Here is a 115343-nt window from a genome sequence, read left to right on the forward strand (position 1 = left end):
GGTGCCTGGGTTCCATATCCGCGACGCGCTGGATGCGGTGGCCGCGCGCCATCCGCAGTTGATCAGCAAGTTCGGCGGGCATGCCATGGCGGCCGGTTTGTCGCTGCCGGAAGGCAACTTCACGGCCTTCGCCGAGGCGTTCGACGAACAAGTGCGGCGCCAGCTGCGCGAGGAGGACCTCACCGGGCGCCTGTTGTCCGATGGCAGCCTGGCAGTGGAGGAATTCCACCTCGAGCTGGCCAAGGCCCTGCGTCATGCCGGGCCTTGGGGGCAGCACTTCCCCGAGCCGCTGTTCCACGGGGTGTTCCAGTTGGTCGAGCAGCGGGTGGTGGGCGAGCGGCACCTGAAGGTGGTGCTCAAGAGCGAGTGCGGCTCGGTACGCCTGGACGGCATTGCCTTCGGCATCGACCGCGAAGTATGGCCGAACCCGACCGTGCGTTGGGTGGAGCTGGCGTACAAGCTGGATGTGAACGAGTTCCGCGGCAATGAAACCGTACAGCTGATGATTGCCCACATGGAGCCGCGCTGAGCGCTCGGGCTCGGGTGATGCAGGCAATTGCAAATCCCATGGACCTACCCGGCTAGCATTCTGGTCTAGTCTGATGAATGACCGATATCGGGCCAGCGTCGTGCATCAGTGCCCGGGCCGGATCACCATTGGAGTCCTTGGGAGGTGCCCTCATGAGCCTGCTGCTCGAGCCTTACACCCTGCGTCAGCTGACGTTGCCCAACCGCATCGCCGTTTCGCCGATGTGCCAGTATTCTGCCGTCGATGGCCTGGCCAACGACTGGCATCTTGTTCACCTTGGCAGCCGTGCGGTAGGAGGGGCCGGCCTGGTCATCAGCGAAGCAGTGGCCGTGACTGCCGATGGCCGCATCACTGCCGAGGACCTGGGCCTGTGGAACGATGAGCAGGTCGCGCCACTGCAACGAATTACCCGCTTCATCACCGCCCAAGGTGCCGTCCCGGGCATCCAGCTGGCCCACGCTGGGCGCAAGGCCAGTACCCATCGCCCCTGGCTGGGCAAGCATGGCAGCGTCAAGCCCGAAGACGGTGGCTGGGAGCCGGTGGGGCCGTCAAGGATTGCCTTCGACCCGGAGCACACGGTACCGCGAGAGTTGAGCAAGGGTGAAATCCAGGAGGTCGTCGCAGCGTTCGTCGCAGCGACCGAACGGGCATTGCAGGCAGGCTTCAAGGTGGTGGAAATCCACGCTGCCCACGGCTACCTGCTGCACCAGTTCCTCTCGCCGCTGAGCAACCAGCGCCGCGACGAATACGGCAGTTGCTTCGAAAACCGCATCCGCCTGACCCTCGAGGTAACCGAGGCGGTGCGCAAGGTCTGGCCGCAGGAACTGCCTCTTTTCGTTCGTGTTTCGGCGACTGATTGGGTAGAAGACGGCTGGAACCCGGACGAAACCGTCGAGCTGGCGCGCAGGCTACGTGTGTTGGGCGTGGACCTGATCGACGTGTCCTCTGGTGGTACTTCAATGAACGCCGAGATTCCTACCGGCCCTGGCTACCAGACACGTTTCGCCGAGCGCGTGCGCAAGGAGTCGGAAATCGCCACGGGCACGGTCGGCATGATCACTGAACCTGCACAGGCCGAACACATCCTGCGCACCGGGCAGGCCGACCTGATCTTCCTGGCCCGTGAACTGTTGCGAGACCCGTACTGGCCCCTGCACGCCGACGACGACCTGGGCGGCAACAAAGCTACCTGGCCTGCGCAGTACCAGCGCGCGACCAGCCGGGCCAACCCGATTCACGAGTCGGATTTGCGGGATTAGGCTCTAGCCGAGCTGGCCTCTTTCGCAGGCACCTCACCCACCTCAAGGTGGGTGAGGTGCCTGCGAGGAGGCCGGTGGAACGAACGTGGGCTAGTGCTTGATCATCACATGCCGCACACAGGTGTAGTCCTCCAGGCCATACATCGACATATCCTTCCCATACCCCGAATGCTTCTGTCCGCCATGGGGCATTTCACTGACCAGCATGAAGTGGGTGTTGACCCAGGTGCAGCCATACTGCAGGCGCGCCGCCAGGCGATGGGCGCGGCCGGTGTCGCGGGTCCATACCGATGAGGCCAGGCCGTACTCCGAGTCGTTGGCCCACTCCAAAGCCTGGGCTTCATCGGTGAAGCGCGTTACCGACACCACCGGCCCGAATACCTCATGGCGTACGATCTCGTCGTCCTGCAGGGCATCGGCCAGCACCGTCGGTTCGAAGAAGAAGCCATTGCCCGGCAACGCCTTGCCCCCGGTGACCAGGCGAATGTGCGGTTGGGCGATGGCACGGCCGACCAGGCCGGCTACCTTGTCACGGTGTTGGGCGCTGATCAGCGGACCAAGCTCGGTATCCTCGGCGTCCTGCAGGCCGGTTTTCAGGCTGGCCACCGCCGTGCCCAGGCGCTCGACGAAACGCTCGTAGATACCGGCCTGCACATACAGGCGACAGGCTGCGGTGCAGTCCTGGCCAGCGTTGTAGAAACCGAAGGTACGGATACCGTCGATGGCGGCATCGATGTCGGCATCATCGAACACCAGCACCGGCGCCTTGCCCCCCAGCTCCATGTGCATGCGCTTCACGCTGTCGGCGGTGGCGCCGATGATGTGCGCGCCGGTGGGGATAGAACCGGTCAGCGACACCATGCGCACCTTGGGATGGGTGACCAGCGGGCTGCCGACGCTCTGCCCACGGCCGAAGAGGATGTTGAGAACTCCGGCAGGCAGCAGGTCCTTGGCCAGTTCGCCCAGGCGCAGGGCCGTCAGTGGGGTCAGTTCCGAGGGCTTGATCACCACGGTGTTGCCTGCGGCCAGGGCAGGGGCGACCTTCCACGCCAGCATCATCAGGGGGTAGTTCCAGGGTGCGATCGAGGCCACCACGCCAAGCGGGTCTCGGCGGATCATCGAGGTGTGCCCCGGCAGGTATTCGCCTGCCGCCGAACCACCGAGGCAGCGAGCGGCGCCGGCGAAGTAGCGGAACACATCGGCGATGGCAGGGATCTCATCGTTCAGGGCGGCGCTGAAGGGTTTGCCGCAGTTCTGCGACTCCAGCCTGGCCAGTTCATCGGCGTGCGCCTCGATGGTATCGGCCAGCGCCAGCAGGGCCTGCGAGCGCTCTTTGGGGCTAGTCTGTGACCAGCCGTCGAAAGCCTGGTCGGCAGCGCGCACGGCGGTATCGACCTGGGCTTCGCTGGCTTCGTTGATTTGCGCCAGGGCACTGCCTTCGGCCGGGTTGAGGACTGTCCAGGCAGGGCCATCGCCGGCGACCAGGCGGCCATTGATCAGCATATGGGTTTGCATCGGGGGCTCCTTGTGGGTCATTTACCGCTGCCTGCGACGCTTTCGCCGCCGCGGGTCAGGTAGTAGGCGCCGAGGATCGGCAGCATGGTCACCAGCATCACCAGCATGGCAACCACATTGGTCACGGGTACATCGCGCGGGCGGCTGAGCTGGTTGAGCAACCAGATTGGCAGGGTGCGCTCATGGCCGGCGGTGAAGGTGGTGACGATGATTTCGTCGAACGACAAGGCGAAGGCCAGCATGCCGCCGGCCAACAGCGCCGAACCGAGGTTGGGCAGGATGATGTAGCGGAAGGTCTGCCAGCCGTCGGCGCCCAGGTCCATCGAGGCTTCGATCAGGCTTTGCGAGGTGCGCCGCAGGCGGGCGATCACGTTGTTGTAGACGATCACCACGCAGAAGGTCGCGTGGCCGACGACGATGGTGAACACCCCAGGTTCGATGCCCAAGGTCTTGAACGCTGAAAGCAAGGCGATGCCGGTAATGATGCCGGGCAGGGCGATCGGCAGGATCAGCATCAGCGAGATGCTTTCCTTGCCAAAGAAGCTGCGCCGGTACAGCGCCGCAGAAGCCAGCGTGCCGAGCACCAGGGCGATCAGCGTGGCCAGGCAGGCGACCTGCAGCGACAGCTTGATGGCCTCGAGCACATCCGGCCGGGTGAAGGCCACGGCGAACCATTTTAAGGTAAGGCCTTTGGGCGGGAAGCTGAACGCTGCGTCTTCGGTGTTGAAGGCGTACAGGATGATGATCAGGATCGGGAAGTGCAGGAACAGCAACCCGCCCCAGGCCGCCAGGCGCAGGCCCAGCGAAGCGTTTTCAGAGTGCATCGAAGGCCCCCAGGCGCTTGACGATGGACAGGTACAAGGCAATCAGCACGATCGGCACCAGGGTGAACGCCGCGGCCATTGGCATGTTGCCGATCGCCCCTTGCTGGGCGTAGACCATGCTGCCGATGAAGTAGCCGGGAGGGCCAACCAGCTGGGGCACGATGAAGTCGCCCAGGGTGAGCGAAAAGGTGAAGATCGAGCCTGCGGCAATGCCCGGTATCGACAGCGGCAGGACCACCTGGAAGAACGTCTGACCGGGCCTGGCGCCCAGGTCGGCCGACGCCTGCAGCAAGGACGGTGGCAGGCGTTCCAGTGAAGCTTGCACCGGCAGGATCATGAACGGCAGCCAGATGTACACGAACACCATGAAACGCCCCAGGTGTGAGGTCGACAGTGTGCTGCCGCCCACCCCAGGTAACGCCAGCACCGCTTGCAGCAGTGCGTCCAGGTGCAGTTGCTGGATGAACCACTGCGCCACGCCGCCTTTGGCCAGCAGCAGCGTCCAGGCATAGGTCTTGACGATGTAGCTGGCCCACATCGGCATCATCACCGCGATGTAGAAAAACGCCTTGGTCTTGCCGGTGGTATAGCGCGCCATGTAGTAGGCGATGGGAAAGGCCAGCACCGCGCTTGCCAGCGACACTGCCACGGCCATGGCCAGGGTGCGCAGGATGATGTCGAAATTGGACGGGTTGAACAGGGCGGCGAAGTTGTCCAGGGTCAGCGTCGGGGTGACCGCCATGGTGAAATCGTCGAAGGTGTAGAAACCTTGCCAGAGCAGGTTGAGCAGCGAACCCAGGTAGATGGCCCCAAACCACGTCAGCGGCGGGATCAGCAGCAGCGCCAGGTAGAGATTGGGGCGCCGGTAGAGCAGGGTGGAAAACCTGCGCGACAGGCTCGAGTGGCTCATGTCAGCGGCCCTCGGCCAGGACGGTTTCCTGCAGCGCCGTCATCGCTTCGCGTGGCCAGCGCAGTTGCACACGCTGGCCGGCTTGCCAGGGTTGCGGCTGCGCCTGCCAACGGTCGTTGGCGTGGCTTACGGCCAACAACTGGCCACTGTCCAGTTGCACTTCATAACGCGTGGCGCTGCCCTGGTACTGGACGTCACGCAGCAGGCCGCTGAGCTGGACCTCGTGCGCAGCGTCGGCAGCTACCCCCAGGCGAATGTGTTCGGGGCGAATGGAGAATGGCGAGCGGCTGCCGCTGAGCTGCTCGGCCAGGTCGCCGCGCACCACGTTGGAGGTGCCGACGAACTCGGCAACGAAGGTGGTCGCCGGTTGCATGTAGAGGTTACGCGGGGTATCTACCTGTTCGATGCGGCCGCGGTTGAACACCGCAACCCGGTCGGACATCGACAACGCCTCGGTCTGGTCGTGGGTCACGAAGATGAAGGTAATGCCCAGCTGACGCTGCAGTTTCTTCAGCTCGCCCTGCATTTGTTCGCGCAGTTTAAGGTCCAGAGCCCCAAGCGGCTCGTCGAGCAACAGGACCCGGGGGCGATTGACCAAGGCACGGGCCAGGGCAACGCGCTGGCGCTGGCCCCCGGACAGTTGCGCCGGTTTACGCCCGCCATAGCCGGCCAGGGCCACCATCGCCAGGGCCTCATCGGCGCGCGCATGGCGTTCGGCCCTGGCCACACCCTTGACCTTGAGGCCGTAGGCGATGTTGTCCAGCACATTCATGTGCGGGAACAGCGCGTAGTCCTGGAACACAGTGTTGACATCACGCTGGTAGGGCGGCACACCGGTGGCCTCGCTGCCATGGATGCGGATCGAACCACTGCTGGGTTGTTCGAAGCCGGCGATCAGGCGCAGGCAGGTGGTCTTGCCCGAGCCGGAAGGGCCGAGCATGGAGAAGAATTCGCCGTCTTCGATGTCGATGCTGACCTGATCGACGGCCTTGACCTCACCGAAGGTGCGCGACACCTGGGTGAACTGGACTGCTAGCGGCATAGGCGGTACTCAGCTGTGCGGGTATTGCCTGCACTGGCCGCTTCGCAGACGTGCCCCGCGAAGCGGCCAGTGCAGGCTCAGTGGACCTTAGCGCCCCCCCATGATCGCGATGTAGTCCTGGGTCCAGCGGCTATACGGCACGAACTTGCCGCCCTGGGCCTGTGGGGTCTTCCAGAAGGCGATCTTGTCGAAGTTGTCGAAGCCGTTGGTCTTGCAGCCCTCGGCCCCCAGCAGCTCGCTGCCGGTGCAGGCCGCAGGCACGGCTGGCGACGAACCGAACCAGGCTGCCACGTCGCCCTGCACCTTCGGTTGCAGTGACCAGTCCATCCATTTGTACGCGCAGTTGGGGTGCTTGGCCTCGCTGTGCAGCATCGTCGTATCAGCCCAGCCAGTAGCGCCTTCCTTGGGAATGGTCGAGGCCACGGGCTGGTTCTCGGCCTTCAGGCCGTTGACCATGTAGCCCCACGAGCTGGAGGCGACCACACCTTCGTTTTTCACATCGCTCATCTGCACCGAGGCGTCGTGCCAGTAACGGTGGATCAGCGGTTGCTGCTGGCGTAACAGCTCGAGTACGGCCTTGTACTGGGCTTCGTTGAGTTCGTAGGGGTCCTGGATGCCCAGTTCAGGCTTTGCCGATTTCAGGTACAGCGCCGCGTCGGCGATGTAGATCGGCCCATCGTAGGCCTGCACCCGGCCTTTGTTGGGCTTGCCATCGGGCAGGTTCTGCGGCTCGAACACCACGCTCCAGCTGGTGGGCGCCTGGGTGAAGGTCTTGGTGTTGTACAACAGCACGTTCGGCCCCCACTGATACGGGGTGCCATAGATGTGTTTGTCGACCACATACCAGCCACCGTTCTGCAGGCGTGGGTCAATGTTCTTCCAGTTGGGGATCAGGGCCGTGTTGATCGGCTGCACTTTCTTGCCGACGATCAGGCGCAACGAGGCATCGCCGGAGGCCGTGACCAGGTCATAACCGCCCTTGTTCATCAGGCTGACCATTTCGTCGGAGGTGGCGGCGGTCTTGACGTTGACTTTGCAGCCGGTCTCCTTTTCGAAACCTGTGACCCAGTCATAGGCCTTGTCGCTTTCACCACGCTCGATGTAGCCGGGCCAGGCGACGATATCCAGCTGGCCTTCGCTGGCTCCCAGGGCCTTTGGCATTTCGGCGGCCTGCAGGCTGGCGCTGGCCAGCAGGGCGCCCGTCATGGCGCCGAGCAATGCGGTCTTGTGCACTGACATGGTGTTCCCTCTTCTTGGAGATCTTGGTCGGGGCAGTCATCAAGAAAGCAGTAAAGCGGTTGTTATAAGCGTAGTGCGCTTGCGCAGGTTGTTGGCGATCTCGAGTCTAGTTGGCTTTTGGCCAGCCAACGCAACATCCAGATGCAAATGCAAGGATGGCCTCTCCCCGGGCAGGCCTTACTCTGCTGATTACCTTCGATACCGTGGAGATGCGCGAATGAACACCCGGGGCCTACTCGATCAACTGCTCAAGTCCGGTCAGGAACTGCTCAACAAGCAGGCCGGCGCAGGCAAGCCAGGCGCTGGTGCCGGTGGCCTGGGCGGGCTGCTTTCCGGCGCTGGCGGCGGCGCCCTGGCGGCAGGGGCCATGGGCTTGCTGCTGGGCAACAAGAAAGCGCGCAAGTATGGCGGCAAGGCCATTACCTACGGTGGCCTGGCTGCGCTCGGGGTGTTGGCCTACAAGGCCTACGGTAACTGGCAGGCACGCCAGGGCGCAGGGCAGGGGGCCGAGCCGCAAACCCTCGATCACCTGCCGCCGGCCGAGGCCGAGCAGCACAGCCAGGCGGTCCTGCAGGCACTGGTGGCGGCAGCCAAGGCCGATGGCCATATCGATGAGCGTGAGCGTGCCCTGATCGAAGGTGAGTTCACTCGCCTGGACAGCGACCGAGCGTTGCAGCAATGGCTGCATGCCGAGCTCAACAAGCCCCTTGATCCGGCTGAAGTTGCCCGCGCGGCGCAAACGCCGGAGATGGCCGCCGAGATGTACCTGGCCAGCGTAATGATGGTCGATCAGGAAAACTTCATGGAGCGCGCTTACCTGGACGAACTGGCCCGGCAACTGCGCCTGGACCCGGCCTTGCGCCAGGAACTGGAAAGCCAAATAAGGCTTGCCGAGGCCAATTAGGTGGCAAATGGCCTTCAATTAGGCATGGATGCCTGAAAACCCTGCATTTCAGCCGCAAAAGCGTAGAACGCCTGGGCTATACTTCGGCGATTTTCCCCGCTCGTTGTGAATTCCTGAGGGCTGAATGTGAAGAACTGGACCTTGCGCCAACGGATCCTGGCAAGTTTCGCCGTGATCATCGCCATCATGCTGCTGATGGTCGTGGCCGCCTACTCGCGGCTGGTGACGATCGAAAGTGCCGAGGAGGCAGTGGGGACCGACAGCATTCCCGGGGTGTACTACAGCTCGATGATCCGCAGCGCCTGGGTCGACAGCTATGTCACCAGCCAGCAGTTGGTGGGGTTGTCGCGGCACCGCGAAATCACACCGGCAGACATGGAGCTGTTCAAGAGCTTCGAAGACCGGCTCAAACAGCACATGGCCAGTTACCAGACCACCATCAATGATGCCGACGACCAGGCCAGTTTCGACGCATTCATCAAGCTTGAGGAGGTTTACATCAAGCTGGTAGGCGAGGTGCTTGAAGCCTATCGCCAACACAACTACGCGGAAGCCGAACGGTTGATCATCGAGGTGCTCACCCCGGCCTGGGTGGACGGGCGCAAGCACCTGAACGACACCATCGAGCGCAACCGGCAATCTGCCGACGGCGCCACCCGTGAGATCGTCAGCGCGGTAAGCACGGCCAAGGGCAGCATGGTGATTTCGCTGCTGCTGGCCATCCTTGCCGCAGGTATCTGTGGGCTACTGCTGATGCGCGCCATCACCGCGCCCGTGCAGCGCATCGTGCATGCCCTCGACAAATTGCGCTCAGGTGACCTGAGCATGCGCCTTAGCCTGGATCGCAAGGACGAGTTCGGCGCTATCGAAAGCGGATTCAACGAAATGGCCGAGGCGCTGGCCAACCTGGTGTCCCAGGCCCAGCGTTCGTCGGTACAGGTCACCACTTCGGTCACCGAAATTGCCGCCACGTCCAAGCAGCAGCAAGCCACGGCCACCGAAACAGCTGCCACCACCACGGAAATCGGCGCCACCTCGCGCGAAATTGCTGCCACTTCACGGGACTTGGTGCGCACCATGACCGAAGTCACCAGTGCTGCTGACCAGGCCTCGAGCCTTGCCGGCTCTGGCCAGCAGGGCCTGGCGCGCATGGAAGAAACCATGCACCAGGTCATGGGGGCGGCTGACCTGGTCAACGCCAAGCTGGGGATACTCAACGAAAAAGCCAGCAACATCACCCAGATGGTGGTGACCATCGTCAAGGTTGCCGATCAGACCAACCTGTTGTCGCTCAACGCGGCTATCGAGGCTGAAAAAGCCGGCGAATATGGCCGTGGCTTTGCCGTGGTGGCCACCGAGGTGCGGCGCCTGGCCGACCAGACTGCCGTGGCCACCTACGACATCGAGCAGATGGTGCGGGAAATCCAGTCGGCGGTGTCGGCCGGCGTGATGGGCATGGACAAGTTTTCCGAAGAGGTGCGCCGTGGCATGTTCGAGGTGCAGCAGGTGGGCGAACAACTGAGCCAGATCATTCATCAGGTACAGGCCCTGGCACCGCGTGTGTTGATGGTCAACGAAGGCATGCAGGCCCAGGCAACCGGCGCCGAGCAGATCAACCAGGCACTGGCCCAGCTCAGCGATGCCAGCACCCAGACGGTAGAGTCGCTGCGCCAGGCCAGCTTCGCCATCGACGAGTTGAGCCAGGTGGCCGCCGGACTGCGCGGCGGTGTATCGCGCTTCAAAGTCTGACTGTCATGAACGACCTGCCTCCACAAAAGGCAGCAGCCAGTACCAAGGGCTCGCTGTACCTGCAGTTTCGCCTGGGTGACCAGCGCTTCGCCCTGGATGTGCGCGAGGTGATCGAGGTGCTGCCATGCCGGCCACTCAAGCCGATCGCCCACACACCGGCCTGGGTGGCCGGCATCCTGGCCCATCGCGGTGTGCTGGTGCCGGTAATCGACCTGTGCGCGCTGGCCTTCGCCCAGCCCTCAGCCCAGCGCACCAGTACGCGCCTGGTCCTTGTGCGCTACCGTGGCGACCAGCAGTTGGGCCTGATCCTCGAGCAGGCTACCGAAACCCTGCGCTGCCCGTCGGAAGCCTTTCAGCCCTATGGCCTGGACAACGGCGAAGCGCCGTACCTGGGCCCGGTGCGCCAGGACGCCGAGGGGTTGCTGCAGCGTATCGAGGTGGACGACCTGCTAAGCGATGCCGTGCGCCAGTTGTTGTACCCGGATGCGTCGGCGCAGCAGGTGCGGCCATGAACGCACAACCGTTCTTTCGCTTTCTGCAGGAGCGTATCGGCCTGGATGTCGAATCGGTGGGTGTGCCGATGGTCGAGCGAGCCTTGCAGCAGCGCTGTGTAGCGCTGGGGGCGGCCGACCTTGACGATTATTGGCTGCGCCTGCAGCAATCGGTAGACGAACAGCAAGCGCTGATCGAGGCCGTGATCGTTCCGGAGACCTGGTTTTTCCGTTATCCCGAATCATTCACCGCGTTGGTCGGCCTGGCCCACAAACGCCTGGCAGAACTCGCCGGCGAACGGCCGCTGCGGCTGCTGAGCCTGCCCTGTTCTACCGGTGAGGAACCCTATTCGCTGGCCATGGCCCTGCTCGACTCGGGAATCCACCCAGCCTCCTTCCATATCGATGGTATCGATATCAGCCCCAACTCGGTGGCCAAGGCGGTGCAGGGGGTGTATGGGCGCAATTCCTTCCGTGGCAGCGAGCTGGCTTTTCGCGAGCGGCATTTCCACCCGCGCGATGATGGCCATCAGCTCGATGAGCGGGTTCGGCAGCAGGTCAACCTGCAAGTGGGCAACGTGCTCGACCCGGTATTGGCCAGGCGCAACGGCCAGTACGATTTCGTGTTCTGCCGCAATTTGTTGATCTACTTCGATGTGCCGACCCAGCAGCGTGTCTTCGAGGTGCTTAAGGGCCTGGCTCAGCCGCAGGGTGTGCTGTTCATTGGGCCGGCCGAGGGGAGCTTGCTGGCGCGGCTGGGCATGCGCCCGCTGGGGATCGCCCAGTCGTTCGCCTATGTGCGCCAGGTTGTGGAGCCGCCGCCCGCGCCGAAGCCGGTTGTGCGCAGCGTGCCATTACCGCCTGCGCCCATCGGGTCGAGCCGGCCTGCGCCGGCACCGGTGCTGCGGCGTTCGGTACCCGTCGCCGTGCCCCGCGTCGAACAAAGCGAGAGCGAAAGCGACTTGCTGAGCAACATCGCGCAGCAGGCCAATGCCGGTGATATCGGCCAGGCGCGCGCCAGTTGCCAGCGTTACTTGGCCCAGTTCGCGCCCAAGGCCCAGGTGTATTACTGGCTGGGGCTGCTCAGCGATACCGAAGGCGATGCCGCACAAGCGCTGACCCACTACCGCAAGGCCTTGTACCTGGACCCGCAGCACCCTGAAGCCTTGCTGCACCTGGCCACGCTGCTGGCTGCCCAGGGCGATGAAGCCGGCGCCCGGCGCCTGCAGGAACGCGCGGCGCGCGCTGGTCGGGAGGCTGAACGATGAATGTTGAACACGCGATCGGGCTGCTCGCTCAGGACGACGAGCGCATCGATGACTGCTGGAACCGTATCGGTGTGCATGGCAACAAGCAGTGCCCGTTGCTGGAGCGGCATATCCACTGCCGCAACTGTGAAGTCTACGCGGCAGCGGCCACGCGCCTGCTGGACCGCTACACCCTGGTCCAGGATCAACAGGCCCCAGCGGCCGCGGTCGAGGCCAGCAGCGGGCGTTCGCTGTTGCTGTTTCGCCTGGGTGAGGAATGGCTGGCCCTGGCCACTGCCTGCCTGGCCGAGATCGCGCCAATGCAGCCGGTGCACTCGTTGCCCCATCAGCGTTCACGGGTGCTGCAAGGGGTGGCCAATGTACGTGGGGCATTGGTGCCTTGCCTGTCCCTGGGTGATCTGTTGGGAGGGGAACGTTTGCCTGAGCAGCCGCACAGTGGCCGAGCGATGCCACGCATGCTGATCCTGGCTGCGGTGGGTGGCCCGGTGGTGATGGCGGTGGACGAAATTGATGGCATTCATCATCTGGACCTCGAATTGCCGGATGTCGCCGAGGGCGCTGCGCCGTTCACCACGGCCGTACTGCAATGGCGCGGACGCAGCGTGCGCCTGCTGGACGACCAACACTTACTGTCTGCCGTACAGCGGAGCCTGTCATGACCCCGGAGCAAATGCGCGACGCATCGTTGCTCGAACTCTTCAGCCTCGAGGCCGAGGCCCAGACCCAGGTGCTCAGCACCGGCCTGATGGCCCTGGAGCGCAACCCGACCCAGGCTGACCAGCTGGAAGCCTGCATGCGTGCGGCACATTCGCTCAAGGGCGCCGCACGGATCGTTGGCATCGATGCCGGGGTCAGCGTCGCCCATGTGATGGAAGATTGCCTGGTGGCTGCCCAAGAGGGCCGACTTCAGTTGCGGGCGGACCATATCGACGCACTGTTGCGTGGCACTGACCTGCTGCTGCATATCGCAACGCCCGGCGATCCGTCGGGCGAAGCGGGCGTGCCGGCGTTCCTGGTACAGATGGCGGGCCTGCTCGACCCAAGTGCTGCGCCGGTGCCGCTGCCAACGCTGGCGCCAGAACCTGCAGTGTTCGCTGCGTTGGCCGCCGAGCCGGTGACGGTCGAGGCTGAGCCAGAGGCAGAACCGCCAGCGCCGCGCAAGGCCGGTAAACGCGGCGCAGACGGGGCCGAGCGGGTACTGCGGGTTACTGCCGATCGCCTGAACAGCCTGCTCGACCTGTCGAGCAAATCGCTGGTGGAGACCCAGCGCCTCAAGCCCTACCTGGCCACCCTGCAGCGCCTCAAGCGCATGCATGGCCAGGGCATGCGCGCCCTCGACGGGCTGAAGGCCCAACTCGAAGAAGGCGGCCAAAGCCCTGAAGTGCTCGAAGCACTGGCCCAGACTCAGCGCCTGTTGCTGGAAACCCAGCAGATCCTGCAGCAGCAGGCTGCCGACCTCGACGAATTCGGCTGGCAGGCCAGCCAGCGTGCGCAATTGCTTTACGACACGGCGCTGGCCTGCCGTATGAGGCCGTTTGCCGACGTGCTCACTGGTCAAAGCCGTATGGTGCGCGACCTGGGGCGCTCGCTGGGCAAGCAGGTGCGCCTGCAGATCGATGGCGAAAAGACCCAGGTCGATCGCGATGTGCTGGAAAAGCTCGAGGCACCGCTTACCCACCTGCTGCGCAATGCCGTCGACCACGGCATCGAAATGCCCGAGCTACGCCTGCTGGCTGGCAAGCCGGAAGAGGGTGCCATTCGCCTGCATGCCTCGCATCAGGCAGGCCTGCTTGTGCTTGAACTGAGCGATGACGGGGGTGGTATCGACCTTGAGCGGTTGCGCCGCAATATCGTCGAGCGGGGCCTGTCCCCGGCCGATACCGTGGCGCAGATGAGTGAGGCAGAGCTGCTGACCTTTCTGTTCCTGCCGGGCTTCAGCATGCGCGACAAGGTGACTGAGGTGTCCGGCCGTGGCGTTGGCCTGGACGCAGTGCAGCATATGGTGCGTGACCTGCGTGGCTCGATTGAACTGACCCAGGTAACGGGCCAGGGCTGTCGTTTCCACGTGCAAGTGCCGCTGACCCTGTCGGTGGTGCGCAGCCTGGTGGTGGAAGTGGGCGGTGAGGCCTATGCATTCCCGCTGGCGCATATCGAGCGCACCCTGGAAGTGACCGCCGAGCAGATCGTGCAGATCGAAGGCCGGCAGCATTTTTGGCACGAGGGCAGGCACATCGGCCTGGTTGCTGCCAACCAGTTGCTCAACCGGCCGACCGCACCGGGGGATGAACGCAGTTTGCGGGTAGTGGTGATTCGCGAGCGCGAGCAGTTGTATGGGGTGGCGGTGGAGCGCCTGATCGGCGAGCGGGTCTTGGTGGTGATGCCGCTGGACCCGCGCCTTGGCAAGGTTCAGGACATCTCGGCGGGGGCACTGCTGGACGATGGTTCCGTGGTGCTGATCGTCGACGTGGAAGACCTGCTGCGCTCGGTGGAGAAGCTGCTCAGCACCGGCCGCCTGGAACGCATCGAGCGCGGCGTACAAGGCGGGCGTGGGGTCAGCCGCAAGCGCATCCTGGTGGTCGACGATTCGCTCACGGTGCGCGAGCTGCAACGCAAGCTGCTGGGCAATCGCGGCTACGATGTTGCCGTTGCGGTCGACGGCATGGACGGTTGGAACGCCCTGCGCAGTGAAGACTTCGACCTGTTGATTACCGATATCGACATGCCGCGCATGGACGGCATCGAGTTGGTCACCTTGGTGCGCCGTGATCAGCGGCTGCAGTCGCTACCGGTGATGGTGGTCTCGTACAAGGACCGTGAAGAAGATCGGCGGCGTGGCCTGGATGCCGGGGCCGACTACTATTTGGCTAAGGCGAGCTTCCACGACGATGCGTTGCTGGACGCCGTGGTGGAATTGATCGGAGGTGCTCAGGGATGAAGATCGCCATCGTCAATGACATGCCCATGGCCGTGGAAGCCTTGCGCAGGGCCTTGGCGTTCGAGCCTGCGCACGAGGTGGTGTGGGTGGCCAGCAACGGTGCCGAGGCGGTAAGCAAGTGTGCCGAGTTTACCCCCGACCTTATTCTCATGGACCTGATCATGCCGGTGATGGGCGGTGTCGAGGCAACGCGGCGGATCATGGCCGAGACGCCCTGCGCCATCGTCATCGTCACTGTCGATCGCAAGCAGAACGTGCACCAGGTGTTCGAAGCGATGGGCCATGGTGCCCTGGATGTGGTCGACACGCCGTCCCTGGGTGCTGGTGATGCGCGCGCTGCGGCGGCGCCATTGCTGCGCAAGATACTCAACATCAGCTGGCTGATCGGTCAGCAGCGCCCAGCGGCCACCAAACCGGTCGCGGCGCCGCTGCGTGACAGTGCGCAGCGCCGTGGGCTGGTGGCGATTGGCTCGTCGGCAGGCGGGCCCGCCGCGTTGGAAGTGTTGCTCAAAGGGCTGCCCAAGGGATTTGCGGCGTCCATCGTGCTGGTCCAGCATGTCGACCAGGTGTTCGCTGCCGGCATGGCCGAATGGCTTGGCAGCGCGTGCGGGCTACCGGTGCGTCTGGCCCGTGAGGGGGAGCCGCCGCAGCCGGGGCAAGTGCTGCTGGCCGGCACCAACCACCATATCCGCCTGATACAGAATGGCCAGTTGGCCTACACTGCCGAACCTGTCAATGAAATCTACCGGCCCTCGATCGATGTGTTCTTCGAGAGCGTGGCGCGCTACTGGCGCGGCGATGCGGTGGGCGTGCTGCTCACCGGCATGGGCCGCGACGGCGCCCAGGGCCTGAAACTGATGCGCCAGCAGGGCTTCCTGACCATTGCTCAGGACCAGGCCAGCAGCGCAGTCTACGGTATGCCCAAGGCGGCCGCGGCAATCGATGCAGCGGTGGAGATCCGTCCGCTGGAGCGAATCGCCGGGCGCTTGATGGAAATCTTTGCAAAATGACGATATGTGAATCACGCTGCGGCTGTGGTCAGGTGAATAGGGATGAATGATCTACCGATGGATGGTTTTGCGACCACCAACGAAAATTCGGCGATGGTGCTGCTGGTCGATGATCAGGCGATGATCGGCGAAGCGGTGCGTCGTGGCCTGGCCCACGAGGAGAACATCGACTTCCACTTCTGCGCCGACCCGCACCAGGCCGTGGCACAGGCGATGCGCATCAAGCCCACGGTGATCCTCCAGGACCTGATCATGCCGGGCCTGGATGGCCTGACCCTGGTGCGCGAGTACCGCAACAACCCGGCCACCCAGGACATCCCGATCATCGTCCTGTCGACCAAGGAAGACCCGCTGGTCAAGAGCGCGGCATTTGCCGCCGGGGCCAACGATTATCTGGTCAAGCTGCCGGACACCATCGAACTGGTGGCACGCATTCGCTATCACTCACGTTCCTACCTGACGCTGCTGCAGCGTGATGAGGCCTATCGCGCGTTGCGGGTGAGCCAGCAGCAGTTGCTCGACACCAACCTGATGTTGCAGCGGCTGATGAACTCCGACGGCCTGACCGGGCTGTCCAACCGCCGCCACTTCGACGAGTACCTGGAGCTGGAATGGCGCCGGGCGATGCGGGAACAGCAGCAGTTGTCGCTGCTGATGATCGATGTCGACTACTTCAAGGTCTACAACGACAGCTTTGGCCACCTGGCCGGTGACGAGGCCCTGCGCCAGGTCGCCGAAGCCATTCGTGGCTCCTGCTCGCGGCCGACCGACCTGCCAGCGCGCTATGGTGGCGAGGAGTTCGCCTTGGTGCTGCCCAATACCTCGCCCGGCGGGGCGCGCCTGGTCGCCGAGAAGCTGCGCCAGACCGTACATGGCCTGGCTATCCCGCACACTGCGCCGCAGGCCGATTCGCGCCTGACCGTCAGTATTGGCCTGGCGACGCAGACGCCACCGCTGGGCAGCCATTGCCGGCAGTTGATCTCGGCGGCGGACAAGGGCTTGTACCTGGCCAAGGACAGCGGCCGTAACCAGGTTGGGATTGCCTGAACGGGCCTCACCGTCGGCTCGCCGACGAGGAGGCCATTCGGATTTCTACCGCCCGGCGGGTCTGCCGCCGAGCCCCAGACTCAGTTATACTCCCCGGCTTTTCACCGAATTCGCGCGAGTAGCCAGCCCATGGAAATCCAACCGATCCTGAACACCATCAAGGACCTCACCGAGCGTTCCCAGTCCATTCGGGGGTATCTTTGACTACGATCACAAGCATGACCGCCTGATCGAAGTCAACCGCGAGCTGGAAGACCCGGCCGTCTGGAACAAGCCCGAGTATGCCCAGGCCCTGGGCCGCGAACGTGCCATGCTGGCCCAGGTCGTCGAGACCCTGGACAAGCTGTCTGGCGGCCTGGCCGACTGCAAGGACCTGCTCGACATGGCTGTCGAGGAAAATGACGAAGGCGCGGTAAGCGACGTCGTGACCGAGCTGCAAAGCCTGGAAGAGAACCTGGCTCAGCTTGAGTTCCGTCGCATGTTCAGCGGCGAGATGGACATGAACAACGCCTACCTGGACATCCAGGCCGGCTCGGGGGGTACCGAGGCGCAGGACTGGGCCAACATCCTGCTGCGCATGTACCTGCGCTGGGCCGACAAGCGCGGTTTCGACGCCACCATCATCGAGCTTTCCGAAGGTGAGGTCGCCGGCATCAAGGGCGCCACCGTGCACATCAAGGGCGAGTACGCCTTCGGCTGGCTGCGCACCGAGATCGGTGTGCACCGCCTGGTGCGCAAGAGCCCGTTCGACTCCGGTGCCCGTCGCCACACCTCGTTCTCGGCGGTGTTCGTGTCGCCCGAGATCGACGACAAGGTCGAAATCGAGATCAACCCGGCCGACTTGCGTATCGACACCTACCGCTCCTCGGGCGCCGGCGGTCAGCACGTGAACACCACCGACTCCGCGGTGCGTATCACCCACGTGCCGACCAACACCGTGGTGGCCTGCCAGAACGAACGCTCCCAGCATGCCAACAAGGATACCGCCATGAAAATGCTGCGGGCCAAGTTGTACGAGCTGGAAATGCAGAAGCGCAACGCCGCCTCTCAGGCGCTGGAAGACAGCAAGTCGGATATCGGCTGGGGTCACCAGATTCGCTCCTACGTGCTTGATGACTCCCGCATCAAGGACCTGCGCACCGGCGTCGAGCGCAGCGATTGCCAGAAGGTTCTGGACGGCGACCTCGACCAGTATCTGGAAGCGAGCCTCAAGCAGGGGCTGTAAGCCGCACACCACCGCCGCGATACCAGGCCGCCCGCCGGTATCGCGTGCCCTGCCCGAAAAGGGCAACGAATACCTGATGGAAAGAATGACGACATGAGCGACCTCAAGACCGAATCGCAAGACCTGCAACAGGAAGAAAACACCCTGATCGCCCTGCGCAAGGAAAAGCTTGCCGCTGAGCGCGAGAAGGGTCAGGCCTTCCCCAACGACTTCCGCCGCGACAGCTACTGCAACGACCTGCAGAAGCAATACGTCGACAAGACCAAGGAAGAGCTGGAAGCTGCAGCGATCCCGGTCAAGGTTGCCGGTCGCATCATGCTCAACCGTGGCTCGTTCATGGTCATCCAGGACATGACCGGCCGTATCCAGGTCTATGTCAACCGCAAGACCCTGCCGGAAGAGACCCTGGCTGCGGTCAAGACCTGGGACCTTGGCGACATCATCGCCGCAGAAGGTACCCTGGCGCGTTCCGGTAAAGGTGATCTGTACGTCGAAATGACCAACGTGCGCCTGCTGACCAAGTCGCTGCGCCCGCTGCCGGACAAGCACCACGGCCTGACCGACACCGAGCAGCGCTACCGCCAGCGCTACGTCGACCTGATGGTCAACGAAGAAACTCGCCACACCTTCCGTGTGCGTTCGCAGGTGATCTCGCACATCCGCAAGTTCCTCACCGAGCGCGACTTCCTTGAAGTCGAAACGCCGATGCTGCAAACCATTCCCGGTGGTGCTGCCGCCAAGCCGTTCGAAACCCACCACAATGCCCTGGACATGGCCATGTTCCTGCGCATCGCGCCGGAGCTGTACCTCAAGCGCCTTGTGGTCGGCGGGTTCGAAAAGGTCTTCGAGATCAACCGCAACTTCCGTAACGAAGGCGTTTCGACCCGGCACAACCCCGAGTTCACCATGCTCGAGTTCTACCAGGCCTATGCCGACTACCGCGACAACATGGACCTCACCGAAGAGCTGTTCCGCGAGCTGGCGCAGTTGGTGCTGGGCAGCACCGACGTGCCGTACGGCGACAAGGTGTTCCACTTCGGTGAGCCGTTCGTGCGCCTGTCGGTGTTCGACTCGATCCTCAAGTACAACCCGCAGTTGTCCGCCGCCGACCTGCAGGACGTCGACAAGGCCCGTGAGATCGCCAGAAAAGCCGGTGCCAAGGTGCTTGGCCATGAAGGCCTGGGCAAGCTGCAGGTGATGATTTTCGAAGAACTGGTCGAGCACAAGCTGGAGCAGCCGCACTTCATCACCGAATACCCGTTCGAAGTGTCGCCGCTGGCCCGTCGCAATGACGACAACCCAGCCGTGACCGACCGCTTCGAGCTGTTCATCGGTGGCCGCGAAATCGCCAACGCCTATTCCGAGCTCAACGATGCCGAGGACCAGGCCGAGCGCTTCCTGGCCCAGGTAGCGGAGAAGGACGCCGGTGACGACGAGGCCATGCACTACGATGCCGACTTCGTTCGCGCCCTGGAGTACGGCATGCCGCCGACCGCTGGTGAAGGCATCGGCATCGACCGCCTGGTGATGCTGTTGACCAACTCGCCGTCGATTCGCGATGTGATCCTGTTCCCGCACATGCGTCCGCAGGCCTGAGTGAACTGAACAAGCCGCCTTTCGAGGCGGCTTTTTCTTGCCTGAAGCTTTATGTTGTTTGTACTGACCCATGAGGTACCCCCCGTGACACCCGCCATGCCTCACCAGGGCGCCGCCGGCATCGCCACCGCCGTCGCCGAAAGCGTGCAGTACCAGGGTCGCAAGACCGCCCGCCAAGGCAGCGAGCAGCGCCGCCAGCTGATCCTCGATGCCGCCATGCGCATTGTCGTGCGTGATGGCGTGCGCGGGGTGCGCCACCGTGCGGTGGCCGCCGAGGCCGGTGTGCCGTTGTCGGCCACCACTTACTACTTCAAGGATATCGAGGACCTGCTCACCGATACCTTCGCCCAGTACGTCGAACGCAGCGCGGCCTATATGGCCAAGCTCTGGGCCAACACGGAGGTGGTCTTGCGCCAGCTGCTTGCCCAGGGCGACAGCAGCGCGCAATCTCGGGCACGCCTGGCAGACGAAGTGGCGCGCATGACCGCCGACTACGTTTCGCGGCAATTGCTCAACCGCCGCGACTTCCTCATGGCCGAGCAGGCCTTTCGCCAAGAGGCGCTGCTATGCCCGCGCCTGGCCGAACTGGTGCGCGCCCATGAGCAGATTCTGCTGCATGGCACACGGCAGCTGTTGCAGGTGGTCGGCTCGCAACAACCGGAGCAGGACGCCCAGATGTTGACGGCGATTATCGAGCAGATGGAATATCAGGGCCTGCTCAAGGATGCCGATGCGCAAGCCGATGGGCAGATGCTCGCTATGCTTACCCGTTACCTTCACCTGGTGTTGGCATCGGCCTGAGCCTGGTGCGAACTTTTCAAGGAGAACCTGATGAAAGCCTGGCGTGTGGTGTTGTTGACGTTGTCATTCCTGCTGCTGGGCGGTTGTCTGGTGACCTTCCACGAGCCGCTGCCGAGCAATCAGGCGGCGCCCAAGGCGTTGCTGGGCAAGTGGAGCAGCAAGGATGCCTGGGGCGAGCCCCTGAAGCTGGTCATCAGCCGCACGGGCGGCGATGCCTACAAGGCCGTGGCGACCGCCAAGGGTAAGAAGCCTGAAGAATATGTCTTCACCGTGTCGCGCCACGGCAACCGCTGGTACCTTTCGGCCGGTGTGCCCAAGCGCCTGGGTGGCAACTTCCTGATTGGTGGTTTCGATATCGTCGATGGCAAGGAACTGGTGGTCTACAACCTTGACGTCGAGCAGGTGCAACAGGCGGTCGAGAAGAAGGAACTGACCGGGCGCAGCGTCGAAGTGCCCGAGGACAACGGTGACGGCGTGCTGATCGACAGCCCGTCGGCGCGCGTGCTGGCGTATCTGGATGACCCGGCCAACTCCGACCTGTTCGTCGAGGTGGCGCGCTTCCAGCGCAGCGGCAAATGACCCTGCCGGCGTTTTTGCCGGCATGCAAGGAGTCCTGAGTGGACGAGTATCAGCAAACCATCCGCGCACTGTCCGACCGCATCGTGGCGGCGCAAACCCCGATCCGTGTGCTTGATGCGGTGAAGTGGGATGACAACATCCGCCAGGGCTTCCTCAAGGCCAAGGGCAAGGAGCCGCCGGCGGTGGACCGTGCCTATTACCAGTCGCGCCCGCTGGCGTTCGATTCCAGCGCGGTCAAGGCCGAATTCCAGAGCATCGAGCGCGACATCACCCGACGGCTGGGCCAGTTCAACCCGGTCGGGCAGATCATGCGGCGCATGTGCAAGGAGTACCGCATGGTGGTGCGTATGCTCGAAGCACGCGGCACCGAGGACTTCGGGCTGATCTCTCAGGAACTGTACGGCGCCGCCTCCGACGCCTTCCACGCCGGTGACCCGACCCTGGCCGACCTGGGCCTGATGCTGTCGGACTACCTGAACAACATCGATGGCCGTGGCGACCTCAAGGATGAACCGAAGAACCTGACCGCCAAGGAGGCCGTGGATATTCTCCAGCGCCGCCTGAACAAGGTGTTCGGCGAGGCCGAGGAAACCATCCGCGTATTCGAGTCCGATGGGATTGTTGCCGATGCGGCGGCGGGTGCCGACTACATCAAGGTCCGTGCCGACGCCATGTTCAACAGCCGCGACGTGCGGGCGCTGGAGGTGCATGAAGGGCTGGTGCACGTGGGCACCACGCTCAACGGCCTCAACCAGCCGATCTGCACCTTCCTGGCCAAAGGGCCGCCTTCGTCGACGGTGACCCAGGAAGGCCTGGCGATTCTCATGGAGGTGATTGCCTTCGCTTCCTACCCCAGCCGCCTGCGCAAGCTCACCAACCGGACCTGCGCCATCCACATGGTCGAGGAGGGCGCCGATTTTCTGCAGATCTTCGAGTTCTTCCGCGCCCAGGGCTTCGAGATGGCGCAGAGCTACAGCAATGCCAGCCGGGTGTTCCGCGGCTCGGTGCCCGATGGCCTGCCATTCACCAAGGACTTGTCCTACCTCAAGGGCTTCATCATGGTTTACAACTACATTCAGTTGGCTGTGAAGAAAGGCAAGCTCGAGCAGATTCCGCTGCTGTTCTGCGGCAAGACCACCCTTGAAGACATGCGCACCTTGCGCCAGCTGGTCGAAGAGGGGCTGGTCGAGCCGCCCAAGTACCTGCCGGAGCAGTTCCGTGACCTCAATGCGCTGTCGGCATGGATGTGCTTCTCCAACTTCCTCAACCACTTGAGCCTGGACCGTATTGAAGCCGACTACGCGAACATTCTCTGAATGCTGCCGTTGCCTGGCCCTGAGCTTGGCGTTGTTGGGCCTGGGTGGCTGCAGCAGCCTGTTGTTCTACCCGGAGCCGGGTCAACCGTTCACCCCTGAGCGGGCCAGGCTCGAGTACCGTGATGTCACCCTTGTAACTGCCGACGGCATCCGCCTGCACGGCTGGTGGCTGCCGGCCAAGGCAGGCGTCCAGGCCAAGGGCACGGTCCTGCACTTGCATGGCAACGGCGGCAACCTCGCCGGGCACTTGGGCGGCAGCTACTGGTTGCCGGAGCAGGGTTATCAGGTCCTGATGATCGATTATCGAGGCTATGGGCTGTCCCAGGGCAAGCCCAGCCTGCCGCAGGTCTACGAGGACATCGCAGCGGCCATGGCCTGGCTTGACCAGGCCCCGGAGGTCAAGGGCAAGCCCTTGGTGCTGCTGGGCCAGAGCCTCGGCGGCGCGATGGCCATTCATTACCTGGCGGCCCATCCGGAACAACGCCAGCGCTTCAGCGCACTGGTGTTCGACGGTGTGCCGGCCAGTTACCGGGATGTAGGGCGTTTCGCCCTGAGCACGTCATGGATGACCTGGCCGCTGCAGGTGCCGCTGTCGTGGCTGGTGCCGGACGGCGACAGCGCGATCCGCTCGATCGAGCGCCTGAGCAGCCCTCCCAAGCTGTTCTTCCACAGCATCGACGACGACCTGGTGCCCATGGACAACGCTATCCGCCTTTACCAGCACGCACCGCCGCCGCGGGTGCTGCAACTGACCCGGGGCGGTCACGTGCAGACCTTCGCCGACCCGGTGTGGCGCCAGGTGATGCTGCGCTTTCTCGATGACCCGAGCCATTTCAACGGCCTGCGGCGACTTGCCGAAGTGCCCAATTACCCTGACGAGAAGAATAAGCAATGAGTGAAGAACGCAACGCCATCCCGCTGATCCTGACCGGTGTAGGCAGCATCATCGTGACGGTGGGGGCCCTTTGGTACTACGGCTACCTGCATTTCGCAAAGCCCGAGGATGCCCTGCTGCTGCAAGAGTTCACAATGCTCAAGACCGTGCCAGGGGAGGATTACAAGGTGTCGTTGGACCCTGCGCCGCAGGTCGCGCAGTGTATCGACGGCGTGCTGGTGCTGTTCGATACCCAGCAAAAAGGCCTGACGGGTGTGTTGGTGGACGAGCGCAAACGGGCTGTGCGTTGCATGGGGGAAGAAACCCCGCAACAACAACAGTGAGCGACGTGTACCCAGGCGCGCCTGGCTTTTGGAAGGGTCGCCCATAAAAAACCCCGCCATCACGGCGGGGTTCTGCTTTCAGCTAACCAGGCTTATTGCGCTTGGCTTACCGAACGCGGTGCCACTGGCTGGTTGTCGTTGGAGATGGTCACCTCCACGCGACGGTTTTGCGCACGGCCAGAGTTGCTGGAGTTGTCCGCTACCGGATACTCCTTGCCATAGCCCTGGGCGACGATGCGCGCCGGGTCGACGCCAGCACGTACCAGTGCCATGCGTACGGCACCGGCGCGACGCTCCGAGAGGGTCTGGTTGTAGTTGGCCGAACCTACGCTGTCGGTGTAACCCTCGACGATCACCTTGCGCTCAGGGTTTTCCTGAAGGAACTGAGCCAGCTTGGTGACGTTGGGCAAGGCGCTGCTCTTGAGCTCGGCCTTGTTGAAATCGAACAGCACGTCGCCGAAGGTCACCAGGGTGCCACGGTCGGTCTGCTTGGCGTTGAGGCTGTCCCGCAGCTTGGCGATCTGCGCATCGCGTGCATCGAGCTTGGCCTGTGCGCGCTGGGCGGAGGCGTTTTTCAGCTCGTTTTCGGCGGTACGCAAGGCGATGGTCTGCTTGGCCACTTCGACGCGCTGGTTGGTCAGGTAGGCCAACTGGTCGACTTTCTTGGTGTCTTCACGGTCCATGTAGGCCTTGTCGGCCTTGTTCAGCCAGTCCTGGGCGTCCTTGGTTTCAAGGGCGGCGACTTTGCTCGATTGTGGATCGCTCTGCAGCGCCGAGAAGTTGGTGCGGGCCGATTCCAGGTTGGCGTTCGGGTCGTGCGAGCAGGCAGCGAGGCCGACGCTCAGGGCCAGCAGAGCGGGAATCATGACGTAATTGCGCATAGTGTTCATCCTTTGATCGAGTGCGAAGGCTAAGGCAGGCGGGGCAGGGCTCACTGAGCGCTGCGCAGGCCTTCCTCACGTACGTCCTGAACGCCCTGGCGGGCATCCTGCACGGCCTTCTGGGCCTTGGCCGCCTGGGCCTTGCGTTCGGCGAGGCGAGCGTCCCATTCGGCCTGTTCGGCCAGACGCTTGGCGTCGTCGTACTTTTTGTCATGCATGGCGATTTCGGCCTGCTTGAACTTGTCCTGTGCCGCTTTCATTTCAACGGCAGCGTACTCAGTACCGCCAGCGCTGACGGCAGAGTTCACGGCGGACTGGGTAACGGCGTACTGCTCGGTGGGCGGGTTGCCCGCACAGCCGGCCAGGACCAGGCTACTGCCCAGGGCCAGCGCGGCCAGCTTGAACCCGCGCACATGAGTGGATGAAAGTTTTGAAGTGCGGGTCTTCATGGTGGTCAGCTCCATTGGATCACTCCTGATAACGACGATGTCCGTAGCAGTCCATCGCTCAATCCCTGACATTCCGCGGTGTTTCAGCCTAACGGTGCACAACGCAGGTGTGCAGGGTTTTAGCGTGATGGCTATTGGCTGTGACTGATAGCTTTTTAGAATAGTTCAGAAAAAATTGCCAATTTTGAGCGGGAATTTGTGACTAGTAAGTCACTTATCACGGCGCCTGCGTGCCGAAAAAACCGTGTAGGTGCGTGGCCCGTTGCGGGCTGGCGAACAGCTTCGCAACGGCCCATGCGCAGGTTATTCGTCGGTGTTGCTCAGTGCTTGCAGATGGCGCCGTGACAAGGCCAGAAAGCGCGGAGTAGAGCCTATGTCTTCGTACAGCGGGTCGCCCTCTTCGTCGGTAGAAATGACCTTCTGGCCCTGTACGTAAGGAAAGCTGGCTTCCAGTTCTTCCAGCGCGGCAGCAACCAGTTCACCGAGCAGCTCCTCAGCGGTGCGCTTGGGGTACATGTCGATGAGCGCGGCCAGCCTGGCCTCCGATTCGAGGTCCAGGTGCAAGGTATGGCCGGTCGGGCTCAAGGTGCCGGCGGCATTCTGTTCCCAGTGCTGGGCGAGTTCGCGGATTTTCATGATGACCTCTGTAAACGCCTGCAAAGGCTGCATTGCATCGGACTGTGGTGCTCTCACTTTAGTTTGCTTTGCCTGATCGTGGCTTGCCATGGGACCCCGCCTGTGGGCACTCTTGAACCCGTGCTGTTTTCTGAACAGAGCGCGGGCGAGCCGCGCCGAAGAGAGGGCCAATGACCGATATCGATGTACGCCTGCGTGAAGACGTCCATGTGTTGGGGGAGTTGCTCGGCGAGACCATTCGCCAGCAGCACGGTGAGGCGTTCCTGCAGAAGATCGAGGACATCCGCCACAGTGCCAAGGCCGACCGCCGCAGCGCGGGCGAGCAACTGAGCTCGACCCTGGCCGACCTTGCCGAAGAAGACCTGCTGCCGGTGGCGCGGGCTTTCAACCAGTTCCTCAACCTGGCCAACATCGCTGAGCAGTACCAGTTGATTCGCCGCCGTGATGCCGAGCAGCCCGAGCCTTTCGAAGCCCGCGTCCTGCCCGAATTGCTGGCGCGCTTAAAGCAGGCCGGGCACAAGGAAGATGCCCTGGCTCGGCAACTGGCCAAGCTCGATATCCAACTGGTGCTTACGGCGCATCCGACCGAAGTGGCGCGGCGCACGTTGATCCAGAAGTACGATGCCATCGCCGGCCAGCTGGCGGTGCAAGACCATCGTGACTTGACCTGCGGCGAGCGTGAGCAGGTGCGTGAGCGGCTGCGACGGCTGATCGCCGAGGCCTGGCACACTGAAGAAATCCGCCGCACCCGGCCGACCCCGGTGGATGAAGCCAAGTGGGGGTTTGCAGTTATCGAGCATTCCCTGTGGCAGGCCATACCCAACCATCTGCGCAAGGTCGACAAGGCGTTGTTCGAGGCCACCGGCCTGCGCCTGCCGCTGGAAGCCGCACCCATCCGCTTCGCCTCCTGGATGGGCGGCGACCGTGACGGCAACCCCAACGTCACCGCCGCCGTTACCCGTGAGGTGCTGCTGTTGGCACGCTGGATGGCTGCCGACCTGTTCTTGCGTGACATTGACGCGTTGGCCGCTGAGCTGTCGATGCAGCAGGCCAGCAGTGCGGTGCGCGAGCGGGTGGGGGACAGCGCCGAGCCATACCGCGCCGTGCTCAAGCAACTGCGTGACCGCTTGCGGGCGACGCGTGCCTGGGCCCATTCGGCATTGACCAGCAGCCAGCCGGCCAGCGCCGACGTGCTGGTGGACAACCGCGACCTGATCGCCCCGCTGGAGCTGTGCTATCACTCGCTGCATGAATGCGGCATGGGTGTGATCGCCGATGGCCCACTGTTGGACAGCCTGCGCCGGGCGGTAACCTTCGGGCTGTTCCTGGGCCGCCTGGACGTACGCCAGGATGCAGCACGACACCGAGATGCGCTGTCGGAGATCACTGATTACCTGGGCCTTGGTAGCTATGCCGATTGGGACGAAGACACCCGTATCGCGTTTCTGCAAACCGAACTGAAAAACCGTCGGCCACTGCTGCCAGCGCATTTCCAGCCCCAGGCTGACACCGCCGAGGTGCTCGCCACCTGTCGTGAAATCGCCGCAGCGCCAGGTGCATCGCTGGGCTCGTATGTCATCTCGATGGCGGGTGCCGCATCCGATGTGCTGGCGGTGCAGTTGCTGCTCAAGGAAGCTGGCCTGACTCGGCCCATGCGGGTGGTGCCGTTGTTCGAGACCCTGGCCGACCTGGACAACGCCGGGCCGGTGATGGAGCGGTTGCTGGGCCTGCCGGGCTATCGCGCCGGGCTGCGCGGGCCGCAGGAGGTGATGATCGGCTACTCCGACTCGGCCAAGGATGCCGGCACCACAGCGGCGGCCTGGGCGCAATACCGCGCCCAGGAGCACTTGGTACGCATCTGCCGCGAGCATCAGGTCGAGCTGCTGTTGTTCCACGGCCGTGGCGGTACCGTCGGCCGAGGGGGTGGCCCAGCCCACGCGGCAATCCTGTCGCAGCCGCCGGGCTCGGTGGCGGGGCGTTTTCGCACCACCGAGCAGGGCGAGATGATCCGTTTCAAGTTCGGCTTGCCGGGCATCGCCGAGCAGAACCTCAACCTTTACCTGGCAGCGGTGCTGGAAGCCACCTTGTTGCCACCTCCACCGCCGGAGCCTGCCTGGCGTGCGCTGATGGACCAGCTGGCCGCCGATGGTGTCAAGGCCTACCGGGCCGTTGTGCGAGAGAACCCAGATTTTGTCGAGTACTTCCGCCAATCCACACCGGAGCAGGAGTTGGGGCGGCTGCCGCTGGGCAGCCGACCGGCCAAGCGGCGCGCTGGCGGCATCGAAAGCCTGCGCGCGATTCCGTGGATTTTCGGTTGGACCCAGACGCGCCTGATGTTGCCAGCCTGGCTGGGCTGGGAAACGGCCCTGAACAATGCCCTGGCCCGTGGGCAAGGCGAGTTGCTTGCGCAGATGCGTGAGCAGTGGCCGTTCTTCCGCACCCGCATCGACATGTTGGAAATGGTGCTGGCCAAAGCCGACGCGCAAATCGCCGAGGCCTACGACGAACGTCTGGTGCAACCGGGCTTGCTTGCTTTGGGGGCGCATTTGCGCGACCTATTGTCGCAGTCCTGCCAAGTGGTACTGGGCTTGACGGGGCAGCCGGTGCTACTGGCGCACAGCCCTGAAACCTTGGAATTCATCAGTCTGCGCAACACCTATCTGGACCCACTGCACCGCCTGCAGGCTGAGTTGCTGGCCCGTTCGCGCAGCCGTGAAGCCGCTCTGGACAGCCCATTGGAGCAGGCCTTGCTGGTGACGGTGGCCGGGATTGCCGCGGGCTTGCGCAACACCGGCTGAGGTCAAGGGGCTGCGCCTGTACCCAGTGGCGTGGGATCGGCCGAGGCAGTGTCGGGAGGGTGGTTGCACCGGGCGCAACCACCTGCAACCCAGCGTGCGCGTGGGACATTCCTGCACCTTTGGGACGCTTGTCTGGCTGCCGGGCGCTGTGTATCTTGAGCAGCCTTCTGACCGATTTATGGTCATACCCGATTTTCCGGACTTGGCCCTGGTCGCCGAATCCATTGAATTTCATAAAAAAATTTGAGGAGCACGAGATGCGCGTAATTCTGCTGGGAGCTCCCGGGGCCGGTAAAGGTACTCAGGCAAAGTTCATCACCGAGAAGTTCGGTATTCCACAGATCTCCACCGGTGACATGCTGCGTGCCGCCGTCAAGGCCGGCACCCCGTTGGGCCTGGAGCTCAAGAAAGTCATGGATGCCGGCCAGTTGGTTTCCGACGAGCTGATCATCAGCCTGGTCAAGGAGCGCATCGCCCAGCCGGACTGCGCTAACGGCTGCCTGTTCGACGGTTTCCCACGCACCATTCCGCAGGCTGAAGCCATGGTCGCTGCCGGTGTCGACATCGACGCCGTGGTCGAGATCGCCGTGGACGACGAAGAGATCGTTGGCCGCATGGCTGGCCGCCGCGTGCACCCGGCCTCGGGCCGTACCTACCACATTCAGTACAACCCGCCGAAAGTGGAAGGCAAGGACGACGTTACAGGCGAAGACCTGATTCAGCGTGACGACGACAAGGAAGAAACCGTGCGTCATCGTCTCTCGGTCTACCACAGCCAGACCAAGCCGCTGGTGGAGTTCTACCAGAAGCTCTCGGCCGCCAACGCCGGCAAGCCCAAGTACAGCCACATCGAAGGCGTAGGTTCGGTCGACTCGATCACCACCAAGGTGCTGGCTGCTTTGAGCTGATCCATCACCGTGCGTCACAACGGCCCGCTTGCGGGCCGTTGTCGTTTCAGGGCTGCAATCCACGGCCCGCCGCGGCCCCTGTAGGAGCGGCCTTGTGCCGCGATGGGCCGCAAAGCGGCCCCGGCAATTTCTGCGGCGAAGCTGAAATCGTGGGGCCGCGTTGCGCCCCATCGCGGCACAAGGCCGCTCCTACAAGGGCCGCGTTGCGCCCCATCGCGGCACAAGGCCGCTCCTACAAAGGCCGCACAGCGCCCCCTCGGGACACAACGCCGCTGCTGCTCTATACTGCCGCTCTTTTCATTCGCACCTGGATACCCGTTCGATGACCACCCTGCTGGCCCTGGATACCGCCACCGAAGCCTGTTCCGTTGCGCTGCTGCATGATGGCAAGGTAACCAGCCATTACGAGGTGATCCCGCGCATGCATGCGCAAAAGCTGCTGCCAATGATCAAGCAGTTGCTGGCGGATGCCGGGGTGGCCTTGAACGACCTCGACGCTATCGCGTTTGGCCGTGGCCCTGGCGCCTTCACCGGCGTGCGTATTGCCATAGGTGTAGTGCAGGGTCTGGCTTTTGCATTGGAGCGCCCGGTCTTGCCGGTCTCCAACCTGGCGGCACTGGCTCAGGGCGCTCTGCGTGAACAAGGTGTGCAGCAAGTCGCAGCGGCGATTGATGCTCGTATGGGCGAAGTCTATTGGGGCTGCTACCAGGCGGTGGCCGGTGAGATGCGCCTGCAAGGGCTGGAGGCGGTGCTGCCGCCGGAGCGCGTGGCGTTGCCAGAGGGCAGCCATGGTCAATGGTTCGGCGCCGGTACGGGCTGGAGCTACGCCGAGCAGTTGGCGGTGCAGGCCAGTGCCAGCAACCCCGCGGCGTTGCCCAATGCCCTGGATATTCTCACCCTGGCCAATTTCGCCTGGGCCCGCGGCGAGGCCATCGCCGCCGAGCAGGCGCAGCCGGTCTACCTGCGTGACAACGTCGCCACCCCCAAGGCACGTTGAGTGCTGTTCGTCGGTTATCGCGCTTGACGATAAGACCTTTGCTGCGAAGTGTGGTCCAGTTATCACGGGAGCATTAGCGGCGCGGGCCGGATGCTGCTAAATTGCCATCACTGGTCCTGAGTACTCATTCATGCGTATCGACGGTTTCTCATCGCAGTCTTATCCCATCAAGCGCATGCCGCGAAAGGCGCCGGTGCGCGATGAGACGATTGACGATGGCGAACTGATCGAAGAGGGGGACGCCGCCCAGGAGGCGACTCCACGTCCCCGTTCGGGAGGTTTACCAGCTCGCCAGCAGGACATGGTGTTCCCTCGCGCTCGCGATCGGCGCACGGCAACCGCCCTTGCCAGTTACCTCAGTACTGCAGGCTTTACTGACTGGGAAATGGAAGTACTGGGGCTCGACCTGTACATTTGAGGGATGACTCTATCCCACCTGCCTTATTTTCTCGGTTGTCCGTCGTGGAGTGAAAACGCCTGGCGCGACTATCTGTATCCCGCTGATGCCCGCACCAACGAGTTCCTGGGTTTGTACAGCCAGGTGTTCAACGCGGTGGAGGGTAACACCACCTTCTATGCCCGCCCTGCGCCGGCTACCGTCGCACGCTGGGCTCAGGTGATGCCTGCGCACTTTCGCTTTACCGCGAAGTTCCCCGGTGACGTAAGCCACGAGGGCGACCTGCGTGACCGGCTCGAGTCAGCCTTCGACTTCACACGGCTGCTGGCGCCGCTTGGCCAGCGGGTATCGCCGTACTGGCTGCAACTGCCGGCCCAGTTCGGCCCAGCGCGTTTGGCAGAGCTGGGCGCCTTTCTCGATCAGATTGGGGTACCGGTGGCGGTGGAGGTGCGCAACCAGGCGTTCTTCGCCAAAGGTGAAGAAGAGCGCCTGCTCAACCGCTTGCTGCATGAACGTGGCGTGGAGCGCATCTGCCTGGACCCGCGTGCACTGTTCAGTTGCGCCTCGCGCGAGCCTGCCGTGCTTCATGCCCAGGCCAAGAAACCCAAAGTGCCGCCGCGCCCGGCGGCGTTCAGCCAGCACCCGCAGGTGCGTTTCATCGGCCACCCCGAACTCGAAGCCAACGAACCCTTCCTCACGCCGTGGGTGGAAAAGGTCGCCCGCTGGGTAGAGGAGGGGCGCAGCCCCTATGTCTTTCTGCATACCTCTGACAATCGCCTGGCAGCCGCGTTGGCCCAGCGCTTCCATCAGCGGCTGATGGCCCGCCTGCCTGGCCTGGCGGCTTTGCCGGAATTGCCGCGCGCCCCTGAGGTCGAACAACTGGGACTACTCTGATCTTTCCCCGACCACCCGGAGGTTGTGACCATGGATGTACAAACCCTGCGCGCTGAAGCCTTCAAGGCGCTGCACGAGCGTGATGGCGCCTTCGTCATCCCCAACCCTTGGGATGCCGGCTCCGCCAAGCTCCTTGCCAGCCTTGGCTTCGAGGCGCTGGCCACAACCAGTGCGGGCCTCGCCTTCAGCCTCGGGCGGCCGGACGCCGAGGGCGCCTTGAGCCTGGATGAAACACTCGACAACGCCGGGCATATCGTTGATGCGACGGCCCTGCCGGTTGCGGCCGATCTGGAAAATGGCTTTGGCGACCTGCCCGAGGCCTGCGCCCAGACCATTCTGCGCGCCGCCGAAACGGGCTTGGTGGGAGGGTCGATCGAAGATGCCAGTGGCCACAGCGATGCGCCTATCTATGACTTCGGCCTGGCGGTGGAGCGGGTGCGTGCCGCCGTGCAGGCCGCGCGCAGCTTGCCATTCCCGTTCACGCTCTGTGCCCGTGCGGAGAACCTGCTGCACGGGCGCATGGACCTGGACGACACCATTCTGCGCCTGCAGGCCTATGCCGAGGCGGGCGCCGATGTGCTGTATGCGCCAGGGCTGCGCAGCGTCGACGAGATCCGTGCGGTGGTGCAGGCCGTGGCGCCGAAACCGGTGAACGTGCTGATGGGGCTGGCAGGCGTGCCGCTGAGCGTCAACCAGTTGCAGGACCTGGGCGTGCGCCGTATCAGCGTAGGCTCGTCGTTGGCCCGCGTGGCACTCGGGGCACTCCAGCGCGCGGCGCTGGAGATACGCGACCAAGGTACGTTCGGTTATGGGGAGCAGGCGTTGCCCTTCGCCCAGCTCAACGACCTGTTCCGCCGCTGAGGCGGCGTGCGCACACTGGCTTGGCTGGGTGGGCTGCTGCTGATCGCGGCGGGCCTGGCCTGGCACCATGGCTGGCGCCTGCCGGACGCCTGGAACCCTTGGGCGGTGCTGGATGTGCGCCAGCCACCCAACCTGTTGACCCCTTACAAGCTGGCACGCCTGCGCGACGATCCAGGGTTGTGTCGCCAGGCGCTGGAAACCAGCGATCTGCGCTTCAAGGCGCAGGCCGACAGCCCGGCAACGGCCAACTGCCCGCTGCGCAATGTGTGGCGTATCGAGCGGGGGCAGGCGCGCCTGGGCAGCAGTTTTCTCGCCACCTGCCCGCTGGCGGTGGCGTATGCCTTGTTCGAGGTGCACGGCCTGCAACCCGCGGCGCAAAGGGTATTCGGCGAGCCCGTGGCGCAGGTCGAGCACCTGGGCAGCTTCGCTTGCCGCAACGTCTACCACCGCAAGCAGGGGCGGCTGAGCCAGCACGCCACGGCCAATGCCCTGGACATCAGCGGCTTTCGCCTGCAGGGCGGTGAGCGCATCGTGCTCGCGCGGGACTGGCAGACCGGTGGGCAGAAGGCGCAGTTTCTGCGCGAGGTTCAACAGGCGGCGTGCGAAAGCTTCAGTACGGTGCTGGGCCCGGACTACAATGCGGCCCACCACAACCACTTTCACCTGGACATGGGGCGCTGGCAGGTGTGCCGCTGATCTCAGGCGTGGACGCGGACGTTGTTCAGCACCACTGGACGTGCCCAGTGAATGTCGAATTCCAGGTCGTTCTGCTGCTTGGCTATCGACGCGTCGTCGAAGGGTTCTGGCGCCGGGTCGAGCAGGTTCATTTCCAACTCGGCGATTGGCAGGTGCAGCGGACGCGGCGTCGGCCCCGGGCCAGGTTCAGGCAGCGGGTGGCCCTGGCTCATGACCACCGGGCGCAACCAGCTGTTGCTGAGGTCGAGCTGGCGCTGTTGCTGGATCAGTTCGGCAGCACTGAAGGGCTCTGGGGCAGGTTCGAGCAGGTTGGCCTCGAGTTCGGCCTTGGGCAGGAACAGCGGCTCGGGTGGCGCAACGATGGTGTCGTGCACTGGGCAAGCGCGCTGGGCGTCAATCAGGGCCAGGGCCTTGGCCCCGCCCAGTGGCTCGCCGCTGTCTTTGTCGTATTGCATCAGCGCCTGGCTGACGCTGTCTGTCCCATCCCCTTGCTGTTCGGCCATGGCACGGGCGAAGAAATCCTGCCACAGGTGGCTGACGCCCCCGAGTGCCTGGGTATTCTGCCGACCGTAGTTGCCGACAGGCGACAGGTAGGTCAAGCCGATGGGAAGAGTATCTGTCATGGCAGTCGCGCGCGTTGTGCTCTGGCAGAATAGCGGGATATTGCCTGTATCGGCCGATGCTGCCGATTCATTAAGGGCTTGGTTTGATTTTTTAGGTGTGGACGATGGAAGAGCAAGGCACGGGGATCAGGGTCGAAGCGATGTCGGCTGAGTACGCGCAACAGGCTACGGCATGGGCCGAGCGCCTGGGCCTGCCGCTGCAGGACGCTACCGCCGGCTTCGCCGTACAGGTAGGTGCTCAAGGCCTGCAGATCCAGCAACTGGGCCCGCAGGCGCCTGGGCCGGTGCGTGTGGACTTCGTTGAAGGCCAGGCCGCGCACCGCCGCCAGTTTGGCGGTGGCAACGGCCAGATGATCGCCAAGGCCGTGGGTATTGCCCAAGGTGTCCGGCCGCAGGTGCTCGATGCTACGGCTGGGTTGGGCAAGGATGCGTTCGTGCTGGCCAGCCTGGGCTGCCAGATGACCCTGATCGAGCGCCAGCCGCTGGTTGCCGCGCTGCTGGAGGATGGCCTGGCGCGGGCGCGATCGGATGAAGAGGTGGGGCCTATCGTCGGGCGCATGCGCCTGCTGACGGGAAACGCCATCGAGCGCATGCGCGCCTGGGAAGGGGAGGCGCCGCAGGTGATCTACCTCGACCCGATGTTCCCGCACCGGGACAAGAGCGCCTTGGTGAAAAAGGAGATGCGCGTGTTCCGGCCATTGGTGGGTGATGACTTGGATGCCCCGGCTTTGCTCGAGGCCGCTCTGGCCCTGGCCAGCCACCGGGTCGTGGTCAAGCGCCCACGCAAGGCGCCGATCATCGACGGGCCCAAGCCCAGCCATAGCCTGGAGGGCAAGTCGAGCCGGTATGACATCTACCCGAAGAAGGCGTTGAAGGGCTAGCCTTCACGCAGAGCGCCTCAGGCGCTCTTGCGGTGTCGCGAATAGTGCTGGGGCCGCTTTGCGGCCCTGCACAACACAAGGCCCTCCTATAGGGGGTCGCACACGTCAAGCGGTAGATCTTTCAAGGGTGGAACGCCCGCAAGAACACCCCCACCACCTCGCGCACATGCGCCTCGGCCTCGTCCCGCTCCAGTGGCCCCGCACACCCCAGCAACAACCGATAATCGGGTGCACCCTTGACCAGGCAGAAGAAATGCTCGGCCGCCTGCAATGGGTTGGTAATGCGCAATAGCCCACGCTCATCAATCCCGCGCAGCAGCGCTTCCATGCCTGCCAGCACCCGTTTGGGTCCCGCTTCGTAGAAGAATTCGCCAAACCCCGGGTCCTGGCTGCCCAGGGCCATGATCAGCCGGCTCAGCTTGACTGCCTCGTCACTGCTGACCAGCGCCTGGAAGCTGCGTGCAATGTTCAGCAGCACGTCCTCCACCGCCGCGCCTTCGGGATACTCGAAGATCAGGTCGGGCAGTTGGTTTTGGCAGGTCGCCATTACCGCCGAACTGAACAGGGTCTGCTTGTCGTTGAAGTGGCTGTACACGGTGAGTTTTGAAACACCTGCCGCCGTAGCGACCGCATCCATGCTGGTGTTGGCATAGCCAAGGCTGAGGAACAGTGTCTTGGCGGCTTCGAGGATCGCCTCGCGCTTGGCGAGGTCCTTGGGCCGGCCGGGGCCGATGGGTGCGTCGTTGGGCATTGGAGTCCGCATCTGGGTGAGAAGGCGCTCATCTTACCGGCTAAGGCGGCTTCCGGCTGCAAGGAACGACCAATCGCTGAGGGTGATTTCGTGGTTTTTCACGATCTTCTGGATCGTCCGGCTTATGAAACAGAAGGTTAAGAGGGCGCTGGTCAGTATGGCAGAGAACGTTGTTTCATCGAAGTTGAGATTTTTTGGGAAGTGAAGCAATAGGGATGCGATTCAGCAAATTGTTAGAGAGCTTGGCAGCTACGCAAATTTTCTCAAGAGAGCCGAAGGCGATCCATCTGTAGGGATAGGGCAATATCGGGTATCAGAAGCCATCAGAGGACTGAGGCCAGGAGAGGGGAGGGGGGGAGCCGTTAGACACGGTTGTTTACATACCCGTAAAGATCTTCCGTTGCCGGCAAATCCTCAAGATGCCTTTTTCAGTGGCGTATTTCGCCGCCAGCCAGTCCAAAAAACCCTGCCTAGGAAATGTGATAAGTCCATTAAGATAATTGTTATCACTGCGGCTGAGTGGGTTCAAGGTTTTGCTCTGTATTGAGTTTTCAATATCCTTGATATTTACTTTGTGTATGCTAAGTGCTTCGCGGAAAGTAATGTATGTGTTGTGGTGTTCGATAACCTTTGTCGCATCATCTTTCGTTATCAGGGTGGAGGAGATGAGTTGAATGTAGGGTACGAAGTTGGTTTTTAGGTAAACATTGATCGTCATTTTGGCTGAGCATCCGATCGCTTCAGATAACTCTTGAAGCTTAAAGTAGTTGCTTCTCCAAGCAATTGCGTTTGGTATGCTTGAGTCCACGCAGTATTTGCGTGTTGGTACGTCATTTTTGCCGCGGTAGAATTTAGCTTCGATAATTCCCATGTCGGCAAGGAGGCGCATGTCTCTTGTATCAAGGTCGAGCTGTAATGCGGCATCAGCAAGAGTTACTACTGACTCGGTTTGCTGTTCTTGAGAGGTGTGAGTCAGTTTGTTGATATAAGGGGTCAGTGCATCTGGAACTGAGTCGCGGAGATAAAGTTTAACCTGGAGCCTAAACGGGAGGATGATTACCTCGCAGGGCGTGGATGCTAGTAATGTGTGGATGTGTTGATAGCTAAGGTGTGAGTTACGTTTGATTTGCGTGGCCATAATATAAGTATCTGCAAAATGCTGCACCTCTTGCTTTGAAACTAAAGCTTGCTTGTGGGTGAGCAGGTTGAGACTCTTCAGATAGCCGGACTTTGCGAAAGTTGTTACATAGCTGATAGGGATTTCAAGTAGTATTGCGGCTTCACTTAATGTTATCAAATCAATATCTTGATTTGTGTCTGGGGAATAATCCGTGGAATCCCACGGGATCTCAGGCATGCTCAAAAACATTTCGCAAAGATTTTTACTGTGTGTTAAACAGCGATATTTCGGCGCCATCGGATCGATTTCAAGTAAACCTTCTGATATCAGTTGCGCTCGATTGCGAACGCTGCAAGTCAACATGATGGAATCTGCGAATCTAAAGTTTAGTTTAGAACAATCGCAATCTTGGTTGTGGGCTTGGGGTCTGCTTTGCTGGACTTGGTATAGGTATTCAGTAGCATACTTGCGCAAGTGGCTGTTCTTACTGCAAAGAAGCGGCGTGAGGATGGCGCGCCGATGAAGGGATGGATAGAGTTTTTGGATTTTACCTATCGCCTCAAAAAAATTTCCTCGTCCTCCTGATGCAATTTGAAAACAACTGTTTGTGATCACGCTGTAATTGCGAGAGGTGCGGAAATATTGAAAAGCGGCAATGCAGTCCTCTTCCTATCATCAAGAAATGGGTGAGCTCCTCGCTTCCAATCATTCGGCCCAGTAAGACCCACACCCCAATCGTAGTAAGAGTTCGGGTCATCCATCCAAAAATCCAGCTTTTAAGGGACCAGTATCGCTTAAAGTCGCTAATTCCTAGCAAGAAGCTCTGGTAAAATATTCTTAAGAAATTCATGTGATAGACCAAGTTCCGTCTTGTCTAAGTGCTGCAATCAAGTGGCGTACTGCGATGTATGAGATGACTGTCATGATAAGGGTTAAAGTTATCAGGCCTACGAGTGAAGGCCATGTTTCGTCAAATGAACTCCCGCTGATTCCGGCGCGTATAAGCACAGCTGACCAGTAAAAATATGTTAAAAATGATATTGGCGTTGTCCACGAGGGTAAGTAATCGATAGGCACTAATACTCCCCCAAGTAGATAGAATGGGCCATTCAGTGTTGATTGAATATTTTTCCCTGAGGCCGCTAGGCTTAATAAGGCGGATGCTACTGTGGCGCTCGCAGCACCTGCTAACAAGGTAAGTATGAGAGATATTGCAAAAATATTGGGGCTCATTATAGATAAATCAACTTTGAACAAGTATCTTGCCAGTAGCCAGAATTCCAAAAATCCGATTGCGCCGACTGTAATTATCAAAAACATCCTGATTATCAATATTGCCCAGTAGCTGGCTGAGCTAACAATAATTAGATCCATTAGTCCTTCTTCGCGGTCCGTAGTCACCACCCAACCGCCTGCTTCAAATCCCATTTGACCTATTGTTGTAAGTAGGGCTGCTGTCATCACATAACTGATCAAGTCCAATCGTCCTGCATTCAACACAATTATGAGTGGAATTAAGGAAGTCAAGGGCATAATAAGCAAAGGTACGAGAGTCGCTGTATTCTGCATCATTAACTGAATTTGCAGGCGACTAACAGATACTAGGAATCGCGATAGATGCATGCTTGACCATATCCCTGTCCAGAACGTGGTTGCATTCCGCTATAAAATTTTCGCGAATCCAAGGATCATATAATTATATGCCTAGATTGTTTTACGATAATGGGATTCTTTGCGAGTAAGGGTAGACAAGTCCTTTAGATGTCCGATATACAACTATCTGCTAGAGGGGGAGTTGTTTGCAGCGCTACGAAGCCAGGTGTTGTTGTAGCAACACTTGTTACTGTTGTTTTGATGTTGGCAGGGCAACAGTTTCTGGAGCATTTTGCTCCGAATCCAATTTGTATTATTTTTTGCCCTGACGCATTGCTTTCTGATTTCGGTGGTTTCGTTCTTGGCAGGTGGTTCACCCCGCGCCAACGCATTCGGAACTCTGGCGATGGTGGCTGAGCGAGGTACTTGGATATGCACGTATTCTACACATCGGCCAGGGGAAGGGTGTGCCGCGAGCGACCGCGAATCGGTAGGAGGTCCGAAGCTAAATGCTGGTCTGACAATATGAAACGGATTAGGCTGAGTAGCGGGTAGGACGGAGCAAATCGTCAAAGCCCAATGCTTACGCGGAGCGCTACGATTTAGATCCGACAGGCATAAGCAGTAAGGTCGCGCAAATTACCCCGAGAAATCTGGTGCCTGCCATGTCCTACTGTCGCCGTGAGGTGGCGGGTTGGGCGAGACGACGTCAATTTAGATCGTAGTAATTGCTCAAATTCAGAGTTATCGAAGGGCTGAAGCTGTCATGATTGCATACTCAGATGAGAGTTATTGGGCGCAAAGCAGAAACGTCGTGAATAGTGGCGGTCGAGCCCATCAGGAGGTAATTGTCGGAAACCTTAAGCCTTGGTTTGAGCGCTTCGACACCGTAGGCGACACATCAATGGAAGCACGCGCACGGAAGCTACTGCTCAGTGGGCATGAAGCGGCGTGTACTGAACCGTATGCGCGGTGGTGTGGGAGGACAACGGTTTCGAACCCGCCTCCTACTCGATCTAAAGCAAGCCATTCCCTCCGCAAAGGAAATAACTGATGAGCCTCATACTTTACGACACCTGGACCCGCAGTTTGCGGCCGTTTGAATCATTGACCCCTGAAGAGGTAGGGCTGTACTGCTGTGGTCCTACGGTGTACGACTACGCCCATCTAGGTAATCTGCGCACCTTTATATTCGAGGATGTGCTGCGCCGCGTTTTACAGAGCAATGGATACAGCGTTCGTCACATTGTCAATATCACGGATGTAGGTCATCTAACCTCTGATGCCGACGAGGGGGAAGACAAGATGGAGAAAGGCAGTCGTCGGCAAGGGGAGTCGGCATGGGTCATCGCAGAACGATTCACCGCTGCTTTTCAGCATGACTGGCGTCAGTTGAATCTTCTGGAGCCGACCTTGTGGTGTCGAGCAACTGACCATATCGCCGAGCAGATCAGTTTGATTGAGATTATGGAGACTAAGGGGTTTACCTACCGCACCTCGGATGGCATTTACTTCGATACTAGCCGGCAAGACACCTACGGTTATCTAGCACGCTTGAATGCCGAAGGTCTGCGCGCCGGTGCACGCGTTGCCACTGGTGAGAAACGTTCGGTTACAGATTTCGCCCTATGGAAATTCAGCCCTACGGAGAGTACACGCCAAATGGAGTGGGACAGCCCCTGGGGCGTCGGCTTTCCAGGGTGGCACATCGAATGCTCGGCGATGTCAACCAAATACCTTAGCCCTTGGTTCGATATACATTGTGGCGGGGAGGACCATATCAGCGTTCACCACAGTAACGAAATTGCCCAAGGCGAGGCGTGTTATGGTACCCGCCCCGCGAACTTTTGGATGCATGGAGCATTCCTCACCTTGGATCATGGAAAGATGTCCAAATCCGACGGGGAGTTTCTACGGCTGCAGTCTCTCATTGATCGTGGTTTGGACCCGCTTGCTTATCGCTACTTATGTCTGACCGCCCACTATCGAAGTACCTTACGTTTTAGTAATGAGGCACTTAGGGCCGCAGCTACAGCACTTCGTCGACTGCGTAGTGCTTTTGCCGATTGGCCTAAGTCAGGTGATATCAATCAGGTCTTCCATCAACGGTTCCTGGATGAGGTAAATCTGGATCTGAACCTTCCTCGGGCGTTGGCAGTTGTCTGGGCACTAGTTAAAAGTGATCTGCCACCTGCCGATAAACGCGCCACATTGCTGCAAATGGACCGGATACTGGGATTGGACCTTGAGAATGTGGAGTCCGATAATGATGCAGCACCCGCTGACATTTTCGATCTGATCGAGCAGCAGCGTCAGGCTCGAAAGGAAAAAAATTGGGCTCTTGCTGACCTTTTGCGAGAACAACTGAAGGAGCGCGGCTGGGTGGTGAAGGACGATGCAGTGGCAGATGATTGAAGCCGAATCGTCATTTATAGGCTCAATATGTTGCCGCTGACCGAAAACTGACCCAGTTTCGCCCGTTGTGCTGACTGAAAACTGACCCAGGTGTTCCACTGCGCCTGCTCAATTTTTGAGCAGGAGAACACAGGGTGATCAGCATGGAAATGATGGGCAAAATTCGGCGGATGTATTTCCGCGACAAGCTGTCGTTGCATGAGATAGCCAAGCGCACCGGACTGTCGCGCAACACCATCCGAAAATGGGTCAGAGCGCCGGAGTCCAAGCAGCCGGTTTATCAGCGTCAAGCCGTGTTCAACAAGCTCAGTCCCTTTCACGATCTTCTGGATCAGGCGCTGCGGGCTGATGCCTTGAGGGCGAAGCAACATCGCCGCAGTGCCAAGGCGCTATTGGCCATGATCCGCGCTGAAGGCTATGACGGCGGCTACAGCCAGCTCACTGCCTTCGTTCGTCATTGGCGTGGAGAGCAAGGCAAGGCGGTACGGGCATTTGTGCCGTTGGCGTTCGCATTGGGCGAGGCCTTCCAGTTCGATTGGAGCGAGGAAGGCCTGCTGATTGGCGGTGTTTTCCGACGTGTCCAGGTCGCGCACATGAAGCTATGTGCCAGCCGAGCTTTCTGGCTCGTGGCCTATCCCAGCCAAGGGCATGAAATGCTGTTCGATGCCCATACCCGCTCATTCGCCGCCTTGGGCGGCGTGCCGCGTCGCGGCATCTACGACAACATGAAAACGGCGGTCGACAAGGTCTCCAAGGGTAAAGGCCGCACGGTCAATGCTCGCTTCATGGTGATGTGCTCGCACTACCTGTTCGACCCGGACTTCTGCAACGTAGCGTCTGGTTGGGAAAAAGGTATCGTCGAAAAGAACGTCCAAGACAGTCGGCGCCGCATCTGGCTGTCCGCCTGCGACAACACTTTTCATAGCTTCGAAGAGCTGAATGCCTGGCTTGCCCAGCGCTGTCGGTCTCTATGGCACGAGCTGATCCATCCGCAGTACAACGGCTTCACCGTCGCAGAAGTCTTGGAACTGGAGCGCGTCGAAATGATGCCGATGCCGACGCCCTTCGACGGCTATGTAGAGCGGACGGTTCGCGTTTCCAGCACCTGTCTGGTCAACGTGGCTCGCAACCGCTATTCAGTACCCTGCGAGCGTGTTGGACAGTGGGTCAGCAGTCGGCTCTATCCCTCACGGATCGTCGTGATTGCCGATGATGGTGTGATTGCCAGCCATGAGCGCCTGTTTGATCGCGACCAGGTCAGCTACGACTGGCAACACTACATCCCCCTCATTGAACGCAAACCGGGAGCCCTACGCAATGGTGCCCCCTTTGTCGATCTGCCCAAGCCTCTACGCCTGCTCAGGCGCGGGCTGCGGCGGCATCTACAGGGTGATCGGGTCATGACCCAGGTGCTGGCCGCCGTGCCCATCGCGGGCCTGGATGCCGTCCTCGTGGCGGTTGAGCTGGTTTTGGAATCTGGCAGCCTGAGCGCTGACCACATCCTCAACATCGTGGCCCGTCTGACCGCCCGTGAAGCACCACCCTCGGTCGAAACCAACCTGCAACTGAAGGTGTCCCCTGTTGCTAATACCGCGCGCTATGACCGGCCGCGCAGCACGGATGAGGAGATGCGTAATGCGTGATCTCACAGAGGAACTCAAAGACTTACGCCTGCACGGCATGGCCGATGCCTGGGCAGAGCTAGCCGCACAAGGCGAATCCTCCACCGCGTCATCAAAATGGCTGATCGAACATCTCCTTGATCAAGAGCACGCCGACCGTGCAGTGCGCTCGGTACATCATCAGATGAATATGGCGAAACTGCCCATGCACCGTGACCTAGCCGGCTTTGACTTCGGTGTATCCAGCGCTGATGCCCGGCTGATCAAGGAACTGTCCACTCTGACCTTCACCGACACAGCGCAAAATGTGGTGTTCATCGGCGGCCCTGGTACCGGTAAAACGCACCTCGCCACCGCCCTGGCAGTGGCCGGCATCACCCAACATAACAAGCGTGTGCGTTTTCACTCCACGGTCGATCTGGTCAACCTGCTGGAACGTGAAAAACATGAGGGCAAGACAGGACGTATCGCCCGAGGACTACTGCGTGCAGATCTGGTAATCCTTGATGAGCTTGGCTACCTACCTTTCAGTCAGAGCGGCGGAGCTTTGCTGTTCCACCTGCTCTCGAAGCTTTACGAGCACACCAGCGTGATCATCACCACCAACCTCAGCTTCGCCGAATGGTCGAGCGTATTTGGCGACGCCAAGATGACTACGGACTTGCTCGACCGATTGACACACCACTGCCACATCGTCGAGACGGGGAATGAATCGTACCGCCTGCAAAACAGCACCCTGGGAGCCAAGACCAAGATCCAGGCGAGGGAGCGTAGACGGCAGGATATCGAGGAATCGGAGGACGATCCGTTTTGACCTCTTTGGGCTGGCCTTGCTGAGTGCAGGGTCAGCACTTTTACGACGCTGTCGACTGCTAGGCTTATCCACAATTGCCGGGGTCTAAATCGGCAAGCAGCCCTGGGTCATTTTTCAATCGGCAGGGTGGGTCAGTTTTCAATCAGCGCCGACACGTAACCTTTGGATCTCTCTGGAATGATCGCAAGCAGCTGGCTCGATATCGCTGTACCCAAAAGCGCGACGTGGCCAATCAGCGGCATGGGATCGCGTCACCCATTGACCGTATCTGAGTCGTAGCGACGGCAAGCAAGCTCTATTTAGGTGCATGTATCTGCAGGAGATGAAAAAAATATTGAAGAAGGTGAAAAGCCACGGATTTTCTTTCCGACGCTGGCTTCCCGGCTTCGGTTCCCTGATTTAATATACTCGCCAGTATAAATATTCGATGCGCCCGTCGCGAAAGGATTCATCATGTTGCGTCATGCCTTGTCCCTCGCTCTGCCCGTTGCCGCCACGCTGTTCCTGACAGCCTGTGGCCAGCAAGCCGCTCCGCCAGCAGCACCTCGCCCGGCGCTGGTCGTTCAGCCGCAGCCGGCGCAAGCCGCGGCGGACAGCTACCCCGGTGAAGTACGGGCGCGGCTCGAGCCGGAACTGGCATTTCGTATCGCCGGCAAGGTCACCAAGCGCCTGGTCGAAGAGGGCCAACGGGTGAACGCCGAGCAGCCGCTGGCTGAACTCGACCCCCAGGACGTGCGCCTGCAACTGGAAGCCAACCGCGCCCAGCTGGCGGGCGCCGAGGCCAACCTGGCGCTGGTGCGTGCCGAGCGTGACCGCTACCAGAAGCTGCTGGACCGGCAGATGGTCAGCCACTCGCAGTACGACAATGCCGAAAACCTGTTCCGTGCCGGCCAGGCGCGGCTGAAGCAGGCGAAGGCCGAGTTCGAGGTGGCCGGCAACCAGGCCGAATACGCCATATTGCGTGCATCGCAGGCGGGTGTCATAGCCAAGCGCCAGGTCGAGGTCGGCCAGGTGGTTGCCGCCGGGCAGACAGTCTTCACCCTGGCCGCGGACGGTGAGCGGGAAGTGGCCATCAGCCTGCCGGAACAGCAGTTCGCCCGCTTCGCCGTGGGCCAGCCGGTCAGCGTCGAGCTGTGGTCGCACCCCAATGAGCGGTTCCCGGGGCGCATCCGTGAATTGTCACCTGCTGCCGACCCTCGTTCGCGCACCTTTGCCGCTCGCATCGCCTTCACCTCGGTCAAGGCACCGGCCGAACTGGGCCAGAGCGCGCGGGTGTTCATCGCCCATGACGGGATGGTCCCACTGGCGGTGCCGTTGTCGGCGGTTACCGCTGAAGACGGGCAGGCCTATGTCTGGCGGGTCAACCAGGAACGCCGTGTCGAGCGGGCCGTTGTGCGCCTGGGGCCGTATGGCAGCGAAACTGTACCGGTGCTCGAAGGCTTGAATCCTGGCGACTGGGTGGTCGCCGCTGGCGGCCATGTGTTGCGAGAAGGGCAGGAGGTGCGGCCTGTGGACCGCACCAACCGCGTTGTGAACCTGACGGCCAAGGAGTAAGTCCCGATGGGTTTCAACCTTTCCGCCTGGGCGCTGCGTAATCGCCAGATCGTGCTGTTCCTGATGATCCTGCTGGCGGCAATTGGCGCCATGTCCTACACCAAGCTTGGCCAGAGCGAAGACCCGCCCTTTACCTTCAAGGCCATGGTCATCCGCACCCTGTGGCCGGGCGCCACCGCCGAGGAAGTGTCGCGCCAGGTCACCGAGCGCATCGAGAAGAAACTGATGGAAACCGGTGAGTACGAGAAGATCGTCTCGTTCTCCCGGCCCGGTGAGTCGCAGGTGACCTTCATGGCCCGCGACTCGTTGCATTCCAAGGACATTCCCGAGCTGTGGTACCAGATCCGCAAAAAAGTCGCGGACATTCGCCACACCTTGCCGCCTGAAATCCAGGGGCCGTTCTTCAACGACGAATTCGGCACCACCTTCGGCAACATCTACGCACTGACCGGCGCCGGTTTCGACTATGCGGTGCTCAAGGACTATGCCGACCGTATCCAGATCCAGCTGCAACGGGTCAAGGATGTGGGCAAGGTGGAGCTGCTCGGCCTGCAGGACGAGAAGATCTGGATCGAACTGTCCAACCTCAAGCTGGCCACCCTTGGCGTGCCGTTGGAGGCCGTGCAGCAAGCGCTGCGTGAACAGAACGCCGTCAGCACCGCGGGCTTCTTCGAGACGCCTAGCGAGCGCCTGCAGTTGCGGGTAAGTGGGCGTTTCGCCAGCGTTGACCAGATCAGACAGTTCCCCATCCGTGTCGGTGACCGCACCTTCCGCATCGGTGATGTGGCTGACGTACACCGTGGTTTCAACGACCCTCCCGCACCGCGCATGCGCTTCATGGGCGAGGATGCCATTGGGCTGGCGGTGTCGATGAAAGATGGCGGCGACATCCTGGTACTGGGCAAGGCCCTGGAAGGCGAGTTCGAACGCCTGGCGCGCAACCTGCCGGCTGGCATGGAGCTGCGCAAGGTTTCCGACCAGCCCGCTGCGGTCAAGGCAGGCGTAGGCGAGTTCGTCCAGGTGCTGATCGAAGCGTTGGTGATCGTCCTGCTGGTAAGCTTCTTCTCGCTCGGCTTGCGCACCGGGCTGGTCGTGGCCCTGGCTATCCCCCTGGTGCTGGCCATGACCTTCGCTGCCATGCATTACTTCGGCATTGGACTGCACAAGATCTCCCTCGGGGCGCTGGTGCTGGCCCTGGGCTTGCTGGTGGACGACGCGATCATTGCCGTGGAGATGATGGCGATCAAAATGGAGCAGGGGTTCGACCGCCTCAAGGCGGCCAGTTACGCCTGGACCAGCACGGCCTTCCCGATGCTCACCGGCACACTGATTACCGCCGCCGGCTTCCTGCCCATCGCTACTGCCGCCTCGAGCACGGGTGAGTACACCCGTTCGATCTTCCAGGTCGTGACCATTGCGCTGTTGACCTCCTGGGTAGCGGCTGTGATGTTCGTGCCTTACCTGGGCGAACGTCTGTTGCCTGACCTGGCAAAGTTGCATGCGGCCCGCCATGGGGACGGCGCGCCAGACCCTTATGCCACCCCGTTCTACCAGCGCGTGCGGCGTGTGGTGGAATGGTGCGTGCGCCGGCGCAAGACGGTCATCCTGCTGACCGTCGCAGCGTTCGTCGGCAGCATCCTGTTGTTCCGTTTCGTGCCCCAGCAGTTCTTCCCGGCATCCGGGCGCCCGGAGCTGATGGTCGATCTGAAGCTGGCCGAAGGCGCGTCGCTGGCCAACACCACCGAACGGGTCAAACAACTGGAAGCGCTGCTCAAGCAGCAGGAGGGCATCGACAACTATGTGGCCTATGTCGGCACTGGGTCGCCACGCTTCTACCTGCCGCTGGACCAGCAACTGCCGGCGGCCAGCTTTGCCCAGTTCGTGGTGCTGGCCAGGTCGATGGAGGATCGGGAGCGCCTGCGCAGTTGGCTGATCGACACCGTGGACCAGCAATTCCCCGACCTGCGTGCCCGCGTCACCCGCCTGGAAAACGGCCCGCCCGTGGGCTACCCGGTGCAGTTCCGGGTTACCGGCGAGCATATCGAGAAGGCCCGCGCGTTGGCCCGCGAGGTGGCCGACAAGGTGCGCGAGAATCCCCATGTGGTGAACGTGCACCTGGACTGGGAGGAGCCAAGCAAGGCGGTATTCCTGGAAATCGATCAGGACCGGGCTCGTGCCCTGGGGGTGAGCACCGCGCACCTGGCCAGCTTCCTGCAAAGCTCGCTGACCGGCACCACGGTCAGCCAGTACCGCGAGGACGACGAGTTGATCGAGATCCTTCTGCGCGGCACGCTGAAGGAGCGCAGCGAGCTGGGTAACCTTGGCAGCCTGGCCTTGCCCACGGACAACGGCCAGAGCGTCGCGCTGTCGCAAGTGGCGACCCTGCAATATGGCTTCGAGGAAGGCATTATCTGGCACCGCAACCGCCTGCCGACGGTAACCGTGCGCGCCGATATCTACGACAAGGAGCAACCGGCGACCTTGGTGCGCCAGATCGAGCCAACCTTGAACGAGATCAAGGCGAGGCTGCCGGACGGTTACCTGCTGGAAGTGGGGGGCACGGTAGAGGATGCCGAGCGCGGGCAGAAGTCAGTGAATGCCGGCATGCCGCTGTTCATCGTCGTGGTGCTGAGCTTGCTGATGATCCAGCTGCGCAGTTTCTCGCGCACGGTGATGGTGTTCCTCACCGCGCCCCTGGGGCTGATCGGCGTGACCCTGTTCCTGCTGGTGTTCCGCCAGCCGTTCGGGTTCGTCGCCATGCTCGGCACCATTGCCCTGGCAGGGATGATCATGCGCAACTCGGTGATTCTGGTGGACCAGATCGAACAGGACATTGCTTCGGGGCTGGACCGTTGGCAGGCGATCATCGAGGCTACCGTGCGGCGCTTCAGGCCGATCGTGCTGACGGCACTGGCGGCGGTGCTGGCGATGATTCCGTTGTCGAGGAGTGTGTTCTACGGGCCGATGGCGGTGGCGATCATGGGGGGGCTGATTGTGGCCACGGCGCTGACCTTGCTGTTCCTGCCGGCATTGTATGCGGCTTGGTTTAGGGTTAGGAAAGGTTGAGGGTATAAGGGGGAGGGCGTTGCCCTCCATCGCGGGGCAAGCCCGCTCCTACAGGACTCTGTGGCGCGGGCCCAGTGAATGGGCTGCCAAGCAGCCCATTGGCGATCAGAGGGCGCCAAACACCTTCTTGGCCAGGCTGGTGGCCGCCTGTGCCGGGTTCTGGCGGATGCTCTGCTCCTGCTTGCCGATCATCTCGAACAGCCCGTCCATGGCTTTCTCGGTCACGTAGTTCTCGATGTTGGCATCGTCCTTGATCAGCCCCAGGCCCTTGGCCTGCCCAGCGAAGCTGTTGTACTGCTGGGCCAGGCCGACCTTGTCGGTGGCTTGCTTGACGATGGGCAGGAACTTGGCGCGGATCTGTTCGCGGCTGCTCTTGTTCAGGTACTGGGTGGCCGAATCGTCACCGCCGCTGAGAATGCCCTTGGCATCGGTCACGCTCATGTTCTTCACCGCATTCACCAGGATTGCCTGCGCTTGCGGGACCGCTGCTTCGGCGGCCTTGTTCATGCTGGTTTCCAGGGCTTCGACCTGGTCACCCTTGCCGAACATCTTCATGGCTTTGGCGGCTTTGCCGAGGTTGCCTGGAAGTTCGATGCGTACATCCGGGTTGTTGCTGAAACCGCCGGGGGTGCTCAATTGCTTGACGGCGATCTGGGCACCCTGGGTGAGGGCGTCTTTCAGGCCACCGGTGGCGTCTTTCTGGCTCAGGTCGCCAAGCGACAGGGCCAGCGCGCTGGCTGACAGCAGCAGGCCGGCGCACAGCGCAGTGAAGCGCAGGGAGGAGCGGATCATGAAGCGTTCCTTTTCAACAGAAGTAGGCGGAAATCAGCGCACCGGGTCGACTTTGACCCGTACTGGCTGCGCATCGCTGCCATCGAGCGCAACGCCGTGGTGTTCGGTATTGATGAACAGCAGGTTACCGTCCAGTTCGATCCGGGCACTGACCGCATAGCGGTGGCCGGGCTTGACCTGGGCCGAATCATAGGTGAGGTGGAACGGTAGCGGTACGTTGCCTTTGACCGGGCCGGCCTGGCGGGCCAGGGTCACGGCGGGGGCGTCCATCAGCGACACATCTTGCAGTTCCACGCTCAAGGTGGCGGCGGGCGGCAGCGCGATACGCTGCAGGTAGAAGACTTCGCCATCCAGGCTGGCCTGGGTCGACGGGGTGTGGCTGGAGCAGGCCGCGAGCAGGGATGCGCAACACAGCATAACGAGCTTTTTCATGGAATCTCCGTTGTCCTTGGAGCTGGCTTGTGGCCAACCCCAGGGACTTTAGCGGATTTTTCCTGCCGATGAAGCCCTAGATGATCGATGCTTCCAGCGAGTCCTCGCGGTGCAGCGCCACTTGGCGAATCGACAGGCGCAGCTCAGCCGACAACACGCGCTTGGCTACGCCCTCGGCAAGTTCGCCAAGCTTGTCGTGGTAACCCAGCTTGCCGTTGCTGTCCGGGCGCAGCACACATTGTTCGATCAGGGTCTGGATGAAGTGGCGGAACAACGTCTTGTCGAAGAACTCCGGGGCGTTCAGGCCATGCAGGATCGACAGGCGCTGGGCCATCATCACGCACAGGTCTTCCAGCGCCTCGGCACTGAGGGTGTTCTGCCCGCTGTTGAGCAGCAGCGACGTGGCCATGTAGAAGCGCTGCAGCGTCTGGGTAACGGTGCGGGCGAGCAGGGTCAGCAGGACGAATTGCCGCGAGCTCGGTGCCGGGCGTATGTAGACATCGCCTTCCTGGCGCAGCAGGCCCTGTTCGACCAGTGCCGCCAGCCACTGGTCAATCACCGCGTCCAGTTGCTCGGGCGCCCAGCGCAGGAACAGCTCGGCCTGCAGGTACGGGTACAACGCCTGCACGTACTGGCCAAGCAACTGGCGGCTCATTCGCGAACTGCTGTGGAAGAAACTCGCCAACAGCGCGGGCAGGGCAAAGATGTGCAGGACGTTGTTGCGGTAATAGGTCATCAGGACCGCGTTGGCTTCATCCAGGTAAAGGATGCGGCCCAGAGCGTCGTTTTGCTCGGCCAGCAAGTCCATGCCCCTGACGTGTTCGATCAACGCCTTGCCGTCACCCTCTGGCAGGGTCGTGTGCTCGGAGTACGGCACCTTGCGCAGCAAGGTCAGGTACAGGTCCAGCACCCGGTTCAGAGCGTTTTCGTCCAGGGCCAGGCGGCTGGTGGAGAGTAATGCCAGTGCCACCAGGTTGACGGGGTTGACCGCCGCAGCCTCGTTGAGGTGACGAGCCACGGTTTCGCCCAGGCGGGTGGTGGCCTCGTTGAGCCAGGCAGGGCGGAACTGCGGGCCAAGCGCCTGTTCGCGCCAGCCGGGTTGCTGTTGGTCAAGAAAGCCCGCCAGGCGGATCGGTTCGCCGAAGTTGACGTAGACCTGGCCGAAACGCTGCTTCAGTGCGCCGATGACTTTGAAGATGTCGAAGATCGATTCCTTCTTTTTGCTGGCACCGCGCAATTCGCCCAGGTAGGTGCGGCCCTCGAGCACCCGCTCGTAGCCGATGTACACCGGCACGAAGACGATCGGCGTGCGCGAGGAGCGCAGGAAGCTGCGCAGGGTGATCGCCAACATCCCGGTTCGTGGCTGAAGCATACGCCCGGTGCGAGAGCGTCCGCCCTCGACGAAGTACTCTACCGGGAACCCTTTGGTGAACAGGGTGTGCAGGTATTCGTTGAATACCGCGGTGTAGAGCGGGTTGCCCTTGAACGTGCGACGCATGAAGAATGCGCCGCCCCGGCGCAACAAGCCGCCGATCACCGGCATGTTGAGGTTGATGCCCGCAGCGATGTGCGGCGGCGTCAGGCCGTTGCGGAACAGCAGGTAGGACAGCAGCAGATAGTCAATGTGGCTGCGGTGGCACGGCACATAGATCACTTCATGGCCGGGGGCGATGCCTTGCACTTGCTCGATGTGGTTGACCTTGATGCCGTCGTAGATCTTGTTCCAGAACCAACTCAGCACCACTTCGAGGAAGCGGATCGCCGTGTAGGTGTAGTCCGAGGCAATTTCATTACCGTAGCGCAGCGCCTGCGCCTCGGCTTTGGCCAGGGGGATGTTCTCGCGCTGCGCTTGCTCGGTGATGGCCTGGCGGACCAGTGGGGCATGCACTAGGCCTTTGACCAGATTGCGCCGGTGAGAGATGTCCGGGCCGATGACCGCGGCCTTGAGGTTGCGAAAATGCACGCGCATCAGGCGCTGGGCCATGCGCACGGTGCGTTCGTGGCCTTTGTTGTGCTGCACCAGTTCGCGGACATGCATCGGCGCCGAGAACTGCACGCGGGTCTTGCGCCCCAGAATCAGGATGGTGAGCAGCCGGCGCAGGCGGCCGGTGACCGCCCAGCTGTCGGCGAACAGCAGCTTCCACGGGCTGGATTCACTGGCGGGCGTCTGGCCCCAGAACACGCTGACCGGAATGATCTGGGCGTCTTCTTCGGCATGCTGGGCCACGGCTGCGACCACGCGTTCGAGGGTGGGCGGCGCACCGCGTTTGTCCTGGCGGCCGAGCCAGTCCGGGGCGGGAGTGAGGTAGAAGAACCCGGCAGGCTCGTGAAGTGAACCTACCGCGACCGGCAGCACCGGGCGTGGTAACCCGGCCTTGGTGCATTCGTGATCGAGCACGGCAAGGTCGGTGAGCGAAGGCGATGGCAGGGCATAGAAAACAGGGCGGCTGCGGTCGAGCTGCAGGCTCAGAGACGACTGGTTGATGGTCTCGGAGCGCACCCACAGGTACAACAGGCGACGCAAAGCGCCGAAGATCAGGCGGCGCAGGGGGGAACGGGTCATGGGGTGTGTGCCCTGGGTGTGATTTCAGGTGAATGTGCAGTCAATTAGTCTGCCGTATCTGCGTAAGTTCAGCAAAATCCTGCAGTGATGGGTGCAGTCATGAAATTTTTTTGTTCTGTGTCATATACTCGGCCTGCCACTTGCAGGATATTTCGGCAAGCGGCGTCGGCACAGGGGGGAGACTCTGTGTCTACAAGGCGATCTTCACAATAAAAATCCGGAGTAGTTCAGATGTCGTCTCGTGAGACTGGGAATGTAAAGTGGTTCAACGATGCCAAGGGCTATGGCTTCATTCAGCGTGAAGGGGGGGCAGATGTCTTCGTCCACTATCGCGCCATCCGCGGTGAGGGGCATCGTACCCTGGTCGAAGGGCAGCGGGTGGAGTACGCCTGTGTGCAGGGCCAGAAAGGCCTGCAAGCCGAGGATGTAGTGGGGCTCTGAGCCTCGAGGCTACAAGCTTCAAGCTGCAAGTTGACCGTGTAACTTGCAGCCTGATGCGACCGCTCCTGATGGTGGCCGCCTAAGGCTTGCAGCTTATGACGTTCGCCAGGTGATCTCTTCTTCTCCGTCGGCACTGATGCGAATCCAGCGATCGGCGTCTTCCTCGCCATCTTCTTCGACCCAGCCACCCGGTGCGCAACGGACTTCGACGCCCAGTGCAGCAAAGGCAGCGCGGGCGCAGGCGACATCATCGGCCCATGGGGTCTGGTCGCTTTCCAGGTACAGGCTGTTCCATTTCCCTACAGCCTTGGGTAGCCAGGTGACCGGAATGTTACCGGCCTTGCATTTGAACGTCTGGCCTTTCTGTTGCCACTCGCTGCACGGGCCGACCGCTTCGCCGAGCCATTGGGCAATCTGCTTGTGGTCGACGTCGGCGTCCTTCAGGTAGATCTCGATATCAGGTTGGCGCATAAGGGCTCCGGGTGTGCTCAGTCTTGGCGCACAAAATAGTCATAACGCATGGAAACCGTGACCTCGAAGGGCTCGGGCTGCTCGATCACCCGTGCGCGTTTCTCGGCGCTGGCGCGCCAGCCGTGTGGGGTCATGGCCAGCAAGTCGGCGCGGGCCTTGGGCGCGGCCAAGCTCAGGCGGAACTCGAGGATTTCGCTGTGGGCGTGGGCCATGCCCTCTGGCACCAAGGCCAGGTGCTTGTCATCGGCGTAAGGGCGTACTTCATCGTAGAGCACTTCGCGCAGCTCCATCAGGTGGCCGCTGGTCGGGCCCACCCGCATCAGGCCGCCGCCGGGGCTGAGCAGGCGCTTGGCTTCAGCCCAGTCCAGCGGGCTGAACACGCTGGCGATGAACTGGCAACTGGCCTCGGCCAATGGCACGCGGGCCATGCTGGCGACCATCCAGGTCACCCCAGGGTCTCGGCGGCAGGCGCGCTTGACCGCCTCGCGGGAGATGTCCAGGGCGTAGCCGTCGGCCTGGGGCACTGCCTGGGCGATCTGTGCGGTGTAATAGCCTTCGCCGCAGCCGATGTCGAGCCAGGCGCCGGGCTGGTACGCGGCGGCCAGTTCGGCCAGGCGCTGGGCTACAGGGGCGTAGTGGCCGGCGTCGAGGAAGTCACGGCGGGCCTCGACCATGGCCTGGTTGTCGCCGGGGTCGCGGCTGTTCTTGTGCTGCACGGGCAGCAGGTTCAGGTAACCCTGGCGGGCGCGGTCGAAGCGGTGGCCGGCCGGGCACACTGCACCGTTGTCGAGCCGCGTCAGGGCCGCCTGGCAGATCGGGCAGGCGAGCATCAGGCGAGCAACCGGACCAGGGTCTGGTAGTAGATTTCGGTCAGCAGGTCGAGGTCGCTGGCCAGGATGCGTTCGTCGACCTGGTGGATGGTGGCATTGACCGGGCCGAGCTCTACGACCTGGGTGCCCATGGTGGCGATGAAGCGGCCATCGGAGGTACCGCCGCTGGTGGACGGCTGAGTGTCGCGACCGGTGACACCCTTGATGCTCGCCGCCACCGCGTCGAGCAGTTCGCCAGGTTCGGTGAGAAATGGCAGGCCCGACAATGCCCAGTCGATCGACCAGTCCAGCTCATGCTTGTCGAGGATGGCCGAAACCCGCGCCTGCAGGCCTTCGACGGTGGACTCGGTGGAGAAGCGGAAGTTGAACAGCGCGACCAGCTCGCCTGGGACCACGTTGGTGGCGCCGGTGCCAGCGTTGAGGTTGGAAATCTGGAAGCTGGTAGGCGGGAAGAACGCATTGCCTTCGTCCCAGTGCTCGGCAGCAAGTTCCGCCAGGGCCGGCGCGGCCAGGTGGATCGGGTTGCGCGCCAGGTGCGGGTAGGCGACGTGGCCTTGCTTGCCACGCACGGTCAGCGTGGCGCCGAGCGAGCCACGACGGCCGTTCTTGACCACGTCACCGAGCAAGGTGGTGCTCGACGGTTCACCGACGATGCACCAGTCCAGGCGCTCATTACGGGCCTGCAGGCGTTCGACGACAGCCTTGGTGCCGTGGTGGGCCGGGCCCTCTTCGTCGCTGGTGATCAGGAAGGCGACCTTGCCACGGTGGTCGGGGTAGTCACGCACGAAGCGCTCGCTGGCCACCACCATCGAGGCCAGGCTGCCCTTCATGTCGGCAGCGCCGCGGCCGCAGAGCATGCCCTGGGCATCGATCAGCGCCTCGAATGGCTCATGCTGCCACTGCTGCACCGGGCCGGTCGGGACCACGTCGGTGTGGCCAGCGAAGCACAGCACCGGGCCTTCCTGGCTGCCATGGGTGGCCCAGAAATTGTCGACGTCCTCGATGCGCATCGGCTCGAGCTGGAAGCCCACGGCGCCCAAGCGATTCATCATCTGCGCCTGGCAGTCGGCGTCGACGGGAGTGACCGAGGGGCGACGGATCAGGTCGCAGGCCAGTTGAAGGGTAGGCGAGAGCTCGGCAGGGGCCGTCATGGGGAACTCCGGGGCAAGGCAAGGCGGAAAAACGAGGGGCGTTATCTTATATCAAACCGGGGTTGTCGGCACGGGCCAATGGGGCTGCACAGCAGCCCCATGGGTTTCACGTTGCCTGGGCTTGCACAACGTTGTCGCTTGGCTTGGGCAGCGACGACAACAGTGCCATCACCAAGGCTGCCAGATATGGCAGCGACTGCACCAGCAGCATTGCCACCCAGAAGCGCATGTCAGAGCTCGGCAACCCTTGTACCAGGTAGATCCCCGCCGCCGCGCCCCACAGCAGCAACATGATGAACAGCTCTTCGCGCGCTTCGGAAATTGCCACCAGCACGCCATGGCTGTCGGCATTCTTGGGGGTGCGGAAGAACGGCATGCTGCTGGTGAAGAACCCGTACAGCACCGCCTTGGCAATGGTATGCGACAACGCCAGCCCTGCCAGTGCGGCGGCGAACGCATCCTTGAGGTTGACCCCCACCGCCCGGCGGTACAGGAAGATGATCTTGCCGACCTTGAAGAAGAACAACGCCAGCGGCGGGATCGCGAAGATCATCAGCGGTGGGTCGACCCGGTGCGGCACGATGATCATCGCCGCCGACCACAGCAGTGCGCCGACGGTGAAGAAAATGTTCATGCCGTCGGCAATCCAGGGCAGCCAGCCGGCCAGGAAGTGATAGCGCTGGCCGCGGGTCAGCTCGCTGCCTTTGCCGCGTAGCAGCGCGGCGGCATGGTGCTTGATGATCTGGATGGCGCCGTAGGCCCAGCGGAAGCGTTGCTTCTTGAAGTCGATGAAGGTATCGGGCATCAGGCCCTTGCCGTAACTATTGTGGGCGTAGGCTGCCGACAGGCCTTTTTCGAACACGCGCAGGCCCAGTTCGGCATCCTCGCAGATGCACCATTGCGCCCAGCCCAGCTCTTCGAGCACAGTGCGCCGGGTCATGGTCATGGTGCCGTGCTGGATGATCGCGTCACGGTCGTTGCGGGTGACCATACCGATGTGGAAAAAGCCTTTGTATTCGCTGTAGCACAGCTTCTTGAAGGCGCTTTCGTGCTGGTCGCGGTAGTCCTGCGGCGATTGCACCACGGCGATCTTCGGGTCGGCGAAGTGCGGCACCATGTGCTTGAGCCAGTTACGGTCCACGCAATAGTCCGAGTCGATCACCGCAATCACCTCGGCATCCTTGGCTGTGTGCGGAATCAGGTAGTTCAGTGCGCCGCCCTTGAAGCCTGCCAACGGCGCGACGTGGAAGAACTTGAAGCGCTCACCGAGTTTTTCGCAATGGGCCTTGAGCGGCTCCCACACAGCCGGGTCTTTGGTGTTGTTGTCGATCACCAGCACTTCGTAATCGGGGTAGTCCAGTGCCGCCAGGGCGTCGAGGGTCTGTTTGACCATCTCCGGTGGCTCGTTGTAGCACGGCACGTGTACCGAGACCTTGGGCCGATAGGCGCTGTCGCCCTGCACCGGGAGGAATTCCCTGCGCCGTTTGTGAATCCACACCGCCTCGGCCAGCTCGTGGGCCTCGGTCAGCAGCACGATGAAGACGCCCAGGGCGCCCAGCGCCAGCAGCACGCCCACGGTCAGGCTGAACCAGGTGCTGTATTGTTGGCTGTAGTCATAGGCAATCCAGACCAGCACCGAACCGCAGAGGAAGGTGATGAAGGTCAGGAACGTCCGGCCACGCTGGCGCAAGGCCGAGCCGTCGATCAGCAGCACGGTCAGCGCGATCATCGCCAGCACCACCGAGGCGACCGCCAGCGCGCGCCATTGCGGGATGGCTACCACGGGCCCGTCGAAATTGAATTTCTGTTGGCGCTCTGCGTTGAACACGCCCCAGTAGGCGCCCACCGAACCCTCGTCGCTGGCTTTCCATGGCTGGTCGTATGCTTCGATGACGAAATAGTTGTAGCCGCGGCGGTTAAGGGTATTGACCAAGGTGCGCAGGTAGATGGCCTGGTCCGCCTGTGTGGCGTCGGCACCGCCGCGCATGCGGCCATTGCTCGGCCAACCGACCTCCGAGAGCAGCAAGGGCTTGCGCGGGAACTGCTGCTTGAGCTCGCGGGCGCGGTCGAGCACGAACTCCACCGAGTCCTTCATCGGCACGAACTCCCAGTAGGGCAGGATGTGCGCGGCGATCAGGTCGACGTGCTTGGCCAGCTCCGGGTGTTCCTTCCAGATGTGCCACTGTTCACTGGTGGTAACTGGCACCTTGACCGCGGCTCGTACCCGGTCCAGGTACTGGATCAGCGCTTCGGGGGTGACCTCTTCGCGGAACAGCGCTTCGTTGCCCACCACCACCCGCACCACGCTGCGCGAGGTATTGGCCAGTTCGATGGCCTTGGCGATCTCGCGCTCGTTGCGCTCAAGGTCCGGGCTGATCCAGATACCCAGGGTGACGCGCAAGCCGAGCTCCTCGGCCAACCGCGGAATTTCGGCCTGGGTGCCTTCGACGGTATAGATGCGGATGTTGTCGGTCAGCTTGTTCATCTGCTCCAGGTCCTGGCGCATCTCGTCATCGGTGGGGTACTGGCCCTTTTGCGGGCTTTCTCCAAGACGGAAGGGCGAGTACGAGAAACCGGAGATCTGCTCCGGCCAGGCAGGCGCGGAGACCGGGCGGTTGATCAGTGCCCAGAAGCCGGTGAACAGTGCGGCGATGGCCAGGACAACCACCAGGTTCAGGCCGAATTTGCGTGATGACATTGTCGTCCAAATCTGTCGAAGAGGTAGGACATTAAAGCAGGGTTGGTAGGGACTTACCTAACGATGGAGGCCATCGACGCTGCTGGCATATAATGCGCGCCGATTTTGCGGTATGAGCTTCGGGGTACCATCATGAGCACAGAAGATCCACGCTTCGCCGGCGTTGCCCGGCTGTACGGTGACGAGGGTTTGCAGCGCCTGAGCCAGGCCCATGTTGGCGTGGTGGGTATCGGCGGCGTCGGGTCCTGGGCGGCCGAGGCGCTGGCGCGCAGCGGCGTGGGCGAAATTACCCTGTTCGACCTGGACGACGTCTGCGTCAGCAACACCAACCGCCAGGCCCATGCCCTGGAGGGTCAGGTGGGGCGGCCCAAGGTCGAGGTCATGGCCGAGCGCCTGCGGGCGATCAACCCGGCGTGCACGGTGCACGCGGTGGCTGACTTCGTCACCCGGGACACCATGGTCGAATACATCACCGAAAACCTCGATTGCGTGATCGACTGCATCGACAGCGTGATGGCCAAGGCCGCGCTGATCGCCTGGTGCCGGCGGCGCAAGATCGCCATTGTCACCACCGGTGGCGCGGGTGGGCAGATTGACCCGACGCAGATCCAGATTGGCGACCTCAACAAGACCTTCAATGACCCGCTGGCTTCGCGGGTACGCTCGACCTTGCGCCGCGATTACAACTTCTCGCGTAACGTCAGCCGTAACTACGGGGTGCCTTGCGTGTTTTCCAGCGAACAGCTGCGCTACCCCAAGGGCGATGGCAGCGTGTGCCTGCAGAAGAGCTTCGTCGGGGAAGGGGTGCGCCTGGACTGCTCCGGTGGCTTTGGCGCGGTGATGATGGTGACCGCTACGTTTGGCATGGTGGCGGCCAGCAAGGCAGTGGAAAAACTGGTGGCGGGCGCCCGGCGGCCTTCGGAGCGGGTCAAACCCGCGTCCGTTTCAACTGGCTGAAACCAGTTCAGCCATTCGCTGCAATACCGCATGCAACCCGTTGCTGCGTGAGGGTGACAATTGCCGCTCCAGCCCCAACCGGGTAAACCACGCGCCCAGGTCAAGCCCCGCCAGCGCGCCACTGTCGAGGCCCTGCACCCTCACCAGCAGCAAGGCCAGCAACCCGCGCAGCAAGCGTGCGTCGCTGCTGGCCTTGAACCGCCACTGGCCGTCATGCTGTTCAGCCACCAGCCACACCAGGCTTTCGCAGCCATGTACGCGGTTGCTTTCCGACTTTTCCCCCTCGGCCAGGGGGGGCAACTGGTCGCCCATCTGCATCAGCAGGCGCGCGCGCTGCTCCCAGCCGCGGGCCTGGTCGAAGCGCTCCAGGGCCGCCTGGGCGTCGGCGGGCAGGCTCATCGCAGCAGCTCCAGGCCTTGATCGAGCGCATCGAAGAAGCGCTGCAGGTCGTCGCTGTCGTTGTATAGGCCCAGCGACACGCGAATGGCACCGTCCAGGCCCAACCCCCTGAGCAGCGGCATGGCGCAGTGATGGCCGGCGCGTACGGCGATGCCCTGCTCGGTCAGCAGGTGCGCAATGTCGGCATTGTGTACGCCTTCAATGACAAAACTGGCCAAGGCGGTGTGCGGCGTGCCGAGCAGGCGCACACCCTCCCGGTCGGCCAGGCCACGCAGAAGATGCTGGTGCAGGCTGGTTTCATGGGCCTGAACGGCGTGGGCATCGAGCCCGCCCAGATAGTCCAGGCTCGCGCCTAGGCCGATGACGCCAGCGATGGGTGGTGTGCCCGCCTCGAAGCCCAGCGGTGCAGGGCGGAAGCTAGCACCCTGGTAGTCGGCCAGTTGCACCATCTCGCCGCCGAACTGCCAATGGCGCAGCAGCTCCAGGGCCTGCGGGCGGCCGTAGAGCACACCGACACCCTCGGGGCCATATAGCTTATGGCTGGAGAACACATAGAAGTCGCACCCCAGCTGCTGGACATCATGACGGCCATGCACCACGCCCTGGGCGCCATCGACCACGGTCAGGGCGCCTTGGGCATGGGCGTGGGCCAGCAGCGCGGCCAACGGTTGCCAGGTGCCGAGCACATTGGACAACTGGCTGACGGCAAGCAGCCGGGTACGCGGCCCGATCAGTTGCAGTGCCTGGTCCAGGTCGATGCGGCCATGCTCGTCCAGCGGCAGTACGACCAGGCGCAGGTTGCGGCGCCGCGCCAGTTGCTGCCAGGGCAGCAGGTTGGCGTGATGCTCCAGGGCGCTCACGGCGATTTCATCGCCTGCTTCGAACCGGTGTTCCAAACCGTAGGCCAGAAGATTCAGCGCGGAGGTCGCGCCGTGGGTGAAGATGATCTGGCGGGATTCGGCGGCATTGAGCCAGGCGGCAACCTTGTCGCGGCTGGCCTCGAACGCCTGGGTCGCCAGCGCGCCAGGCAGGTGTTGGGCACGGTGCACGTTGGCCGCGCCATGGCCGTAGTAATGGCTCAGGGCATCGAGCAGGGCCTGGGGCTTCTGGGTCGTGGCGGCGCTGTCCAGGTAGGTCTGGTGCTGCCGTTGCAGGGCGGCGATGGCGGGGAAGTCGGCACGCCAGGGGGAGGGCTGGAACATGATCACGGGGCCTGGAATGAAAATCGGGTCTGGCGTGAGTACGCCAGACCCGATCTTAACACTTCGAACCCGTAGGGCGTTCTCAGTTGTGGGCGTGCAGCGCCTCGTTCAGCTCGATCGCCGATTTGTGCGTCTTGCACTCGACCGCACCGTTCAGCGAGTTGCGGCGGAACAGCAGGTCGGTCTGGCCGGCCAGGTCGCGGGCCTTGACCACCTTGACCAACTCGTTGTTCTCATCGAGCAGGTTGACCTTGGTGCCAGCTGTAATGTACAGGCCGGCTTCGACGGTGTTGCGGTCGCCCAGCGGGATGCCGATACCAGCGTTGGCACCGATCAGGCAGCCTTCGCCGACCTTGATGACGATGTTGCCGCCACCGGACAGGGTGCCCATGGTCGAGCAGCCGCCGCCCAGGTCCGAGCCCTTGCCGACGAAGACGCCCGCCGAAACGCGGCCTTCGATCATGCCTGGGCCTTCGGTGCCGGCGTTAAAGTTGACGAAGCCTTCGTGCATGATCGTGGTGCCTTCGCCGATGTAGGCGCCCAGGCGCACGCGGGCGGTATCGGCGATACGCACGCCGGCCGGGACCACGTAGTCGGTCATCTTCGGGAACTTGTCCACCGAGAACACTTCCAGGAGCTCGCCTTTGAGGCGCGCTTCCAGTTGCAGCTCGGCCAGTTCGGCCAGGTCGATTGCGCCGTGGTTGGTCCAGGCGACGTTCGGCAGCAGCGGGAAGATGCCTGCCAGGCTCAGGCCGTGCGGCTTGACCAGGCGATGCGACAGCAGGTGCAGCTTGAGGTAGGCCTCCGGGGTGGAGGTCAGGGCGATGTCTTCGGCCAGCAGGGTGGCGACCAGCGGCTTGTGGCTTTCGGCCAGGCGAGTCAGCAGGGCGGCCTGGGCGGCATCGACACCTTTGACGGCTTCAGCCAGCTGCGCGGCCTGGGCGTTGCTGAAGGCGATGGCCTGGTTGCCACCTTCATAACCGAGGATCGGCGCGACGGCGGCGACCAGCTCGGCGCTAGGCTTGAGCAGCGGTTGTGCGTAGAAGACTTCCAGCCAGGTGCCCTGGCGGTTCTGGGAGCCGACACCGAAGGCCAGGCTGAACAGGGTATTGGACATGTGATTACCTCGTGCGAAATAGGGTAAGAAGCGTAAGCGGGCTCAGGCCAGGGCGGCGGCGTACAGGTCGGGCTTGAAGCCGACCAGTGTGCGTGTGCCGAGGTCGAGCACCGGGCGCTTGATCATCGACGGCTGGGCCAGCATCAGTTCGACGGCCTTGGCTTGATCGAGGCCGGCCTTGCTGGCGTCGTCGAGCTTGCGGAAGGTGGTGCCGGCACGGTTGAGGATGACTTCCCAGCCGTGTTCGTCGCACCAGCGGTTCAGGCTGTCACGGTCGATGCCTTGGGCCTTGTAGTCGTGGAATTCGTAGGCGACGGTGTGGTCTTCGAGCCAGGTGCGTGCCTTTTTCATGGTGTCGCAGGCTTTGATGCCGTAGAGCGTGTAGGTCATCGTGTACATTGGGGCCACAGGTATCCCCAATCTCTCCATTTTCCGAAAGTCAGTCGCGGGATTATGCGGGATCGGTCCTTCGAGCGCCACGGGTGTGCAAGCCTTGAGACTCGCAGAGTGGCGCAGGCGCCATGCAGCCGCTTCGGGATTGCCAGCACCGATGAAATCGCGTCATGCATCCGTCAGTCACAACCGTCAGTATCATCGTGTTACATATTCGCGGTTGTCCTGCGACTATCGTGCAGCGGCCCAGGATCGCCACTGGCCGCTAACATATTGTTTCAATGGCGATGTCTCGCCCCGCTGTAGTTCTTGGTTCACAAAGGAAGCTTTAACGGATGCAGTCAGCCTACACCGTCCTTATTCTGCTCACGCTGGTCAGTGTGTCGAAGCTGGTCGGGCGGGTTATCCCGCTACCGCTGCCCTTGGTGCAGATCGCCGCCGGTGCGCTGCTGGCCTGGCCAACCCTGGGGCTGCATGTTGCCCTTGACCCTGAGCTGTTCCTGTTTCTGTTCCTGCCGCCGCTGTTGTTTGCCGACGGCTGGCGCATCCCCAAGCGCGAACTGTGGCGCATCCGTGGTCCGGTGGTGGCCCTGGCCGTGGGGCTGGTGCTGTTCACCGTGGTCGGTGCCGGCTACTTCATCCACTGGTTGCTGCCCAGTATTGCGCTACCTGTGGCATTTGCCCTTGCGGCGGTGCTGTCGCCCACGGACGCCGTGGCCGTCTCGGCCATAACCCAGGACCGCCTGCCTACGCCGCTGATGCACATGCTCCAGGGCGAGGCGCTGATGAACGATGCGTCGGGCCTAGTGACCTTCAAGTTCGCCCTGGCGGCTGCAATCACCGGTGTGTTTTCCCTGGCTGATGCAAGTTTCAGTTTTGTGCTGGTCGCCCTGGGCGGCCTGGCGGTAGGTGTTGCCCTGAGTTGGCTGATCGGCCGCTTGCGCGCATGGATGATCGCCCGCGGCTGGGATGACCCGGCCACCCATGTGGTGTTCATGCTGTTGCTGCCGTTTGCCGCCTATGTGCTGGCAGAGCGCCTTGGGGTGTCGGGCATTCTCTCGGCGGTGGCAGCCGGCATGATGCAGAGCTGGCTCGACCTGCTGCCACGCCAGACCAGTACCCGCCTGCTCAACCGCAGTGTCTGGTCGTTGCTGGAGTTCGCTTTCAACGGTCTGATCTTCCTGCTGCTGGGCCTGCAGTTGCCGGACATCATCAAGGCTGTGGTCAGCCACGAAACGACCGTGTGGCCGACCCTGGCCTGGCGATGCCTGGATGTCCTGGCGATTTTCGGCGCGTTGATCCTGCTGCGGTTCATCTGGGTACAAAGCATCTGGCGGGCCATCGGTGTGGTGCGGCGTTGGCGCGGTAAGCCAGCACTCGTCCTGATGCCGACCGCACGCTCCTGCTGGCTGCTGACCCTGGGTGGCGTGCGGGGAGCGGTGACGTTGGCCGGTGTGATGTCGGTACCGCTCTTGATCGGTGCAGGCAAGGCCTTCCCCGAACGGGACTTGCTGATTTTCATTGCCGCCGGGGTCATCCTGCTGTCGCTCATCAGCGCGTGCATCGCCTTGCCGATCCTGCTGCGCGGTATCACCAAAAGCCCTGACGAGCGGTTGCATCAAGAAGTCCTGGAGGCTTGGCGACGCACCGTCGAGGCGGCGATTCATGCACTGGAAGCGGAAGAGGTGATTGACGCCAGCGCACCGCAAGATGCGGCTCAGGCGACCATGGCCACCGAGCTCAAGGCAAGGTTGATGGCCGAGTATCGCGATGAATTGAACAGTTACAACGACACGGCCGAGGCGCGGGCCCTGGCCGAGCAGATGGACTTGCTGGAGCGGCGTTTGCGCTTGCGGGCGCTGCGGGCACAGCGGTTGGAGCTGTACAACCTGCATCGCCAGCATCTGGTGGGCGATGAGGTCGTGCGGCAGGTGTTGGGGGAACTGGATATGAGTGAAGCGAACCTGGGGGCCGTCAAGTAGAGCGGCGGGGTGGCGATCGCCGGCAAGCCGGCGAATGGGCCGCAGAGCGGCCCTGCTCAATCAGCGGGTGCGCAGGAACGCACGAATCCGCTCAGCCGCTTCGATGCATTCGGCCAGCGGTGCAACCAGTGCCATGCGCACCCGCCCAGCACCCGGATTCACCCCATCCACTTCACGTGACAGGTACGACCCAGGTACCACGGTCACATGCTGCGCCTCGAACAGGTCGCGGGTGAACTCGGCATCACCGCCCGGCACCTTGGCCCACAGGTAGAAGCTACCATCGGGGCGTTGCACGTCCATTACCGGCTGTAGAATATCCAGCACCGCATCGTACTTGGCGCGGTACTGGTCCCGGTTTTCACGTACATGCGCCTCATCCTGCCACGCGGCAATGCTCGCCAGCTGGGTCTGCACCGGCATGGCGCAACCGTGATAGGTGCGGTACAGCAAAAATGGCTTGATGATCTGCGCGTCACCCGCGACGAAGCCCGAGCGCAGGCCAGGCAGGTTGGAGCGTTTGGACAGGCTGTGGAACACCACGCAGCGCTTGAAGTCGCTGCGGCCCAGCTCAGCGCAGGCGCTGAGCAGGCCCGGCGGCGGTGCGTCTTCGTCGAAGTACAGCTCGCTGTAGCATTCGTCGGCGGCGATCACGAAGTCATGTTCGTCGGCCAGTGCAATCAGCTTCTTCAGGGTCTCCATCGGCACCAGCGCGCCGGTAGGGTTGCCCGGCGAGCACAGGAACAGGATCTGGCAGCGCTTCCACACGTCGGCAGTCACTGCGTCGAAGTCCGGGTTGAAACCGTTGTTTTCCAGGCACGGCAGGTAATGCGGGGTGGCGCCGGCCAGAAGGGCCGCACCTTCATAGATCTGGTAGAACGGATTGGGGCTGACCACCAGGCCGTCGTCGGCACGGTTGACCACTGCCTGCGTGAAGGCGAACAGCGCTTCGCGGGTACCATTGACCGGCAGGATATGGCGCTCCGCATCCAGCCAACCAGCCGGTACGCCGAAACGACGCTCGCACCACTGACCAATGGCCTGACGCAAAGCGGGCAGGCCGAGGGTGCTGGGGTAGACCGCCAGCTTGTCTAGGTTGTCGGCCATGGCCTGGGCGACGAACGCCGGCGATTCGTGCTTCGGCTCACCGATCGACAGGGCGATGGCGCGCTTGTCCGCCGCAGGCTTCACGCTGCCCAGCAGGGCACGGAGTTTCTCGAACGGGTAAGGCTGAAGCTGGGTCAAGGCATGGTTCATCGGCGCAAGGTCTCGTCAATCGTCTAATCGTTAAAAGGTCACGCGGGTCGGGCTGGCGTCGCTGGTCTGGCCGGCCTGCAGTTGCTGCACGATGGCCTCCTGCAGGCGGCTGCACAGTTGCGGGTCGGACAACGGCTGGTTGTCGGCGTCAGTAATGAAGAACACGTCTTCCACGCGCTCGCCGAGGGTGGCGATCTTGGCATTCTGCAGCGACAGGTCGAACTCCAGGAAGATCCGCCCGATCCGTGCCAGCAGGCCAGGGCGGTCCGGCGCGGTGATCTCGAGGATGGTCACCGGACGCTGCGCATCGTTGAGAATGGTCACCTGGGGGGGGAAGTTGAAGTGCTTGAGCTGGCGCGGCACCCGACGCTGGATGATGGTCGGGTAATCCTCGGGGTTGCGCAGCGCTTCGGTGAGACCGTCGCGGATCTGCTTGACCCGCTGCGGGTTGTCGCCGATCGAGCCGCCGTCGTTGTCCAGCACGATGTAGGTGTCGAGGGTGAACTGGCTGCTCGAAGTGATGATGCGCGCATCGTGGATGTTCAAGTTCAGCTGCGACATGGCCGCCACGGTCACGGCGAAGAAGTCGTGCTGGTCGGGCGCGTAGATGAAGATCTGCGTACCCCCCTCGAATTCGCGCTGGGTGGTTTCCTTGATCAGTACCAGCGGCCCGCCATCGGCAGGTTGCTGCAGGATGGCGTCGCTGTGCCAGGCCACGTCGGCGGCGTTGTGCTTGAGGAAGTAATCGTCGCCCAGTTGCGACCAGAGTTGTTCCACGTCGTCCGGGTCGGTGCCTTCACGCACCAGGATATCCAGCGCGGCGCTCTGCGTCTGACGGATCTGCTCCTCGCGGTCCAGCGGGTTTTCCAGGCCCCGTCGCAAGGCGCGCTTGGTCTCGGTGTAGAGCTGGCGCAGCAGGCTGGCGCGCCACGAGTTCCACAGGCTGGGGTTGGTGGCGTTGATGTCGGCCACGGTCAGTACGTAGAGGTAGTCCAGGCGTGTCTCGTCGCCCACGTGCAGGGCGAAATCGTTGATCACCTGCGGGTCGGACAGGTCCTTGCGCTGGGCGGTGGTCGACATCACCAGGTGGTTCTGTACCAGCCAGACAATCAGCCGGCTGTCCCACGCTGGCAGTTGGTGGCGTTCGCAGAACTTCTGGGCGTCCACCGCGCCGAGCTCGGAGTGGTCACCCTGTCGGCCTTTGCCGATGTCATGGTAAAGGCCCGCCAGGTAGATCAGCTCAGGCTTGGGCAGTCGGCCCATGAGCTTGCTGGCCAGCGGGAATTTCTCGGAAACCGGTGTGTACTGCAGTTTGCGCAGGTGCTTGATGAGGTTGAGGGTGTGCGCATCGACCGTATAGATGTGAAACAGGTCGTGCTGCATCTGCCCGACGATCAGGCCGAACTCCGGCAGGTAGCGACCGAGAATGCCGTAGCGGTTCATCCGCCGCAGGTTGCGGTGGATGCCGATTTCGCATTTGAACAGCTCGATGAACAGGCTGGTGTTGCGGATATCGTTGCGGAAGGTGTCGTCGATCAGGTGCCGGTGTTCGCGCAGCAGCCGCACCGTGTCGGCGCGCACGCCCTTGATCTCGGGGTGCTGGGCCATCAGCACGAAGATTTCCAGCATGGCGAACGGCGTGCGCTTGAATACGTTTGGTTTGACCGCCTCTATATAGCCGTCATGCAGGCGGAAGCGCGCGTTCAACGGCTGCGTGGTGCCGCTGTCATCGTCGGCGAGGATGACCTCCTCGAAGTGCTGAATGATCAGGTCACACAGCTGGCTGATGCTCATCACCACCCGGTAATACTGCTGCATGAACTGCTCGATGGCACGCTTGGGGTTTTCGTCGGTGTAGCCCAGCAGCGTGGCGATGCTGCGCTGGTGGTCGAACAGCAGGCGGTCCTCGGAGCGGCCTGCGAGCATGTGCAGGGCGTAGCGGACCTTCCACAAAAAGTCCTGGGAGGAAGCCAGCAGTTCGTTTTCGCTTTCCAGCAGGAAGCCCTCGCCGGCCAGCGCGTGCAGGTTCAGGGTGCCGTACTGGCGCCGAGCCACCCAGAGCACCGTCTGGATGTCGCGCAGGCCGCCGGGCGAGCCTTTGACGTTGGGCTCAAGGTTGTATTCGGTGTCGTTGTACTTGTGATGGCGGGCCTTGAGTTCGGCCCGTTTGGCCAGGAAGAATTCCTTGCTGGGCCACATGTGCGCCGTGCTGGTGACCTCCAGCATGCGCTGGCGCAGCTGTTCGGGGCCGGCGACGGTGCGGCTTTCCATGAGATTGGTGATGACCGTGAGGTCGGCGCTCGCCTGCTCGGCGCATTCGTCGACTGTGCGCACGCTCTGGCCGACTTCCAGCCCGATGTCCCACAGTAAGGTCAGAAAACGCTCGATGGCCTCGCGGTACTGTTCGTGCTCAGCCGCACCGAGCAGGATCAGCAGGTCGATGTCCGAGTGCGGGTGCAGTTCGCCACGCCCGTAGCCACCGACGGCGACCAGGGCGATGCCGTTGGCGTCGCCCCAGTCGAACTGGTTCCAGGCCTGCTGCAGGATATTGTCGACGAGCCACGCCCGGTCCTCGATCAGCCGGCGGATTTCGCAGCCGCCGCGAAAACGCTTGTCGAGCACCTCGCCGGCCTGGCGGATGGCTTTCTTGAAGGCGGCGATGGGGCTCGCCTTGAGGGCCAGTTCCGCCTGGAACTGGCCGCGATCGAACAGCTCGGGATCCACCTGGGGCATCGCGTCGCGTTCCTGTCGTTGAGGTTGCCTTGGGGCGAAATCAGGCCGAGGTGCGCGGGATGGTATCGTCCTTGCGCAGGGTGAAGATCTCGTAACCGGTAGCCGTCACCACCAGGGTGTGCTCCCACTGGGCCGAGAGCTTGCGGTCCTTGGTAATGGCGGTCCAGCCGTCGCCCAGTACCTTGGTATCGGCCTTGCCCTGGTTGATCATCGGCTCGATGGTGAAGGTCATGCCTTCTTTCAGTTCCATGCCGGTGCCGGCGCGGCCATAGTGGAGGATCTGCGGCTCTTCGTGGAATACCTTGCCGATGCCATGGCCGCAGAACTCGCGTACCACCGAGAAGCCGTTCTTTTCAGCGTGCTTCTGGATCACTTCACCGATGTCGCCCAGGCGGCAACCCGGCTTGACCAGCTCGATGGCCTTGTACATGCATTCCTGGGTAACCTTGGACAGGCGCTCAGCCCATACCGGCACGGTACCGACGTGGAACATGCGGCTGGTATCGCCGTGGTAGCCGTCCTTGATCACGGTGACGTCGATGTTGAGCGTGTCACCGTCCTTGAGTGGCTTGTCGTTGGGGATGCCGTGGCAGACCACATGGTTGATCGAGGTGCAGATCGACTTCGGGTAGCCTTTGTAGTTGAGCGGCGCCGGAATGGCCTGTTGCACGTTGACGATGTAGTCATGGCACAGGCGGTCGAGCGCTTCGGTGGTGACACCGGGCTTGACGTGTTCTTTGATCATTTCCAGCACTTCGGCGGCCAGGCGGCCGGCGATGCGCATCTTCTCGATGTCTTCTGCGGTCTTGATGGTGACGGTCATTACAGGCTCTCTACGGCGCGGTATACCGCGCGAACAAACGGGAAAGGCCGGATTCTAGCAGAGCAGGGCGGCAGTCTGTCGGGATAAAGGCGGCCATACTGCTGTCTACAGGGGGCATTCTGGCCTGTTTGGCGGGGTGCTGCAAAAGCCGCTGACGGACGTGATGTTTGCTGGGTTCCGTTCGTTCTCGGGTTGTGGTATAAAATGCGCCGCTTTCGGGGACGACCCCGTAAGCCCTAAACCCACACACGTGTCGACACGATGACCTGGGTGCCCCGTATTCTCGAACTTCGTGTTCAGGTGCGTGGGTTGGTCATTGGGATACGTGGAGGCCCAACCCGACTTATCAAGGAACTATCATGTCCCAAGTCAACATGCGCGATATGCTGAAGGCCGGTGTGCACTTCGGCCACCAGACCCGTTACTGGAACCCGAAAATGGGCAAGTACATTTTCGGCGCGCGTAACAAGATCCACATCATCAACCTGGAAAAAACCCTGCCTATGTTCAACGACGCTCTGGCGTTCGTAGAGCGTCTGGCTCAGGGCAAGAACAAGATCATGTTCGTCGGCACCAAGCGTTCCGCCGGCAAGATCGTCGCCGAGCAAGCTGCTCGTTGCGGTTCGCCATACGTTGACCACCGCTGGTTGGGCGGCATGCTGACCAACTACAAGACCATCCGCGCTTCGATCAAGCGTCTGCGCGACCTGGAAACCCAGGCCGAAGACGGCACTTTCGCCAAGCTGACCAAGAAAGAAGCCCTGATGCGTTCCCGCGACCTGGAAAAACTGGATCGCAGCCTGGGTGGTATCAAGGACATGGGCGGCCTGCCTGATGCCCTGTTCGTGATCGACGTTGACCACGAGCGCATTGCTATCACCGAAGCCAATAAGCTGGGCATCCCGGTTATCGGCGTTGTCGATACCAACAGCAGCCCGGAAGGTGTTGACTACATCATCCCAGGTAACGATGACGCCATTCGCGCTATCGAGCTGTACATGACTTCGATGGCTGACGCCGTCATCCGCGGCCGCAACAACGTTGCTGGCGGCACCGAAGTCTACGCTGAAGAAGCGGCTGCACCTGCTGCTGAGTAATAGGCGCTAGCGTCTACTTGGCACGCGAAAAGGGGGCTTAGCCCCCTTTTTGCCACCTTGAAATCCTGCTGTCAGCAACGGCCCCGCATCATGGGTCGGCTGAGTTGAAAACAGCGGATTTGCAGAATTTAACGCCCGTGTCGAGCGGGTGGAATGGTTGAAAAACTTTCCAAGAGGATTTTGAAATGGCAGCAATTACTGCGGCGCTGGTCAAAGAACTGCGCGAGCGTACCGGCGAAGGCATGATGGATTGCAAAAAGGCCTTGGAAAAGGCCGGCGGCGACATCGAGAAAGCCATTGACGACATGCGTGCCTCGGGCGCCATCAAGGCCGCCAAAAAGGCTGGCAACGTCGCTGCTGAAGGCGCTATCGCCGTCAAGACCGACGGTAAATCCGCCGTCCTGCTGGAAGTGAACTCGCAGACCGACTTCCTGGCCCTGCAAGACGACTTCAAGAACTTCGTTGCTGAAAGCCTCGAAGAAGCCTTCGCTCAGAAGCTGACCGACGCTGCTCCGCTGATCGCTTCGCGTGAAGCCGCTCGTGAAGCCCTGGTCGCCAAGTGCGGCGAGAACGTCAACATCCGTCGCCTGGTGCGCGTTGAGGGTGACGTTGTCGGTGCTTACCTGCACGGCAACAAGATCGGTGCCGCTGTCGTCCTCAAGGGCGGCGACGTCGAGCTGGCCAAGAACATCGCCATGCACGTTGCAGCTTCGAACCCTGAGTTCCTGCTGCCGTCGGAAGTGTCGGCCGAAGCCATCGAGCGCGAGAAAGGCGTCTTCCTGCAGCTGAACGAAGAGAAGATCAAAGGCAAGCCTGAGAACATCGTCGAGAACATGGTCAAGGGCCGTATCTCGAAGTTCCTGGCCGAAGCTTCGCTGGTCGAGCAAGCCTTCGTCATGAACCCGGAAATCAAGGTCGGCGAACTGGCCAAGAAAGCCGGTGCCGAAATCGTTTCCTTCACCTACTTCAAAGTGGGCGAAGGCATCGAGAAGCCGGTTGACGACTTCGCTGCTGAAGTTGCCGCTCAGGTAGCAGCTGCCAAGCAGTAAGACAGCCCCGTCTGTCGCCCCAAAGAGGCTGCCCGCTCACGCGCGCAGCCTCTTTGTCAAAGCGGAACAGCGTTTATCCAACCCGTTCCGCTGGCACCAAAATGGTGCCGCGCTACAGTTAGCAGGCTGCAAGCAGCCCGCACGAATTTTCTAAAGTACGCCGCAGGAGAGACTCGCAATGGCTCAGCAGGTGAGTGGTCGCCAACCTCGCTATAAACGCATTTTGCTCAAACTTAGCGGCGAGGCCCTGATGGGCTCGGAAGACTTCGGTATCGATCCGAAGGTGCTGGATCGCATGGCCCTTGAAGTTGGCCAGCTGGTAGGGATCGGTGTCCAGGTCGGCCTGGTGATCGGTGGTGGCAACCTGTTCCGTGGTGCCGCGCTCAGCGCAGCCGGCATGGACCGTGTCACCGGCGACCACATGGGGATGCTGGCTACCGTGATGAACGGCCTGGCCATGCGCGATGCGCTGGAGCGCTCGAACATCCCGGCCCTGGTCATGTCGGCCATTTCCATGGTTGGCGTCACCGATCATTACGATCGTCGCAAAGCTATTCGCCACCTCAACTCCGGGGATGTGGTAATTTTCTCCGCCGGTACCGGCAACCCGTTCTTCACCACCGACTCGGCAGCCTGCCTGCGCGCCATCGAAATCGATGCCGACGTGGTATTGAAGGCGACCAAGGTCGATGGTGTGTACACTGCCGATCCATTCAAGGACCCACATGCCGAGAAGTTCGATCACCTGACCTACGATGAGGTTCTGGATCGCAAGCTCGGCGTCATGGACCTGACCGCAATCTGCCTGTGCCGTGACCACAAGATGCCATTGCGGGTATTCAACATGAACAAGCCTGGCGCCCTGCTGAATATCGTGGTGGGTGGCGCTGAAGGTACTCTGATCGAGGAAGGTCAAGCATGATCAACGACATCAAGAAAGACGCCCAGGAACGCATGGGCAAGTCCATCGAGGCCTTGGGCCGCAACCTGGCAGCCATCCGCACCGGTCGCGCCCACCCAAGCATTCTGGACAGCGTCAAGGTCCCGGCTTGGGGCAGCGAAATGCCGCTGAACCAGGTGGCCGCGATTTCCGTCGAAGATGCGCGCACCCTGAAGATCGTCGCCCACGACAAGAACCTCAGCGCTGCCATCGAGAAGGCCATCCTGACCTCCGACCTGGGCCTGAACCCGTCCAGTGCCGGCACTACTATCCGCGTACCGATGCCCGCCCTGACCGAAGAAACCCGCAAGGGCTACACCAAGCAGGCCAGCGGCGTTGCCGAAGATGCCAAGGTTGCCGTACGCAACGTGCGCCGTGATGCCCTGGCTGACCTGAAGAAGCTGACCAAGGACAAGGAAATCAGCGAAGACGAAGAGCGTCGCGCCGCTGACGAGATCCAGAAGCTGACCGACAAGTACGTCGCCGAAATTGACGCTGCGTTCAAAGCCAAGGAAAAGGACCTTATGGCCGTCTAAGGCCGAGGTTTTTTAATGGAAAAGACCAAGCTGGTGGCACCGTCTTCGGTGCCGCGTCACGTCGCGATCATCATGGATGGCAACAATCGCTGGGCGAAGAAGCGCCTGTTGCCCGGCGTTGCCGGGCATAAGGCCGGCGTGGATGCTGTGCGTGCGGTTATCGAAGTCTGCGCCAAGTCCGGGGTCGAGGTGTTGACCCTGTTCGCCTTCTCCAGCGAGAACTGGCAGCGCCCGGCCGAAGAGGTCGGTGCGTTGATGGAGTTGTTTTTCTCGGCGCTGCGCCGCGAGGCCAAGCGCCTCAATGAGAACAACATCAGCCTGCGCATCATCGGCGACCGCTCGCGGTTCCATCCCGAGTTGCAGGCCGCCATGCGCGAAGCTGAAGCGCTGACGGCTGGCAATAATCGCTTCATTCTGCAGATCGCCGCCAACTACGGCGGTCAGTGGGACATCGCCCAGGCCGCACAGCGGTTGGCGCGTGAAGTCCAGGCCGGTCATCTGCGCCCGGACGACATCACCCCAGGCCTGTTGCAGACCTGCCTGGCCACCGGTGAGCTGCCGTTGCCGGACCTCTGTATTCGCACCGGTGGCGAGCACCGTATCAGCAACTTCCTGTTGTGGCAGTTGGCCTACGCCGAACTGTACTTCTCCGACCTTTACTGGCCGGACTTCAAACACGAGGCCATGCGCAATGCCCTGGCCGATTTCGCTTCGCGCCAGCGCCGCTTTGGTAAGACCAGCGAGCAGGTCGAGGCTGGAGCTCGTGCTTAATGCTTAAACAACGCATCATTACCGCGCTGATCCTGCTGCCGGTCGCGCTGGGTGGCTTCTTCCTGCTCAACGGCGGGGATTTCGCCCTGTTCATCGGCTTCGTGGTGACCCTTGGCGCCTGGGAATGGGCACGTCTGGCCGGGCTGATGGCCCAGTCGCAGCGCATCGTCTACGCCGCCGTGGTCGCCGGAGCGCTGATGCTCCTCTACCTGATGCCCGACCTGGCGCCCTGGGTGTTGGGGGCTTCGGTCATCTGGTGGGGGCTGGCAACCTGGCTGGTGCTGACTTACCCGCGTAGCGGCGAGTTGTGGGCCAGCGCTGCCTGCCGTCTGCTGATCGGGCTGCTGATCCTGCTGCCGGCCTGGCAAGGTCTGGTGCTGCTCAAACACTGGCAGTTGGGCAACTGGTTGATTCTCTCTGTCATGGTGCTGGTGTGGGCTGCCGATATTGGCGCCTACTTCTCCGGCCGAGCATTCGGCAAGCGCAAGCTGGCCCCGCAAGTCAGCCCGGGCAAGAGCTGGGAAGGCGTCTATGGCGGGCTGGCTGTCAGCCTGGTGATTACCCTGGTGGTCGGCATCAGCCGGGATTGGGGTATTGGCCAGCTGCTGCTCGGGCTTTTGGGCGCGGCGCTGGTGGTAATGTCGTCGGTGATCGGTGACCTGACCGAGAGCATGTTCAAGCGCCGCTCTGGCATCAAGGACAGCAGCAACCTGTTGCCTGGCCATGGTGGGGTGTTGGATCGCATCGACAGCCTGACAGCGGCCATCCCAGTCTTCGCCGTGCTGCTGTGGGCTGCTGAATGGGGTGTGATGTGAGCGCAGTGCAGCGTATTACTGTGCTGGGCGCCACCGGTTCGATCGGCCTGAGTACCCTGGATGTCATCGCCCGTCACCCCGAGCGCTACCAGGTATTCGCATTAAGCGGCTACTCGCGTATCGACGAGTTGCTTGCCCTTTGCGTGCAGCATCGGCCGGCCTATGCCGTAGTGCCCAATGGCGAGTCAGCCGCGCGCTTGCGTGCTGCGCTGGCAGCCGCTGGCAGCTCCACCGAGGTGCTTGAAGGGGAGGCGGGCCTTTGCGCGATAGCCTCCGCCCCTGAGGTCGATGCAGTAATGGCGGCCATCGTCGGCGCTGCCGGCCTGCGCCCCACCTTGGCCGCCGTCGAGGCGGGCAAGAAGGTGCTGCTGGCCAATAAAGAAGCGCTGGTAATGTCTGGCGCATTGTTCATGGACGCGGTGCGGCAAAGCGGTGCCGTGCTGTTGCCCATCGACAGCGAACACAACGCGATCTTCCAGTGCCTACCCGCTGACTATGGCCGTGGCCTGAACCAGGTGGGTGTACGCCGTATCCTGTTGACTGCTTCGGGCGGCCCGTTCCGGGAAACGCCGCAGGCTGGCCTGGCCGATGTGACGCCCGAGCAGGCATGCGCCCATCCCAACTGGTCCATGGGGCGCAAGATCTCCGTAGACTCGGCAAGCATGATGAACAAGGGCCTCGAGCTGATCGAGGCGTGCTGGCTGTTCGATGCGGCGCCGGCCAAGGTCGAGGTGGTGGTCCACCCACAAAGCGTCATTCACTCCCTGGTGGATTACGTCGACGGTTCGGTACTGGCTCAGTTGGGTAACCCGGATATGCGCACCCCTATTGCCAATGCCCTGGCCTGGCCAGAGCGCATCGACTCCGGGGTAGCGCCACTGGACTTGTTCGCGATTGCTCGCCTGGATTTCCAGGCGCCCGACGCGCTGCGCTTCCCTTGCCTGCGCCTGGCGCGTCAGGCGGCAGAGGCGGGTAACAGCGCGCCGGCCGTGCTCAATGCGGCCAACGAGATCGCGGTCGAGGCATTTCTTGAGCGGCGTATCCGCTTCCCTGAGATCGCGGGTATGATCGAACAGGTGCTCGAGCAGGAACCTGTGGTGCCATTGCCTTCGCTGGAGGCTGTATTTGCTGCCGACCAGCGTGCCCGGGAGCTGTCCCGCGAGTGGCTGAGGCGCCACGGCCGCTGATGGCGGCCTGCTGCAGGGTTGCGCTGAACGTGATTCGGAGATGGGTATGACTGCGCTCTACATGATTATCGGCACCCTGGTAGCCCTGGGTGTTCTGGTCACGTTCCACGAATTCGGCCACTTCTGGGTGGCCCGGCGCTGTGGCGTCAAGGTGCTGCGTTTCTCGGTGGGCTTCGGCACACCGCTGCTGCGCTGGCATGACCGGCACGGCACCGAGTTCGTGGTGGCCGCGATTCCCCTGGGTGGCTACGTCAAGATGCTCGATGAGCGCGAAGGCGATGTTCCGCCGGCGCTGGCTGATCAATCGTTCAATCGCAAGTCGGTGCGCCAACGCATTGCCATCGTTGCCGCAGGTCCGATTGCCAACTTCCTGCTGGCTATCGTCTTCTTCTGGCTGCTGGCGATGCTGGGTACACAGCAAGTCCGCCCGGTGATCGGTGCAGTCGAGTCCGGGAGCATGGCCGCTACGGCTGGGCTGCTGGCTGGCCAGGAAATTGTATCGATCGATGGCAAGCCGACCAACGGCTGGTCAGCGGTCAATCTGCAGCTGGTCCGTCGTTTGGGTGAAAGCGGAACCCTGCAGGTGGGGGTGCTCGATGAAGGTGCCAGTGCGCCGCATCAGTTGCAGGTCAAGCTCGACAGCTGGCTGAAAGGTGCCGATGAGCCGGACCCGATCCAGGCCTTGGGGCTGCGGCCATGGCGCCCGGCGGTAGTGCCCGTGGTGGCCGAGCTCGACCCGAAAGGCCCGGCTGCCGCTGCCGGGCTGAAGCTGGGCGACACACTGCTGGCACTCGACGGTGTGGCGTTGAGCGATTGGCAGCAGGTGGTCGACACGGTGCGGGCCCGCCCTGACGCCAAGGTCGTGGTGCGTGTCGAGCGCGATGGTGCAGCCCTGGACGTGCCGGTAACCCTGGCTCACAAGGGTGAAGGCAAGGCCGCCGGTGGTTACCTGGGGGCTGGCGTCAAAGGCACCGAATGGCCTGCCAGCATGCTCCGCGAGGTCAGTTATGGCCCGCTGGAGGCCGTGGGCGAGGGCGTCTCGCGCACTTGGAACATGAGTGTCCTGACCCTCGAATCGTTGAAGAAAATGCTGTTCGGGGAGCTCTCGGTAAAAAACTTGAGCGGACCGATAACCATTGCTAAAGTGGCGGGCGCTTCAGCCCAGTCCGGCATCGGGGATTTCCTGAATTTCCTCGCCTACCTGAGCATAAGCCTGGGGGTTCTTAACCTGCTGCCCATCCCGGTACTGGATGGGGGGCATTTGCTGTTTTACCTGGTCGAGTGGGCGCGCGGTCGTCCGCTGTCGGATCGGGTGCAAGGTTGGGGGGTCCAGATCGGTATCAGTTTGGTCGTAGGGGTGATGTTGCTCGCCCTGATCAACGATCTGGGTCGACTATAAAAGCTTCGCATTGCGAACCTGCCGCCTTTTCGCGGCAGGTTGTTTATTGCCAGTTGGAATAAAAGGACTTCATGAAACGTCTGCTGCTAACTGCGGTCCTCTCCGCACTGATGATCGCTGAAGTTCACGCCGAGTCCTTCACCATCTCCGATATTCGTGTCAACGGCCTGCAGCGGGTTTCCGCTGGCAGCGTCTTCGGCGCCTTGCCCCTGAACGTGGGCGATCAGGCCGACGACCGGCGTCTGGTGGAGTCGACCCGTTCGTTGTTCAAGACTGGCTTCTTCCAGGACATCCAGCTGAACCGCGACGGCAATGTCCTGATCATCAACGTGGTCGAGCGCCCGTCGGTGTCGAGCATCGAGATCGAAGGCAACAAGGCGATCAGTACCGATGACCTGATGAAGGGGCTGAAACAATCGGGCCTGTCCGAAGGCGAGATCTTCCAGCGTGCCACCCTCGAAGGTGTGCGTAACGAGCTGCAACGCCAGTACGTGGCCCAGGGCCGCTACTCGGCCGAGGTCGATGCCGAGGTCGTGCCACAGCCGCGCAACCGGGTCGCGTTGAAGATCAAGATCAACGAGGGCACCGTCGCCGCCATCCAGCACATCAACATCGTCGGCAACACCGTGTTCGGCGATGAGGAGCTGTCGCAGCTGTTCGAGCTGAAGACCACCAACTGGCTGTCGTTCTTCAAGAACGACGACAAGTATGCCCGCGAGAAGCTCTCCGGTGACCTGGAGCGCCTGCGTTCCTACTACCTGGACCGCGGCTACATCAACATGGACATCGCCTCTACCCAGGTGTCGATCACCCCGGACAAGAAGCACGTCTATATCACCGTCAACGTCAACGAAGGCGAGAAGTACACCGTCCGCGACGTGAAGCTCTCCGGTGACCTCAAGGTGCCGGAAGACCAGGTGAAATCGCTGCTGCTGGTGCAGCCTGGCCAGGTGTTCTCGCGCAAGGTAATGACCACTACCTCCGAGCTGATTACCCGCCGTCTGGGTAACGAAGGCTATACCTTCGCCAACGTCAACGGCGTGCCCCAGCCGAACGACCAGGACCACACCGTCGACATCATGTTCGTGGTCGACCCGGGCAAGCGTGCCTACGTCAACCGCATCAACTACCGTGGCAACACCAAGACTGAAGACGAAGTGCTGCGCCGCGAGATGCGCCAGATGGAAGGCGGCTGGGCTTCGACCTACCTGATCGACCAGTCCAAGACGCGCCTCGAGCGCCTGGGCTTCTTCAAGGAAGTCAACGTTGAAACCCCGCCGGTGCCAGGTACCGACGACCAGGTCGACGTCAACTACAGCGTGGAAGAGCAGGCATCCGGCTCGATCACCGCAAGCGTCGGTTTCGCCCAGAGCGCCGGCCTGATCCTTGGCGGCTCGATCAGCCAGAGCAACTTCCTCGGTACCGGTAACAAGGTCTCCATCGGCCTGACCCGTTCCGAATACCAGACCCGCTACAACTTCGGCTACGTGGATCCCTACTTCACCGCCGACGGCGTCAGCCTGGGTTACAACGCGTTCTACCGCAGCACCAACTACGACGACCTCGACGTCGACGTGGCAAGCTATGCGGTAGACAGCCTGGGCGCCGGTATCAGCCTGGGCTACCCGATCAGCGAGACTTCGCGCCTGACCTACGGCCTGAGCGTGCAGCAGGACAAGATCAAGACCGGTAAGTACACGGTTAACGAGATCTTCGACTTCCTCGAGAAAGAGGGCGACAACTTCCTGAACTTCAAGGCCTCGGTCGGCTGGTCCGAATCGACCCTGAACAAAGGTGTGCTGGCGACTCGTGGTCATTCCCAGAGCTTGACCCTGGAAACCACCATTCCGGGCAGCGACCTGTCGTTCTACAAACTCGACTACCGTGGCCAGCTGTTCAAGCCGATCACCAACAACTACACCCTGCGCCTGCACACCGAACTGGGCTATGGTGATGGTTTCGGCGGCACCTCGGGCCTGCCGTTCTACGAGAACTACTACGCGGGTGGCTTCAACTCCGTTCGCGGCTTCAAGGACAGCAGCCTGGGTCCACGCAGTACACCTAGCATCGGTGCTAACGATCCCAGTGGCAATGGTAAACCAGGAACCATCCGTGACCCGGACCAGGACCCATTGCCGTTCGGTGGTAACGTGCTGGTGCAAGGTGGTGTAGAACTGCTGTTCCCATTGCCGTTCGTCAAGGACCAGCGTTCGCTGCGCACCTCCGTGTTCTGGGACGTGGGTAACGTGTTCGACACCAATTGCGGCAGCAAGCCGGATTGCGAAAAGGTCGGCTTCTCGGGCATGGCCAGTTCGGTCGGCCTGGGTGTCACCTGGATCACTGCCCTGGGCCCGCTGAGCTTCAGCCTGGCAATGCCGGTGAAGAAGCCGGACGATGCCGATACCCAGGTGTTCCAATTCTCTCTGGGCCAGACCTTCTAAGGTCGGCCCTTGCTTAACGACAACGGTTTATCCAGGAGTGCATCGTGCGTAAGTTGACTCAACTGGCCGTAGTGGCCGCGGCGCTGGTCGCCACCCCGGCTTTCGCCGAAATGAAGGTTGCCGTTCTGAACTATCAGATGGCGCTGCTCGAATCCGATGCCGCCAAGAAATACGCGGTGGATGCCGAGAAGAAGTTCGGCCCGCAGCTGACCAAGCTCAAGACCCTGGAGAGCAGCGCCAAGGGCATCCAGGACCGTCTGATCAAGGGCGGCGACAAGATGGCCCAGCCTGAGCGTGAGCGCCTGGAACTTGAATTCAAGCAAAAGGCCCGTGACTTCCAGTTCCAGTCCAAGGAACTGAACGAAGCCAAGGCCGTTGCCGACCGCGACATGCTCAAGCAGCTCAAGCCGAAGCTCGACGGTGCTGTCGAGGAAGTGATCAAGAAAGGCGGTTACGACCTGGTCCTCGAGCGTGGTGCGGTCATCGATGTCAAACCTCAGTACGACATCACCCGCCAGGTCATCGAGCGTATGAACCAAGCCCGTTGATATGACCGTGACCATGACGCTCGGCCAGTTGGCCGAGGCCCTCGGGGCCACACTGAAAGGCTCCGAGGCGCTGCAGATTACCGGGCTGGCCACCTTGCAGGAGGCTGGCCCCGGTCAATTGAGCTTCCTCGCCAACCCGCAGTACCGCAAATACCTGGATAACAGCCAGGCGGCGGCGGTGCTGCTCAAGGCTGCGGATGCCGAAAGCTTTGCCGGCAATGCCCTGATCGTGGCAGACCCGTACCTGGCCTATGCGCGTATTTCTCACCTGTTCGACCCCAAACCCAAGGCTGTAGCGGGAATCCATCCCAGCGCCGTGGTTGCCGAGGACGCCCAGGTGGACGCCAGTGCCAGCGTCGGGCCGTTCGCGGTCGTCGAGAGCGGCGCACGTATTGGCGCCAACGTCAGCATCGGCGCGCACTGCGTGATCGGTGCCCGTTGCGTGGTAGGCGAGGGTGGTTGGCTGGCTCCGCGGGTCACGCTGTATCACGACGTGACTATTGGCAAGCGCGTGGTCATTCAGTCGGGTGCTGTGATCGGCGGCGAGGGCTTCGGCTTCGCCAACGAGAAGGGCGTCTGGCGCAAGATCGCGCAGATTGGCGGCGTCACCATCGGTGATGATGTCGAGATCGGCGTCAACACCGCCGTAGACCGTGGCGCGCTGTCCGACACGCGGATCGCCGACGGGGTCAAGCTCGACAACCAGATCCAGATCGCCCACAACGTACAGATCGGTGAGCATACGGCCATGGCTGCCTGCGTCGGGATTTCCGGCAGCACGCGCATTGGCAAGCATTGCACCATTGCTGGCGGCGTTGGCATGGTGGGTCATATCGATGTCTGCGATAACGTATTCGTATCCGGGATGACCATGGTGACCCGTTCTATCACCGAACCGGGTGCCTACTCTTCCGGTACTGCCATGCAGCCACTGGCTGACTGGCGCAAGAGCGCTGCGCGTATCCGCCAGCTGGATGACATGGCCAAGCGTCTCCAGCAGCTGGAAAAACGTGTCGATACCGTGACCTCAGGTGGCCAGCCGGCATCAGAAGGCTGATACCATTTCCTGAGCAAGAGTGAACAGTCGCTAGCTGGCTCCTCTTTGGATTGCAAAAGGAGCGTGTGGTCAGCACCTGCGCTCCCTATTCTTATTACAGGCTTCCCCCCGAAATGATGGACATCAACGAGATTCGCGAATACCTGCCTCACCGCTACCCGTTCCTGCTGGTAGATCGCGTGACGGATCTGGACTTCGAGGCCCAGAGCATTCGTGCCTACAAGAATGTCAGCATCAACGAGCCGTTCTTCAATGGCCACTTCCCGGCGCACCCGATCATGCCGGGCGTCCTGATCATCGAGGCCATGGCCCAGGCGGCCGGCATCCTCGGCTTCAAGATGCTCGATACCAAGCCGGCCGATGGCACCCTGTACTACTTCGTTGGCTCCGACAAGCTGCGTTTCCGTCAACCGGTATTGCCGGGTGACCAGCTCGTCCTGGAAGCCAAGTTCCTCAGCCGCAAGAGCATGATCTGGAAGTTCGAGTGCCGTGCCCTGGTCGACGGCAAGCCGGTCTGCTCGGCTGAGATCACCTGCGCGGAACGCTCCCTATGAGTTCGATTGATCCGCGGGCGATCATCGATCCGTCGGCCAAACTGGCCGATGGTGTCGAGGTTGGCCCGTGGTCGATCGTTGGCCCCGATGTGGAAATCGGGGAGGGTACCGTCATCGGTCCCCACGTGGTGCTGAAGGGGCCGACCCGAATCGGCAAGCACAACCGCATCTACCAGTTTTCCTCGATTGGCGAAGACACCCCTGACCTCAAGTACAAGGGTGAGCCGACGCGTCTGGTAATCGGTGATCACAATGTGATCCGCGAAGGTGTGACCATCCACCGTGGTACGGTCCAGGACCGTTCGGAAACCACCCTGGGCGACCATAACCTGGTCATGGCTTATGCACATATCGGTCATGACAGTGTGATTGGCAACCATTGCATCCTGGTCAACAACACAGCGCTGGCCGGCCATGTGCATGTGGGCGACTGGGCGATCCTTTCCGGTTTTACCCTGGTGCACCAGTATTGTCACATTGGTGCTCATGCGTTTTCCGGCATGGGCACGGCAATCGGCAAGGACGTTCCGGCCTTCGTCACGGTGTTCGGCAGCCCCGCCGAAGCCCGCAGCATGAACTTTGAAGGCATGCGCCGTCGTGGGTTCAGCGATGAAGTGATTCATGCACTGCGCCGCTCCTACAAGATCGTCTACCGCCAGGGCCTGACCGTTGAAGAAGCGATCAAGGAACTCGATGAGTTGGCGAACAAACACCCCGAGGTCGACCTGTTCCGTCAGTCGATCGTGAATTCCGCCCGCGGCATCACCCGCTGACATGGCCCAGCTTTGCGTAGCGCTGGTTGCGGGTGAAGCCAGTGGCGATATTCTTGGCTCCGGTTTGATGCGCGCCTTGAAGGCGCGCCATCCCGATGTGCGCTTTATCGGCGTCGGCGGTCCGCTGATGGAAGCCGAAGGCCTGCAGTCTTATTTTCCCATGGAGCGTCTGGCGGTCATGGGCCTGGTCGAAGTGCTGGGGCGCCTGCGCGAGCTGCTCAAGCGGCGCAAGGCACTGATCCAGACCCTGATCGCTGAAAAGCCCGACGTGTTCATTGGCATCGACGCCCCTGACTTCACTCTCAATATCGAATTGAAATTGCGCCAGGCGGGTATCAAGACGGTGCATTACGTCAGCCCATCAGTCTGGGCCTGGCGGCAGAAGCGCGTGCTGAAAATCCGTGAAGGGTGCGACCTGATGCTGACGCTGCTGCCCTTCGAGGCGCGGTTCTACGAAGAGCAGGGTGTACCGGTGCGGTTTGTTGGCCATCCGCTGGCCGATACCATTCCCTTGACCGCTGATCGTCAGGCTGCGCGCAGTGCGCTTGGTCTTGGCGAAGGTCCGGTGGTGGCATTGATGCCCGGTAGCCGTGGCGGTGAGGTCGGGCGCCTGGGGGCGTTGTTCCTCGATGCTGCCCAACGCCTTCAGTCGCAGATTCCGGACGTGCGCTTCGTCTTGCCCTGCGCCAACGCCGCGCGGCGTGCGCAGGTTGAGCAAATGCTCGAAGGCCGCGACTTGCCATTGACCTTGCTCGATGGCCAGTCCCACCAAGCCCTGGCAGCCTGCGATGCGGTGCTCATCGCCTCCGGCACCGCCACCCTGGAGGCGTTGCTGTACAAACGCCCCATGGTTGTGGCCTACCGCCTTGCGCCGTTGACGTACTGGATACTCAAGCGCCTGGTAAAGAGCCCTTACGTGTCGCTGCCAAACTTGCTCGCTCAGCGTGAGCTGGTGCCCGAGCTGCTGCAGGATGCTGCCACCAGCGACGCCTTGGCCCAGGCCCTGGCGCCGCTGGTGGCCGATGGCAGTCGGCAGACCGAAGGCTTCGACGAGATTCACCGTACCTTGCGCCGCGACGCCTCTAACCAGGCAGCCGACGCGGTGCTGGCCTTGCTCAAGGACCGCTGACATGCAGATAGGACTGGATTTCAACCTCGTCGAGGACCTGGTCGCAGGCGTGGACGAGGTGGGCCGCGGCCCGCTGTGCGGCGCGGTGGTTACGGCGGCAGTTATTCTCGACCCGGCTCGGCCGATCCTGGGCTTGAACGACTCGAAGAAGCTCACCGAGGCCAAGCGCGAAGCGCTGTTCGATGAGATCTGCGAAAAGGCCCTGAGTTTTTGCATCGCCCGCGCCGAGGTCGATGAGATCGACCGCCTGAACATTCTGCATGCCACCATGCTGGCCATGCAGCGAGCCGTTGAGGGGCTGCATGTCACGCCCAAGCTCGCACTGATCGACGGCAACCGTTGCCCCAAGCTGGCGGTGCCTGCTGCGCCAGTGGTCAAGGGGGATAGCCAGGTACCGGCCATTGCTGCGGCCTCGATCCTCGCCAAGGTGACCCGGGACCGTGAGATGAGCGCGTTCGAGCTTATTTATCCTGGCTACGGGATCGGCGGGCACAAGGGGTACCCCACGCCGATGCACCTGGAGGCCTTGGCCCGGCTTGGGCCTACACCCATTCATCGGCGTTCCTTTGCGCCGGTACGGGCAGCCTGGGAAGCCCGCGAGGGCGTTACCGACTCACTGATCTAGTGCACCGGGGCCGCTTTGCGGCCCTTTCGCGATACACGGCCGCGGCTACTCAACTGGCGTGATCCGCGGTAGCAGTCGCCTTGTGTCGTGATGGGCTGCGAAGCAGGCCCAAATCCCTCACGCATTTACGCTACAATCCCGCCCTTGTCGTTCAGCACTGCTACAGGATTCTCCATGTCGGTTCCCTTCGTTCACCTGCGCGTCCACTCCGAATTCTCGCTGGTCGACGGCCTGGTGCGGATCAAACCGCTGGCCAAGGCGCTGGCTGGAATGAACATGCCGGCGGTGGCGATCACTGACCAGAGCAACATGTGCTCGCTGGTGAAGTTCTACAAGACCGCCATGGGTGCCGGGATCAAGCCGATCTGCGGTGCCGACCTGTGGCTGGCCGGTGCCGACCCTGAGGCACCGCTGTCGCGCCTCTGCCTCTTGGCCATGAACCCTGCGGGTTACCGTAACCTTACCGAGCTGATTTCGCGCGGCTGGACCGACGGCCAGCGCAATGGCCTGGTGATTCTCCAGCGTGACTGGATCGCTCCGGCCAGCGAGGGGCTGATTGCCCTGTCCGCAGGCAAGGAAGGCGATATCGGCCAGGCCCTGATGGCCGGCCGGAGCGACGAAGCCGAGGCGCTGCTGCGCGACTGGCTGGGCATGTTCCCCGAGCGTTTCTACGTCGAACTGCAGCGTACCAACCGTGCCGGTGATGAAGAGTACGTGCACGCCGCCGTGGCCCTGGCCGACCAGCTCGGTGCGCCGCTGGTGGCAACCAACGATGTGCGCTTCATCAAGCAATCAGACTTCGATGCCCACGAAAGCCGCGTCTGCATCGGCGAGGGCTGGACCCTGGACGACCCGCGGCGCCCGCGGATGTACAGCGACCAGCAATACCTCAAGAGCGCTGAGGAAATGGCCGAGCTGTTCAGCGACCTGCCCGACGCCATTGCCAACACCGTCGAGATCGCCAAGCGCTGCAACATCCAGGTGCAACTGGGCAAGTACTTCCTGCCCGACTTCCCGACGCCCAATGGCATGGGCATTGATGACTACCTGCGCCATGTTTCCCATGAAGGTTTGGAGGAGCGCCTGGCGGTGCTCTGGCCCAAGGAGACCACGCCCAATTACGAAGAGAAGCGCCAGGTCTATCTGGACCGGCTGAAGTTCGAGCTGGACATCATCATCCAGATGGGTTTCCCCGGCTACTTCCTGATCGTTATGGACTTCATCAAGTGGGCCAAGAACAATGGCGTGCCCGTCGGCCCAGGCCGAGGATCGGGTGCCGGTTCGCTAGTGGCCTATGTTCTGAAGATCACCGACCTCGACCCGCTGGCCTACGACCTGCTGTTCGAGCGCTTCCTCAACCCTGAACGTATTTCCATGCCCGACTTCGACGTCGACTTCTGCATGGATGGCCGTGACCGAGTGATCGATTACGTGGCCGAAGCGTACGGTCGCAACGCGGTAAGCCAGATCATCACCTTCGGCACCATGGCCGCCAAGGCGGTGGTGCGTGACGTGGCGCGGGTTCAGGGCAAGTCCTACGGCCTGGCTGACCGCCTGTCGAAGATGATCCCGTTCGAAGTGGGCATGACCCTGGAGAAAGCGTACGAGCAGGAAGAAATCCTGCGCGACTTCCTCAAGGGGGACGAAGACGCCCGCGAAATCTGGGACATGGCGCTCAAACTCGAGGGGGTGACCCGGGGCACCGGTAAACACGCCGGTGGCGTGGTAATCGCCCCGACCAAGCTCACCGATTTTTCGCCGATTGCCTGTGACGAAGAGGGCGGTGGCCTGGTAACCCAGTTCGACAAGGACGACGTCGAAGCCGCCGGCCTGGTCAAGTTCGACTTCCTCGGTTTGCGTACCCTGACCATCATCAAGTGGGCAATGGAGACGATCAACCGCGAGCAGGCCAAGAACAACCTGCCCGACGTCAACATCGACTTCATCCCGCTGGATGACCGCAAGACCTACGAGCTGTTGCAAAAAGCCGAGACCACGGCGGTGTTCCAGCTCGAATCGCGCGGCATGAAAGAGCTGATCAAAAAGCTCAAGCCCGACTGCCTGGAAGACCTTATCGCACTGGTGGCACTGTTCCGCCCCGGCCCGCTGCAATCGGGCATGGTGGACGACTTCATCAACCGTAAGCACGGCCGCGCCGAACTGGCCTACCCACACTCGGACTACCAGTACGAAGGCCTGAAGCCTGTTCTGGCGCCAACCTACGGCATCATTCTGTATCAGGAACAGGTGATGCAGATTGCGCAGGTGATGGCGGGCTATACCCTTGGCGGCGCCGACATGCTGCGCCGGGCCATGGGTAAGAAAAAGCCCGAAGAGATGGCCAAGCAGCGCGGTGGTTTCATCGAAGGCTGTGTCGCCAACAACATCGATGCAGACCTGGCCGGCAACATTTTCGACCTGGTGGAGAAGTTCGCCGGCTACGGCTTCAACAAATCCCACTCGGCCGCCTATGGCCTGGTTTCCTATCAGACCGCCTGGCTCAAGACACACTACCCGGCGCCGTTCATGGCCGCGGTACTGTCGGCGGACATGCACAACACCGACAAGGTGGTCGTGCTGATCGAAGAGGTTCGCAGCATGAAGCTGCGCCTCGATGCGCCGGACGTGAACGCTTCGGAGTTCAAGTTCACGGTCAATGACGACGGCCGCATCATCTATGGCCTTGGCGCCATCAAGGGGGTCGGGGAGGGGCCGGTCGAGGCCATCGTCGAGGCACGTGCTGAAGGCGGCCCGTTCAAAGACCTGTTCGATTTCTGTGAGCGGGTCGACCTCAAGCGGGTCAACAAGCGCACCCTCGATGCGTTGATCCGCAGCGGTGCCCTGGACCGCCTCGGTCCGCACTTCCATGACGAGATCAAGGCGTACCACGCCAGCATCGACATCAACCGTGCCACCTTGCTGTCGGCGTTGGAAGAAGCCATCAAGGCCGCTGAGCAGACCGCACGCACCGCTGACAGTGGCCATGTCGACCTGTTCGGTGGCCTGTTCGTCGAACAGGACTCCGACGTCTATGCCAACCACCGCAAGGTACGTGAACTGACGCTCAAGGAGCGCCTGAAGGGCGAGAAGGACACCCTTGGGGTGTACCTCACCGGCCATCCGATCGACGAGTATGAAGGTGAGATCCGCCGGTTTGCCCGCCAGCGCATCATTGACCTGAAACCGTCCCGCGAAACACAGACCATCGCCGGAATGATCATTGCGCTGCGGGTGATGAAGAACAAGAAGGGTGACAAGATGGGCTTCGTCACCCTGGACGACCGCTCAGGGCGTATCGAGGCGTCGCTGTTTGCCGATGCCTATATGGGTGCCCAGGCACTGTTGCAGAACGACGCAATGGTGGTCGTCGAAGGTGAGGTCAGCAACGATGACTTCTCCGGTGGCCTGCGCCTGCGGGTGAAGCAGGTGATGACCATGGAAGATGCGCGCACCAAGCTGGCCGAAAGCCTGCGCCTGAAGGTTGCCCATGATGCGCTCAAGGGTGACCGCCTGGCCTGGCTGGGCGAGTTGATCACCCGCCACCGTGGCGGATGCCCGATCACCCTCGAATACACCGGCAGCGACGCCAAGGCCATGCTGCAGTTCGGCGACCAATGGTCGATCGACCCCGCCGATGGCCTGATTCAGGCGCTGCGTGACCAGTTCGGGCGTGAGAACGTCTTCCTGCAATATCGTTGAACCGACGAAATTTAATCTCGACCTGAATGCGCCTGATCCCTTAAGGTAGGGCGCCAAACGGATCAACCGGCCGGCCGCCTGGCCGTAGACCCAAGACGGATGACTATGAACCCGAATTTTCTCGATTTCGAACAGCCGATTGCCGACCTGCAAGCCAAGATCGAAGGGCTGCGCCTGGTGGGCAACGACAATTCGCTGAACATCAGCGATGAAATTGCCCGTCTGCAAGACAAGAGCAACACCCTGACCGAAAGCATCTTCGGCAACCTGACCAGCTGGCAGATCGCTCGTCTGGCCCGTCACCCACGTCGTCCATATACCCTGGACTACCTGGAGCACATTTTTACCGAATTCGAAGAGCTGCACGGCGACCGCCACTTCTCGGACGATGCCGCTATCGTGGGCGGTACCGCGCGACTGGATGGCAAGCCGGTCATGGTCATTGGCCATCAGAAAGGTCGCGAAGTGCGCGAAAAGGTCCGCCGCAACTTCGGTATGCCTCGCCCTGAAGGCTACCGCAAGGCTTGCCGCCTGATGGAAATGGCCGAGCGTTTCAAGATGCCGATCCTGACCTTCATCGATACCCCGGGCGCCTATCCTGGGATCGACGCTGAAGAGCGCAACCAGAGCGAGGCGATCGCCTGGAACCTGCGCGTCATGGCGCGTCTGAAGACCCCGATCATCGCCACCGTGATCGGTGAGGGTGGTTCTGGCGGTGCGCTGGCCATCGGTGTGTGCGACCAGCTGAACATGCTGCAGTACTCCACCTACTCGGTGATTTCGCCGGAAGGCTGTGCTTCGATCCTGTGGAAGACTGCCGACAAGGCCGCTGACGCTGCCGAAGCCATGGGTATCACCGCCGAACGTTTGAAGAGCCTGAACATCGTCGACAAGGTGATCGAAGAGCCGCTGGGCGGCGCGCACCGCGACCCGGCGAAAATGTCCGAAAGCATTCGTGCTGACCTGGTTCAGCAACTGGACATGCTGGGCAAGTTCGACAACGACGCGCTGCTGGCCCGTCGTTATGAGCGCCTGATGAGCTACGGCCTCTGACAGCGCTTGGGGCCGCGCTGCGGCCCCAGCGTTTTCGAATGATGTGAGGCGTCCATGATCAACCTCACCCCCTGGCTCAACGCGCCTGCCTGGCACATCGCCTTCTCCGGCGGCCTCGATTCCACTGTCCTTCTGCATTTGCTGGCCGATTACGCGCGCAGCCACTCCACGCCCCCGCTGCACGCCATCCACATCCATCATGGTCTGCAACCCGCCGCCGACGCCTGGCCAGCCCACTGCAAGGCAGTCTGCGACCGCCTGGGCATCGAACTCTCCATCGTCCACATCCAGGTCGCTCCCGGCGCGAGCCTCGAACAGGCTGCCCGCGATGCCCGCTATGCGGCATTCAGACGCATCCTGGGCCCCGGTGAGGTGTTGTTCACCGGCCAGCACCGCGAAGACCAGGCCGAAACCCTGCTCTTTCGTCTATTGCGCGGCGCCGGCTTGCGCGGCCTGGCTGCGATGCCCGCACAGCGCCAGTTGGGGCAGGGCAGCCTGGCCAGGCCGCTGCTGACGTGTTCACGCCAGCAATTGCATGACTATGCCCAAACCCACGGGCTGATCTGGATCGAAGACCCCTCCAACCGCGACACGGCATTCGCCCGCAACTTCCTGCGCAACGACGTCTTCCCCGTGTTGCAGAAACGTTGGCCGCAAGCCAGTCAGAACCTGGCCCGTTGCGCCGCGCACCTTGGCGAAGCGCAGGGGCTGCTCGATGAGCTGGCAGAGGGCGACCTGACAGCATGCCGGGAGGGCGCACCCAGCACCTGGCCGGGGTTGGACTCCCTCGATCTCGCGGCCCTCGCCGCCTTATCGCCGGCGCGCCAGCGCAATGCGCTGCAGCACTGGCTGTGCCAGCGAACGCGTTTGCCGGATACCCGTCATTGGGCGGGCTGGGCCGAGCTTCGCGATGCTGCAGTCGATGCCCAGCCCGTGTGGAAACTGACCGATGGGCAACTGGTGCGCAGCCACGGTCGGATCTGGTGGTTGAGTGGTGCTTGGTTGCAACCTGCCGTCGGCCCGCAGCGCTGGCGTCAGCCCCAAATCCCGTTGTCCCTGCCTGGCAATGGCAGCGTCCACCTGCAGGGGCGCCCTACGGGCGATCTGCATATCGCCTACCGTCAGGGCGGTGAAGTACTGGACGTGCCCGGCCGTGGCAAGCGCGACCTCAAGCGCTTGCTCAACGAACTGCAGGTCCCACACTTCGTGCGTCCGAGGTTGCCGCTGCTGTACGGCGGCGAGCGCCTGTTGGCAGTGGCCAACCTGCCCCAGCTCGGGCAGGCGGATTGCCAGTTGCACTGGCAACCTCCGACGAACGCGCAAGGTTTGAGCTGAAGGGTACATTCCGGTAGACTACCCTCCCTTCTTGATACAACTTCTGTGGCTTCCTCGGAAACACAGCAGTTGCCGATTACCAAGCAGTTTTTTGCTGGGCTGATTCTTAAAATGACGAGCGAGCTCCATGCCGGGGATTCCCCTGGTCTGTACAGACGCGGCAGTTTTTCGAGATGCACTGTGATTGACGCAGGTGATCGGGGGCTTCGGCCTTCCTTCGCTTTCTCCGGCGGCGCTGGCCGCCTTAACGCAGACTTCTAGGGTTTTTCATGACGCGCTACATATTCGTCACGGGCGGTGTTGTTTCTTCATTGGGGAAAGGCATTGCCTCGGCTTCCCTGGCGGCCATCCTGGAAGCGCGGGGGCTCAAGGTCACCATGCTCAAGCTGGATCCGTACATCAACGTCGATCCTGGCACCATGAGTCCGTTCCAGCACGGTGAAGTATTCGTCACCCAGGACGGCGCCGAGACCGACCTGGACCTGGGCCACTACGAGCGGTTCATCCGCACGACCATGACCCAGAACAACAACTTCACCACCGGCCGTATCTACGAGCACGTGCTGCGCAAGGAGCGTCGTGGTGACTACCTGGGTGCGACCATCCAGGTCATCCCGCACATCACCGACGAGATCAAGCGCCGCATCATCAAGGGCGCCGGCGATGCCGACGTGGCCCTGGTGGAAATCGGCGGTACCGTGGGCGACATCGAGTCGCAGCCGTTCCTCGAGGCTATCCGCCAGCTGCGTGTCGAAGTGGGCTCCAAGCGCGCCATGCTGATGCACCTGACCCTGGTCCCGTACATCGCCACCGCAGGTGAAACCAAGACCAAGCCGACCCAGCACTCGGTCAAGGAACTGCGCTCCATCGGCCTGCAGCCTGATGTGTTGATCTGCCGTTCCGACCACCCGGTGGATGCCTCGTCGCGTCGCAAGATCGCGTTGTTCACCAACGTCGAAGAGCGTGCGGTCATCTCCCTGGAAGACGTCGACACCATCTACAAGATCCCTGGCGTATTGCATGCCCAGGGCCTGGACGACTTCGTCGTCGAGCGTTTCGGCCTGCAGTGCAATGGCGCCGACCTGTCCGAGTGGGACAAGGTGGTCGATGCCAAGCTCAACCCTGAGCACGAAGTGACCATCGCCATGGTCGGCAAGTACATGGAACTGCTGGATGCGTACAAGTCGCTGATCGAAGCGATGAGCCACGCCGGCATCACCAACCGCACCAAGGTCAACCTGCGTTACATCGACTCCGAAGACATCGAGAACCAGGGCACCAGCCTGCTCGAAGGCGCCGACGCCATCTTGGTACCCGGCGGTTTCGGCCTGCGTGGCGTGGAAGGCAAGATCACCGCCGTGCAATACGCACGTGAAAACAAGGTGCCGTACCTGGGTATCTGCCTGGGCATGCAGGTGGCGGTGATCGAGTTCGCCCGTAACGTGATGGGCTGGAAGGACGCCAACTCCACCGAGTTCGACCGTAACAGCGGCCACCCGGTTGTCGGCCTGATCACCGAGTGGGCCGATGCCACCGGTGCCGTCGAGACCCGCACCGAAGCGTCCGACCTGGGTGGCACCATGCGCCTGGGCGCGCAGGACTGCCAGATCGTCGCCGGTTCCAAGGTGCACGACTGCTACGGCAAGGACGTGATCACCGAGCGTCACCGTCACCGTTACGAAGTCAACAACAACCTGCTGCCGCAACTGATCGACGCAGGCCTGGTGGTTTCTGGTCGTTCCGAAGATGGCGCGCTGGTGGAAGTGGTCGAGTCGAAGGATCACCCATGGTTCGTCGCCTGCCAGTTCCACCCGGAGTTCACCTCCACCCCACGTGACGGCCACCCGCTGTTCAGCGGCTTCGTCAAGGCCGCTCTGGCACAGAAGAGCAAAGCCTGATCCAGGGCTTTGATGAGTTTTCCGACGGTAGAAACCGCGCAAAGCTCATTTCTCGGGTAAAGTACCGCCCGATCTGCCCCTGACCTGCCGGTCAGGGGCTGCTTCTGCCAGGCCTGCCTGCCGCATCTACGCCTGGCACAAGGCAAGAATTTCCTAAAGCTGCGTTGTTTTCGTCAATTCTGGAGTGCTTACAACAATGGCAAAAATCGTCGACATCAAAGGTCGTGAAGTTCTCGATTCGCGTGGCAACCCCACCGTGGAAGCCGATGTACTGCTCGACAACGGCATCATCGGCAGCGCGTGCGCGCCGTCCGGTGCTTCCACCGGCTCGCGCGAAGCGCTGGAGCTGCGTGATGGCGACAAGAGCCGTTACCTGGGCAAGGGCGTGCTGAAGGCCGTCGCCAACATCAATGGCCCGATCCGTGACCTGCTGCTGGGCAAGGACCCTTCGGACCAGAAGGCCCTGGACCGCGCCATGATCGAACTGGACGGTACCGAGAACAAGGCCAAGCTGGGCGCCAACGCCATCCTGGCTGTTTCCCTGGCTGCCGCCAAGGCCGCTGCCCAGGACCAGGACCTGCCGCTGTACGCGCACATCGCCAACCTGAACGGCACCCCAGGCCAGTACTCGATGCCAGTTCCGATGATGAACATCATCAACGGTGGCGAGCACGCCGATAACAACGTCGACATCCAGGAGTTCATGGTTCAGCCGGTTGGCGCCAAGACCTTCTCCGACGGCCTGCGCATGGGCACCGAAATCTTCCACCACCTCAAGGCCGTGCTCAAGGCCCGTGGCCTGAACACTGCCGTGGGTGACGAAGGCGGTTTCGCACCTAACCTGGCTTCCAACGAAGACGCTTTGGGCGCGATCGCCGAAGCCGTCGAGAAAGCCGGCTACAAGCTGGGCACCGACGTTACCCTGGCACTGGACTGCGCGGCTTCCGAATTCTACGAAGACGGTAAGTACAACCTGTCCGGTGAAGGCAAGTCGTTCGACGCCGAAGGCTTTGCCGAGTACCTGAAGGGCCTGACCGAGCGTTTCCCGATCATCTCGATCGAAGACGGCCTGGACGAGTCCGACTGGGCCGGCTGGAAGATCCTGACCGACAAGATCGGCGAGAAGGTGCAACTGGTCGGTGACGACCTGTTCGTGACCAACACCAAGATCCTCAAGGAAGGCATCGAGAAGGGCATCGGTAACTCGATTCTGATCAAGTTCAACCAGATCGGCTCGCTGACCGAAACCCTGGAAGCCATCCAGATGGCCAAGGCTGCTGGCTACACCGCAGTTATCTCGCACCGTTCTGGTGAAACCGAGGACTCGACCATTGCCGACCTGGCCGTGGGTACCGCTGCAGGCCAGATCAAGACTGGCTCGCTGTGCCGTTCCGACCGCGTTTCCAAGTACAACCAGCTGCTGCGTATCGAAGAGCAACTGGGCGCCAAAGCGGTTTACCGTGGTCGCGCCGAGTTTCGCGGCTAAGCAAGAGATGGTAAAAAGACAGCAGCCGAGGCTGTCGGAACTTTCGTACTGAAATTTCTGGCGCTTCATGCGGGTTTCTGTCGACGAAGCCTGGCCTCGGCCAGGCTTCGTGCTATTTGAGGCCTGCCTGTATGCGGCGGTCTTTTTAACCTGGATACCTTGATGCGCAGTCCCTATTGGTTGTTCCTTGTCCTGCTCCTGCTGCTCGGTGGCCTGCAGTACCGCCTTTGGGTGGGTAACGGCAGCCTGGCGCAAGTGGCCGAGCTCAAGCAGCAGATCGACGAGCAGCATGCCGAGAACGAGCGGCTGCTGGAGCGTAACCGCGTGCTCGACGCCGAGGTCCTGGAGTTGAAGAAAGGTATGGAGACCGTCGAAGAACGGGCTCGTCATGAACTGGGAATGGTCAAAGAGGGCGAAACCCTCTTCCAGCTGCCACAAAAATGATCGATACATTACCGGCTTTCTGGGCCGTGATTCCTGCTGCGGGTGTCGGTGCCCGCATGGCTGCAGACCGCCCCAAGCAATATTTGCAATTGGGTGGGCAAACCCTCCTCGAGCATAGCCTCGACTGTTTTCTAGGCCATCCGACGCTCAAGGGCGTGGTGGTCAGCATCGCTACGGATGACCCTTACTGGCCTGGCTTGCGCTGCGCCAGCGATCCACGCATCCAGCGTGCGACCGGTGGCCACGAACGTGCGGACTCAGTACTCAATGCCTTGCTGCTGTTGCACGCCCAAGGGGCGTCGGACAGCGACTGGGTGTTGGTGCACGATGCGGCGCGGCCGAACCTGGCGCGCGCTGACCTGGACCGTTTGTTGTCGGAACTGGCGGACGACCCCGTAGGGGGGCTGCTGGCGGTACCCGCGCGGGATACCCTCAAACGTGCCGATGCCAATGGCCGGGTGAGCGCTACCGTGGACCGCAGCACCATTTGGCAGGCTTATACGCCACAGATGTTCCGCCTGGGGGCCTTGCACCGGGCCTTGGCGGAGTGTTTGGTGTCCGATGTGGTGGTGACCGATGAAGCGTCCGCCATCGAATGGGCGGGCCAGGCGCCGCGTCTGATCGAAGGGCGCAACGACAACATCAAGGTGACCCGGCCGGAGGATCTGGAGTGGCTCCGCCAGCGCTGGGCCAACCGCCACTGAGTTGCCTGTGCGAGGCCTGGAGGCTCAGCTGAGCCTCTCAAGCAACCCGATACGCTGGCAACTGCGCCAACCCTTCCTTCAGATAGTCCACCAGCCGCCGGACCTTCGGCGACAGGTGCCGCTGTTGCGGGTACAGTGCCCACACCGCCGTGTTCGGTGGCTGATGCGCTTCGAGCAGCGACATCAGTGCGCCATTGTTGAGATGTTCCAGCACGTAATAGTCCGGCAACTGGCACAACCCCATCCCCAGCAACGCGGCATCCAGCACCGCTTGCCCGCTGTTGCAGCGCCAGTTGCCCTGTACCCGCTGGCTGATCTCGCGGCCATCCTGCTGCAATGCCCACAGGTCAGAACTGCCGACCAGGCAGTTATGCCGGGCCAGCTCCGACAGGCTGTGCGGTCGGCCATAGCGTTCCAGATAGGCAGGCGAGGCACACAGGTACATGCGCCGCGGTGCCAGGCGCGTGGCTACCAGCCTGGAATCGGCAAGCCGCCCCAGCCGCACCGCAAGGTCCATGCCTTCATGCAGCAGATCGAGCGTGCGGTTGCTCAGTTCCACTTCGATACGCAACTGCGGGTACTGCGCCATGAAGCGAGTGACCAGCGGCACGATGAACCGCTCTCCGTAGGCCACGGCGCACGTCATGCGCAGCAGCCCTTTGGGCTCGCTGGCCAAGTCGCCCATGGCACGCATCGCTTCTTCGCGACCGTCCTGCAGACGCTGGCAGTGCTGCAGGAATGTCTGCCCAGCTTCGCTCAGCGTGACACGGCGGGTGCTGCGATACAGCAGGCGCGTTTGCAGGCGTTCTTCCAGGCGGGCGATCTGCCGGCTGATATGTGAAGACGACACGCCCAAGCGCTCGGCAGCGGCGGTGAACTGACCGGACTCGGCCACCGCAACGAATTCGTCGATGCCTTCCCAGCGACTGCTCATCGATTATCCCTGTACAGCAATAATGTTTTGTCCTTGCTCGGATTATTAACCAAAACGAGCTGAATTACACTGCAAGCCTGAATTGTCCTTCTGTCTGGAGACCCTTGATGATCAAGTCCCGCGCTGCCGTCGCCTTCGAGGCCAAGAAACCCCTGGAAATCGTCGAAGTGGACGTCGCCATGCCCAAGGCGGGCGAGGTGCTGCTGCGCGTGGTCGCCAGCGGTGTCTGCCACACTGACGCCTACACCCTGTCCGGCGCTGACCCTGAAGGCATCTTCCCGTCGATCCTCGGCCATGAAGGCGGCGCTATCGTCGAGGCAGTGGGCGAGGGCGTCACGTCGGTAGCCGTCGGTGATCATGTGATCCCGCTGTACACCCCAGAGTGCGGCCAGTGCAAATTCTGCCGTTCGGGCAAGACCAACCTGTGCCAGGCCATTCGGGCCACTCAGGGCAAGGGCCTGATGCCGGACGGTACCACCCGCTTCTCGTACAAAGGCCAGCAGCTGTTCCATTACATGGGCACCTCGACCTTCTCCGAGTACACCGTGCTGCCGGAAATCTCCGTGGCCAAGATCCAGAAACAAGCACCGCTGGAAAAGGTCTGCCTGCTCGGTTGCGGCGTGACCACCGGTATCGGCGCAGTGCTCAACACGGCCAAGGTCAAGGCAGGTGACACTGTGGCCATTTTCGGCCTGGGCGGTATCGGCCTGTCGGCGGTGATCGGTGCGGTCAAGGCCAAGGCCTCGCGCATCATCGCCATCGATATCAACCCGGCCAAATTCGAAATCGCCCGCCAGCTGGGTGCCACTGACTGCATCAACCCGAAAGACTACGACCGCCCGATTCAGGAAGTGATCGTCGACCTCACCGATGGCGGCGTGGACTTTTCCTTCGAATGCATCGGCAATGTGCAGCTGATGCGTGCTGCCCTGGAGTGCTGCCACAAGGGGTGGGGTGAATCGGTGATCATCGGTGTGGCCGGTGCCGGTCAGGAGATCGCTACCCGTCCGTTCCAGCTGGTGACCGGCCGCGTCTGGCGCGGTTCTGCCTTCGGTGGCGTGCGTGGTCGTACCGAGCTGCCAAGCTACGTGGAAATGTCCGAGAAGGGCGAGATCCCGCTGGACACCTTCATCACCCATACCATGGGCCTGGAGGACATCAACAAGGCCTTCGACCTGATGCACGAAGGCAAGAGCATTCGCAGCGTGATCCACTTCTGAGGTCTGCCATGAGCCTGGATAACATCTCCTGCCAGAAGAGCTTCGGCGGCTGGCACAAGCGTTACCGGCATCAATCCAAGGTGCTGGGCTGCGACATGGTGTTTGCTGTCTACCTGCCACCGCAGGCCGAGCAGGACGAGAAGTTGCCCGTGCTGTACTGGCTGAGCGGCCTTACCTGCACCGATGAGAACTTCATGCAGAAGGCCGGCGCCCAGCGCTTGGCTGCCGAGCTTGGCCTGATCATCGTCGCGCCGGACACCAGCCCGCGTGGCGCGCAGGTGCCGGGCGACCCTGATGGCGCCTGGGACTTTGGGCTGGGGGCGGGTTTCTACCTCAACGCCACCCAGCAGCCCTGGGCCCAGCACTATCGCATGCATGACTATGTGGTGCATGAGCTGCCGGCACTGATCGAGGCGCACTTCCCGGCCTCTGACCGGCGCAGCATCAGTGGCCACTCGATGGGCGGGCATGGCGCGCTGGTGTGCGCCCTGCGCAACCCGGGGCGCTATCGGTCGGTATCGGCGTTTTCGCCGATCAGCAATCCGATGGATTGCCCCTGGGGTGAAAAGGCTTTCAGCCGCTACCTGGGTGACGACCGTGCGCGCTGGCGGGAATGGGATGCCAGCGTGCTGCTGGCCGAGACGCCTGCGGGCGAATGCCCGCCGCTGCTGGTCGATCAGGGCGACCGGGACGACTTTCTCGCACAACAGCTCAAGCCTGAGGCGCTGGAGCAGGCGGCACGCAAGGGCGGCCATGGGCTGACTCTGCGCCTGCAGCCTGGCTATGACCACAGCTACTACTTCATTGCCAGCTTCATCGATGAACACCTGCGCCATCATGCGGTGGCACTGGGCAGGGTGTAAGGCTGCGGTCCAAAAGCCGCCCAACCACCTGCAAAGCAGGTAGAATCACGCCCTGACTCAATCAGGGCGTTTTTCTATGCGTATTGGCCACGGCTACGATGTGCACCGTTTCTGCGACGGTGATTTCATTACCCTGGGTGGGGTGCGTATCCCCCACAAATACGGCCTCCTGGCCCATTCCGACGGTGACGTGCTGCTGCACGCCCTGAGCGATGCCCTGCTTGGCGCGGCAGCGCTGGGTGATATCGGCAAACACTTCCCCGATACCGACCCGCAGTTCAAGGGCGCCGACAGCCGCGTACTGCTGCGCCATGTGGTCGGCATTGTCCAGGCCAAGGGCTGGAAAGTCGGCAACGTCGACACCACCATCGTTGCCCAGGCGCCAAAGATGGCCCCGCATATTGAAGCTATGCGCCAACAGGTCGCTGAAGACCTGCAGGTCGAGCTCGACCAGGTCAACGTCAAAGCCACCACCACCGAGAAACTGGGCTTCACGGGTCGCGAGGAGGGCATCGCCGTGCATGCGGTCGCCCTGCTGCTGCCAGCATGACCGAACAGGACCTGCTGGGCCCGCGCGCCTCGGGTGATTCGCTGGGTAGCGCCGTGCTCAAGGCAGTGGCGGAAGACTTCCAGGTCGACGAAGTGCTGGACATCCCGTTGTCCGGCCAGGGCGAGCACCTGTGGCTGTGGGTCGAAAAGCGTGACCTCAACACCGAAGAGGCCGCTCGTCGTCTGGCCCGTGCCGCCGGTGTGCCGGTGCGCTCGATCAGCTATGCCGGCCTCAAGGATCGTCAGGCCCTGACGCGGCAGTGGTTCAGCCTGCACCTGCCGGGCAAGGCCGACCCAGACCTGTCGCGGGCAGAAGATGCCAGCCTGCGCGTACTCAAACAGGTACGCCACCAGCGCAAGCTGCAGCGCGGTGCCCACTCGGCCAATGGCTTCACCCTGCGCCTGACGGCCATGACGGCCGACCATCAGGCACTCGATGCCCGCCTGGCATTGCTCAAGCAGCAAGGGGTGCCGAATTATTTCGGCAGTCAGCGCTTCGGGCATGCTGGCGGCAACATCCACGACGCTCAGGACTGGGCTGCGCGCAAGGCTCTGCCGGAGCAGCGCAATGTGCGCTCGCGCCTGCTGTCTGCCGCACGCAGCTATGTGTTCAATCAGGTGCTGGCGGCCCGTGTTGCCGATGGCAGTTGGCAGCGCGCTCAGGTCGGTGACCTGCTGGCGTTCACCGACAGCCGTAGCTTTTTCCCTGCTGGCGAGCAGGAATGTAGCGATCCGCGCCTGGCCATTCTCGATTTGCACCCCACCGGTCCGATGTGGGGTGAAGGCCCGACACCCGCAGCGGGTGTGGCTGGCGAACGGGAGGCGGCCGTCGCCGCGCAGCATCCAGCGCTGTGCCAATGGCTTGCCGGTGCAGGCATGAGTCAAGAACGGCGCATCCTGCGGCTCCCTATTGGCGGCCTGACGTGGCATTATCCCGAGCCTGATATCCTGCAACTGGAATTCGTCCTTCCGGCCGGATGCTTCGCCACCGTCGTGGTGCGCGAACTCGTCGATCTGGTGCCGGCAGGGCAGACGGACAGCCCATGCGTATTCTGATTTCGAATGACGACGGTGTTACCGCACCTGGCCTCGCCGCGCTGCATGCTGCGCTGGCGGATTATGCCGAGTGCGTTGTGATCGCCCCGGATCAAGACAAGAGCGGCGCCGGCAGTTCGCTGACGCTGGACCGGCCGCTGCACCCGCAGACCCTGGCCAACGGCTTCATCAGCCTCAATGGCACGCCCACAGACTGCGTGCACCTGGGGCTCAATGGGCTGTTGCCCTATACGCCGGACATGGTCGTGTCGGGTATCAACCTCGGTGCCAACCTGGGCGATGACGTGATCTATTCCGGCACGGTGGCGGCTGCGCTGGAAGGGCGTTTTCTGGGGGGCACGTCGCTGGCGTTCTCGTTGTTGTCGCGCCTGCCCGACAACCTGCCAACCGCGGCCTATATCGCCCGCCGCCTGATGGAGGCGCAATCGCGCCTGACACTGCCGCCGCGCACCGTGCTCAACGTCAATATCCCCAATCTGCCGCTGGAGCACATTCGGGGTATCCAGCTGACCCGCCTCGGTCACCGGGCGCGGGCTGCGGCGCCCACCAAGGTGGTCAACCCGCGTGGCAAGGAAGGCTACTGGATCGCCGTGGCCGGTGACGCCGAGGATGGCGGGCCGGGTACCGACTTCCATGCGGTGATGCAAGGTTACGTGTCGATCACTCCGCTGCAGCTGGACCGCACGTTCAACGACGCTTTCGAGCAGCTCGATGGTTGGCTGGAGGGCGTGCTCTGATGCGCGAACAGGACGATCTGCAGCGCCGTGGTATCGGCATGACCTCTCAGCGCACGCGGGAGCGGCTGATCCAGCGCTTGCTGGAGGAGGGGGTGTCGAACAGCAAAGTACTGGACGCCATTCGCCGCACGCCACGCCACCTGTTCGTCGATGAGGCGCTGGCGCACCGCGCCTACGAAGACACCGCACTGCCGATCGGGCACAACCAGACCATCTCCCAGCCGTTCATGGTGGCGCACATGAGCGAGCTGCTGCTGGAGGCAGGGCCGCTGGACAAGGTATTGGAGATCGGCACTGGCTCGGGTTACCAGACAGCTATCCTGGCCCAGCTGGTGGAGCGCGTGTTCTCGGTGGAGCGTATCAAGGTTCTGCAGGACCGCGCCAAAGAGCGCCTGGTCGAGTTGAACCTGCGCAACGTGGTGTTTCGGTGGGGGGACGGATGTGAAGGCTGGCAGGCGCTGGCCCCCTACAACGGCATCATCGTCACTGCGGTGGCGCCGGAAGTACCACAGGCATTGCTCGACCAATTGGCGCCGGGCGGTCGCATGGTGATCCCGGTGGGCCCGGCTGGAGAGGTTCAGCAACTGATGCTGATCGTCCGCGAGGAGCAGGGCTTCTCACGGCGCGTGCTGGGGGCGGTGCGCTTCGTGCCACTGTTGAACGGCCCGTTGGCCTGATATCGCGGATTTTTTGCAGCGGCGACGAATTCTAGCCGCGCCGCCCTGTCTATCTGGCGGAGCATTGCTGACGAGCCTGCCAATGCGTCTGGGCTTGGTTATAATTGCAACATTATTGCATTTCTTGTCGTATTATCGATTTTCGGCACCATGAGGGGAGCGCGGGTGGGTCACACAGTCATTCGGCAGCGCAAGGATCGGTCGGGTTTCAAGCTTCTGGTGATTGCACTGGCCATGGGCACCCTGCTGGCGGGTTGCTCCAGCACCGGCTCGAGCGGTGCGCGCGTGGTCGACCGCAACAACGCGGCGCCCAAGCGGCCGACCGTGACCTCTGGGCAGTACATCGTCAAACCTGGCGATACGCTGTTCTCCATCGCCTTCCGTTATGGCTGGGACTATAAGGAGCTGGCCGCGCGTAACGGTATCGCTGCCCCGTATACCATCCGTCCAGGCCAGGCGATCCGTTTCAGCAGCGGCTCCACCGGCAGCACCACCGTGGTGTCCAACCCCTCATCGTCAAGCAAGACTACGGTCATTCGTCGCCCCGTGGGGACGACTATCACGCCTGCGGGGAGCGGCGGTAAAACGGCGTCAACAACCCCAACCACGGCTACACCGGTGGTTACCACGGTGCCCGCCGCAGAGCGTGCCGTTGGCGGCTGGACCTGGCCGGCCAATGGCGTGCTGATTGGAAAATTCGCTTCAAACGGTAGTTTGAATAAAGGCATTGATATCGCCGGTGATTTGGGACAGCCTGTTTTTGCTGCGTCTGATGGTGCGGTGGTTTATGCCGGGAGTGGCTTGAGGGGCTACGGCGAACTGATCATCATCAAGCACAGCGATACCTACGTCAGTGCCTACGGTCACAACCGCAGGCTTTTGGTTCGGGAGGGGCAGCAGGTCAAGGCAGGGCAGTCGATTGCTGAAATGGGGTCTACGGGCACTGATCGGGTGAAGCTGCATTTCGAGATTCGCCGCCAGGGCAAACCCGTCGATCCTCTCCAGTTCCTGCCACGCCGTTGATTGTTGTACCCGGCCTGTTCCTGTGATGTAGAGGGGACAGGCTCCAGCGATGCCAGGGATGCAGGCGTTGCTTGAGTCTGAGTTCGAACTCAGCAAAGGACTATAACAATGGCTCTCAATAAAGAAGCGCCGGAGTTTGACATCGACGATGACGTCCTCCTCATGGAGACGGGTATCGTTTTGGAAACGGATGTGGTGTCAGACGAACCTGCTGTACCGTCGGTTCGGACCAGAGCCAAGTCAGGCTCTTCGCTCAAGCAACACAAGTACATCGATTACAGCCGGGCGCTCGATGCTACCCAGTTGTATCTCAACGAGATCGGATTCTCGCCTCTGCTGTCGCCGGAAGAGGAAGTGCATTTTGCGCGTCTGTCGCAAAAGGGCGACCCCGCTGGCCGCAAGCGCATGATCGAAAGCAACCTGCGCCTGGTTGTGAAAATTGCCCGTCGCTACGTGAATCGCGGCCTCTCCCTGCTCGATTTGATCGAGGAGGGCAACCTGGGGTTGATCCGGGCGGTCGAGAAGTTCGACCCGGAGCGTGGTTTCCGTTTCTCGACGTATGCGACCTGGTGGATTCGCCAGACCATCGAGCGGGCCATCATGAACCAAACCCGCACCATTCGTTTGCCGATCCATGTGGTCAAGGAGCTCAATGTCTACCTGCGTGCTGCGCGGGAGCTGACACAGAAGCTCGATCACGAACCGTCTCCTGAAGAAATCGCCACCCTGCTGGAGAAGCCCGTCGCAGAGGTCAAGCGTATGCTTGGTCTCAATGAACGAGTCTCTTCGGTCGACGTTTCCCTCGGCCCGGATTCAGACAAGACCCTGCTCGATACCCTCACCGACGATCGGCCAACCGACCCGTGCGAATTGCTGCAGGATGACGACCTGTCGCAGAGCATCGATCAGTGGCTGGGTGAGCTGACCGACAAGCAGCGTGAGGTGGTCGTCCGTCGCTTCGGCCTGCGTGGTCATGAGAGCAGCACGTTGGAAGATGTTGGCCTGGAGATCGGCCTGACCCGTGAGCGGGTTCGGCAAATCCAGGTCGAGGGCCTCAAGCGCCTGCGCGAGATTCTCGAGAAGAACGGCCTTTCCAGCGAGTCGCTGTTCCAGTAAGCGATTACCCGCAAACAAAAACGCCCCGAATACCTCGGGGCGTTTTTGTTTGTGTCAGGCCTGCCGCTCGTGCCGTCATCGTGAGGGCCAAGCATTATGTCCAACGCTACCCCAGATGCATTGCGTGTAAGCCTTTGCTTACTCGTGGTGTAAGCCATGCATGTAAGGAGTAGTAAATCATTGTCGTTTTCAGATCCGAAAAAATCGTAAGTAACTGAAAATAATGATTTTTTTTGATTTGTGGAAATGTGTCCCCGGTAACTTCCTGAGAGGTGTTGCAGTTGCCTGCGCCACCGAAGTCGCTAGTATTCGAACTGTGCACAGGGACATGCACAGGCTTTCAGGACGAAGGCCAAGGACATCGCAAGAAGCGATTCATCAGGACGATGTTTGGGACAATCAGGGACTACGGAAAAAATGTGGGCGGGTCAAACCGCCCCTTTTTTTTGCCTGCATAAAATGAAAAAAGGCCCGTTGTGGGCCTTTTTCGTATCCGAGCGATTAACGCTCCAAGTCGGCAATCTTGCCAGGCTTGCCGTCCCATTCCTCGGCGTCAGGCAAGGGGTCCTTACGCTCGGTGATGTTCGGCCAGATTTCCGCCAGCTCGGCGTTGAGCTCGAGGAAATTCTCCATGCCTGCAGGCACTTCGTCTTCCGAGAAAATGGCCTGGGCCGGGCACTCAGGCTCGCACAGCGCGCAATCGATGCACTCGTCCGGGTGAATGACCAGGAAGTTCGGGCCTTCGTAGAAGCAGTCCACCGGACAGACTTCCACGCAGTCGGTGTATTTGCATTTGATGCAGTTGTCGGTGACGACGAAGGTCATTTCTAGTTCTCTCCTCAGGCAACGGCGGCGGCCCTTCCTCTCAGGGCCGCGCGGTTTACAGGCATGTGGCTGCAGGCCAGGCTAATAACCTGCAGCACCAGCAAACCGCGGCGGATTCTACCAGCTTGTAGTGGGCGCCGTTATAACAGGTTCTTTAGTTGATATAGCATTTCGATAGCTTGACGCGGGGTCATGTCATCCAGCTCCAGCTTACCCAGCTTCTCGATGGCCGGGTGGGGCAGGCTGGCAAACAGGTCACTCTGGTGCGGCGCCTGCGGCTCACCCTTGGTCTTCTTGGCCGCCGGCAACTCATGCGGCAGGCTGCTGGTTTCCAGACGACCCAGGTGCTCGCGGGCACGCTGTATGACTGGGGATGGTACACCCGCCAACTGCGCCACCGCCAAGCCATAGCTCTGGCTGGCAGGGCCCGGCAACACGTGGTGCAGGAACACGATACGCTCGTTGTGCTCGGTGGCGTTAAGGTGCACGTTGGCCACGAGCGGTTCGCTTTCCGGAAGTACGGTCAGCTCGAAGTAATGGGTGGCGAACAGCGTATAGGCGCGCAACTGTGCCAGGCGCTCGGCAGCCGCCCAAGCCAACGACAGGCCGTCGAAGGTGCTGGTGCCGCGGCCTACCTCGTCCATCAGCACCAGGCTGCGATCGGTGGCATTGTGCAGGATATTGGCGGTTTCGCTCATTTCGACCATGAAGGTCGAGCGACCGCCTGCCAGGTCGTCGCTGGAGCCGATGCGGGTGAAGATGCGGTCGACCAGCGACAGCTCGCAACTGGCTGCCGGGACGAAACTGCCGATGTGTGCCAGCAGCACAATCAGTGCGGTCTGGCGCATGTAAGTGGACTTACCGCCCATGTTCGGGCCGGTGATGATCAGCATGCGTGTGCTGTTGTCCAGGCTCAGGTCGTTAGCCACGAACGGTGTGGTCAAGACCTGCTCGACTACTGGGTGACGGCCCTGGTCGATACGCAGGCAGGGTTCGTCGACGAAGCGTGGGCAGTTCAGGTCGAGTGTCAGCGCACGTTCGGCAAGGTTGCTCAGCACATCCAGCTCGGCCAGCGCAGCGGCACTGTCCTGCAGCGGCGCGAGGTGGCTGATCAGGGTTTCGAGCAGTGCGTCGTAGAGCATCTTCTCGCGGGCCAGGGCACGGCTTTTGGCCGATAGCGCCTTGTCCTCGAACGCCTTGAGTTCTGGCGTGATGAAGCGCTCGGCACCTTTTAGGGTTTGCCGGCGAATGTAGTCGCCCGGGGCCTGCTCGGCCTGTTTGGTGGGCAACTCGATAAAGTAACCGTGCACACGGTTGTAGCCGACCTTCAGGTTGGCAAGGCCGGTGCGGGCTTTTTCGCGGGCTTCCAGATCAATGAGGAACTGTCCGGCGTTCTCGCTGATCGCCAGCAGTTCGTCCAGTTCGCTGTCATAGCCGGCCTTGAGTACGCCGCCGTCGCGGATCACCGCTGGCGGGTTGTCGATGATGGCGCGTTCCAGCAGGCTGGCAAGCTCTGGGTAGGTGCCGGTGATCGCGGCCAGGCGTGCCAGGTGCGGTGCCTCCAGTTCGGCCATGGCATTTTGCAGCTCAGGCAAGGCACCCAGGGCATCTCGCAGGCGCGCCAGGTCACGCGGTCGGGCATTGCGCAGGCCGATACGCGCCAGGATGCGTTCGATGTCGCCGATTTCCTTGAGCTGCGGCTGCAGTTTTTCGAAGCGGTAGCTATCGAGCAGGCAGCGGATCGAGTCCTGCCGTGCCTGTAGTGTTTTCAGGTCGCGCAGCGGGCGGTTCAGCCAGCGGGTCAGCAAGCGGCTGGCCATGGCGGTCTGGCAGCGGTCGACCACCGACTGCAGGGTGTTGTCGCGCCCTCCCGCCAGGTTGATGTCCAGCTCCAGATTGCGGCGGCTCGCACCGTCGAGGATCACGGTGTCGTCAAGGCGCTCGTGGCGTAGGCTGCGCAGGTGGGGCAGAGCGGTGCGCTGGGTTTCCTTGGCGTAGGTCAGCAGGCAACCGGCGGCACCGATGGCCAGGGTCAGCTTGTCGCAACCGAAGCCCTTGAGGTCCTTGGTTGCAAACTGCTGGCACAGCGCCTTGCGCGCCGAGTCACGGTCGAAATCCCACGGGGCACGTCGGCGGGCGCCCGGGCGTTTTTCGGCGGGCAGGTCACGGGGCCAGTCGTCCGGGATCAGGAGCTCAACCGGATTGAGGCGTTCGAGCTCGGCCAGCAGGTTCTCCCAGCCTTTGATTTCCTGAACGCTGAAGTTGCCGCTGGTGATGTCCAACACTGCCAGACCGAACAGGCGTTCATCGCCCAACAGCGCTGCAATCAGGTTGTCACGGCGCTCGTCGAGCAGCGCTTCGTCACTGACGGTGCCGGGGGTGATGATCCGCACCACCTGGCGCTCCACCGGGCCTTTACTGGTAGCCGGGTCGCCAATCTGTTCGCAGATCACCACGGACTCGCCCAACTTGACCAGTTTGGCCAGGTAGCCTTCCAGCGAATGGAACGGAATCCCGCACATGGGGATCGACTGGCCGGCCGACTGACCGCGCGCGGTCAGGGTGATATCCAGCAGTTTCGCGGCCTTTTTCGCATCTTCGTAGAAGATTTCGTAGAAGTCGCCCATGCGGTAGAACATCAGCTGGTCCGGATGCTGATTTTTCAGCTTCCAGTACTGCTGCATCATCGGGGTGTGTGCGGAAAGATCAGACATTCAGGGCCTTACAGCGGGTGATCTGGTTGGCGATTATGAAACCCGCAATGGTACAGGCTTTTTCGCCGCGTTGCAGGGCAGCAAGGGCGTTCAATGCAATCGCCCGCACCAGCCGGAGGACACACGCACGCTTATAAAGACGGCTGTATTGCATTTCCTGCCGGCCAATTGCATTATGCACGTTATGCAAAAACGCAATGTAGCTTCCGTACTCAGAGAACTGCTCGACCGCCACGGCCTGTCCCCGACAGAGCTGCACCGGCGCACGGGCGTACCTCAATCCACCCTGTCGCGCATCCTCAGCGGGAAGATCGTCGATCCTTCGGACAAACACGTGTCGAAGATCGCCGACTACTTTGGGGTAAGCACCGAGCAGTTACGCGGCCGTGCAGCACTTGGCGAATCACGTGAAGCGGCGCAACCCGCCCATGGCCATGCGGACCTCAGCGACATCAGCCTGTGGGACGATGAAACGCCCGTCGAGGACGACGAGGTGTCCGTACCCTTTCTTCGCGAGGTCGAATTGGCAGCAGGATCAGGAAGATTCGTCATCGAGGAAAGCGAGCGGGCGCGCTTGCGTTTTGGCAAGCGCAGCCTGCGCCATAACGGTGTGCAGTTCGACCAGGCCAAATGCGTGACCGTACGCGGCAATAGCATGCTGCCGGTACTGCGCGATGGCGCCACGGTGGGAGTCAACACTGGCAAATGCTCGATCGGTGACATCATCGACGGCGACCTGTATGCCATCAACCACAATGGCCAGTTGCGGGTGAAACAGGTTTACCGCCTGCCCATCGGCATACGCTTGCGCAGCTTCAACCGTGACGAGCACCCTGATGAGGACTACAGCTTCCAGCAGATGCAGGAAGAGCAGATCAGCCTGCTGGGGCATGTGTTCTGGTGGGGCATGTACGCTCGCTGACCCTTCGTTCTTCTCAAGAAACCCGCTTCGGCGGGTTTTTTTTCGCCTAGAGAAAAGTCCTACAACCCAGAGCGGGCAAGGCTTTCATGCATTTCAGCAAAATCTTTCGCATAGAAATGTGAAGAAATGCATTGACTGCATATGCATTAATGCATAGCCTGTGTCTCAAGCCGGACGTAAACCGGTTGTGACACAGGCAGCGATGAACAGGCCTCAACTGTTCAGAGGGTTGGCAACTGGCCCGGGTGTGCAGCGTAAAGCACCACGATCAGTTATCCGGCGGGCAGGTGGCCGCGGTCGGAGTCACTAATTTGCAGCGCAACCGCACGGCGTCACCAGTCGTGGCCGGCGGTTCGACAACGTATTACTGAAAAGCCTGGGAACCGGGCTTTTTGGAATACCGAGTTAACCCACAACCGACCTGCTGGCTAGCGCCGGCAGGCATTACACAGGAGACAGGACAGTGACGAACGAGCAACAAGCGTTGCTGGAAATGCCGCTCTGGCTGGTAATCGTCCTGGCATTGCTGGGCGGCCTCAGCGGCGAAATGTGGCGAGCCGACAAGGCCGGTGCCACGGGCTGGTCGCTGCTGCGACGGCTGGCGCTGCGCTCCGGGGCCTGCATGGTCTGCGGCGTTTCCACCGTGATGCTGCTGTATGCCGGTGGGCTGTCGATCTGGGCGGCCAGTGCGTTTGGCTGCCTTACCGCGGTGGGCGGGGCGGATGTCGCCATGCGCCTTTACGAACGCTGGGCCATCCGGCGGTTGGGGTTGCGCGACAACGCGTCTATCGACGAGCGATAAGGAGAACAGGCATGAGCGAACTGGCCACTTTACATGCGGCAGTGACCGCAATCATTCGTGAGGCTATGCCGGAGCTGGCGTCAGTTGATGCATATGCAACTGTCGCAAGTGCTCCTGAACGGCCGACATTGCGCCATGGCATCGTGCGCATGACGGCCGATACTGCACCGCGTGACGGCCGCTCGGTGCTGATCGCTACGTTCGAGGCGGACATCATCGCCGACAGCGCCAACCCCGAGGCTCGCCTGCAGGGTAGCCTGCTGGCCGCGCAACTGATGGACCTGCTGCGCCAGCAGCATTGGGCGCTGGAGTTTGTCGAAGCCAGCCGCAATGTACAGGCGCAGTTCGAAGGCAGTGCCTGGACGGTGCGCTGGGACCAACCGGTGCTGCTCGGTGAGCCGCGCTGGGACTGGCCGGACCAGCCACCAGGCAGCCTGATGCTGGGGTTTGCACCTGATGTGGGGCTGGGTAACGAAGGCCACTACATTACCCCGGAAGAGCTGTCATGAGTTACGTCAGTGCAATGCATGACCGCATGCTGGCCTGTCTGCTCATCCCCTGCCGGGTGGTGGCTGTAGACCTTGCCGCCGCCCGGGTGCGGGTTTCCGACGGCAGTGGCTGGACCAGCGCCTGGCTGCGCTGGCATGCGCTGGCCGCTGGCAAGGCCCGCCACTGGCGGGCACCCAGCCTGGGAGAGCAGGGTGTCTTGCTCAGCCCGAGTGGCGAGCCGGCCCAAGGTACGTTCATACCCGGCCTCTATGGCAATGCCGGCAATCCACCGGACCTGCGCGAGCATGCCGAAGTCTGGCAGTTCGACGACGGGGGCTCGCTGACCTACGACTGGCAGGCACGGCGTTACGACATCCAGCTGCCCAGTGGAAATGTCAGCATCAAGGTCGGGGCCAGCGCTGTGCAGGTCAACGATGGCGCGATCAGCCTGCAGGCGGGCGCTATCAATCTCACGGGCAACGTCGTCATCGATGGCCCGCTGACGGTACGCGGCGACATCAATGGCGGCGGCCGAATCATCGACACCGCCGGCAATACCGCCAACCACAAGCACTGAACCAGGCCCGCCACTGCGGGCTTTTTCATTTCAGGAGGATGCCATGCATACCCACCCACCGGGCACCGCCAGAGCAGGAGGTGCGCCATGATCGGCATGGACCGCCGCACCGGCCAGCCACTGGCCGGGGTCGCCCACTTGCGCCAGTCCATCGAAGATATCCTTGCCACTCCATTGGGTAGCCGACGCATGCGCCCGGAATACGGCAGCCAGTTGCGCCGCTTTGTCGACCTGCCGGTCAATGAAGGTTGGAAGAGCGCCGTGCAGGCGGAGGTGGCCCGGGCGCTGGGCCGCTGGGAGCCACGGTTGAAGTTGGAGCGGGTCAAGGTCGTGGCAGTGCTCGACGGCCAGGTTCGTCTGGCGTTGCAGGGCCGTTACCTGGGCGATGACGCGCTGGTGGAGGTGAGCGTATGAGCCAGGTAGACCTGTCGAAACTGCCCGCCCCCCAGCTGCTTGAGTCCCTTGATTATGAAAGCCTTTACCAGGCTGACCTGGACACGTTTCGCGAACATATGGGTGAGGGCTGGTCCGCCACCCTGGAAAGCGACCCGGTCATCAAACTGCTGGAGGTCGGTGCCTACCGCAAGTTGCTCAATCGGGCACGGATCAACGATGCGGCCAAATCACTGCTGCTCGCCTACGCAAGAGGCACCGATCTTGAACACCTGGCGGCCAATGTCAGCCTGCGGCGCTTGGTGATCCAGGCCCAGGACCTCACCCGTGTACCGCCGATCGCCGCACTGCTCGAATCCGACGACGCTCTGCGCGAGAGGGTGCAGTTGGTCTACGAAGGCCTCACCACGGCCGGCCCGCGTAACAGTTACATCCTGCATGCCCGCAATGCCTCGGGGCAGGTGGCTGACGCCACCGCCGAAAGCCCGTCACCGGCCGTGGTGGTGGTGACGGTGCTTTCGCAGGAGGGCAACGGCACGGCCTCGGCCGAGCTGCTGGGCACTGTTTCGGCTTATTTGAATGACGACGACGTGCGGCCCGTCGCCGATCGCCTGACGGTGCAAAGTGCGCAGATTCTGCCCTATCGGGTCGACGCCAAAGTCTTCATGGCGGGCAATGGTCCGGAGAACGAGGCCATCCTGGCTGAGTGCCGGGCGCGCCTGGAGGCCTGGAAGAACCCCCGCCGGCGACTGGGCGTGGAAGTGGCACGGTCGGCCATTGATGCCCAGTTGCATATTGATGGGGTCACGCGTGTGGAGATACCTGGCTGGGTCGACATCAAGCCGAGCAAGGCACAGGCGGCCTGGTGTGAGGGTTTCACCGTCGTGCGGGGGGCCTGACATGGCCAGCCTACTGCCGATAAACGCCACGCCGCTGGAGCGGGCCGTGGAGGGCGCCGACGCTGAGGCAACCGCCGTCACGCTGCGAACCCTGTACAACCCCGACACCTGCCCGTCGCATCTGCTGTATCAGCTGGCCTGGGCTTGGTCGGTGGATCGCTGGGACGATGAGTGGACCGAAGCGACAAAGCGTTCGGTGATCCGCTCGGCGTTCTACATCCACAAGCACAAGGGCACCGTTGGCGCGCTGCGCCGAGTGGTCGAGCCGTTCGGTTACCTCATTGAGGTGGTGGAGTGGTTCAACCTGCAGCCGCAGGGCGTGCCTGGCACTTTCGCGCTCAAGGTCGGTGTCTCCAATTCGGGCATCAGCGAAGAAACCTACCGCGAGCTGTCGGCGCTGCTCGATGACGCCCGGCCAGTCAGCCGGCACATGGTCGGCCTGGAAATCAGCCTGGAAGCCACTGGCCGGTACTACCTCGGCGCGAGCCTGAGCGAGGGAGACACTCTGGACGTGTACCCGCCTAGGCAGCGCGACATTGAGGTCACCGGCGTGATGCGCCGTGGTGGCCGCGAAACCACAATCGACACACTGGAAATTTCACATGGTTGACCAGAATTCGCAGTTTTACGCGATTCTCACGAACGTGGGCGCCGCAAAGCAGGCCAACGCAGATGCCCTGGGCATCGCTTGGAAAATCACGCAGCTGGCGGTGGGCGATGCCAACGGCACCGATCCGACGCCGAGCGCAACACAAACCCGCCTTATCAACGAGTGGCGCCGGGCACCACTCAACCAGTTGAAGGTCGATGACAAAGACCCCTCCATCATCGTGGCTGAGCAGGTGATCCCGGCCGACGTCGGCGGTAAGTGGATTCGCGAAATCGGCCTGTACGACGCCGATGGCGACTTGGTGGCAGTGGCCAACTGTGCGCCGACCTACAAGCCGTTACTGTCACAAGGCTCTGGCCGTACCCAGATCGTACGCATGAGCCTGGTGGTCAGCAGCGCCGCTAATGTGCAGCTCAAGATCGACCCCAGTGTGGTACTGGCCACTCGTGAATGGGTGACCGAAGAACTGGCGCGGCAGGACTTCAAGCATTCGGTGTTGGTGGCCACCACGGCTGGCATCAATTTGAGCGGCCTGCAGACCATTGATGGCGTAGCGCTGACTGCCGGTGCGCGGGTGTTGGTGAAGAACCAGGCCGCTGCCAAGGAAAACGGTATTTATACCGTGGTGGCCGGCGGTGCCTGGACGCGCTCCGTCGACGCTGACAGCAATGCCAAGGTGACACCTGGCTTGCTCGTCCTGGTGGAGAGGGGCACGGTCAATAGTGATAGCGCCTGGCAGCTGGTGACCGACGCACCTATCAGCCTGGGCGTAACGGCGCTGTCGTTTGAAATGGCCTTTGGCCGCAGTGGTGTACTCGCCGGTACCTATCGCAGCGTGCAGGTGGACAAGTACGGCCGTGTGGTTGCCGCGACCAACCCGACTACCGTTGCGGGTTACGGCATTACCGATGTGTACACCAAGTCGGAAACCTACAACCGGACCGAAATCGCCAAGGCTATTTCCGATTCGGTCACCAACGCGGTGAATGGCCTGGTGGATTCTGCGCCGGGTGCCTTGGACACACTGAAAGAGCTGGCCGATGCCATTGGCAACGATCCAAGCTTCGCCACCACCATGGTCAACGAACTGGCGAAAAAGGCGCCGCTGGCTTCTCCGAAGTTCACCGGCGCGCCAGAGGTACCCACGCCGGCGGCAAGCAGCAAGGGCCTGCAGGCAGCCAACATGGCCGCCCTGGCCACCGCAGTAGCGGCGTCTGCGCGCCAGTTCAAGTCTGCGGTTATCGGCGTCAGTGGCAATCTGACGCTGACCGCTGCGCAGATGGGTAATGCTGTGCAATTCAACTCCGGCGTGGTGACCTTGGCCTTACCATCGGTTAACGATGTTGGCAACGGCGCCTCTGTGATGCTGCGCAACCCGTCGACTACTGCGACGCAGACCATCGTAGTGGCCACGTCGGGCTCGATTGTCGATGCTGGCAGTACGGTCGGATCGATGGCTCTTAAGCCGTTGGAGTGGGTGGAGCTGGTGTCTTCCGGCACGGCTTGGTTTGTGGTGGGGCGCGGCAAGCTGAAAGAAGTAGCTGAATTGGATTCGCCCAGCTTGACGGGTACGCCGACCGCACCCACGGCTCCGGTCGGTACGGATACGCCGCAGCTTGCCACAATGGCCGCTCTACTGGCCGCTTTGCAGGCGTTCGGTTTAGGGGGCGATGGCGCCGCCATCACAGATTTCAACGAAGTTACCAAGACGGGGCTTTATCGGGCCACGGGTACAGCGTTAAACACGCCGTTCGCGAACTCGTCCATGGCGCTGCTGCATATCCAATTCAACCCAACAGGCTGCTTCCAGTTGACGGGAGGTTGCAGTAACAACATTGGTAACGCCCGATTGTTCTGGCGCTCGAAGGCGTCCGGCGCGTGGGCCGACTGGCAGCAGGTCGGGCGTTTAGACTCGCCGGCATTCACAGGGACGCCGGTGGCCCCGACTGCTGCCGTGGGGACCAACACTGGCCAACTGGCTACCATGGCCGCTCTGTTGCAGGGCATCAATACTTTCAAGCGCAATTACAGCGGTAATGTGGTCGGCGTTGGTGCAGATATCACGCTACTAGGGTCGCAGACGGGATACGCCTTTAATGTGACTGCACCGGTTACAGTCTCGCTGCCAACGGCCGCAGATGCGGGATCGGGCGGAACCTACGTTATCCGTAATGTAAGTTCTGGCGTCGTCACCATCAGTGCTCCAGCAAATGGGAAAATTTTCGAGAAAAACAACACCGTTAACTCGGCTTCTCTTCAAGTTGGCGAATGGGTTGAGCTGCAAGCGTCCACTACGAACTATTTCATCAACAAGCGCGGCACGCTTAGCGAGATCGGTAAGGTGGTCAGTGACGCTATGGCGTCGTTTGGTATCGGCGGTTACAACGTTAAGTCGGGCGTTGATATCAATACGCTGACCCAAGGCGGGCTTTCGTATTGCATCAATCCGACTAACAGCCCAGTCGGCACGCAAGGCCAGTCATCGGCGAACGGCTATCTGCTGTCGTTCCAGTACATGGATGGAAGCGCATATTGTGCGCAAGTGTTCATTCCATCATTGGTGGGCGCATCGCTGGATACGATGCATTTCCGGCGCATGACTGCAGGCAATTGGAGCGATTGGCGAGAGTTGGCAAAAACGAACTCGCCCACCTTCACGGGAGAAGCCGTATTTAAGGGCGACAACGTACAGCGCTTCATCCATAGCCTTGGCACCTATGGCGTAATTCAGCGAGTCGACAACGGAAACTTTTACTACTTGGTGACTGACGCCGGAAACTCGTCGGGGAACTTCAATTCACTGCGACCGTTCCAGTTCAACTTGGCTACCGGGGCGGTGACCATGAGCTGCGGCGTATCTGTGCTATCCCCAGCTGACGACGACAACAGCAGTCGAGCGCCTACAACTTTGTGGGTTAACAAGAAGGTGGACATGGCCGCGCCTGTGGGTCAGGTCGCTCACTTCGCGCGCAATACGCCGCCGGCCGGCTGGCTCAAGCGCAATGGTGCAGCGGTTTCGCGTACCACCTACGCCGCGTTGTTCGCAGCTATCGGCACCCAATTTGGTGCCGGCAACGGCTCGACCACCTTCAACTTGCCGGATGACCGCGAGCTAATTGACCGGGCGTGGACAGACGGCCTCAACGCGGCCGACTCGGGACGAGCCTTGTTCTCGAGCCAGGCCGGCCAGAACGAGTCGCACATCCACGAAGGCACGACGAACAGCACCGGCGCGCACACGCACGTCATTACCAATAAGCGTGAGTATGTAGACGGTGTTTCCACTAGCAACGTTAACGCTGTGTATGGCGATCAAATTATTCAAGGCACAGACACCACTACCACATCAGCTAGCGGCACCCACTCGCACACCCTGACGATCAGCGCGAACGGTGGTAACGAAACCCGCATGGCTAACCGGGCCTATCTGGCCTGCATCAAGTATTGAGGTAACCCATGAATGCCGAAGTTATCGAAATGATCGACTCGCCAGCCTTACAGGAGCCGGCCGAGATAATGCCCTGGTGGCAACTGCCGGGGGTGATACCGCCGAAACTGTGTAACGTGCATCGCGGTACCGGCGAATTTTTGTGTATCTCTCACGCTGACCCTAGCCCGCTGGAGCCGGGTGTATGGCTGTACCCGGCCTACAGCTACCCAATAGAACCGCCCGAGTTGGGCGAGGGCCTTGCTGCGCTGATCAATCGCACCAGTGATGGCTGGGAGTTGGTCGCCGACCATCGTGGCGCCACGGTCTACAGCATCGAAACCGGCGAGCCCCGCCAGTGGCAGGCACTGGGCGATCTGCCCGAGGGCTATACCCTGCAAGCGCCGTCGACGGAGTTCGACACCTGGGAGGATGACGAATGGGTTCCGGACGAGGCGGCTATAGCTGAGGTGGCGCGCCAGTCGGCGTACCGCAGACAAGCCATGGCCACCCAGTATGCCACTGCGCGCATAAGCACGCTGCAGGATGCGGTCGAGCTGGAAATGGCTAGCGACGCGGAAACGGCCGCCCTCAAGGCCTGGAAGGTCTACCGCGTGGAGCTGAGCCGCCTGGATATCACCACCAGCGCGCCTGCCGATGACGACTGGCCGAGCAGCCCCAACGATGAAGCCTTGGCCGCCTGGCTGGCCTCGCAAACCGCATAGACGCCCCGCACCGACGGGGCGTTTTCTTTTCTGCTGTACCACAAGGCCCCGCATGCGGGGCCGTCTCATTTCTGGAGAATGAATTTATGAGTGGTTTTTTCCACGGCGTTACCGTAACGAGCGTAGACACTGGCGCGCGCAGCATTGCCCTGCCATCGTCCTCGATCATCGGCTTGGTCGACACTTTCACCCCCGGCGCTGGCGCAACCGCCAAAGCCAATGACCTGGTGCTGATCTCCAGCGAGCGCGAGGCGGTGGCCGCCTTCGGTGCCGACTCGGCCATCACCAAGGCGTGCCAGGCCGTCTTCACCCGGACCAAGGCGGTAATCGTCGCCTGCGGTGTGGCCAAGCTGACCGACGCGGCCGAGCAAACCTCGGCCATCATCGGTGGCGTGCTGGCTGACGGCAAGCGTACCGGGCTGCAGGCGTTGCTCGATGGCAAAAGCCGTTTCAACGCCCAACCCCGTCTGCTGGTCGCTCCCAAGCACAGCGCGACCGAGGCTGTTGGCACTGCACTGGTAGCCTTGGCGGACAAGCTGCGCGGTATCGCCATCCTCGATGGCCCCAACACCACCGACGAGGCGGCCATTGCCTACGCCGCCGGCTTCGGCGCCAAACGCGCCTTCCTGGTCGACCCAGGTGTGCAGTACTGGGACAACGGTGAGCAAGCCACCGTCGACGCGCCCGGCTCGGCCTGGGTCGCCGGCCTGTTTGCCTGGACCGACAGCGAGTACGGTTTCTGGGCCTCGCCGTCGAACAAGTCGTTCGTCGGCATTACCGGTACGACTCGCCCGGTCGAGTTCCTCGATGGCGACGACGGCTGCCGCGCCAACCTGCTGAACAACGCCAACATCGCGACCATCATCCGCGACGATGGTTTCCGCCTGTGGGGCAACCGCACGTTGTCCAGCGACCCGAAATGGGCCTTCGTCACCCGCGTGCGGACCCTGGACATCGTCATGGACGCAATCCTCTACGGGCACAAGTGGGCGGTCGATCGTTCGATCACCGCGACCTACGTCAAGGATGTCACCGAGGGCCTGCAGGCCTTCATGCGTGACCTCAAGAACCAGGGCGCGATCATCAATTTCGAGGTCTATGCCGACCCGGAACTGAACACTGCCAGCCAGCTGGAGCAAGGCAAGGTGTACTGGAACATCCGCTTCACTGATGTGCCGCCTGCCGAAAACCCCAATTTCCGCGTTGAAGTCACCAATCAGTGGCTGACCGAAGTCCTCGATTCCGCCGCTTAAGGAGCGCATTAACATGGCAATGATTCCCGAAACCCTGGCCAACCTGAACCTGTTCGTCGACGGCGTCAGCTTCCAGGGCGATGTACCCAGCCTGACCCTGCCCAAGCTCACCTTGAAGATGGAGGAGCACCGCCCGGGCGGCATGGACATGCCGGTGGAGATGGACCTGGGCATGGAAAAACAGGAAGCCGCCTTCACCACTACCGGTGTGCGTCGTGAGGCACTGAAGTTCTTCGGCCTGGCCGATGGCAGCGGCTTCAACGGCACCTTCCGCGGTGCCTTCAAGGGCCTCAAGGGCAGGATCAACCCTGTGGTGGTCACCCTGCGTGGCTCGCTGA

At 62.0% G+C, this 115343-nt stretch carries 104 protein-coding genes and 1 pseudogene (2 of these 105 cut by a window edge); 76 read left to right on the forward strand and 29 right to left on the reverse strand.

The window, feature by feature from the left end:
* Both recJ and L6D80_RS07035 read left to right on the forward strand, forming a co-directional pair.
* Window positions 1-529, forward strand: the end of a protein-coding gene (recJ, locus tag L6D80_RS07030) for a single-stranded-DNA-specific exonuclease RecJ (RefSeq protein ID WP_176513141.1). Its footprint begins 1181 nt before the window's first position; only the last 529 of its 1710 coding nucleotides appear in the window; its start codon lies beyond the left edge, outside the window; it ends in the stop codon at window positions 527-529.
* Window positions 530-681: 152 nt separating this feature from the next.
* Entirely contained in the window at window positions 682-1788 is a 1107-nt protein-coding gene (locus tag L6D80_RS07035; protein ID WP_054903227.1) for an NADH:flavin oxidoreductase/NADH oxidase, read from the forward strand.
* A gap of 90 nt (window positions 1789-1878) precedes the next feature.
* Here the strand turns inward: L6D80_RS07035 and L6D80_RS07040 are convergent, their stop codons facing one another.
* The 5 genes from L6D80_RS07040 to ydcS form a co-directional block, all read right to left on the reverse strand.
* Complete coding sequence (locus L6D80_RS07040; protein WP_176513143.1) at window positions 1879-3303, reverse strand: gamma-aminobutyraldehyde dehydrogenase; 1425 nt, start codon at window positions 3301-3303, stop codon at window positions 1879-1881.
* Window positions 3304-3320: 17 nt separating this feature from the next.
* Window positions 3321-4127, reverse strand: a complete 807-nt coding sequence (locus tag L6D80_RS07045; protein WP_054903225.1) for an ABC transporter permease — start codon at window positions 4125-4127, stop codon at window positions 3321-3323.
* Entirely contained in the window at window positions 4117-5037 is a 921-nt protein-coding gene (locus L6D80_RS07050; protein ID WP_054903224.1) for an ABC transporter permease, read from the reverse strand. Before L6D80_RS07050 ends, L6D80_RS07045 begins: the two co-directional genes overlap by 11 nt.
* Window position 5038: 1 nt before the next feature.
* Window positions 5039-6079, reverse strand: coding sequence for an ABC transporter ATP-binding protein (locus tag L6D80_RS07055; protein WP_054903223.1), 1041 nt, complete (start codon window positions 6077-6079; stop codon window positions 5039-5041).
* A gap of 87 nt (window positions 6080-6166) precedes the next feature.
* On the reverse strand, window positions 6167-7318 hold the full coding sequence (gene ydcS / locus L6D80_RS07060) for a putative ABC transporter substrate-binding protein YdcS (RefSeq protein ID WP_176513145.1): 1152 nt from the start codon (window positions 7316-7318) through the stop codon (window positions 6167-6169).
* Between the two features lie 217 nt (window positions 7319-7535).
* Here ydcS and L6D80_RS07065 point away from each other — a divergent pair, with 217 nt between their 5' ends.
* The 15 genes from L6D80_RS07065 to L6D80_RS07135 all read left to right on the forward strand — a co-directional run bounded on the left by L6D80_RS07065 (window position 7536) and on the right by L6D80_RS07135 (window position 23457).
* Window positions 7536-8222, forward strand: coding sequence for a tellurite resistance TerB family protein (locus tag L6D80_RS07065; RefSeq protein WP_176513148.1), 687 nt, complete (start codon window positions 7536-7538; stop codon window positions 8220-8222).
* A 126-nt stretch (window positions 8223-8348) separates the two neighbouring features.
* Window positions 8349-9971 (forward strand): methyl-accepting chemotaxis protein, encoded by a 1623-nt coding sequence (locus L6D80_RS07070; RefSeq protein WP_054902160.1) that lies wholly within the window; start codon window positions 8349-8351, stop codon window positions 9969-9971.
* Between the two features lie 5 nt (window positions 9972-9976).
* Complete coding sequence (locus L6D80_RS07075; RefSeq protein ID WP_176513150.1) at window positions 9977-10483, forward strand: chemotaxis protein CheW; 507 nt, start codon at window positions 9977-9979, stop codon at window positions 10481-10483.
* On the forward strand, window positions 10480-11730 hold the full coding sequence (locus L6D80_RS07080; RefSeq protein ID WP_176513152.1) for a CheR family methyltransferase: 1251 nt from the start codon (window positions 10480-10482) through the stop codon (window positions 11728-11730). Before L6D80_RS07075 ends, L6D80_RS07080 begins: the two co-directional genes overlap by 4 nt.
* Window positions 11727-12389, forward strand: a complete 663-nt coding sequence (locus tag L6D80_RS07085; RefSeq protein ID WP_176513154.1) for a chemotaxis protein CheW — start codon at window positions 11727-11729, stop codon at window positions 12387-12389. Before L6D80_RS07080 ends, L6D80_RS07085 begins: the two co-directional genes overlap by 4 nt.
* Window positions 12386-14665: a hybrid sensor histidine kinase/response regulator gene (locus tag L6D80_RS07090; RefSeq protein WP_054902156.1), complete on the forward strand. Its 2280-nt coding sequence runs from the start codon at window positions 12386-12388 to the stop codon at window positions 14663-14665. The genes L6D80_RS07085 and L6D80_RS07090 overlap by 4 nt, the downstream gene beginning before the upstream one ends.
* Window positions 14662-15675 carry a chemotaxis response regulator protein-glutamate methylesterase gene (cheB, locus tag L6D80_RS07095; protein ID WP_054902155.1) on the forward strand — a complete coding sequence of 338 codons (1014 nt, stop codon included), beginning with the start codon at window positions 14662-14664 and terminating at the stop codon, window positions 15673-15675. The genes L6D80_RS07090 and cheB overlap by 4 nt, the downstream gene beginning before the upstream one ends.
* 42 nt (window positions 15676-15717) lie before the next feature.
* Window positions 15718-16722 (forward strand): Wsp signal transduction system regulator diguanylate cyclase WspR, encoded by a 1005-nt coding sequence (gene wspR, locus L6D80_RS07100; RefSeq protein WP_054902154.1) that lies wholly within the window; start codon window positions 15718-15720, stop codon window positions 16720-16722.
* Between the two features lie 129 nt (window positions 16723-16851).
* Window positions 16852-17947, forward strand: a protein-coding gene (gene prfB / locus L6D80_RS07105) for a peptide chain release factor 2 (protein ID WP_156358090.1) whose coding sequence is annotated in 2 segments (ribosomal slippage) — window positions 16852-16923 and window positions 16925-17947 — 1095 coding nt in all. Because the reading frame shifts where the segments join, the coding sequence is not laid out codon by codon here.
* Between the two features lie 93 nt (window positions 17948-18040).
* On the forward strand, window positions 18041-19543 hold the full coding sequence (gene lysS / locus L6D80_RS07110; protein ID WP_054902152.1) for a lysine--tRNA ligase: 1503 nt from the start codon (window positions 18041-18043) through the stop codon (window positions 19541-19543).
* 96 nt (window positions 19544-19639) lie between these two features.
* Window positions 19640-20344, forward strand: coding sequence for a TetR/AcrR family transcriptional regulator (locus tag L6D80_RS07115; RefSeq protein WP_054902151.1), 705 nt, complete (start codon window positions 19640-19642; stop codon window positions 20342-20344).
* A gap of 30 nt (window positions 20345-20374) precedes the next feature.
* Window positions 20375-20923, forward strand: a complete 549-nt coding sequence (locus tag L6D80_RS07120) for a hypothetical protein (protein WP_176513155.1) — start codon at window positions 20375-20377, stop codon at window positions 20921-20923.
* A gap of 38 nt (window positions 20924-20961) precedes the next feature.
* On the forward strand, window positions 20962-22239 hold the full coding sequence (locus L6D80_RS07125; protein WP_176513157.1) for a flavohemoglobin expression-modulating QEGLA motif protein: 1278 nt from the start codon (window positions 20962-20964) through the stop codon (window positions 22237-22239).
* Window positions 22211-23134 carry an alpha/beta hydrolase gene (locus tag L6D80_RS07130; RefSeq protein ID WP_176513159.1) on the forward strand — a complete coding sequence of 308 codons (924 nt, stop codon included), beginning with the start codon at window positions 22211-22213 and terminating at the stop codon, window positions 23132-23134. Before L6D80_RS07125 ends, L6D80_RS07130 begins: the two co-directional genes overlap by 29 nt.
* Window positions 23131-23457 (forward strand): PA3694 family proteiin, encoded by a 327-nt coding sequence (locus tag L6D80_RS07135; RefSeq protein ID WP_054902147.1) that lies wholly within the window; start codon window positions 23131-23133, stop codon window positions 23455-23457. The genes L6D80_RS07130 and L6D80_RS07135 overlap by 4 nt, the downstream gene beginning before the upstream one ends.
* 92 nt (window positions 23458-23549) lie before the next feature.
* On the opposite strand, the gene lptF is transcribed toward L6D80_RS07135, so the two are convergent.
* The 3 genes from lptF to L6D80_RS07150 all read right to left on the reverse strand — a co-directional run bounded on the left by lptF (window position 23550) and on the right by L6D80_RS07150 (window position 25423).
* Window positions 23550-24338, reverse strand: a complete 789-nt coding sequence (gene lptF / locus L6D80_RS07140) for a lipotoxin F family OmpA-related lipoprotein LptF (protein WP_054902146.1) — start codon at window positions 24336-24338, stop codon at window positions 23550-23552.
* 50 nt (window positions 24339-24388) lie between these two features.
* Window positions 24389-24802 carry a DUF4398 domain-containing protein gene (locus tag L6D80_RS07145; protein ID WP_054902145.1) on the reverse strand — a complete coding sequence of 138 codons (414 nt, stop codon included), beginning with the start codon at window positions 24800-24802 and terminating at the stop codon, window positions 24389-24391.
* Between the two features lie 288 nt (window positions 24803-25090).
* Entirely contained in the window at window positions 25091-25423 is a 333-nt protein-coding gene (locus tag L6D80_RS07150; RefSeq protein WP_054902164.1) for a hypothetical protein, read from the reverse strand.
* A 170-nt stretch (window positions 25424-25593) separates the two neighbouring features.
* Here L6D80_RS07150 and ppc point away from each other — a divergent pair, with 170 nt between their 5' ends.
* From ppc to L6D80_RS07185, 7 genes are all read left to right on the forward strand, one after another.
* Complete coding sequence (gene ppc / locus L6D80_RS07155; protein ID WP_176513161.1) at window positions 25594-28221, forward strand: phosphoenolpyruvate carboxylase; 2628 nt, start codon at window positions 25594-25596, stop codon at window positions 28219-28221.
* Between the two features lie 257 nt (window positions 28222-28478).
* Window positions 28479-29129, forward strand: coding sequence for an adenylate kinase (gene adk / locus L6D80_RS07160; RefSeq protein WP_054902143.1), 651 nt, complete (start codon window positions 28479-28481; stop codon window positions 29127-29129).
* A 322-nt stretch (window positions 29130-29451) separates the two neighbouring features.
* Window positions 29452-30126, forward strand: coding sequence for a tRNA (adenosine(37)-N6)-threonylcarbamoyltransferase complex dimerization subunit type 1 TsaB (tsaB, locus tag L6D80_RS07165; RefSeq protein WP_054902142.1), 675 nt, complete (start codon window positions 29452-29454; stop codon window positions 30124-30126).
* Window positions 30127-30256: 130 nt separating this feature from the next.
* The gene (locus L6D80_RS07170) at window positions 30257-30544 is read left to right on the forward strand and encodes a hypothetical protein (RefSeq protein WP_054902141.1); all 288 of its coding nucleotides are present in this window, start codon (window positions 30257-30259) and stop codon (window positions 30542-30544) included.
* A gap of 3 nt (window positions 30545-30547) precedes the next feature.
* Window positions 30548-31417 carry a DUF72 domain-containing protein gene (locus L6D80_RS07175; RefSeq protein WP_054902140.1) on the forward strand — a complete coding sequence of 290 codons (870 nt, stop codon included), beginning with the start codon at window positions 30548-30550 and terminating at the stop codon, window positions 31415-31417.
* 30 nt (window positions 31418-31447) lie between these two features.
* Window positions 31448-32278: an isocitrate lyase/PEP mutase family protein gene (locus L6D80_RS07180; protein WP_054902139.1), complete on the forward strand. Its 831-nt coding sequence runs from the start codon at window positions 31448-31450 to the stop codon at window positions 32276-32278.
* Window positions 32279-32284: 6 nt separating this feature from the next.
* Window positions 32285-32974, forward strand: a complete 690-nt coding sequence (locus tag L6D80_RS07185; protein ID WP_176513163.1) for an extensin-like domain-containing protein — start codon at window positions 32285-32287, stop codon at window positions 32972-32974.
* Between the two features lie 2 nt (window positions 32975-32976).
* On the opposite strand, the gene L6D80_RS07190 is transcribed toward L6D80_RS07185, so the two are convergent.
* The gene (locus L6D80_RS07190) at window positions 32977-33597 is read right to left on the reverse strand and encodes an energy transducer TonB (RefSeq protein WP_176513165.1); all 621 of its coding nucleotides are present in this window, start codon (window positions 33595-33597) and stop codon (window positions 32977-32979) included.
* 104 nt (window positions 33598-33701) lie between these two features.
* On the opposite strand from L6D80_RS07190, the gene L6D80_RS07195 reads away from it, so the two are divergent.
* Window positions 33702-34478, forward strand: a complete 777-nt coding sequence (locus L6D80_RS07195) for a class I SAM-dependent methyltransferase (RefSeq protein ID WP_054902136.1) — start codon at window positions 33702-33704, stop codon at window positions 34476-34478.
* 121 nt (window positions 34479-34599) lie between these two features.
* On the opposite strand, the gene L6D80_RS07200 is transcribed toward L6D80_RS07195, so the two are convergent.
* The 3 genes from L6D80_RS07200 to L6D80_RS07210 all read right to left on the reverse strand — a co-directional run bounded on the left by L6D80_RS07200 (window position 34600) and on the right by L6D80_RS07210 (window position 37972).
* Window positions 34600-35241, reverse strand: a complete 642-nt coding sequence (locus L6D80_RS07200; RefSeq protein ID WP_176513167.1) for a TetR/AcrR family transcriptional regulator — start codon at window positions 35239-35241, stop codon at window positions 34600-34602.
* Window positions 35242-35605: 364 nt separating this feature from the next.
* Complete coding sequence (locus L6D80_RS07205; protein WP_176513169.1) at window positions 35606-36964, reverse strand: hypothetical protein; 1359 nt, start codon at window positions 36962-36964, stop codon at window positions 35606-35608.
* Window positions 36965-37195: 231 nt separating this feature from the next.
* Entirely contained in the window at window positions 37196-37972 is a 777-nt protein-coding gene (locus tag L6D80_RS07210; protein ID WP_176513171.1) for an ABC transporter permease, read from the reverse strand.
* A 138-nt stretch (window positions 37973-38110) separates the two neighbouring features.
* Between L6D80_RS07210 and L6D80_RS07215 the strand changes: the two genes are divergently transcribed.
* The 6 genes from L6D80_RS07215 to L6D80_RS07240 all read left to right on the forward strand — a co-directional run bounded on the left by L6D80_RS07215 (window position 38111) and on the right by L6D80_RS07240 (window position 47413).
* Window positions 38111-38359: a hypothetical protein gene (locus tag L6D80_RS07215; RefSeq protein WP_176513173.1), complete on the forward strand. Its 249-nt coding sequence runs from the start codon at window positions 38111-38113 to the stop codon at window positions 38357-38359.
* A 636-nt stretch (window positions 38360-38995) separates the two neighbouring features.
* Window positions 38996-40357 (forward strand): cysteine--tRNA ligase, encoded by a 1362-nt coding sequence (cysS, locus tag L6D80_RS07220; RefSeq protein WP_176513175.1) that lies wholly within the window; start codon window positions 38996-38998, stop codon window positions 40355-40357.
* 143 nt (window positions 40358-40500) lie between these two features.
* The gene (gene istA, locus L6D80_RS07225) at window positions 40501-42000 is read left to right on the forward strand and encodes an IS21 family transposase (protein WP_176513237.1); all 1500 of its coding nucleotides are present in this window, start codon (window positions 40501-40503) and stop codon (window positions 41998-42000) included.
* Window positions 41993-42793, forward strand: a complete 801-nt coding sequence (istB, locus tag L6D80_RS07230; RefSeq protein ID WP_176513177.1) for an IS21-like element helper ATPase IstB — start codon at window positions 41993-41995, stop codon at window positions 42791-42793. The genes istA and istB overlap by 8 nt, the downstream gene beginning before the upstream one ends.
* Before the next feature lie 453 nt (window positions 42794-43246).
* Complete coding sequence (locus tag L6D80_RS07235) at window positions 43247-44347, forward strand: efflux RND transporter periplasmic adaptor subunit (protein WP_176513179.1); 1101 nt, start codon at window positions 43247-43249, stop codon at window positions 44345-44347.
* A gap of 6 nt (window positions 44348-44353) precedes the next feature.
* Complete coding sequence (locus tag L6D80_RS07240) at window positions 44354-47413, forward strand: efflux RND transporter permease subunit (RefSeq protein WP_176513181.1); 3060 nt, start codon at window positions 44354-44356, stop codon at window positions 47411-47413.
* Window positions 47414-47518: 105 nt separating this feature from the next.
* Here the strand turns inward: L6D80_RS07240 and L6D80_RS07245 are convergent, their stop codons facing one another.
* The 3 genes from L6D80_RS07245 to plsB form a co-directional block, all read right to left on the reverse strand.
* Window positions 47519-48205 (reverse strand): DUF4197 domain-containing protein, encoded by a 687-nt coding sequence (locus L6D80_RS07245; protein WP_054902132.1) that lies wholly within the window; start codon window positions 48203-48205, stop codon window positions 47519-47521.
* 33 nt (window positions 48206-48238) lie between these two features.
* Complete coding sequence (locus L6D80_RS07250) at window positions 48239-48637, reverse strand: YbaY family lipoprotein (RefSeq protein WP_054902131.1); 399 nt, start codon at window positions 48635-48637, stop codon at window positions 48239-48241.
* A 76-nt stretch (window positions 48638-48713) separates the two neighbouring features.
* Window positions 48714-51200, reverse strand: a complete 2487-nt coding sequence (gene plsB, locus L6D80_RS07255) for a glycerol-3-phosphate 1-O-acyltransferase PlsB (protein ID WP_176513183.1) — start codon at window positions 51198-51200, stop codon at window positions 48714-48716.
* 231 nt (window positions 51201-51431) lie between these two features.
* Here plsB and L6D80_RS07260 point away from each other — a divergent pair, with 231 nt between their 5' ends.
* Window positions 51432-51641: a cold-shock protein gene (locus L6D80_RS07260; RefSeq protein WP_003252255.1), complete on the forward strand. Its 210-nt coding sequence runs from the start codon at window positions 51432-51434 to the stop codon at window positions 51639-51641.
* Between the two features lie 93 nt (window positions 51642-51734).
* Here the strand turns inward: L6D80_RS07260 and L6D80_RS07265 are convergent, their stop codons facing one another.
* From L6D80_RS07265 to L6D80_RS07280, 4 genes are all read right to left on the reverse strand, one after another.
* Window positions 51735-52112 (reverse strand): hypothetical protein, encoded by a 378-nt coding sequence (locus L6D80_RS07265; protein ID WP_054902129.1) that lies wholly within the window; start codon window positions 52110-52112, stop codon window positions 51735-51737.
* 17 nt (window positions 52113-52129) lie between these two features.
* On the reverse strand, window positions 52130-52942 hold the full coding sequence (locus tag L6D80_RS07270) for a putative RNA methyltransferase (RefSeq protein ID WP_054902128.1): 813 nt from the start codon (window positions 52940-52942) through the stop codon (window positions 52130-52132).
* On the reverse strand, window positions 52942-54093 hold the full coding sequence (gene dapE / locus L6D80_RS07275; RefSeq protein ID WP_054902127.1) for a succinyl-diaminopimelate desuccinylase: 1152 nt from the start codon (window positions 54091-54093) through the stop codon (window positions 52942-52944). Before dapE ends, L6D80_RS07270 begins: the two co-directional genes overlap by 1 nt.
* A gap of 106 nt (window positions 54094-54199) precedes the next feature.
* Window positions 54200-56791, reverse strand: coding sequence for a glycosyltransferase (locus L6D80_RS07280; RefSeq protein ID WP_054902126.1), 2592 nt, complete (start codon window positions 56789-56791; stop codon window positions 54200-54202).
* Between the two features lie 132 nt (window positions 56792-56923).
* On the opposite strand from L6D80_RS07280, the gene tcdA reads away from it, so the two are divergent.
* A complete protein-coding gene (tcdA, locus tag L6D80_RS07285; RefSeq protein WP_176513185.1) occupies window positions 56924-57748 on the forward strand; it encodes a tRNA cyclic N6-threonylcarbamoyladenosine(37) synthase TcdA in 825 nt (274 codons plus the stop codon).
* Here tcdA and L6D80_RS07290 read toward each other — a convergent pair.
* The 4 genes from L6D80_RS07290 to L6D80_RS07305 form a co-directional block, all read right to left on the reverse strand.
* Window positions 57737-58147: a SufE family protein gene (locus L6D80_RS07290; protein WP_176513187.1), complete on the reverse strand. Its 411-nt coding sequence runs from the start codon at window positions 58145-58147 to the stop codon at window positions 57737-57739. The two genes, tcdA and L6D80_RS07290, sit on opposite strands and share 12 nt — an antisense overlap.
* Window positions 58144-59349 carry a cysteine desulfurase gene (locus L6D80_RS07295; RefSeq protein ID WP_176513189.1) on the reverse strand — a complete coding sequence of 402 codons (1206 nt, stop codon included), beginning with the start codon at window positions 59347-59349 and terminating at the stop codon, window positions 58144-58146. The genes L6D80_RS07290 and L6D80_RS07295 overlap by 4 nt, the downstream gene beginning before the upstream one ends.
* An 82-nt stretch (window positions 59350-59431) precedes the next feature.
* Window positions 59432-60466, reverse strand: a complete 1035-nt coding sequence (dapD, locus tag L6D80_RS07300) for a 2,3,4,5-tetrahydropyridine-2,6-dicarboxylate N-succinyltransferase (protein WP_054902122.1) — start codon at window positions 60464-60466, stop codon at window positions 59432-59434.
* 42 nt (window positions 60467-60508) lie between these two features.
* The gene (locus tag L6D80_RS07305; protein WP_176513239.1) at window positions 60509-60856 is read right to left on the reverse strand and encodes an ArsC family reductase; all 348 of its coding nucleotides are present in this window, start codon (window positions 60854-60856) and stop codon (window positions 60509-60511) included.
* A 338-nt stretch (window positions 60857-61194) separates the two neighbouring features.
* Between L6D80_RS07305 and L6D80_RS07310 the strand changes: the two genes are divergently transcribed.
* Window positions 61195-62841 (forward strand): Na+/H+ antiporter, encoded by a 1647-nt coding sequence (locus tag L6D80_RS07310; RefSeq protein ID WP_054902120.1) that lies wholly within the window; start codon window positions 61195-61197, stop codon window positions 62839-62841.
* Between the two features lie 60 nt (window positions 62842-62901).
* On the opposite strand, the gene dapC is transcribed toward L6D80_RS07310, so the two are convergent.
* Genes dapC through map form a run of 3 tightly spaced genes read right to left on the reverse strand, consistent with a single transcriptional unit; the run spans window position 62902 to window position 67654 of the window.
* Window positions 62902-64098 (reverse strand): succinyldiaminopimelate transaminase, encoded by a 1197-nt coding sequence (gene dapC, locus L6D80_RS07315; RefSeq protein WP_176513191.1) that lies wholly within the window; start codon window positions 64096-64098, stop codon window positions 62902-62904.
* A 30-nt stretch (window positions 64099-64128) separates the two neighbouring features.
* Window positions 64129-66831: a [protein-PII] uridylyltransferase gene (locus L6D80_RS07320; RefSeq protein WP_176513193.1), complete on the reverse strand. Its 2703-nt coding sequence runs from the start codon at window positions 66829-66831 to the stop codon at window positions 64129-64131.
* A gap of 40 nt (window positions 66832-66871) precedes the next feature.
* Window positions 66872-67654 carry a type I methionyl aminopeptidase gene (gene map / locus L6D80_RS07325; protein ID WP_176513196.1) on the reverse strand — a complete coding sequence of 261 codons (783 nt, stop codon included), beginning with the start codon at window positions 67652-67654 and terminating at the stop codon, window positions 66872-66874.
* A gap of 359 nt (window positions 67655-68013) precedes the next feature.
* Between map and rpsB the strand changes: the two genes are divergently transcribed.
* From rpsB to ispD, 22 genes are all read left to right on the forward strand, one after another.
* Window positions 68014-68751 (forward strand): 30S ribosomal protein S2, encoded by a 738-nt coding sequence (gene rpsB / locus L6D80_RS07330; RefSeq protein WP_054902117.1) that lies wholly within the window; start codon window positions 68014-68016, stop codon window positions 68749-68751.
* 185 nt (window positions 68752-68936) lie between these two features.
* Window positions 68937-69800 (forward strand): translation elongation factor Ts, encoded by an 864-nt coding sequence (gene tsf / locus L6D80_RS07335; protein WP_054902116.1) that lies wholly within the window; start codon window positions 68937-68939, stop codon window positions 69798-69800.
* A gap of 178 nt (window positions 69801-69978) precedes the next feature.
* Entirely contained in the window at window positions 69979-70722 is a 744-nt protein-coding gene (gene pyrH, locus L6D80_RS07340) for a UMP kinase (RefSeq protein WP_003252294.1), read from the forward strand.
* Complete coding sequence (gene frr / locus L6D80_RS07345; protein WP_054902115.1) at window positions 70719-71276, forward strand: ribosome recycling factor; 558 nt, start codon at window positions 70719-70721, stop codon at window positions 71274-71276. The genes pyrH and frr overlap by 4 nt, the downstream gene beginning before the upstream one ends.
* Window positions 71277-71291: 15 nt before the next feature.
* Entirely contained in the window at window positions 71292-72047 is a 756-nt protein-coding gene (gene uppS, locus L6D80_RS07350) for a polyprenyl diphosphate synthase (protein WP_054902114.1), read from the forward strand.
* Window positions 72047-72862 carry a phosphatidate cytidylyltransferase gene (locus L6D80_RS07355; RefSeq protein WP_054902113.1) on the forward strand — a complete coding sequence of 272 codons (816 nt, stop codon included), beginning with the start codon at window positions 72047-72049 and terminating at the stop codon, window positions 72860-72862. The genes uppS and L6D80_RS07355 overlap by 1 nt, the downstream gene beginning before the upstream one ends.
* Window positions 72859-74049 carry a 1-deoxy-D-xylulose-5-phosphate reductoisomerase gene (ispC, locus tag L6D80_RS07360; RefSeq protein WP_054902112.1) on the forward strand — a complete coding sequence of 397 codons (1191 nt, stop codon included), beginning with the start codon at window positions 72859-72861 and terminating at the stop codon, window positions 74047-74049. The genes L6D80_RS07355 and ispC overlap by 4 nt, the downstream gene beginning before the upstream one ends.
* A gap of 46 nt (window positions 74050-74095) precedes the next feature.
* Window positions 74096-75448: an RIP metalloprotease RseP gene (rseP, locus tag L6D80_RS07365; RefSeq protein ID WP_176513198.1), complete on the forward strand. Its 1353-nt coding sequence runs from the start codon at window positions 74096-74098 to the stop codon at window positions 75446-75448.
* A gap of 71 nt (window positions 75449-75519) precedes the next feature.
* The gene (gene bamA / locus L6D80_RS07370; protein ID WP_054902110.1) at window positions 75520-77889 is read left to right on the forward strand and encodes an outer membrane protein assembly factor BamA; all 2370 of its coding nucleotides are present in this window, start codon (window positions 75520-75522) and stop codon (window positions 77887-77889) included.
* Window positions 77890-77933: 44 nt separating this feature from the next.
* Window positions 77934-78437: an OmpH/Skp family outer membrane protein gene (locus tag L6D80_RS07375; protein WP_054902109.1), complete on the forward strand. Its 504-nt coding sequence runs from the start codon at window positions 77934-77936 to the stop codon at window positions 78435-78437.
* A 1-nt stretch (window position 78438) separates the two neighbouring features.
* Window positions 78439-79494, forward strand: coding sequence for a UDP-3-O-(3-hydroxymyristoyl)glucosamine N-acyltransferase (gene lpxD, locus L6D80_RS07380; RefSeq protein ID WP_054902108.1), 1056 nt, complete (start codon window positions 78439-78441; stop codon window positions 79492-79494).
* Window positions 79495-79607: 113 nt separating this feature from the next.
* Window positions 79608-80048: a 3-hydroxyacyl-ACP dehydratase FabZ gene (gene fabZ, locus L6D80_RS07385; RefSeq protein ID WP_016392301.1), complete on the forward strand. Its 441-nt coding sequence runs from the start codon at window positions 79608-79610 to the stop codon at window positions 80046-80048.
* On the forward strand, window positions 80045-80821 hold the full coding sequence (gene lpxA / locus L6D80_RS07390; protein WP_054902107.1) for an acyl-ACP--UDP-N-acetylglucosamine O-acyltransferase: 777 nt from the start codon (window positions 80045-80047) through the stop codon (window positions 80819-80821). Before fabZ ends, lpxA begins: the two co-directional genes overlap by 4 nt.
* A gap of 1 nt (window position 80822) precedes the next feature.
* Window positions 80823-81950 (forward strand): lipid-A-disaccharide synthase, encoded by a 1128-nt coding sequence (gene lpxB, locus L6D80_RS07395; protein WP_176513200.1) that lies wholly within the window; start codon window positions 80823-80825, stop codon window positions 81948-81950.
* A gap of 1 nt (window position 81951) precedes the next feature.
* Entirely contained in the window at window positions 81952-82575 is a 624-nt protein-coding gene (gene rnhB, locus L6D80_RS07400) for a ribonuclease HII (RefSeq protein ID WP_176513201.1), read from the forward strand.
* Between the two features lie 174 nt (window positions 82576-82749).
* Entirely contained in the window at window positions 82750-86274 is a 3525-nt protein-coding gene (dnaE, locus tag L6D80_RS07405; RefSeq protein ID WP_176513203.1) for a DNA polymerase III subunit alpha, read from the forward strand.
* 105 nt (window positions 86275-86379) lie between these two features.
* On the forward strand, window positions 86380-87327 hold the full coding sequence (locus tag L6D80_RS07410) for an acetyl-CoA carboxylase carboxyltransferase subunit alpha (protein WP_054902103.1): 948 nt from the start codon (window positions 86380-86382) through the stop codon (window positions 87325-87327).
* A gap of 54 nt (window positions 87328-87381) precedes the next feature.
* Window positions 87382-88662, forward strand: coding sequence for a tRNA lysidine(34) synthetase TilS (gene tilS, locus L6D80_RS07415; RefSeq protein ID WP_176513205.1), 1281 nt, complete (start codon window positions 87382-87384; stop codon window positions 88660-88662).
* 269 nt (window positions 88663-88931) lie between these two features.
* A complete protein-coding gene (locus L6D80_RS07420; protein WP_054902101.1) occupies window positions 88932-90560 on the forward strand; it encodes a CTP synthase in 1629 nt (542 codons plus the stop codon).
* 196 nt (window positions 90561-90756) lie between these two features.
* A complete protein-coding gene (gene eno / locus L6D80_RS07425) occupies window positions 90757-92046 on the forward strand; it encodes a phosphopyruvate hydratase (protein WP_027920020.1) in 1290 nt (429 codons plus the stop codon).
* A gap of 162 nt (window positions 92047-92208) precedes the next feature.
* Window positions 92209-92490, forward strand: a complete 282-nt coding sequence (gene ftsB / locus L6D80_RS07430; RefSeq protein WP_023534037.1) for a cell division protein FtsB — start codon at window positions 92209-92211, stop codon at window positions 92488-92490.
* Complete coding sequence (ispD, locus tag L6D80_RS07435; protein WP_176513207.1) at window positions 92487-93194, forward strand: 2-C-methyl-D-erythritol 4-phosphate cytidylyltransferase; 708 nt, start codon at window positions 92487-92489, stop codon at window positions 93192-93194. The genes ftsB and ispD overlap by 4 nt, the downstream gene beginning before the upstream one ends.
* A 37-nt stretch (window positions 93195-93231) precedes the next feature.
* Here ispD and L6D80_RS07440 read toward each other — a convergent pair whose 3' ends face one another.
* Window positions 93232-94128, reverse strand: a complete 897-nt coding sequence (locus tag L6D80_RS07440; RefSeq protein ID WP_054902099.1) for a LysR substrate-binding domain-containing protein — start codon at window positions 94126-94128, stop codon at window positions 93232-93234.
* A gap of 107 nt (window positions 94129-94235) precedes the next feature.
* Here L6D80_RS07440 and L6D80_RS07445 point away from each other — a divergent pair, with 107 nt between their 5' ends.
* The 8 genes from L6D80_RS07445 (at window position 94236) to rpoS (ending at window position 101369) form a co-directional block, all read left to right on the forward strand.
* Entirely contained in the window at window positions 94236-95348 is a 1113-nt protein-coding gene (locus L6D80_RS07445; RefSeq protein WP_054902098.1) for an S-(hydroxymethyl)glutathione dehydrogenase/class III alcohol dehydrogenase, read from the forward strand.
* 8 nt (window positions 95349-95356) lie between these two features.
* Complete coding sequence (gene fghA, locus L6D80_RS07450; protein WP_176513209.1) at window positions 95357-96211, forward strand: S-formylglutathione hydrolase; 855 nt, start codon at window positions 95357-95359, stop codon at window positions 96209-96211.
* A 76-nt stretch (window positions 96212-96287) separates the two neighbouring features.
* The gene (gene ispF, locus L6D80_RS07455) at window positions 96288-96761 is read left to right on the forward strand and encodes a 2-C-methyl-D-erythritol 2,4-cyclodiphosphate synthase (RefSeq protein ID WP_054902096.1); all 474 of its coding nucleotides are present in this window, start codon (window positions 96288-96290) and stop codon (window positions 96759-96761) included.
* Window positions 96758-97816: a tRNA pseudouridine(13) synthase TruD gene (gene truD / locus L6D80_RS07460; RefSeq protein ID WP_176513211.1), complete on the forward strand. Its 1059-nt coding sequence runs from the start codon at window positions 96758-96760 to the stop codon at window positions 97814-97816. Before ispF ends, truD begins: the two co-directional genes overlap by 4 nt.
* Window positions 97804-98553 carry a 5'/3'-nucleotidase SurE gene (gene surE / locus L6D80_RS07465; RefSeq protein WP_176513213.1) on the forward strand — a complete coding sequence of 250 codons (750 nt, stop codon included), beginning with the start codon at window positions 97804-97806 and terminating at the stop codon, window positions 98551-98553. Before truD ends, surE begins: the two co-directional genes overlap by 13 nt.
* 38 nt (window positions 98554-98591) lie before the next feature.
* Window positions 98592-99230: a protein-L-isoaspartate(D-aspartate) O-methyltransferase gene (locus tag L6D80_RS07470; protein WP_176513241.1), complete on the forward strand. Its 639-nt coding sequence runs from the start codon at window positions 98592-98594 to the stop codon at window positions 99228-99230.
* Window positions 99231-99395: 165 nt separating this feature from the next.
* Window positions 99396-100253: a peptidoglycan DD-metalloendopeptidase family protein gene (locus L6D80_RS07475; RefSeq protein ID WP_054902092.1), complete on the forward strand. Its 858-nt coding sequence runs from the start codon at window positions 99396-99398 to the stop codon at window positions 100251-100253.
* Between the two features lie 108 nt (window positions 100254-100361).
* Complete coding sequence (rpoS, locus tag L6D80_RS07480; RefSeq protein WP_008099655.1) at window positions 100362-101369, forward strand: RNA polymerase sigma factor RpoS; 1008 nt, start codon at window positions 100362-100364, stop codon at window positions 101367-101369.
* 501 nt (window positions 101370-101870) lie between these two features.
* Here rpoS and fdxA read toward each other — a convergent pair.
* Window positions 101871-102194 (reverse strand): ferredoxin FdxA, encoded by a 324-nt coding sequence (gene fdxA, locus L6D80_RS07485; protein ID WP_054891051.1) that lies wholly within the window; start codon window positions 102192-102194, stop codon window positions 101871-101873.
* A gap of 140 nt (window positions 102195-102334) precedes the next feature.
* Window positions 102335-104908, reverse strand: coding sequence for a DNA mismatch repair protein MutS (gene mutS / locus L6D80_RS07490; protein ID WP_054902091.1), 2574 nt, complete (start codon window positions 104906-104908; stop codon window positions 102335-102337).
* A 184-nt stretch (window positions 104909-105092) separates the two neighbouring features.
* Between mutS and L6D80_RS07495 the strand changes: the two genes are divergently transcribed.
* From L6D80_RS07495 to L6D80_RS07550, 12 genes and pseudogenes are all read left to right on the forward strand, one after another.
* Window positions 105093-105830 carry a LexA family transcriptional regulator gene (locus L6D80_RS07495; protein ID WP_054902090.1) on the forward strand — a complete coding sequence of 246 codons (738 nt, stop codon included), beginning with the start codon at window positions 105093-105095 and terminating at the stop codon, window positions 105828-105830.
* 463 nt (window positions 105831-106293) lie between these two features.
* Complete coding sequence (locus L6D80_RS07500) at window positions 106294-106632, forward strand: phage holin family protein (protein WP_054902089.1); 339 nt, start codon at window positions 106294-106296, stop codon at window positions 106630-106632.
* Between the two features lie 11 nt (window positions 106633-106643).
* Window positions 106644-107141, forward strand: coding sequence for a hypothetical protein (locus L6D80_RS07505; RefSeq protein WP_054902088.1), 498 nt, complete (start codon window positions 106644-106646; stop codon window positions 107139-107141).
* A complete protein-coding gene (locus L6D80_RS07510; protein WP_054902087.1) occupies window positions 107138-107698 on the forward strand; it encodes a phage baseplate assembly protein V in 561 nt (186 codons plus the stop codon). The genes L6D80_RS07505 and L6D80_RS07510 overlap by 4 nt, the downstream gene beginning before the upstream one ends.
* Before the next feature lie 87 nt (window positions 107699-107785).
* Complete coding sequence (locus L6D80_RS07515; protein ID WP_054902086.1) at window positions 107786-108112, forward strand: GPW/gp25 family protein; 327 nt, start codon at window positions 107786-107788, stop codon at window positions 108110-108112.
* Window positions 108109-108990, forward strand: a complete 882-nt coding sequence (locus tag L6D80_RS07520) for a baseplate assembly protein (RefSeq protein ID WP_176513215.1) — start codon at window positions 108109-108111, stop codon at window positions 108988-108990. Before L6D80_RS07515 ends, L6D80_RS07520 begins: the two co-directional genes overlap by 4 nt.
* 1 nt (window position 108991) lies before the next feature.
* Complete coding sequence (locus tag L6D80_RS07525; protein ID WP_176513217.1) at window positions 108992-109600, forward strand: phage tail protein I; 609 nt, start codon at window positions 108992-108994, stop codon at window positions 109598-109600.
* Window positions 109593-110645: pseudogene (locus L6D80_RS07530) on the forward strand (phage tail protein); the annotation flags it as partial. The gene L6D80_RS07525 and the pseudogene L6D80_RS07530, both read left to right, overlap by 8 nt.
* Before the next feature lie 1551 nt (window positions 110646-112196).
* The gene (locus L6D80_RS30240; RefSeq protein ID WP_349676102.1) at window positions 112197-113048 is read left to right on the forward strand and encodes a tail fiber protein; all 852 of its coding nucleotides are present in this window, start codon (window positions 112197-112199) and stop codon (window positions 113046-113048) included.
* An 8-nt stretch (window positions 113049-113056) separates the two neighbouring features.
* Window positions 113057-113752: a tail fiber assembly protein gene (locus L6D80_RS07540; protein WP_223849209.1), complete on the forward strand. Its 696-nt coding sequence runs from the start codon at window positions 113057-113059 to the stop codon at window positions 113750-113752.
* 86 nt (window positions 113753-113838) lie between these two features.
* Window positions 113839-115005, forward strand: a complete 1167-nt coding sequence (locus L6D80_RS07545; protein ID WP_176513219.1) for a phage tail sheath subtilisin-like domain-containing protein — start codon at window positions 113839-113841, stop codon at window positions 115003-115005.
* Between the two features lie 13 nt (window positions 115006-115018).
* On the forward strand, window positions 115019-115343 hold the 5' portion of the coding sequence (locus tag L6D80_RS07550) for a phage major tail tube protein (RefSeq protein WP_054902080.1). It continues 185 nt past the right edge of the window; the window shows 325 of its 510 coding nt (coding positions 1-325); the start codon lies at window positions 115019-115021; its stop codon lies off the right edge, out of view.

This window comes from Pseudomonas ceruminis, assembly GCF_021602025.1.
Classification (GTDB): Bacteria; Pseudomonadota; Gammaproteobacteria; order Pseudomonadales; family Pseudomonadaceae; genus Aquipseudomonas; species Aquipseudomonas ceruminis.

Coding starts and splice junctions, on each gene's coding strand:
- dapE (WP_054902127.1), bottom strand. CDS start 54,093: ATGACGGCCCCTGCCGAGCTCTCGCCTACCCTTCAACTGGCCTGCGAC.
- wspR (WP_054902154.1), top strand. CDS start 15,718: ATGAATGATCTACCGATGGATGGTTTTGCGACCACCAACGAAAATTCG.
- mutS (WP_054902091.1), bottom strand. CDS start 104,908: ATGTCTGATCTTTCCGCACACACCCCGATGATGCAGCAGTACTGGAAG.
- bamA (WP_054902110.1), top strand. CDS start 75,520: ATGAAACGTCTGCTGCTAACTGCGGTCCTCTCCGCACTGATGATCGCT.
- L6D80_RS07120 (WP_176513155.1), top strand. CDS start 20,375: ATGAAAGCCTGGCGTGTGGTGTTGTTGACGTTGTCATTCCTGCTGCTG.
- rpoS (WP_008099655.1), top strand. CDS start 100,362: ATGGCTCTCAATAAAGAAGCGCCGGAGTTTGACATCGACGATGACGTC.
- L6D80_RS07135 (WP_054902147.1), top strand. CDS start 23,131: ATGAGTGAAGAACGCAACGCCATCCCGCTGATCCTGACCGGTGTAGGC.
- L6D80_RS07145 (WP_054902145.1), bottom strand. CDS start 24,802: ATGGAGCTGACCACCATGAAGACCCGCACTTCAAAACTTTCATCCACT.
- frr (WP_054902115.1), top strand. CDS start 70,719: ATGATCAACGACATCAAGAAAGACGCCCAGGAACGCATGGGCAAGTCC.
- L6D80_RS07080 (WP_176513152.1), top strand. CDS start 10,480: ATGAACGCACAACCGTTCTTTCGCTTTCTGCAGGAGCGTATCGGCCTG.
- L6D80_RS07470 (WP_176513241.1), top strand. CDS start 98,592: ATGACCTCTCAGCGCACGCGGGAGCGGCTGATCCAGCGCTTGCTGGAG.
- L6D80_RS07305 (WP_176513239.1), bottom strand. CDS start 60,856: ATGACCTACACGCTCTACGGCATCAAAGCCTGCGACACCATGAAAAAG.
- rnhB (WP_176513201.1), top strand. CDS start 81,952: ATGCAGATAGGACTGGATTTCAACCTCGTCGAGGACCTGGTCGCAGGC.
- plsB (WP_176513183.1), bottom strand. CDS start 51,200: ATGACCCGTTCCCCCCTGCGCCGCCTGATCTTCGGCGCTTTGCGTCGC.
- L6D80_RS07290 (WP_176513187.1), bottom strand. CDS start 58,147: ATGAGCCTGCCCGCCGACGCCCAGGCGGCCCTGGAGCGCTTCGACCAG.
- L6D80_RS07420 (WP_054902101.1), top strand. CDS start 88,932: ATGACGCGCTACATATTCGTCACGGGCGGTGTTGTTTCTTCATTGGGG.
- istA (WP_176513237.1), top strand. CDS start 40,501: ATGGAAATGATGGGCAAAATTCGGCGGATGTATTTCCGCGACAAGCTG.
- L6D80_RS07175 (WP_054902140.1), top strand. CDS start 30,548: ATGACTCTATCCCACCTGCCTTATTTTCTCGGTTGTCCGTCGTGGAGT.
- tcdA (WP_176513185.1), top strand. CDS start 56,924: ATGAGCACAGAAGATCCACGCTTCGCCGGCGTTGCCCGGCTGTACGGT.
- uppS (WP_054902114.1), top strand. CDS start 71,292: ATGGAAAAGACCAAGCTGGTGGCACCGTCTTCGGTGCCGCGTCACGTC.
- ppc (WP_176513161.1), top strand. CDS start 25,594: ATGACCGATATCGATGTACGCCTGCGTGAAGACGTCCATGTGTTGGGG.
- L6D80_RS07310 (WP_054902120.1), top strand. CDS start 61,195: ATGCAGTCAGCCTACACCGTCCTTATTCTGCTCACGCTGGTCAGTGTG.
- truD (WP_176513211.1), top strand. CDS start 96,758: ATGACCGAACAGGACCTGCTGGGCCCGCGCGCCTCGGGTGATTCGCTG.
- L6D80_RS07250 (WP_054902131.1), bottom strand. CDS start 48,637: ATGAAAAAGCTCGTTATGCTGTGTTGCGCATCCCTGCTCGCGGCCTGC.
- ispF (WP_054902096.1), top strand. CDS start 96,288: ATGCGTATTGGCCACGGCTACGATGTGCACCGTTTCTGCGACGGTGAT.
- L6D80_RS07260 (WP_003252255.1), top strand. CDS start 51,432: ATGTCGTCTCGTGAGACTGGGAATGTAAAGTGGTTCAACGATGCCAAG.
- lpxA (WP_054902107.1), top strand. CDS start 80,045: ATGAGTTCGATTGATCCGCGGGCGATCATCGATCCGTCGGCCAAACTG.
- L6D80_RS07295 (WP_176513189.1), bottom strand. CDS start 59,349: ATGTTCCAGCCCTCCCCCTGGCGTGCCGACTTCCCCGCCATCGCCGCC.
- L6D80_RS07495 (WP_054902090.1), top strand. CDS start 105,093: ATGCAAAAACGCAATGTAGCTTCCGTACTCAGAGAACTGCTCGACCGC.
- L6D80_RS07190 (WP_176513165.1), bottom strand. CDS start 33,597: ATGACAGATACTCTTCCCATCGGCTTGACCTACCTGTCGCCTGTCGGC.
- L6D80_RS30240 (WP_349676102.1), top strand. CDS start 112,197: ATGACTGCAGGCAATTGGAGCGATTGGCGAGAGTTGGCAAAAACGAAC.
- L6D80_RS07355 (WP_054902113.1), top strand. CDS start 72,047: ATGCTTAAACAACGCATCATTACCGCGCTGATCCTGCTGCCGGTCGCG.
- L6D80_RS07445 (WP_054902098.1), top strand. CDS start 94,236: ATGATCAAGTCCCGCGCTGCCGTCGCCTTCGAGGCCAAGAAACCCCTG.
- map (WP_176513196.1), bottom strand. CDS start 67,654: ATGACCGTCACCATCAAGACCGCAGAAGACATCGAGAAGATGCGCATC.
- L6D80_RS07545 (WP_176513219.1), top strand. CDS start 113,839: ATGAGTGGTTTTTTCCACGGCGTTACCGTAACGAGCGTAGACACTGGC.
- eno (WP_027920020.1), top strand. CDS start 90,757: ATGGCAAAAATCGTCGACATCAAAGGTCGTGAAGTTCTCGATTCGCGT.
- cysS (WP_176513175.1), top strand. CDS start 38,996: ATGAGCCTCATACTTTACGACACCTGGACCCGCAGTTTGCGGCCGTTT.
- rseP (WP_176513198.1), top strand. CDS start 74,096: ATGACTGCGCTCTACATGATTATCGGCACCCTGGTAGCCCTGGGTGTT.
- L6D80_RS07210 (WP_176513171.1), bottom strand. CDS start 37,972: ATGCATCTATCGCGATTCCTAGTATCTGTTAGTCGCCTGCAAATTCAG.
- L6D80_RS07245 (WP_054902132.1), bottom strand. CDS start 48,205: ATGATCCGCTCCTCCCTGCGCTTCACTGCGCTGTGCGCCGGCCTGCTG.
- L6D80_RS07525 (WP_176513217.1), top strand. CDS start 108,992: ATGGCCAGCCTACTGCCGATAAACGCCACGCCGCTGGAGCGGGCCGTG.
- L6D80_RS07515 (WP_054902086.1), top strand. CDS start 107,786: ATGATCGGCATGGACCGCCGCACCGGCCAGCCACTGGCCGGGGTCGCC.
- L6D80_RS07320 (WP_176513193.1), bottom strand. CDS start 66,831: ATGCCCCAGGTGGATCCCGAGCTGTTCGATCGCGGCCAGTTCCAGGCG.
- lptF (WP_054902146.1), bottom strand. CDS start 24,338: ATGCGCAATTACGTCATGATTCCCGCTCTGCTGGCCCTGAGCGTCGGC.
- L6D80_RS07235 (WP_176513179.1), top strand. CDS start 43,247: ATGTTGCGTCATGCCTTGTCCCTCGCTCTGCCCGTTGCCGCCACGCTG.
- L6D80_RS07150 (WP_054902164.1), bottom strand. CDS start 25,423: ATGAAAATCCGCGAACTCGCCCAGCACTGGGAACAGAATGCCGCCGGC.
- L6D80_RS07270 (WP_054902128.1), bottom strand. CDS start 52,942: ATGCTCGCCTGCCCGATCTGCCAGGCGGCCCTGACGCGGCTCGACAAC.
- L6D80_RS07045 (WP_054903225.1), bottom strand. CDS start 4,127: ATGCACTCTGAAAACGCTTCGCTGGGCCTGCGCCTGGCGGCCTGGGGC.
- lysS (WP_054902152.1), top strand. CDS start 18,041: ATGAGCGACCTCAAGACCGAATCGCAAGACCTGCAACAGGAAGAAAAC.
- lpxD (WP_054902108.1), top strand. CDS start 78,439: ATGACCGTGACCATGACGCTCGGCCAGTTGGCCGAGGCCCTCGGGGCC.
- dnaE (WP_176513203.1), top strand. CDS start 82,750: ATGTCGGTTCCCTTCGTTCACCTGCGCGTCCACTCCGAATTCTCGCTG.
- L6D80_RS07195 (WP_054902136.1), top strand. CDS start 33,702: ATGGAAGAGCAAGGCACGGGGATCAGGGTCGAAGCGATGTCGGCTGAG.
- cheB (WP_054902155.1), top strand. CDS start 14,662: ATGAAGATCGCCATCGTCAATGACATGCCCATGGCCGTGGAAGCCTTG.
- dapD (WP_054902122.1), bottom strand. CDS start 60,466: ATGTCCAATACCCTGTTCAGCCTGGCCTTCGGTGTCGGCTCCCAGAAC.
- L6D80_RS07180 (WP_054902139.1), top strand. CDS start 31,448: ATGGATGTACAAACCCTGCGCGCTGAAGCCTTCAAGGCGCTGCACGAG.
- L6D80_RS07115 (WP_054902151.1), top strand. CDS start 19,640: ATGCCTCACCAGGGCGCCGCCGGCATCGCCACCGCCGTCGCCGAAAGC.
- L6D80_RS07510 (WP_054902087.1), top strand. CDS start 107,138: ATGAGTTACGTCAGTGCAATGCATGACCGCATGCTGGCCTGTCTGCTC.
- fghA (WP_176513209.1), top strand. CDS start 95,357: ATGAGCCTGGATAACATCTCCTGCCAGAAGAGCTTCGGCGGCTGGCAC.
- tsf (WP_054902116.1), top strand. CDS start 68,937: ATGGCAGCAATTACTGCGGCGCTGGTCAAAGAACTGCGCGAGCGTACC.
- tilS (WP_176513205.1), top strand. CDS start 87,382: ATGATCAACCTCACCCCCTGGCTCAACGCGCCTGCCTGGCACATCGCC.
- ydcS (WP_176513145.1), bottom strand. CDS start 7,318: ATGTCAGTGCACAAGACCGCATTGCTCGGCGCCATGACGGGCGCCCTG.
- L6D80_RS07440 (WP_054902099.1), bottom strand. CDS start 94,128: ATGAGCAGTCGCTGGGAAGGCATCGACGAATTCGTTGCGGTGGCCGAG.
- L6D80_RS07085 (WP_176513154.1), top strand. CDS start 11,727: ATGAATGTTGAACACGCGATCGGGCTGCTCGCTCAGGACGACGAGCGC.
- L6D80_RS07065 (WP_176513148.1), top strand. CDS start 7,536: ATGAACACCCGGGGCCTACTCGATCAACTGCTCAAGTCCGGTCAGGAA.
- surE (WP_176513213.1), top strand. CDS start 97,804: ATGCGTATTCTGATTTCGAATGACGACGGTGTTACCGCACCTGGCCTC.
- L6D80_RS07215 (WP_176513173.1), top strand. CDS start 38,111: ATGTCCGATATACAACTATCTGCTAGAGGGGGAGTTGTTTGCAGCGCT.
- L6D80_RS07505 (WP_054902088.1), top strand. CDS start 106,644: ATGAGCGAACTGGCCACTTTACATGCGGCAGTGACCGCAATCATTCGT.
- lpxB (WP_176513200.1), top strand. CDS start 80,823: ATGGCCCAGCTTTGCGTAGCGCTGGTTGCGGGTGAAGCCAGTGGCGAT.
- L6D80_RS07520 (WP_176513215.1), top strand. CDS start 108,109: ATGAGCCAGGTAGACCTGTCGAAACTGCCCGCCCCCCAGCTGCTTGAG.
- L6D80_RS07075 (WP_176513150.1), top strand. CDS start 9,977: ATGAACGACCTGCCTCCACAAAAGGCAGCAGCCAGTACCAAGGGCTCG.
- L6D80_RS07040 (WP_176513143.1), bottom strand. CDS start 3,303: ATGCAAACCCATATGCTGATCAATGGCCGCCTGGTCGCCGGCGATGGC.
- L6D80_RS07280 (WP_054902126.1), bottom strand. CDS start 56,791: ATGTCATCACGCAAATTCGGCCTGAACCTGGTGGTTGTCCTGGCCATC.
- L6D80_RS07170 (WP_054902141.1), top strand. CDS start 30,257: ATGCGTATCGACGGTTTCTCATCGCAGTCTTATCCCATCAAGCGCATG.
- L6D80_RS07200 (WP_176513167.1), bottom strand. CDS start 35,241: ATGCGGACTCCAATGCCCAACGACGCACCCATCGGCCCCGGCCGGCCC.
- dapC (WP_176513191.1), bottom strand. CDS start 64,098: ATGAACCATGCCTTGACCCAGCTTCAGCCTTACCCGTTCGAGAAACTC.
- L6D80_RS07090 (WP_054902156.1), top strand. CDS start 12,386: ATGACCCCGGAGCAAATGCGCGACGCATCGTTGCTCGAACTCTTCAGC.
- fabZ (WP_016392301.1), top strand. CDS start 79,608: ATGATGGACATCAACGAGATTCGCGAATACCTGCCTCACCGCTACCCG.
- ispD (WP_176513207.1), top strand. CDS start 92,487: ATGATCGATACATTACCGGCTTTCTGGGCCGTGATTCCTGCTGCGGGT.
- L6D80_RS07540 (WP_223849209.1), top strand. CDS start 113,057: ATGAATGCCGAAGTTATCGAAATGATCGACTCGCCAGCCTTACAGGAG.
- fdxA (WP_054891051.1), bottom strand. CDS start 102,194: ATGACCTTCGTCGTCACCGACAACTGCATCAAATGCAAATACACCGAC.
- istB (WP_176513177.1), top strand. CDS start 41,993: ATGCGTGATCTCACAGAGGAACTCAAAGACTTACGCCTGCACGGCATG.
- L6D80_RS07035 (WP_054903227.1), top strand. CDS start 682: ATGAGCCTGCTGCTCGAGCCTTACACCCTGCGTCAGCTGACGTTGCCC.
- rpsB (WP_054902117.1), top strand. CDS start 68,014: ATGTCCCAAGTCAACATGCGCGATATGCTGAAGGCCGGTGTGCACTTC.
- L6D80_RS07265 (WP_054902129.1), bottom strand. CDS start 52,112: ATGCGCCAACCTGATATCGAGATCTACCTGAAGGACGCCGACGTCGAC.
- pyrH (WP_003252294.1), top strand. CDS start 69,979: ATGGCTCAGCAGGTGAGTGGTCGCCAACCTCGCTATAAACGCATTTTG.
- L6D80_RS07240 (WP_176513181.1), top strand. CDS start 44,354: ATGGGTTTCAACCTTTCCGCCTGGGCGCTGCGTAATCGCCAGATCGTG.
- adk (WP_054902143.1), top strand. CDS start 28,479: ATGCGCGTAATTCTGCTGGGAGCTCCCGGGGCCGGTAAAGGTACTCAG.
- ftsB (WP_023534037.1), top strand. CDS start 92,209: ATGCGCAGTCCCTATTGGTTGTTCCTTGTCCTGCTCCTGCTGCTCGGT.
- tsaB (WP_054902142.1), top strand. CDS start 29,452: ATGACCACCCTGCTGGCCCTGGATACCGCCACCGAAGCCTGTTCCGTT.
- L6D80_RS07055 (WP_054903223.1), bottom strand. CDS start 6,079: ATGCCGCTAGCAGTCCAGTTCACCCAGGTGTCGCGCACCTTCGGTGAG.
- L6D80_RS07050 (WP_054903224.1), bottom strand. CDS start 5,037: ATGAGCCACTCGAGCCTGTCGCGCAGGTTTTCCACCCTGCTCTACCGG.
- L6D80_RS07410 (WP_054902103.1), top strand. CDS start 86,380: ATGAACCCGAATTTTCTCGATTTCGAACAGCCGATTGCCGACCTGCAA.